Source organism: Luteimonas aestuarii (assembly GCF_004357985.1).
GTDB classification, from domain to species: Bacteria; Pseudomonadota; Gammaproteobacteria; order Xanthomonadales; family Xanthomonadaceae; genus Luteimonas; species Luteimonas aestuarii.
The window spans coordinates 1-91,272 of sequence record NZ_SMTF01000014.1 but is presented as its reverse complement, the minus strand read 5'-3'; the positions used below and the strand labels follow the sequence as shown (position 1 = coordinate 91,272).

Genomic DNA, 91,272 nt, shown 5'->3' with positions numbered 1-91,272 from the left:
CGGCGACTGGATCCAGTTCTATAACCACCGGCGCCCACACCAGGCGCTGGGCATGAAGACACCCGCTGAGGCATATGCATTAGCGGCCTGACCTGTGCAGAAACCGCTGGGTCATTACATACCTCTGGCGGTCGCCGTCGTCCAGGAAGCATGGCAACCGGTTGTTCCCGCGCTGCACAACGTGCTGCGGCACTCCTGCAAGGTCGAAACGCGGTTGACGGGCCATGGCCCAGCATCACCGAATCGCCTTCGCGGCTACATCAGGCTCCCCTTGGAGTCAGCGTAGGAAAATCCCTCACCAGCAGTGGGCAATTGTCCCTGACACCTTTTCTCAACACCTTTTCTCAATTACGATGACGTTGAAGTTGCAACAACTCGTTATCCTCAGACATCTACTGGTGATATGAGAAAAATTGGAACAGATGCTATTCAAGCACATGTTGATGCAACGGGGAAAGTGCCTTCTGGAAACAAAGCACATGGTCATCTTGGTCCATTAGCAGATGATTTCAATGGAGTGCATGACTTGAAAAAAGATTTAAAAATGAAAAAAATGCACATCACTAGAATATAAATAATGAGCGCAGTACTAATAAAATCGATGATTTCAAAAGATGATATTGGAGATGCACCAAAAATTAACTCAAAAGTTAGAGAATATGTTTGGTCATATATATATGACAATTTACTGCAACAAAAGGAAGTAATGACCGATGATAAATATGATTACGATTTAACATTGTCATTGATAAAATTTAATGCAGAAAAGCATAAATTTTTTACTGATTCTTCTTTTAATACAGAAATAAATAAATTTAGACCAGAACCTAAGTTTAATATACAAGGCAATTTGAAATTTGCAGTACTAAGAGTAGTATCAAAGATGATAAATAATGATACCTCTCCCGTAGATTATGCCAATGTAGTTTATGATGCATTCGGCTCTTTTCTCGTATTGATTTCAAAAAAAATAACAAAAGAGGAATTAGATAGAATTAAGGAAGGTTTAGATTATGATTATATAAATGGTTTTGCTTATCCCGCAACTATTGAAGATTGTGATTTTTTTATTATTTAGTTTATGAGAATACCCGATTTTGATACAATTATTTTTCATGTAAATTTAAAATCTAGAAAAGGTGGCAGGGACAATTGCCGCGGGCCGGCGGCCTGCCCCTGGCTCGCAGTCCCGCGAACTTGCCCATGCGCTGCGTGACCCACGCCTGGAACCTGTCCGTTCCCAACGCCTTCTGCTGCTGCAAGTGGGCCCGGATCTCCGCGACCAGAACATCCTCCACACCTTCCGCCACGATAGTGCGGTAGGCCGCCGCGCGCTCGGACGGATCCGATCCCAGCGCCAGGTACCCGGGGTGCGGGACCAGCAGGGGATCCTTCCGGTATCCGCCGTTCCCCCATGGCTCGACCAGGGATAGTCGGCAGGCCTGGCCACCATCCAAGCGCGCACCGGATTGTGCTCGATGTAGCGGCTGCACGCCGGGAAGCACGGGTCCGAGTCGACAAGGCAGGCCTTGAACCGCCCTTCCCACAATGTGCCCGTACGACCATGGCGCCCGTTGAACAGCCCGGTGTAGTTGCGCGCGAACGTATGCATCAGCCGCGACACCGCCCCAGCGCTGGCAGGCGTCAACAGCAGATGCACGTGGTTGCTCATCAACACATAGGCATGAAGTTGGCAGTCGAACCTGGCAAGGCCCTGCCGCAGGCATTGCAGATACCGTTGGCGGTCATCGTCGTCCAGGAAGCAAGGCAACCGGTTGTTCCCGCGCTGTACGACATGCTGCGGCACTCCTGCAAGGTCGAAACGCGGTTGACGGGCCATGGCCCAGCATCACCGAATCGCCTTCGCGGCTACATCAGGCTCCCCTTGGAGTCAGCGTAGGAAAATCCCTCACCAGCAGTGGGTAATTGTCCCTGACACCTTTTACCTTCCTTCTTTCCGTCCTGACACCTTTTTCTGCTTGTTAGCCTTGTGACCGATTGAGCAACGTTGATAGCGCTTTAGCTAGCTCCGCCTCGTCTTTCAGAGCTTGCGAGAGCCGATCAGACAACTCTCCCAACACAATCCGAATGCTACTGGCGAGATCCATGCACTCCCCATCTGTGCGAGCGTGAACACCATCGCTTAGCGCTGAGTGCAGGAGCTTGATTGGACTATGCCCATTGATCAAGAGGCTTTCAGGAAGCACATCCTTTGCCATGTCCAGTGCTCTCGTAAACTGAGTCTCCGCAATCGCCGATCTCAGTGTTGCGAGCTTTTCAGCAGGTGCTCCAAGCTTCTCTGAGACTTTGACGATCTCCTCAAGAATTCGATTTTTTTGAGACTCTACAACGCGTCGATAATATATAAACGCTCCAACGCCAAGCCCCTGATTTTCACAGCGGCGACCCTTCAAGAAGTCTTCTCTATCGGGCCCAATCAGCTTCATCAGCTTGGGGGGAGTAGGTGGACCAAATGGCGGTAGCTCGCCAAACTTATAGAGCTGGCCCTCCGCCTTTCCGTCTTCCTTGGCAGAAGCCGCAAGTGCAAATGTTTTCTCGAATTTCTGACAGTTTGAGCAGCGGTAGGTCAGATAGAGAAATGAATATGAGGTACCTAATATTTGCTCCGTGCGAGACGTGCAGCGGAAGAATCGCATGCCGTTGCATGAGTCATCAGGACAGTGCAACTGGATTTCGGGTGTAAGAAGAATGTGAGCGGCCTTGCCCTCAGAATACACGTACCCCCATTTGGCCATTGCAGCTATGTCGCGAAGCTGACCAGGTGGGGTGCTTTCCATGAAGTCGGTGTACGCGACATACTCGATTTCCTCTTCGACCTTTGCCGTATCAGCCATCGTATCTCCTCCTCACGAAGCTAACTACCATTTATCCAACCAGAAATTGAACCTGACCCCTTTCCCTGACAATTGTCCCTGATGCCTTCTCTGTCAGGATCGAAGCTCTCATCGGCCGCAGCATGGAGATCCGCCCACGCGGCAGACCTCGACTGGAAAAATGTACCTGACCCATTTTTTCTGACTCCTGACCCCCTTTTTCTAATCTCAAAAATCATCAAGCACTGAAGTCGCCATTGCCGCTTTTCTGGCTTCAGCTGCGCTCCGAACTGCGTTGATTGTGGTCCGAGTGACGACTGGAAGATTCGTTGCAGACGCCAGTGCTGTCACTGCCTCATCGCCAGTGAGGCTGCTCGCGACGCCATTCAAATGCACATCGTCGTCCTGAAAGCGCTCTCGCCAGTACAAGAAAAGCTTGGATTCGGCGGCTCGGCGAGATCCACCAAAGTTCTCTGGATCAAGAGAAGATAAAAGAATAAACCGCAGTCCATTCTCCTTCAATGCCACAAGAATGGCGCCACCATCAGCACGACTCGTCACCGTTCGAGTAACGTTCTTTGACGTGTCAAAACCCAGCCTCTCATGAACATACTTCTGCACAGAAACCCGCTCAAAGTTTCCTCGACCAGCTCCACGAAACCCGCCAACATAGAAAACATCTGCAGAAGCAAAAATACACTCGATCGCGATATCGTCGTCCGAGCCACCGCCACTGCACGCAGATCGCAATAACGGGTCGATACAAATCTCTCGCACGAGAGCCAAATCCGCTTCAGCAATGAACCTCAGGACTTCCCTAAACCTCAAAACATCAGAGCTCTGAAATATTTTCCTCAGCGCCTCTTCCCTTCGACTCGCGAGATCGATCGCCAGATATTGAGCTGCAAAGTACTCCTGAAAAGATTTATGCGACCATCGATACTCGACACCATCCTTCGCAAAAATCGGCACCGCCTGAATTAGATCTTGCCTAATCTTCTGCCAATCACTACTAATTGACGACCTCTCTACCGCTGCTTTCAGGTGCTCGCTGAACTCTTCTGGCGAGTAAGAGACCCGCCCAGACTTGAATGTAATGAACCCTAATGAACGCAAGACTTTATGAAAATCATCGACATCGAGAGCGCATTGCTTCTTGCGCTCGAAGCTACCGCCCTTACTTAGATCATGGTCTTGAAAAAGTGCTTCATAGACCTGTCGAAAGAATATGGAACGCTTCGGAGGGATGGACTGCCGATAGTCAAATGCCTTGTAAAGCAGCGTAACCAGCAAAGGATTCCCAAGAAAGTCATGAACCTCCGCTTCTTCAATCTTGTTCAAAAGAGGTTTTGCAAGGCCTCGGCCTTGATCGTAGCGCCTAATAAGGGAATGAGCCTGCTCCTCTGAAAGTTTACAAATTTCAAAGTGCGCAAACTCTGGAAACAATGCGCTGCCGTACTCCTTCCTTGAAGTGAGCAAGAAATAGCAAAAAACAAATCTAGCTGCCAATTCATTTATCTCGTCCGTGATCTTCCCTCTTATTTCATCTTCGAGCTCATCATAACCATCAAAAACGAATACAAAATTTCCGTTGGCAAACAGATTGATGAGCTCCGTACCGGCCGAACTAGATGAGTCGCCGCCAGCAAGCTCGGAACATAATGAATCAACGATACTCACTCCAGCGCGCAGTCGGCGCAACTCGACGAGTAATGGGATGCTCCGTCCCTCGTTTATTGCAGAACGCACAATGAACTTGGCAAGTGTCGACTTGCCCATCCCTGCGTCATCTGTGAGCGCCACGCACCTACTATGCGAAAACAGACCTCTCGGATAGCTGTCGACCTCGTAGAGAGAGCCATCACTCTCACTTCGAACCGTCAGTGGTTCATACACGCTCTCGAGCTGAAAAACGCCAGATGGAATAGCGATCGACGGGAGAGTGCGCGTGCGATACTCAACACTCTTAATGTATCGAAACAAATTTTTCTTAATGACCTGCTGGTTTCTTAGCCCAGATATTCCGCGAAGAAACGGGCTAACGATCTGATCAAAGTACTTCGAAACAAGCGCACTTGTTGCGCCCTTGACTACCGCGCCAACGATCACGAGTCCCGCGCCAAGCTCCCCTGCAGCCATACTTCATCCCCGCTCTCAAGTTCGTCCGTCAGTGTTCATTCTTGACGATTACATATTCCGCCGATACTCCCCACCCACGTCATACAAGGCATGACTGATCTGCCCCAATGAGTGGGTCTTGACCGCCTCCACCAGCGCCTCGAACACGTTGCGCCGTTCCCGCGCGGTGCGCTGAAGATACGCCAGTCCTTGGCCGTCGTGCGCGTCGCCGTCGGCGGTGGCGTCTTCCACCACATGCCCATGCCCGGTCTCCCCTTCCGGCGCCAGTGAATTCCGGCCCGCCTGCCACGCCTGCACGTTGGCGATCTGCTGCCCCTTCTCTTCCTCGGTACTCCGGATCAGCTCGATCTCCGTCGCCACCTCGCCGCCATGCTCCTTCGGCAGGAACATATTCACCCCCACCAGCGGCAGACTGCCATCGTGCTTCTTGTGCTCGTAGTACAGGCTCTCTTCCTGGATCTTCCCCCGCTGGTACATGGTGTCCATGGCGCCCAGCACGCCGCCGCGCTCGCTGATGGCTTCGAACTCCTTGTACACCGCCTCTTCCACGATGTCGGTCAGCTTGTCGACGATGAAGCTGCCCTGCCAGGGGTTCTCGCAGAAGTTCAGCCCCAGCTCCTTGTTGATGATCATCTGGATGGCCACGGCGCGGCGCACCGATTCCTCGGTGGGCGTGGTGATGGCCTCGTCGTAGGCGTTGGTGTGCAGGCTGTTGCAGTTGTCGAACAGCGCGTACAGCGCCTGCAGCGTGGTGCGGATGTCGTTGAACTGGATTTCCTGCGCGTGCAGGCTGCGACCGCTGGTCTGGATGTGGTACTTCATCATCTGGCTGCGCTCGTTGGCGCCGTAGCGCTCGCGCATGGCGCGCGCCCAGATGCGGCGGGCGACGCGGCCGATGACGGTGTACTCCGGGTCCATGCCGTTGCTGAAGAAGAACGACAGGTTGGGCGCGAAGTCGTCGATCGACATGCCGCGCGCCAGGTAGTACTCGACGATGGTGAAGCCGTTGCTGAGGGTGAAGGCGAGCTGGCTGATCGGGTTCGCCCCGGCTTCGGCGATGTGGTAGCCGGAGATGCTGACCGAATAGAAGTTGCGCACCTTGTGGTCGACGAAGTACTGCTGGATGTCGCCCATCATCCGCAGCGCGAACTCGGTGCTGAAGATGCAGGTGTTCTGGGCCTGGTCTTCCTTGAGGATGTCGGCCTGCACGGTGCCGCGCACGGTCTGCAGGGTCTCGGCCTTGATGCGGGCGTAGGTGTCCGCGTCCACCAGCTGGTCGCCGGTCATGCCGAGGAAGGCCAGGCCCAGGCCGTCGTTGGTCGGCGGCAGGTCGCCGTGGTAGCGCGGGCGCTCGCGGCCTTCGAAGAACGCATCGATCTTCTGTTGCGCTTCGGCCCAGCGGTCGGGGTCGGCCTTGAGGTATTTCTCCACCTGCTGGTCGATGGCGGTGTTCATGAACAGCGCGAGGATGATCGGCGCCGGGCCGTTGATGGTCATCGACACGCTGGTGGTGGGCGCGCACAGGTCGAAGCCGGAGTACAGCTTCTTCATGTCGTCCAGCGTGGGCACGTTGACGCCGGAGTTGCCGATCTTGCCGTAGATGTCCGGGCGCGGCGCCGGGTCCTCGCCGTAGAGGGTGACGCTGTCGAAGGCGGTGGACAGGCGCGCGGCGGGCTGGCCGACGCTGAGGTAGTGGAAGCGGCGGTTGGTGCGCTCGGGCGTGCCCTCGCCGGCGAACATGCGGATGGGGTCTTCGCCGGTGCGGCGGTAGGGGTACACGCCGCCGGTGTAGGGGTAGCTGCCGGGCAGGTTTTCCTTGCCCAGGAAGGTGAGCAGCTCGCCCCAGGACTTGTAGGTGGGCGCGGCGATCTTGGGGATCTTCTGCTGGCTGAGGCTGTCGCGGTAGTTCTCGACGCGGATGGCCTTGCCGCGGACGTTGTACTCGGTGACGTCGTCGGTGATGGATTTCAGGCGCGCGGGCCATTCGCGCAGGTTGCGCAGGTTGTCGCTGGTGAGCGACTGCACGGCGTCGTTGTAGCGTTGGCGGAGGGTGAGGAGGGAGCGGTCGGGAGCAAGAGCGCCCCCATCCCGGCCTTCCCCCGCAGGCGGGGGAAGGGGCAGAGCGTTGGGGTTCGGGTGGGTGGCGGCCGATGCAGCATCACCAGGAGCGCCCCCATCCCGGCCTTCCCCCGCGCGCGGGGGAAGGAGCAGATCGGTGTCGTCATACAAGGCCAGTTGCTTCGGCAGCTTCGGGTCTTCAAGTTCCTGCAGGGCTTGCCAGAAGGACTGCGCGCGGTCGGCGGCTTCGGCCTGTTTCTCGATGCCGGCGTTGATGGCCCTGCCCTGCTCGGCGATCTCGGCCAGGTAGCGCACGCGGGCGCCGGGGATCAGCACGGTGGCGCGGGGTTCCTTGAGCGCGGTGTCGACGTGGGGCGTCCACTTGTCCGCCGGGAGCGACAGCTTTTCGCGCAGCAGTCGGTTGAGGTTGACGAACATCCAGCTCACGCCGGGGTCGTTGAACTGGCTGGCGATGGTGGGGTAGACCGGCACGTCCTCGTCGGCGGTCTGGAACGCCACGCGGTTGCGCTTCCACTGCTTGCGCACGTCGCGCAGGGCGTCCTCGGCGCCGCGCTTGTCGTACTTGTTCAGCACGATGAGTTCGGCGAAGTCGATCATGTCGATCTTCTCCAGCTGGCTGGCCGCGCCGTAGTCGCTGGTCATCACGTACATCGGGAAGTCGACCAGGTCCACGATCTCCGAATCGCTCTGGCCGATGCCGGCCGTCTCCACGATCACCAGGTCGTAGCCCAGGCCCTTCAGGAAGGCGATGCAGTCCTTCAGCACGGCGTTGGTGGCGACGTTCTGCCGGCGCGTGGCCATCGAGCGCATGTACACGCGATGGCTGCGCAGCGAGTTCATGCGGATGCGATCGCCCAGCAGCGCGCCGCCGGTGCGGCGGCGGGTGGGATCGACGCTGACCACCGCGATGCGCATCTGCGGGAAGCTGGCGAGGAAGCGGTTGAGCAGTTCGTCGGTGACCGACGACTTGCCGGCGCCACCGGTGCCGGTGATGCCGATGACGGGCGTCTTGCCGCCGGCCAGTTGCCATTCCTTGCGCAGCCTGGACAGCTCGGCGTCGGACAGGGTGCCGTCTTCGAGGGCGGACATCACGCGGCCAATGGCGATTTCGTCATCAAGGGAAGGAGAAGGAGAAAAGGGGTCAGAGTCATTTTTCGGGGCGTGCCCCCGACTCTGGCCAACATCCTTCCCCGAAAAATGACTCTGACCCCTTTTCTCCCCCGCCCGCTTCACCACGTCCTCGATCATCTCGACGAGGCCCATCTTCATGCCGTCGTTGGGGTGGTAGATGCGCTCGACGCCGTAGGCCTCGAGTTCGCGGATTTCCTCGGGGGTGATGGTGCCGCCACCGCCGCCGAACACCTTGATGTGCGCCGCGCCGCGTTCGCGCAGCATGTCCACCATGTACTTGAAGTATTCGACGTGGCCGCCCTGGTAGCTGGACAGCGCGATGGCGTCGGCGTCTTCCTGCAGCGCGGCGCGCACCACGTCCTCGACGCTGCGGTTGTGGCCCAGGTGGATCACCTCGGCGCCCTGCGACTGGATCAGCCGGCGCATGATGTTGATCGCGGCGTCGTGGCCGTCGAACAGGCTGGCGGCGGTGACGAAACGCAGCGGCGTGGCGTCGGGGGTGTGGTCGGGCAACTGGCTGGCAGGCGTGCTCACGGCGCGTTCCGGGGACGATTTCAGATGGAACCGATTGTAGCGCGCGGCCCTGGCGGGCCCGTTGGCAGCGGCCTGCCGTGACTTGTCCGTGACGGGGGTGGCATCGATACTGCGGCGCATGTCCACTGCCCCGTGCCCGCCAGCCCGATGAAAAAACGCATCAAACGCATCCTGCTGTGGGGGATGATCGGGCTGGTGCTGCTGGTCGGCAGCGGCATCCTGCTCGCGGATTACCTGATGCCGCCTGCCACGGGCACGCCCAGCCACGCGCTGCCGGTGCAGGCCGACCAGACCGCGCTGGACCGCGAACTGGAGCCCATGGTGGCGCGCAGGCCGGGCAAGACCGGGGCCATCATGCTGACCAGCGGCGTGGATGCGTTCGCGGCGCGGGCGCTGTCGGCGCGGCAGGCCGGGCGCAGCCTGGACATGCAGTACTACATCTGGCAGGACGACCTGACCGGCCACCTGCTGATGTACGAGGCGTGGAAGGCGGCCGAGCGCGGCGTTCGCGTGCGCCTGCTGCTGGACGACATCAGCACCTCCGGCAAGGACGGCGCGCTGCTGGCGCTGGACTCGCACGACAACATCGAGATCCGCGTCTACAACCCGTTCCGCAACCGCTCCGGCCCGATGCGGGTGCTGGAGATGGTGCAACGCATGTTCAGCATCACCTACCGCATGCACAACAAGGCGTGGATCGCCGACGGGCGCGTGGCCGTGGTGGGCGGACGCAACGTGGGCACCGAGTATTTCGACGCGCACGACGAAACCAACTTCCGCGACCTGGACCTGCTGCTGTTCGGCCCGGCCGTGGAGCAGGCCAGCGAGATCTTCGACACCTTCTGGAACAGCGATGCGGTGGTGCCCATCGCCCAGCTCAACCGCAAGTCGCGGCGGCAGATCAATACGGTGCTGGAGGAGATCAAGGAGGAAGCGCGCGGCGAGACGGCGCGGCGCTTCCTGGACAAGGTGGACCTGTCGCCCAGCGTGCGCGCGTACTTCACCCAGGAGCTGACGCCGTTCTGGATCGGGAACCTTCGCGTACTCTCCGACCCGCCATTGAAGTGGAAGGCGGAAACGCGGGTGGACGGCCTGGTGGCGCAACTGGCCGACGTGCTGCGGCTGACCGAGCGCAAGGCACTGCTGATCTCGCCGTACTTCGTGCCCGGCAACGAAGGCGTGACCGGATTCGCGGCGCTGGTGCGCGACCGCGGCGCGCACGTGGGCATCATCACCAACTCGCTGGCGGCCAACGACGTGATCGCGGTGCACGGTGGCTACGCGAACTACCGCAAGCAATTGCTGCAAACCGGCGTGGTGCTGTACGAGATGCGCCCGGAAGCCACCGACGGCGATACCAGCCTGTTCGGCAGCAGCGGCGCCAGCCTGCACACCAAGGCCTTCGTGGTGGACGACCGTTACGGATTCATCGGCTCGTTCAACATCGATCCGCGTTCGATCGACCTCAACACCGAGATGGGCGTGCTGTTCGACGACCCGGCGCTGGCCACCGCGCTGCGCGACGAGTACCTGCGCCTGTCCGGCCCCGACCAGAGCTACTGGGTGTACCTGGACCCGCGCGGCAAGCTGCGCTGGCTGGACCGCGCCAGCGATCCGCCGGTGGTGCTGGACAACGAACCCGAATCCAGCCGCTGGCAGCGTGCCGTGGCGCGCGTGGTGGGCTGGCTGCCGATCGAATCGCAGCTGTAGGCCGGGTCGCCACGACCCGCCCGCCGACCCGTGGGCCTCAGGCAATTTCAGATGCAACCAAGTAAAATCCCGGGCGGATGGCGCGGGAGGCAAGGCGTCATCGGCATCGCGGGCCGAATCGCGGCCCATTCATCTTTACCTGATCCCCCAGGCCCGTCCGCGTGACGATGCCGGGACGGAGCCCACCATGATCTTCGAACACCTCGACACCTACGGCCACGAGCAGGTCGTGTTCTGCCACAACAAGGACGTGGGCCTGAAGGCGATCATCGCCATCCACAACACCGTGCTGGGCCCCGCGCTGGGCGGCACGCGCATGTGGCCGTACAAGACCGAGCAGGACGCGCTGAACGACGTGCTGCGCCTGTCGCGCGGCATGACCTACAAGAACGCGGTGGCCGGCCTGAACATCGGCGGCGGCAAGGCGGTGATCATCGGCGATCCGGCCAAGGACAAGTCCGAAGGCCTGTTCCGCGCGTTCGGCCAGTTCGTCGAATCGCTGGGCGGCCGCTACATCACCGCCGAGGACGTGGGCATCGACGTCAACGACATGGAATTCGTGTACCGCGAGACCGAATACGTGACCGGCGTGCACCAGGTGCATGGCGGCTCGGGCGACCCGTCGCCGTTCACCGCCTACGGCACGATGCAGGGCCTGCTGGCCACGCTGAACAAGAAGTACGGCAACGAGGAAGTGGGCAACTACAGCTATGCCGTGCAGGGACTGGGCCACGTGGGCATGGAGTTCGTGAAGCTGCTGAAGGAACGCGGCGCGAAGATCTTCGTCACCGACATCAACCAGGCGCTGGTGGACCGCGCGGTGGACGAGTTCGGCGCCGAGGCCGTGGGCCTGGACGAGATCTACGACGTCAACGCCGACGTGTACTCGCCCTGCGCGCTGGGTGGCACCGTCAACGAGGACACCCTGCCCCGCCTGAAGGCGAAGGTGATCTGCGGCGCGGCCAACAACCAGCTGGCCAACAACGCCATCGGCGACGAACTCACCAAGCGCGGCATCGTCTATGCGCCGGACTACGCGGTGAACGCGGGCGGCGTGATGAACGTGTCGCTGGAAATCGACGGCTACAACCGCGAGCGCGCGATGCGGATGATGCGCACGATCTACCACAACCTGACGCGCATCTTCGAGATCGCCGACCGCGACGGCATCCCGACCTACAAGGCGGCCGACCGCCTGGCCGAGGAGCGCATCGAGGTGATCGGCAAGCTGAAGCTGCCGATGGGCCGCGGCACGCCGCGCTTCCAGGGGCGCGTGCGCGGGCATTGATCCGGGCGTAACCCGGATCAATCCCGAAGTTTGCTGTGCAAACCCAGGGCCCCGCTGGTTGCTTTTGCAAAACCCCTGCCGCTGTCGCGGCGCCCCCCCTTTACCAAAGGGGGGCTCTGGAACCTGATCCCAATATAGGCTGACCGATATGCGTAGTTTCCCGCTGGGTGAAGAGCTCGACGCACTGCGCGACGCCGTGCGCCGCTTCGCGGAAGCCGAGATCGCACCGCGCGCGGCGAAGATCGACGAGGACAACACGTTCCCGCAGGAGCTGTGGCCCAAGCTGGGCGAGCTGGGCCTGCTGGGCATGACCGTGCCCGGCGAGTTCGGCGGCAGCGAGATGGGCTACCTGGCGCACCTGGTGGCGATGGAGGAAATCTCCCGCGCGTCCGGTTCTGTCGGCCTGTCCTACGGCGCGCATTCCAACCTGTGCGTGTCCAACCTCTACGCCAACGGCAACCAGGCGCAGCGCGAGCAGTACCTGCCCAGGCTGTGCAGCGGCGAATGGAAGGGCGCGCTGGCGATGAGCGAGCCGGGCGCCGGGTCCGACGTGGTCGGTTCGATGGGCTGCCGCGCCGAACTCAAGGGCGACGCCTGGATCGCCAACGGCAACAAGATGTGGATCACCAACGGCCCCGAGGCCGACGTGCTGGTGGTCTACATGCGCACCGCCAGCCGCGAGCTGGGCAGCAAGTGCATGACCGCCTTCATCGTCGAGAAGGGCATGAAGGGCTTTTCCACCGCGCAGAAGCTGGACAAGCTGGGCATGCGCGGCAGCAACACCTGCGAACTGGTGTTCAAGGACTGCGAGATTCCCAATGCCAACGTGCTGGGCGAAGTGAACAACGGGGTGAAGGTGCTGATGAGCGGCCTGAACACCGAGCGCCTGGTGTTGAGCGGCGGCCCCATCGGCCTGATGCAGGCCGCGCTGGACATCGCCCTGCCCTACGTGCGCGAACGCCGCCAGTTCGGCCAGGCCATCGGCAGCTTCGGCATCATGCAGGCCAAGATCGCCGACATGTACACCGCGCTGCAGTCGTCACGCGCCTTCGCCTACCAGGTGGCACGCGACTACGACGCCGGCCACAAGTCGCGCATCGATGCCGCCAGCTGCCTGCTGCATGCGTCCGAAGCGGCGGTGCAGGTGGCGCTGGAAGCGATCCAGGCGCTTGGCGGCAACGGCTACATCAACGAGTTCGACACTGGCCGCATCCTGCGCGACGCCAAGCTCTATGCCATCGGTGCCGGTACGAATGAAATCCGCCGCATGCTGATCGGCCGCGAGTTGTTCAACGGCAATCACTGAGACCGGCAGCGAAGGGGAGAGCCGGCCCTCCGCCCGTGCCGCCAGCGTGGCGCAAAATCCCCGGGGAACTCCGTTGTGATTGCGGCATCCCTGTCGCCTGGACCGTCATCCCGGCGTTCGCCGGGAGGACGAGGTTCGAATTGCCGCCGGATAGCGGCGCGACTGGGTTCGCGCGCCTCAAAATCCGTACGCGTACCGGAACGACGCCATTCGTTCGTCACCACGCGGCCCGAAGCGCTGGTCGAAACCGAACGACAACGCGGCATTGCGTGACACGCGCGTCCCGAAGCCCACGCCGAACAGGCCGCCGGAACGCGCGGCATCGGCCAGCGGCAGCGGCGACCAGCTGTCGATGCCGACGAAGCTGGCCGGCACGTCGAAGCCGCTGGCATCGAGTACCTGCTGCCACTCGCCGTAGGCGCGCCAGGTGGCACCACGCCAGTCGCGTTCGGCGCGGACGCCCGCGATCGCCTGCAGGCGCGACATCCGCGCCGCGCCGGCGTGCAGCGCGAATCCGCTGTCGCCGAGTTCGCGGAAACCATCGCTGTCCAGCTGGGTGTAGTCGCTGCCGACATAGCCGGTCAGCAACGCATCGCCGAAGCGGTGCTGGCGGCCGCCTTCGAGGCCGAGCGTCACGTAATCCCCGGAATAGCGACTCGACACACCCCGGCGCCCATCGCCATCGAACAGGCTGCGCTCGATGCTGCGGTCGAAGCGGCCGAAGCCGAACTGCGCCATCGCATAGCCGCCATCGAACAGCCGGCCGCCGTAGAACTGGCCATGCGCCTGGCGATCGCGGCTGCGGTCGCGGTTGCCGCCCACGCGGTCGTCGGCGCGGGTTTCGCCGAAGGCAAACCCGGCCACCGCATTGGCGCCAAGTTTCTGGTCGCGACCCACCAGCCAGCCATCGAGCGCGAAGTCGCCGCCGCCGATCCCGGTATCGCCACCGCGGCCCAGCGCGCGCTTCCACACCTGCGCACCGTCGGCACGCGCATCGAAGGCATCGAAGCGCGACGACAGCGCGCGACGCCCCATGTCGATGGCGTCGAAGGTCAGCGTGGTGGCCAGCGCATGCGACTCGCCCGACAGGCTGTCGAGCGCGGCGATGGCCTGGCGTTCGTCGCCGATGGACTGGAACTCGCCGGCGAGGTGCCGCATGCCGTCGGCGCCGGCACGACCTGCATCGATGGAACGGAAAACTTCCTCCACGCGCTGCGCCGACGAGATGCTGGCCGGCGTTGCCGCCGCCATGGCCTTGGCTGCCGCGGCAACGTCGAGCCGGGTGATGTCCAGCCACGCGTCGGTGGCGTCGTATCCCAACGTGGCCTGCAGGAACAGGTTGTTCGCCCAGGTCAGTTGCGAGAACTGCCCGGTCAGCCCGCCCTGCCCGCGCAATACGGTTTCCCGGGCCTGCGACACGTAGCCGGGCTTGACGCCGTTGATATGCAGCGTGCCGCCGTCGAGAGTGACGGTGCCCGTCGCCGCCAGGTAGTGGCCGACCAGCATCGACAGGGTGCCGCCACTGCGCTGGTGGTAATTGCCGTAGGTGAAGGTGGCCTGTGGCGCTGCCGGGTTGCTGTTGAGGGCACGCACGTCCAGCCGCCCGGCGTTGTCCACGTTGCCGACCAGTGCCTGGCCCGTGCGCAGCGTGCCAGCCGCCGCGATGGTGGCGTTGCCCTGCACGATGTTGTTGGCTTCGACCGTCCCGCCCTCGACCCGGATACCGCCGGTGTTCTGCGTCATGGCGTCAAGCACCAGCGTTCCCGTGCCACGCTTGACCAGGGTGCCGTCACCGCGCAACACGTTGCCCCAGGTCGAGGTGATGCCATTGAAGTTCGCGACGAAGTCGCCCCACTCCAGGCGCGACGGGCCGCGGACCGCCGCTGCGATGTTCAACGCGCCATGCCCGAATACCGGGTCGACACCCGGCGCACCGATATCCGTGGCAGTACCCAGCAGCGTCTGCCGCACGTTGTCGTTGGTGAAGTACGGGAACGCCTCCCACACCAATGCCGCCGCACCGGAAACGATGGGGGCCGAGAACGACGTGCCACGCCACTGGAAATACTCCGGCGCATTGGGCGCATTGTTGGTGCCTGTGGTGATCACCGTGCCCGGCGCCGCCAGGCAGTAGTGCATCGCCACGCCGCAGGCATTCGAATAGCTGGCCAGTTGCCGTGAATCCGTGCCGTCCAGCGCGGCGACCGCCAGCCAGCCACGTTCAAGGTCTGCCGCTGGCGTGGTGCCGTTGGGACCCGGCTGGCTGGGCAGCGCCGCGGTATCGGAAGGATTGGCGAAGCCGGAATTGCCCGCCGAGAACACCACCAGTCCGCCGTGGTTGACGATGAAGGGGCGGTACTCGGCGGCGACTTGCGCCGTGACGTTGGCGTTGGTCCAGTACAGTCCGCCCCAGGAGTTGTTCATGATCCGCACGTTGCGGTTCATCAGGTCCTGGTGGATGGAGGCGACGCCCAGCGGGCCGTTGAGCTGGTTGCCCTGGCCGCTGCCGTCGTCGGAGGGCGGCCGGTCGCTGATGATCCGCGCCGAGACGATCTCGGCACCCGGGGCAATGCCCCCCGGCCACTGGCCGAATGGCCGGCCCGCCGCGATCTGCGCGACCGCCGTGCCGTGTCCGGACACGTCATCGACGGTGAGGTTGTTGGTATTCGGGTTGATGTAGTTGAGGTTGGCGACCACCCGTCCGGCCAGCGCGGGATGGTTGCGGTTGACGCCGCTGTCGAGGAAACCGATGCGCACGCCCGCACCGGTGAGTCCGGCGGCGTGGGCTTGGTCCGCACCGGTCCAGGCCAGGTGGTTGGAAAACGCGGGATTGGGGGCCTCGACCACCGGCGGGGTCGGCGGAGGAGTCGGCGGAGGCCCGGCCGGCGGCGGATCGACGCGCGTCGTGCCTCCCCCACCTCCACCGCAGGCTGCCAGCACAGCCAGCAACGCCACCGCCGGCAACGTGCGACGAGCCGTCGCAAAGAGACTTCTGGACCTTGGTGTCCGCATGGTGCGCTCCCTGAACTCTATCCGTCCGCGGTAGCGTGTCTTCCGCGCCACCGCGCCTGCCTGGTGCCCATCTATACCGGCCGAACGGCACCACTGCCAACCGCCGACCTGAACGACCCTGACCCGCGTTTGCCGCTCCGCAGCACGAGCGCGATAATCGAGGGCTCTCCCACCCAACCGTACCGGAGTTTCTCCATGAGCGACATCGTCATCGTCGGCGCAAAGCGCACGGCCATCGGCTCGATGCTGGGCCAGTTCACCGGCGTGCCCACCCCGACGCTGGGCGCGGCCGCCATCCAGGGCACCCTCGAGCAGGCCGGCGTGGCCGCCGACCAGGTCGACGAAGTCATCATGGGTTGCGTGCTGCCGGCCGGCCTGGGCCAGGCGCCTGCGCGACAGGCGATGCGCGCCGCGGGCATTCCCGATGCCGCTGGCGCCACCACCATCAACAAGGTCTGCGGCTCGGGCATGAAGGCGATCATGTTCGCGCACGACCTGATCAAGGCCGGTTCGGCCACGGTCGTCGTCGCCGGTGGCATGGAGTCGATGACCAATGCACCGCACGTGCTCAACGGCTCGCGCACCGGTATCCGCTACGGCAGCACCGACTTCCTCGACCACATGGCATGGGACGGCCTGACCAATCCCTACGATGGCAAGGCGATGGGTGTGTTCGGCGATGCCGCCTGCGAGAAATACGGTTTCAGCCGCGAAGACCTCGACGCGTTCTCCACCGAAAGCGCGAAGCGCGCGCAGGCCGCGCAGGCGAGCGGCGCGTTCAAGGACGAGATCGTCCCGGTGGCCGTGAAGGGTCGCAAGGGCGAAGTCGTGGTCGATACCGACGAAGAGCCGGCGAGGATCCCGCTGGACAAGATCCCCACGCTGCGCGCCGCGTTCGGGAAGGAAGGCCGCCTGACTGCCGCCAGTTCGTCGAAGATCTCGGACGGCGCCGCCGCCGCGGTGCTGATGTCCGCCGATGAGGCCGCGAGACGCGGCTTGGCACCGATGGCGCGCATCGTGGCCCACGCCACCCATGCGCAGGCGCCGGAATGGTTCACCACCGCGCCGGTCAATGCGATCGACAACGTGCTCAAGAAGGCCGGCTGGTCGGTGGCCGACGTCGACCTGTTCGAAGTCAACGAAGCCTTCGCCAACGTTGCCATGGCGCCGATGAAGGACTTGGGCATCCCGCACGACAAGCTCAACGTCAACGGCGGCGCACTTGCGCTGGGCCACCCGATCGGTGCCAGCGGCGCGCGCCTGGTGGTCACGCTGCTGCATGCGCTGAAGGCGCGCGGCGGCACCCGGGGGGTGGCCAGCCTGTGCATCGGCGGCGGCGAGGCCACCGCAATAGCCGTTGAAATCGCGTGAAATCGCTTAACTTGCCTTTTACAAAAAATACACCCCAACCCGCTTGACACTAGTCATGGGCTTGTCATCATGTGCCCGGCGCGCAAAAGCGCGTTGCCAAACCTACAGACGAGGAAGATTCAAAATGACGATCAACAAGGCTCTGCTCGCCCTGGCCCTGGGCTTTGCTCTGGCCGCCTGCAGCAACCAGCAGCAGGCCGAGAACGCGGCTGCTGATGCTGCCGACGCCGCCGCTGACGCCGCTGCCGCTGCCGCCGAAGCCGGTGAAATGACCGCTTCGACCGCCGACGCTGCCGCTGCCGACGCCGCTGCCGCTGCCGACGCTGCCGCCGACGCTGCCGCCGACGCCGCTGCCGCCACCACGGACGCTGCCGCCGACGCCGCTTCGGAAGCTGCTTCGACTGCCGCCGACGCCGCCGAGTCGGCTGCCGACGCCGCGGAAGAAGTGCAGCAGTAATCCCGCCTCGACGGGACCGAAAGCCGCCGGTTTACCGGCGGCTTTCTTTTTTGCATGATCCGCCACCGGCGGCGCATTCCGCGACCACCGGCGCCACATCCCACCCTAGGAAAATCGCCATGAATGCCAAGATCCTCGTCCTTGCCGCCGCCACCAGCCTGTTCGCACTGACCGCCTGCGAAAACACCGCCGAAGGCGCCAGGCAGGACACCGCTGAAGCGGCGGCGGCCGCCGAACGTGCCGCCGACGAAGCTGCGGCCGCGACCCGCGAGGCCGCCGACCGCGCTGCCGCCGCGTCCGCCAATGCCGCCGCCGAGACCGAAGCCGCCCTCGACAGCGCTGCCGATTCCGCCGCCGCCACTGCCGCCGAAGTCGGTGCGGCCAGCCGCGAAGCCGCGGCCGATGCCGCCGGTGCCGTCAAGGACGCCGCCGCTGAAGCGGAGGAAGCCGCGCGCAACTGATCCGCGCCGGGCGCAATGCACCATCGAAAGCCCGCTTCGGCGGGCTTTCCCTTTTGCGGGCCACTGCCCACGGACGGAACGCTTCGCGGCAGCGGTATCCTGTGCCGTCGCTTCCACCGGTTTGCCACGCATGACGGCCATCGTTTCGCAGCTCGATCCACGCTCGCAGGACTTCATCGACAACGCCGCCTACCACCGCGCGCTGGTGGAGGAACTGGACCGTCGCCTCGCACGCGCCGCCGACGGCGGCGGCGAAAAGGCACGCGACAAGCACACCGAGCGCGGCAAGCTGCTGGCGCGCGACCGCATTGCCGCCCTGCTCGACCCGGGCTCGCCCTTCCTCGAGCTCGCCCCCCTGGCCGCGGAAGACATGTACGAAGGCGCCGCGCCGGCCGCCGGCATGGTCTGCGGCATCGGCCGCGTGATGGGCAACGAAGTGGTGGTCGTTGCCAACGACGCCACGGTCAAGGGCGGCACCTATTTCCCGATGACGGTGAAGAAGCACCTGCGTGCGCAGGAAGTGGCGCGCGAGAACCGGCTGCCGTGCATCTACCTGGTCGATTCCGGCGGCGCCTTCCTGCCACTGCAGGACGAGGTGTTCCCCGACAAGGAGCATTTCGGCCGCATCTTCTACAACCAGGCGCGGCTGAGCGCGGAGAACATCCCGCAGATCGCCGTGGTGATGGGCAGTTGCACAGCAGGTGGTGCCTACGTACCGGCGATGTGCGACGAGTCGGTGATCGTCAAGGAACAGGGCACGATCTTCCTCGGCGGGCCGCCGCTGGTGAAAGCGGCGACCGGCGAAGTGGTGGATGCCGAAGCATTGGGTGGCGCCGACGTGCATACGTCCGTCTCGGGCGTGGCCGACCATTTCGCCGAGGACGACCGCCATGCGCTGGAAATCGCGCGCGGCATCGTCGGCAACCTCAATCGTCGCAAGGTGCTGCCGGTCGCGGTGCGCGAGGCGCGCGAGCCGCTGTACGCCGCCGACGAGCTGTACGGCATCGTGCCGAAGGACACGCGGCGCCCGTTCGATATCCGCGAAGTCATCGCGCGCATCACCGACGGCAGCGAGCTGGACGAATTCAAGGCGCGCTACGGCAAGACGCTGGTCACCGGTTTCGCGCACCTGCATGGCTACCCGGTGGGCATCGTCGCCAACAACGGCATCCTGTTCGGCGAGAGCGCGCTCAAGGGCGCGCACTTCATCGAACTGTGCAACCAGCGCGGCATCCCGCTGGTGTTCCTGCAGAACATCACCGGCTTCATGGTCGGCCGCAAGTACGAGAACGCGGGCATCGCCAAGGATGGCGCGAAGATGGTCACGGCCGTCGCCTGTTCCAGCGTGCCCAAGTTCACCGTGGTGATCGGCGGCAGCTTCGGCGCGGGCAACTACGCCATGTGTGGCCGGGCCTATGGCGCGCGCTTCCTGTGGATGTGGCCCAACGCGCGGATCAGCGTGATGGGCGGCGAGCAGGCCGCCAGCGTGCTGGCCACCGTGCGCCGAGATGGCCTGGAAGCGCGCGGCGGCCAGTGGACCAGCCACGACGAGGAAGTGTTCAAGTCGCCGATCCGCGCCCAGTACGAGCACCAGGGCAGCCCCTGGTACGCCACCGCGCGGCTGTGGGACGACGGGATCATCGATCCAGCCGACACCCGCCGCGTACTGGGCCTGGGCATCTCCGCCTCGCTCAATGCGCCGATCGAGCCGGCCCGCTTCGGGGTCTTCCGGATGTGACCCGCGCGGGCGCGGCGCACTGACGCACTACACGCAGAGTGTCGCGCAAGTCCTTGCCGGATCGCGGATTCGGTGAGGCGCGTCACAGCGGAACTGCAGCCGGCCCATGCTAGTCTCGGCGTTCCACCCGGCTGCCCTGCCGGGTGCCTGTCCCGATCGCCCGATCCGCAAGGAACCCTGCGCCATGTCCATTTTCGACAAGACTTCCGCCGCCAAGAAGGACGCCCCCTCCTTCGCCGATACCCCCGCTCCGCCGGCCGCCGTGCGCGAGCCCCCGGCAGCCGCCGATTTCAACCCCGTCCAGGCCACGCCGCAGCGTCCGGCCCCGGCGGCCAGCCAGCCCGAGGGCAAGGAGTCGCTGATTGCGGCCGACCTGACCATCGAAGGCAAGATCGAAGGCAGCGGCCACGTCCGCATCGCCGGCAAGTTCAAGGGCGACGTCAACGTGCAGGGCAACCTGCGCATCGAGAACGGCGCCAAGCTCAACGGTGGCGTCAAGGCCAAGCAGGTCGTGGTGGCCGGCGAGCTGGAAGGCAACATCGATTCCGCCGCGCGGGTCGAACTGCTCGACTCCGCCGTGCTGGTGGGCGACGTCAAGACCGGCACGCTGATCGTCAACGCGGGTTCCAAGATCCGTGGCCACGTCGAGTGCGGCTGGGACAGCAAGGATTCCGGCAAGTCCGCCAGCAACGACTGAGCGCGATGAGCGCACCCCGCCCCGGTGCGGCAGGCGCCACGCGCGCCTGCCCGCACTGCAAGACCACCATCCTCGAGAGCGCGAGCATCTGTCCGGCGTGCAAGCACTACCTGCGCTTCGATGACAGCAGGTCCGCCGGTGGCGCCACGTCCACCACCGCGCTGCAGGTCGAAGGCACCATCCGCCACCCGCCGGCAGGCGGGGCCTGGGAGTACTCGGTGGTGCTGGTGGTGCGCGACGACGAAGGCAACGAGATCAACCGCCAGGTCGTCGGCGTGGGCGCGATCCATGCCGACGAGGAACGCAGCTTCCAGCTGTCGGTGGAAGTCACCCCCACCAGCGACACCCGCAAGCCGGCCAGGCGCACGCGGCACTAGTCGGCCCGGTTGCCGGTTCGCCGGCAAACCGGCGCGGCGCGGCCTGCCGCTATCATGGCGCCAAGCCAGACGGGGTCCGCCATGCCACGATCATTGTCCCGCCACGCCGACGGAGGCGTCCTGCGCCTGCGCATGGCGCGGCCCGGGTTGCACAACGCCTTCGACGCGGCGCTGATCGCGGAGCTGACCGAAGCACTCGGCCAGGCCGCGGCGGACCCGTCCGTGCGCGTGGTGGTCCTGGAAGGCGAAGGCGCGTCGTTCTCGGCTGGCGCCGACCTCAACTGGATGCGCGGCATGGCCGCCGCCGGCGAGCAGGAGAACCGCGAGGATGCCCTCGCCCTCGCGCGGCTGATGCGCACGCTGGATGAATTGCCGAAGCCGACCGTCGCCCGCGTGCACGGCGCGGCGTTCGGCGGCGGTGTCGGCCTGGTGGCCTGCTGCGACATCGCCATCGGCGTGCCCGGGGCGAAGTTCGGCCTGACCGAAAGCAAGCTGGGCCTGCTGCCGGCGGTGATCTCGCCCTACGTCATCGCCGCGATCGGCGCACGCCATGCACGCCGTTACTTCGCCACCGCCGAGATCTTCGATGCGGCGCAGGCGCATCGCATCGGCCTGCTGCACGAAATGGTGGAGGCCGATGCACTCGACGACGCCGTGGACCGGCAGGTCGCGCTGCTGCTCAAGGCCGGTCCGGTCGCCAGCGCCACGGCCAAGGCACTGGTCCGCGATGTCGCATGGCGGCTCGACCGCGATGCGCTCGATGGCGCCAATGCCGCGTTGATCGCCAGGCTGCGCGTTTCTCCCGAAGGGCAGGAAGGGCTGACGGCCTTCCTCGACAAGCGCCCTCCCCTCTGGATATCGAAGGACTGACGCCTTGTTCAACAAGATCCTCATCGCCAACCGTGGCGAAATCGCCTGTCGCGTCATCCGCACCGCGCGACGGCTGGGCATCCGTACCGTCGCGGTGTATTCCGACGCCGATGCCGATGCGCAGCACGTGCGCCTGGCCGACGAAGCCTGGCACATCGGCGGGCCGCAACCGGCCGACAGCTACCTGCGCGCCGATGCGATCCTCCAGGTCGCGAAGCAATCCGGTGCGCAGGCGATCCATCCGGGCTACGGCTTCCTCAGCGAGAACGCCGACTTCGCCGACGCGGTGGAAGCCGCCGGGCTGGTCTTCATCGGCCCCAAGGCTGCGTCGATGCGCAAGATGGGCAGCAAGGCCGGTGCCAAGGAGCTGATGCAGGCGGCAGGCGTGCCGGTGGTGCCGGGCTACACCGGCGAGGACCAGTCGCCGAACACGCTCTCGCGCGAGGCGGCGCGCATCGGCTTCCCGCTGATGATCAAGGCCGCGCACGGCGGTGGCGGCAAGGGGATGCGCGTCGTGCGTTCGCTGGACGCGTTCATCCCCAGCCTCGAAAGCTGCCAGCGCGAGGCCAAGAGCGCCTTTGGCCGCGACCGCGTGTTGCTGGAGCGCTACATCGAATCGCCACGCCACATCGAGATCCAAGTGTTCGCAGACGCGCACGGCGGCACGATCCACCTCAACGAACGCGAGTGCTCCGCGCAGCGTCGCTACCAGAAGGTGTTCGAGGAATCGCCCTCGCCCTTCCTCACGCCGGAACTGCGCCAGGCAATGGGCGACGCCGCAGTGCTGGCCGCGCGCGCCATCGACTACCAGAATGCCGGCACCGTGGAGTTCATCGTCGATCCGGCCGGACACTTCTTCTTCATGGAGATCAACACGCGCCTGCAGGTGGAGCATCCGGTCACCGAAATGACCACCGGGCTGGACCTTGTCGAATGGCAGCTGCGCGTCGCCGCCGGCGAGCCCTTACCGCTCGTGCAGGCGGACGTCCCACGCCAGGGCCACGCCATCGAAGTACGGCTGTATGCGGAGGATCCGGAGGCCGGGTTCCTGCCCGGCTCCGGCACACTGGAGCGGCTGGAGTTGCCGGAACCGTCGGCGCACGTCCGCATCGACTCGGGCGTGGTGGAAGGCGACACCGTCACCATCTTCTACGACCCGATGATCGCCAAGCTGATCGTCTGGGACCTCGATCGCCCGCGTGCGCTCGCCCGCCTGCGCGAGGCGCTGGCGCAGTGCGTGATCGACGGGCCGAAATCGAACGTCGCGTTCCTCGAACGCCTGTTGCGGCATTCCTCGATCGTGGATGCCAGCATCGACACCGGCTACCTCGACCGCCACCTCGACGAATTCATGCCGTCCGCGTCGGACGATGACGACGATGCCATCGCCGCGGCGGCCGTGGCGCTGCTGTCCGCGCAGGAAGACGCACAGCGCGCCCAGGCCGCCCGCTCGCCGGACCCCACCTCGCCTTGGGCGATCGCCGACGGCTGGCGACTGGGCCACGCCGGCAACCGACGGCTGGCGCTGCTGCAGGGCGGCGAACGGATCGAGCTGTTGGCACAGGGCAGCGGCGGGCACTACCGCATCGCCCGCGACAGCCGCCTGGTCGAAGTGGCAGGCGTGCGCCTGACCGGACGCTGGCTCTCCGCGCGTTTCAACGGAACGGGACGCCGCTTCCAGGTGTCGTCGCGCGCCTCGGGCATCGACCTGCACGATGGCGAGCGGCGCTGGCGGTTGCTGCAGGTGCCGGTGTACCAGCGCGACGGTGGCGACGATGGCGCCTCCGACCACCGCGTGCGCGCACCGATGCCCGGACGCATCGTCGCCGTACGCGCCAGGCCCGGCGACCGGGTCGACAACGGGCAGGAACTGCTGGTGATGGAAGCGATGAAGATGGAGCTGTCCCTCAAGGCCCCGCGCGACGGCGTGGTGTCCGAGTTCCGCGCGCAGCCCGGTGATTTCGTCGAGGCCGACAGCGTGCTGGCCGTGCTCGAAGACGATTGAGGCATCGCCGGATGGACCTCGCCATCCGCGAAGGGCAGGTCGCCGAGATCGCGCGACTGGAAACCTCCATCCCGGAATTCACACGCCCCAAGACGCTAGACCAGCTCGAACAAAGGCTGCAAGCAGGCCGGGGGGCGCTGATCCTGGTTGCCTGCGACGGCCAACGCCCGGTCGCGTTCAAGGCAGGCTATGCGCTTGCGCAGGACACCTTCTACAGTTGGGTGGGCGCCGTGCTTCCCGGCTACCGGCGCGCCGGCATTGCGCGCAAGCTGCTGCATGGGCAGGAAGACAGGTTGCGGAAGACAGGCCATCGCCGTATCCGCGTGAAGTCCCGCAATGCCTTCCCCGGCATGCTGCGATTGCTGCTGGGCGAGGGCTATCGCATCGTCGCACTGGAGCCTGTACCTTCGGCCGAGGATCCCAAGGTCGTGTTCGAGAAAATTCTCCTTGCCACCCGCCACGAGGCCCTGCGATGAGCCGATCGCCAACCAGCGTCCGCATCGTCGAAGTAGGTCCGCGCGACGGGCTGCAGAACGAGAAGGCCATCATCCCGACGGCGGCGAAGATCGAACTGATCGACCGCCTGTCGCGCACCGGCCTGCGCAGCATCGAAGCCACCAGCTTCGTCAGCCCGAAGTGGGTGCCGCAGCTCGCCGACGCCGCCGAGGTGTTCGCCGGCATCGACAAGCGCGACGGCATCTCCTATCCGGTGCTGGTGCCGAACGAGACCGGCTATGCCCGTGCCCGCGAAGCCGGGGCGCGCGAAGTCGCAGTGTTCACAGCCGCGTCCGAGGCATTCAACCGCCGGAACACCAACGCCGGCATCGACGAATCCCTGCAACGCTTCGCGCCTGTACTCGAGCGCGCCGCGGCCGATGGCGTCAAGGTCCGGGGCTACGTGTCCACGGTCCTCGGCTGCCCCTACCAGGGTGCCGTTCCGCTGGCCGAGGTGGTGCGCGTGGCCAAGGCACTGCACGCAATGGGCTGCTACGAGGTCTCGCTGGGCGACACCATCGGCGTCGGCACGCCGGCGAAGGCGCGCGAGATGCTGCGCGCAGTGGCCACCGAAGTACCGATGCCCGCGCTGGCGGTGCATTTCCACGACACCTGGGGCCAGGCGCTGGCGAACCTGCTGGCCTGCCTGGAAGAAGGCGTGGCCGTGGTGGACGCCGCAGTCTCCGGCGCCGGCGGATGTCCCTACGCGAAGGGTGCGAGTGGTAACGTCGCCAGCGAGGACGTGGTGTACATGCTGCACGGCATGGGGATCCGGACCGGGGTGGACCTGGACCTGCTCGCCGACACCGGTCGCTGGTTGTCGGCCCTGCTGGGCCGGGACACCGGCAGCAAGGCGGGCAAGGCACTGGCCGCGAGCGGCTGAAGGGGCGACACGGGTGAGCAAGGGGCGACTGCCGCAGGAAACCGCGATGCCCCCCGCCAACGACGGGGCGGCGGAGATCGTGTCCGCGCTCGAAGCCGCCTGCCGCGATCTGTCGCTGCCGGCCGCCACCCGAGCCCTGCTGGGGCGTACCCGTGACGCATTGCTGGCCGAGACCGCCGCCGCGGAAACCGCGCGACTGCGCTACCACGCGCTCTTCGACGCGGTGCCCGACCCGGTCAGCATCCTCGATGAGGATGGCATCGTGCTGGACCTCAACAAGGCCGGCATGGCGGCCTACCGGCGCCCGCGCGCCGAGATCATCGGCCAGCCGATCGAGGTACTGAACCCGGACCTGCCCAAGGGCCACCTGAAGCCCGTGTGGGAAACCATCCGTCGTGGCGAAACCTATGTCATCGAAGTCGCCAACATGCGCGCCGACGGAACCCGCTTCCCGGTCGAGGTGCACTCGGCGGGCTTCTCGCACGACGGCCGCGACTGCATCGTCGCGGTCGCACGCGACCTGAGCGCGCGACGCGATGCCGAGCTGCGCTATGGACAGCTTCTTGAGGTTATCGACAAGGGTATCGTCGTGCACAACGCCGACGGCGGACTGGTCCAGGTCAATGCCGCCGCGATGCGCCTGCTGGGTGCCGACGAGAAACAGGATTTCCGCAGCTACCTCCGCTCCGAGGCCTGGAGCATCCTCGACGAAACCGGCCATCGCATCCCGTTCGAGCAGCTGCCGCCGGTGCAAACGCTGCGCACCGGCAAGACCACCGACAGTTGCGTGCTGGGGCTTTACCACAAGCCCGAGCGCCGCCTGCGCTGGCTGTCGGTCAGCACGGTACCCCTGTTCGCGCCGGGCGGACGCACGCCCCGCCAGGTACTCTCGTTGTTCAGCGACATCACCGAACTCAAGCGCGACAGCGCCCTGTTCGACCGCGCGCAGGCCCTTGCGCACATCGGCGGCTGGGAGTGGGAGGTCGATCGCGACGCGCTGTACCTGACCGACGAAGCGCTGCGAATCCTGGGCCAGCAGCAGGTACCGCGAACGATCGAAGAGATGCTGGGCTGCCTGGGCGAATCCTGCCGGCAGCGGCTGCGCGATGCCGTGCAGCACACCGTGAGCCAACGCGCGCCCCTGGACATCGAGGTACAGGGCATGCGCGCGGATGGTCGCGTGTTCTGGGTGCGCATCATCGGTGGCGCCGAGGTCGGGCAGTCGGAAGCCATCAGCATCACCGGAACGCTGCAGGACATCACCGAACGCAAGCAGGAACAGGAAAGCCTGCGCGTGCGGGCGCGGACCGACCCACTGACCGGATTGCTCAATCGCGATGCCATCCTGGCCGAGATCGGCGCGCGCATGGAGGATTTCACGCTGTCGCGGATCGCCGTGCTGTACATCGACCTCGACCGTTTCAAGATGGTCAACGATGTGCTGGGCCACTCGGCCGGCGACGACCTGCTGATGGAGTCCGCGCAGCGCATCGCCGGCGCGGTCGGCAGTGAAGGGCTGGTCGCCCGCTTCGGCGGAGACGAGTTCCTCGTGGTCTGCGCCACCCAGGACGACGACGCGCGGCCCGAGCGTATTGCCGACGCCATCCTTGAATCCTTCGGCGATGGCTTCCGCTTCGGCAAGGAGGAGTTCGCCATCACCGCCAGCATCGGCATCGCCCGCGCGCCGCGCGATGGCGATCGCCCGCAGGCGCTGATCCACAACGCCGACGCCGCGATGTACGACAGCAAGCGCCGCAACCGCAACGGCTGGCAGGCGTACTCGCCGGAGCTGGCGCAATCGCAGGAAGACAAGCTGCGGATGGAAACGCAGCTGCGGCGCGCCGCCGACAACGACGAGTTCCGCCTCGTGTTCCAGCCACAGGTGGACCTGCGCCATGGCCGCGTCGTCGCCGCCGAGGCGCTGATCCGCTGGCAGAACCACCACTTCGGCGAGATGCGCCCGGATCATTTCATCAGCCACGCCGAGAACACCGGCGACATCGTGCGCATCGGCAGCTGGGTGCTGCGCGAAGCCTGCCGGCAGGCCGCGGCATGGCGCGATGCGGGCCTCGGCATCATGCGGGTGGCGGTGAACGTGTCCTACCGGCAGTTCCTCGGCGACGACCTCGCCGCCACGGTGCGCGGCGTGCTGGAAGAACACGGCCTGCCGGGGGCCGCACTCGAGCTCGAGTTCACCGAACGCGTGCTGATCGAGGACGCGCCGGACACGCTGCAGACCTTCGCCACGCTGCGCGACATGGGCGTGGTGCTGACCATCGACGACTTCGGCGAAGGCTACAGCGCACTGAACTACCTGCGCCGACTGCCGATCCACGGCCTCAAGCTGTCGCAGCTGTTCGTCGAGGGCGTGCCCGGGAACCAGTCCGACGTGGCCGTCTGCCAGGCGGTGGCCGGCATCGCCCGCAGCCTCGGCCTTGGCCTGGTGGCCGAAGGCATCGAATCCGAGGCGCAGCGCCAGTTCATGCTCCAGCTCGGTGTTCCCGTCGGCCAGGGCTTCCTGTTCGCGCCGGGGCTGACGCCCGACGAGTTCGCGCACCGGCTGGCGGCGCAGTCCGGCTGATACGTGCATTGCATCGATGCGCGTCCGCGTCCATCGGCACCTGCGTCCGGTGCGCTAAAATGCCGGGTTTCCGACGCAAGGCACCGCACATGCAAGCCGATTCCCTCCGCGCCATCGTCACCGGCGGCGTCTCCGGCCTCGGGCTGGCCGTGGCCCAGCGCATCGTCGCCGATGGCGGCAAGGTCGCACTGTTCGACGTCAACGACGACAAGGGTGCGAGCGCGGTCGCCGCGCTGGGCGATACCGACGCCCGCTACTTCCGCACCGATGTCACCAGCGAGGACGGCGTAGCGGCGAACGTCGCGGCGGCGAAGGAGTTCCTCGGCGGTTTGAACGCCGTGGTCAACTGCGCCGGCATCCTCGGTGCCGGCCGCGTGCTGGGCCGCGAGGCGCCGATGCCGCTGTCGAACTTCAGCGCCACCGTAATGGTGAACCTGGTGGGCAGCTTCAACGTCGCCAAGGCCGCCGCCGCCCTGATGCAGCACAACGAAGCCGGCGACGACGGCGAGCGCGGCGCGATCGTCAACACCGCCAGCGTGGCGGCCTTTGAGGGCCAGATCGGCCAGGCTGCGTATTCCGCCTCGAAGGGCGGCGTGGTCGGCATGACCCTGCCGATGGCGCGCGAACTCGCCCGCTTCGGCATCCGCGTCAACACCGTCGCACCCGGCATCTTCTGGACGCCGATGGTCGATGGCATGCCCGACGAGGTGCAGAAGTCGCTGTCGGCCTCGATCCCCTTCCCGTCGCGCCTGGGCAAGCCTGAGGAATTCGCCGACCTGGTCGCCTACATCCTCGGCAACCGCTACCTCAATGGCGAGACCATCCGCCTGGATGGCGCGGTGCGGCTGGCGCCGAAGTAAATTCCGCGCAGCACGCCACAGCCAACGCCAGAGCCCCTCACCCCGGCCCTCTCCCGCGCGCGGGAGAGGGGGAGAACCCGAATGAAAGCCTACGACGTCAAGAAAGGAAACGTGGTCGAGCACAACGGTACCGTGTACCAGGTGCGCGACATCGAACGCAGCTCGCCGCAGGGCCGTGGCGGCAACGTGCGCTTCCGCTTCATCATGTACAGCGTGCCCGGCGGCAACAAGCTCGACGCCAGCTTCGATGGCGACGACAGCCTGACCGAGGTGGAGCTGCAGCGGCGTCAGGCCACGTTCTCGTACAAGGACGGCGACGCCTTCGTGTTCCTCGACGACGAGGACTACACGCCCTACACGCTCGACGCCGACGTGGTGGGCGACGACGCCGGCTACATCACCAACGGCCTGGCCGGCAGCTACGTGCAGATCATCGACGAGCAACCGGTGGCACTGCAGTTGCCGCAGCACGTGACGCTGGAAGTGGTGGAGACGCCGCCCGAGCTGAAGGGCGGTACCGCGACCAAGCGCCCGAAACCTGCCACGCTGAACACCGGCATCGAGATCATGGTGCCCGAGTACATCACCACCGGCGAACGCGTGCTGGTGAACACCACCACCGGCGAATTCGGCGGCCGCGCGGATTGAATCCGCGGCCCGACGCATGACCGGCATCGTCTTTCGCACGGGCACGCCCACCGACATCGACACGCTGGTGCCGGTGGTCCGCGACTTCCATGCGGACGAAGGCATCCCGTGGGACGAGGCGTCGCTGCGTACTGCCCTCGCCGACCTGCTGGCCCACCCCCACCACGGACGCCTGCTGCTGGTCGAACGCAACGGTGTGTTCGCTGGCTATCTCGTCATCGGCTTCTGCTTCAGCCTGGAGTTCGGCGGCCGCTTCGGACTGCTCGACGAGCTGTACCTGCTGCCGCAGGCGCGCGGCGGCGGGCTGGGGCGGCGCGCGCTCGAGGAAGCGGCGGACCTCTGCCGCCGCGAAGGCCTGCGCGCCCTGCGGCTGGAAGTGGACAACGACAACACCCGCGCGCAGGGCGTGTACCTGCAGAATGGATATGCCGCCCACCCGCGCCAGCTGATGACGCGCTGGCTCGATCGCTGACGCTTGCCCTGCCTGCGTCAGTGCAGGCGCGACGCACCCGCATCGATGTCACGCGACAGCATGCGCAGGCGATCGCCCAGAATCGCCAGGTTGGTCTCGGCCGCTTCCAGCCTGGCACGCAGCCGGGGCTCGACCAGCGCCCGTGCATCCTCATGCAGCCGGTCCTGCAATGCCCCGAGACGCGCGCCGTCGCGCGCCACGACGTCCGCCAGCAACGCGCGTTCCTGCTCCTGCGGAATGCCATAGCCGGACGGCAGCAGCAGCGCCGGCCGGCCCGCGTAGGCGCCGTCGCCAAGCAGTTCGCGCAAGGCCTGCGCTGCCACGGCGATGTCGCCGTCATCGCCCCGGCCCCGCAGGAAACGCTGCTTCAGGGCTTCGCGGATCGCCGCCTCTTCGCGACGCACCGCGGCCTGTTCCAGCAACAGGAGTGCAGCGGTCGCACGCGTGCCGCCCTGCGCCAGCCATGGGCTGCGCGCCACGGGGTCCATGTCCAGCCACGCAGTGGCCTGCCGCGTGGGCAGATCCAGTTCTGAACCCGCAACGTCCAGCATCGCCTGGAAGTGCGTGCCCTGCGATGCGAAGTAATAGCCCTCGCGCGCGGCTCGCGTCGCATCCCCAAGCGCGGTGGCGTCGGCCACGCCATCCCGCACCAGGCGGCGCAGCAAGCCGTTGGGGGCGATGCTGCGCAGGGGCAGGTTCGACAGGCGCGGCACGCCATCCTGGAGCAGCTTCCACGCCTCGACGGCGCAGTTGTTGGACACGAAGTAATAGCGCCCGTCGTAGCTCCAGTGCACCTGCGCGGCACGCCGCAGCAGCCCATCGATCTCGCCACGCGCCAAGCGCAGCGGCACCGATTGCAGGCCCCGCAGCTCGACCTTGGTGTATTCGTCCACCACCTGCTCCAGCGGCAGCACGAACAGGCGCGATGGGTACGAACCGGTCAGCCCGCGCAGGCTGGACACCTGCACGTCGTCGACGAAGGCGCGGAACGACAGCACCAGGTGGTGGTCGAGGTCGTAGCGGCAGTCCTCGCCCGGCGTTCGCCCGGGCGCGCACACGACCAGCCGCAACATGCCATGGCCCCAACGGCTCATCGGCCGCGCGTTGGCCTCGGCGAAGAGGTAGTGCACTTCCTGCACGCGGGCCGGGTCGAGATCGACCAGGCGCACCACCGCGTCATCCAGCCCTGCGCCAACGAAGGGCAGCCCGGGCGTGCATGACGCAGTGGCCGGCGACCAGCCGAAGTGCGCCGCGAAATACGCGTGCAGCGCCGGTCGTCGGCAGGCGTAATCCGGGTCGAGCAGGAAATGCTCGAAGTTGACGGCGACGAATTCGGCCGGCGAACGCAGTTCGTAGACGTCCGGGCTGCGATCGCTGAAGTCGTTGTGCGCTGCACGCAGGCCGAAGCGAAGCGGCCGCACGGGCCAGCCGGCCAGGTCGAGCAGGCGCGGATTGCGAGAGAGCCCGCCCGCGGCGGAATGGTCGTGTATGTGCGCAAGCTCGTGCAGCAAGGCCGACAGTGCGGGGGACGGGCCCGACACGGGCGCACCATTGCGTAGCCAGTCGTGCAGCAGACGGCGCGGCAGTCCGATGCGCCCGCCACGCGCGCGGCCGTGGACTTCATCCGGAAGATCGTCCCGCCAGCGCAGCGATACCGGGCGACCAAGGCCTTCGATGAAGCCGGGCGGCAGCGACTGCCGTGCCGCATCGACCAGGGTTTGCGTCGCCAGCGCCTCGTCGGGCGCAAGGCCGGTGTCGTCGACCGCGATCCCGGCCGCTGACGCCACACCCGCCAGGCACAGCCATCCGGCGCAGGCCCACGCGCCGAAACGCCTCATCAGCGGCGAACGTCAGCGGGCGAGGATGGCCAACGCAAGCTGCATGTCGCTGGCATCGCGCGCCGCGGCATCGTGTTCGCGCAGGTGGCGCAGCGCCGCTTCCAGGCGCACGCCGCGGATGCGGCCATCGCTGGCGACGAAGCCGGCGGCATCCTCGCGTGCGCGCACCACCACCTTGTCGTTGCCGGATGTGCTGCCCGACGTGGCCGAGGTACCGCCTGCCGAGGTGCCGGCCGAGGTACCGGCGAAACTGCTGGCCTGTGCGACGCATGCGGCCATGGCCATCGCCACGCCAAGGAACGGAATCAGGCAACTGCGGTGGATCATGCGGCGGTCCCATGCGAGGAGTTGAGACAAGCGTAACGGCGCGCGCGCCGCAATGGCTGAATGCCGTCCCCCATGGATCGGATCACGCGTCGAACACCTTGCCCGGATTCAGGATGCCCTTGGGGTCCAGCGCCTGCTTGATGCCGCGCATCGCCGCGATCTCGGCGACGTTGCGGGTCGAGGACAGGTAGGGCTTCTTGACCAGCCCGATGCCGTGCTCGGCGGAAATGCTGCCGCCGTGGCGCTGCAGCGTGGCCGCCAGCAATTCGGTGACGCGGGCGCATTCGGTCATGAATGCGTCCTTGGCCATCGCCTCGGGCTTGACGATGGTGATGTGCAGGTTGCCGTCGCCGATGTGGCCGAACCAGACCACGTCGAACTCCGGGTATTCGCGCTCGAACAGTGCAATCGACTCGGCCAGGAACGCCGGCATCGCCGAGACCCGCACCGAAACGTCGTTCTTGTAACTGGCGAGGTGCGCCATGCTTTCGGTGATGCCTTCGCGCAGCCACCAGATCTGCGCGGCCTGCGCCTCGCTCTGCGCGATCACCCCATCGTCCACCCAGCCCTGCCCCACGCAGTGCTCGAACGCGGACAGCACCGCGACCTCGTCGGCCTCGCCCTGGTCGGCGAACTCGGCCACCACGTAGTACGGGTGCCGCCCGTCCAGCGGCTGCGATGCGCCATGCGCCACCACGTGGTGCAGCGCGCGGTCGGTGAAGAACTCGAACGCTTCCAGCCGCAGGCGCGAACGTAGTTCGGCGAACACCTGCATCAGCGCATCGAACGTGGGCAGGCCAAGCAACATTGTCCGCGTCGGCGGTGGCGGACTGGTCAGGCGCACCGTCACTTCGACCACGACGCCGAGCGTGCCTTCCGAGGCCACCATCAGGTGGCGCAGGTCGTAGCCGCTGGAGTTCTTGACCAGCGCGCGGTTGAGCTCCATCAGCTCGCCGTTGCCGGCGACCACCTTCAGCCCCGCGATCCACTCGCGGGTGTTGCCGTAGCGGATCACGCGGATGCCACCGGCATTGGTGGCGACGTTACCACCGATGCTGCACGAGCCGCGCGAGGCGAAATCCACCGGATACACCAGGCCATGCGCCTTGGCCGCCTCGTGCAGCGCCTGCAGCGGCATGCCGGCCTGCACGGTGAGGGTGCGGTCGGTGGCGTCGAACGCCAGTTCGCGGTTCATCCGCTGCAGGCTGAGCACCAGTTCGCCGTTGGCAGCCACGGCGCCCCCGGACAGGCCGGTGCGGCCGCCGGAGGGCACGATGGCCACACCTTCGTCGTTGGCCCAGCGCACGATGGCCTGCACTTCTTCCACGCTGCCCGGCAGCGCGATCGCCAGCGGCGCCGGCGTCCAGTGCCGGGTCCAGTCGCGGCCGTAGTGCTCCAGGTCGTTGGCGTCGGTCAGCAGGCGCAGGCCCGGCAGTGCGGCGGCCAGGCGTTGCAGGCGGGGGTCGGTCATCTCAAGGCATCGGCATGCGAGGGACCGCAAGCGTGCCAGCCATGCCGTGAAGCGTCCAGCCGCGTTCGGTTTCGCCTGCAACTGCGCGGCGCTGGCGATTTTCTTCTCTCGCTCGGGGAAAGACTGGTCACGCGGTGCCGCAGGTCCGATGCCACCGCAAGTCGCGGCCCGATATCCGCTTGGTTGCGGTGGCATCGGACCTGCGCCAGACAGACCATCGCCCGTTCGGTAGAAGAGCGAACGCTGTCCTTGCCCTGGTTCTTCCGCTGAGTCCGCCACGGAAGTGTGGATGCGCCCGTCGGGGCCACGCCGACCACGCGGATATCGGGCCGCGACTCGGCGTGGCCCCGGCGGGCGCCCCGACATCCCCTGACCAGGGAGAAGATCGTTGCAAATCCTGTCGCCGGTCGTTCCCGCGGTCGCGATGATGCAGTGCGGAAAACATGCGCGCCATCTGGCATAGTGCTGCGCTCCCCGCCCCGCATGGAACCGATCGCGCATGTCGCCTCCGAAGACCTCGTTCCCGAAGCAGGACATCCGCGTCGTGCTGCTGGAGGGCATCAGCCGCAACGCCGAACAGGTGTTCCGCGATGCCGGCTACACGCAGGTCGAGGTGCTGCCCGGTTCACTGTCTGGCGAGGCGCTGCGCGACAAGATCGCCAGCACCCATATCCTCGGCATCCGCTCGCGCACGCAGCTGACTGCCGAGGTGCTGGCCGAGGCGCGGCGCCTGATCACCGTGGGCTGCTTCTGCATCGGCACCAACCAGGTCGACCTGGACGCCGCGGAACTGGCCGGCATCCCGGTGTTCAACGCGCCCTATTCCAACACCCGCAGCGTGGCCGAACTGGTGATCGCCGAGACCATCATGCTGGCCCGGGGCATCCCGCAGAAGAACGCCGAGTGCCACCGCGGCGGCTGGAGCAAGTCCGCAGCCGGCAGCCACGAGGTGCGCGGCAAGACGCTGGGCATCATCGGTTACGGCCACATCGGCACCCAGGTCGGCGTGCTGGCCGAATCGCTGGGCATGCAGGTGCTGTTCCACGACATCGAAACCAAACTGTCGCTGGGCAACGCGCGCCCCGCCGCCAGCCTCGACGACCTGCTGGCGCGCGCCGACGTGGTGACCCTGCACGTGCCGGAAACCCCGGCCACGCAGATGATGTTCGGTGCAGCGCAGATCGCACGGATGAAGCCCGGCGCGCACCTGATCAATGCCGCGCGCGGCACCGTGGTGGACATCGACGCGCTGGCCGCGGCGCTGGAGTCGGGGCACGTAGGCGGCGCCGCGGTGGATGTGTTCCCGGTGGAGCCGAAAGGCAACGCCGAGCGCTTCGAATCGCCGCTGGCGCGGTTCGACAACGTGATCCTCACCCCGCATGTCGGCGGCAGCACGCTGGAGGCGCAGGACAACATCGGCACCGAGGTGGCGGCCAAGCTGGTGCGCTACAGCGACAACGGCAGCACGCTGTCCGCGGTGAACTTCCCCGAGGTCACCCTGCCCGAGCACGACGGCAGCCACCGCATCCTGCACATCCACCGCAACGTGCCGGGCGTGCTGTCGAAGATCAACGATGTGTTCTCGCGAGAAGGCATCAACATCGACGGCCAGTACCTGCGCACCAACCCCAAGGTCGGCTACGTGGTGATCGATACCGCGGCATCGGTGGAACAGGCCACGCGGCTGCGCGCGGAACTGTCGGCGATCGAGGGCACGCTGCGGACGCGGGTGCTCTACTGAGGCAGGAGTGAGCGGGAAGCGTGCTGCTTTTGCTCGTCATCCCGGCGCAAGCCGGGACCCAGTGCCGTTCGATCTGCAGCGGACCGATGCCCGCAAAACTTCGCCGGGTCCCGGCTTGCGCCGGAATGAGGGCGTCGGGCGTCATCGCCCCGGGACATGAGCCTGCTCGCGCTTTCGCCCACTTCTCACCCCTCTCCGCTCACGCCTCGCTCCTCCTCCCCAACCACTTTCGCGCCATCCGCCGAAGCGAGGCATCGTAGGCAGCGTCCCGTGCCACCTCGACGATCGGTCGCCATGCCAACGCATGCGATTCTTCGCTGACGGTGAAGGCTTCGCTGGCGCCGGTGCGCACCACGTAGCGCACGTCGTAATGCCAGTGCCCCGGCACGCCCTTGTGCTCCGGGATCCAGTGGCGGTCGAGGTCGAAGATCGCCGGTTCCACCCACAGCCCGGCCAGGCCCGACTCCTCTTCCGCCTCGCGCAGTGCGACGCGCGCCAGGTCGCGGTCGCCGTCTGCGTGTCCGCCCAGTTGCAACCACAGGCCCAGCTTGCGGTGGTGGGTCATCAGCAGCCGCTGCCCGCTGCAGTCGACCAGCCACGCCGACGCGGTGAAGTGACCCTCCAGCCGGTCGCGGAGGAAGGGATCGTCCGGATCGTCCAGCAGCGCCTGGAATTGGGCCGCGGTGGCGGACTCGTCGGGATGGCGCTGTCCGTAGGCCGAAAAAGCAAAGGTCAACGGGCCATGGTCGACCGGGATGTGCAACGACAAGCGCGATACCTCTCAGCGGTTGCGGGAACACGATTATCGCGCCAACCCGGTCGGCCGGCGCTTGTGCCCGGCTGCCGCGTTTGGCAAGGTACGGGCGGCGCGGCGCCCCCACCCCACCGCTTCGCTTCCACGGCTGACCACCCGTGCGGCCATCCGGTCGCATGCCAGCCCCAAAACAGGAATCGCAGATGTCGAAGAGTCTTTTCAGGGTGAAGCCGGTCGAACCGGCGCCGCACGTCGATGCCGGCGAACCGGTCGAGGGCAGCCTGCAGGGCGAGGCGACCCTCAAGCGCACGCTGACGGCCCGTCATCTCGTCCTGCTGGGCATGGGCGCGGTCATCGGGGCCGGCATCTTCGTGTTGACCGGCCAGGCAGCCGCCAACCACGCAGGTCCCGCGATCATGCTGAGCTTCGTGCTGGCGGGATTCGCCTGCGCGCTCGCCGGCCTGTGCTACGCCGAATTTTCGGCATTGCTACCGGTCTCGGGCAGTGCCTACTCGTATTCGTACGCCACGCTGGGCGAATTCGTCGCTTGGTTCATCGGCTGGTGCCTGGTTCTGGAATACCTGTTCGCATCATCCACCGTGGCGGTGGGGTGGTCGGGCTACTTCGTGAGCTTCCTGACCACGACGCTTGGCATTCCCTTCCCTGCCGAACTCGCCGGCGCGCCGATCGCGTGGGAAGACGGCGGGTTCGTGCGCACCGAAAACATGTTCAACCTGCCGGCAGTGATGATCGTAGCCGCTGTCAGTGGTCTGTGCTATGTGGGCATCACGCAATCGGCCTTCGTCAACGGGATCGTGGTGGCGATCAAGACCGCCGTGATCGCCGCCTTCATCGGCATCGGTTTCTTCTACGTCGATCCGTCCAACTGGACGCCGTTCATCCCCGAGAACACCGGCCCCGGGCAGTTCGGCATGGACGGTGTATTCCGTGCAGCCACGATCGTGTTCTTCGCCTACATCGGCTTCGACGCAGTCTCCACCGCGGCCGGCGAAGCCAAGAACCCGCAGCGCGACATGCCGATCGGCATCCTCGGTTCGCTGGCGATCTGCACCATCATCTACATCGCGGTGTGCGCCGTGCTGACCGGCATGATGCCGTACACCGAGCTGGGCACCGCCAAGCCGGTCGCGACCGCACTGGAGCCCTACGCCAACCTCGCCTGGCTGAAGACGGCCGTGGAGATCGGCGCCATCGCCGGCCTGTCGTCCGTCATCCTGGTGATGCTGATGGCACAGCCGCGCATCTTCTACACGATGTCGCGGGACGGCCTGCTGCCGAAACTGTTCGGCAGGGTGCACCCCAAGCACCAGACGCCCTACGTCGGCACGATCATCGTCGGCATCGCCGCGTGCCTGCTTGCCGGCCTGATGCCCTTGAGCGTCCTTGGCGAACTGGTGTCCATGGGGACCCTCATCGCATTCGCCACGGTCTGCCTCGGCGTGCTGGTGCTGCGCTACACGCGCCCGGAACTGCATCGCCCGTTCCGCGTGCCGGCGGCGAACATCATCTGTCCGATGGGCTTCCTCGCCTGCATGTTCCTGTTCTTCCAGTCCTTCCCGGAGCACTGGAAGCTGTTTGTCGGCTGGACCGCCGTTGGCATGGTGATCTACTTCGCCTACGGCTATCGGAACAGCAAGCTCAATCGCGCCTGATCCTGCGGCGCGCTTGCCCGCCGGCGTTTCACGCGGGGTGCATGCGGGCCGACGCTCTGGCACCCTGTCCGTGCATCCGCGGGCATGCCGGTGCGCACGTGCTGCGTGCAGCGGTAGATCGGCGACAGGTCCGGTGATGCACCGGACCTGTCGCGGCGGGACACCTGCATGGATGCCCGCCTTGCCCGCGGCCGCACGCCTTCCATTCCACGGTATCCACAGGGACTGAACAGACATGGTTGCAACCCACGGACGTGAGCCCTCCCTGTTGCAGGCGCTGACGCCGCTGTTGTTCCTTGCCGTGGCACTGGGGCTTGCGGTGTATCTGTACGCCGACGACGCCTCCTACGGCGCCAACCAGATCTCGTTGCTGCTGGCGGCCTGCCTGGCCGGGATCATCGGCCTGCGCAATGGCCTGTCCTGGGACGACGTGCAGCAGGCGCTGGTGCAGGGCGTATCGCTGGCGGTCGTGCCGATCTTCATCCTGCTGGCGGTCGGTGCGCTGATCGGCACCTGGATCCTCAGCGGCACCGTGCCGACGATGATCGTGTACGGCATGCAGCTGATGCACCCGGCCTATTTCTACCCCGCGGCCTGCCTGATCTGCGCGATCGTCGCCGTCACCATCGGCAGTTCGTGGACGGTCGCCGGCACGCTGGGCGTGGCGCTGATCGGCGTGGCGCAGGGCCTGGACATGTCGCTGCCCATCACCGCCGGCGCCGTCATCTCCGGTGCCTATTTCGGCGACAAGATGTCGCCGCTGTCGGACACCACCAACATCGCGCCGGCCGCCGCCGGCAGCGAGCTGTTCGCGCACATCCGCCACATGGTCTGGACCACCGGCCCGAGCATCGTGATCGCGCTGGTGCTGTTCGCGCTGATCGGGCTGGGCGGCAGCCGCAGCGAGGGCGGCGATGCCTTCGGCGACCTGCCGGCGTTGCTGGATGCGCAGTTCACCCTCGGCTGGTACCTGCTGCTGCCGATGCTGGTGGTGTTCGTGCTGGCGATGCGGCGTTTTCCCGCCTTCCCGACCATCCTCATCGGCGCACTGCTGGGGGCGGTGTTCGCCGTGGTGTTCCAGCCAAACGTGGTGGTGGCGTTGGCCGGCGACGACGCCTCGTCGCGCGGCATGGCCCTGCTGTCGGGCGCGTGGACGGCGCTGTTCAACGGCTACCAGGCCGACACCGGCAACGCCGCGCTCGACGACCTGCTGACCCGTGGCGGCATGTCCAGCATGCTCAACACGGTGTGGCTGGTCGTCTGCGCAATGGGCTTCGGTGCGGTGATGGAGCGTACCGGCCTGCTGGAACGGCTGATCCGCAGCGTGCTGAAGGCGGCGCGCTCGACCGGTTCGCTGATCGCGTCCACGCTGGCCACGGCGTTCGGCGCCAACGTGGTCACCGCCGACCAGTACATGTCGATCGTGCTCACCGGCCGCCTGTTCCAGCCCGAGTACCGCAAGCGCGGGCTGGCCCCGGAGAACCTGTCGCGTGCGCTGGAAGACGCCGGCACCATGACCTCGCCGCTGATCCCGTGGAACACCTGCGGCGCGTACATGGCCGCCACCCTTGGCGTCGCCACGCTGGACTACCTGCCCTACGCGTTCTTCAACCTGGTCAGCCCGCTGGTGGCACTGGTGCTGGCGTATGCCGGGTTCAAGATCCTCCGGCTGCCGGCCACGACGGCCACGGCGGAATCCCCGCCACTGCCCGACACCATCGACCCGCCCGCGCCGCGCGGTTGACGCCTGCACGCGCCCTGCCTGCCCCTACCCTTCCCCGGATCCGCACATGGACAAGACGACTTCCATCCACGGCATGTGGTCATCGCGCCTGATGTTCATCCTGGCCGCCACCGGTTCCGCGGTGGGCCTGGGCAACATCTGGCGCTTCCCGTACATGACCTCGGACAACGGCGGCGGCGCGTTCGTGCTGGTGTACCTGGCCTGCATCGCCATCGTCGGCCTGCCGATCCTGTTCGCCGAAGTGCTGATCGGCCGCCACGGCCGGATGAGCCCGATCAACACCCTGCGCGGCCTGGTCCGCGACAGCGGCAAGAGCCGCGGCTGGGTGGGCATCGGCTGGATCGGCATCGTCGCCGGCATCCTGATCCTCAGCTTCTACAGCGTGGTCGCCGGCTGGACCCTGCACTACGCCTGGCTGTACCTGAAGCAGCTGCTGGGCGGCGCGCACATCACCGACCCCGGCGCCACGTTCACCGAACTGCTGGCCAGCCCGTTCGAACTCACCTTCTGGCACGCGCTGTTCATGCTGCTCACCGTGCTGGTGGTGGCGATGGGCGTCGAAAAGGGCCTGGAGCGCGCCGTGCGCTTCCTGATGCCCGCCCTGTTCGTGCTGCTGCTCGCATTGGTGGCCTACGGCGTCACCACCGGCTACATGGGCCAGGCGATGGCGTTCCTGTTCAAGCCTGACTGGTCCGAGATCGACGGCAACGTGTTCCTGCGTGCGATGGGCCAGGCGTTCTTCTCGCTCAGCCTGGGCATGTGCGCGATGATGACCTACGGCGCCTACCTGCCGCGCGAGGGCGTGTCGATCCCGCGCGTCGGCATCGCGGTGGCGTTGACCGATACCACGGTGGCCCTGCTGGCGGGGATGGCGATCTTCCCGATCGTGCTGTCGTTCGGGCTGGACCCGGCCGGCGGCGGGCCAGGCCTGATCTTCACCTCGCTGCCGCTCGCGTTCGAGGCGATGTCGATCGGCGCGGTGTACGGGCTGCTGTTCTTCGGCCTGCTGTCGGTGGCGGCCTGGACCTCGTCGATCTCGCTGCTGGAGCCCGCAACGGCGTTCATGGTCGAGAAGTTCGGCATCAAGCGCCGCAAGCTGGCCGCCCTGTCGATGGCCGGCCTGTGCTGGGCACTGGGCCTGCTGTCGGTGCTGTCGCTCAACGTGTGGTCGGGCGTGCGCATCTTCGACCGCGACATCATGGGGTTCATCGAATTGATCGCGAACGACCTGATGCTGCCGCTGGGCGGACTGCTGATCGCCCTGTTCACCGGCTGGGTACTCAACCGCACCGTGCTGCGCGAGCAGCTGTCTGAAATGCCCGAATGGCTGTTCAACGCCTGGCGCTGGCTGCTGCGCGTGGTCGCGCCGCTGCTGGTGCTGGTGGTGCTGGTGCGCGCCCTGCTCTGATGCCGCCACGCGGAGGCGACGGGGCGTCGGCTAGAATCCCGGCATGGACCATGACGCCCTGCCCTACGACCGCCACCGCCTGTCGGTGCTTGCCGACGCGTTGATCGCCAACATCCGCGAACTGGCGCAGCTGGGCTGGACGCCCGCGACCAGCAGCAATTTCTCGCAGCGGCTGGACGATCGCCATGCCGCGATCACGGTGTCCGGCCGCGACAAGGGCAGGCTGGTGGAAAGCGACATCATGGTGGTGGATTTCGACGGCAAGGCCGTCGGCAGCGACCATCGACCGTCGGCGGAGACCCTGCTGCACACGCAGCTGTACGCACGTTTCGGCGAGGTCGGCTGCATCCTGCATACGCATTCGCGCAACCAGACGGTCGCCTCGCGGCTGTTCGCAGGCGCCGGCCGCGTGCGCCTGGAAGGCTACGAATTGCTGAAGGCGTTCCGCGGCAACGAGACGCACGAGACCGCCATCGACCTCCCGGTGCTGCCCAACAGCCAGCACATGCCGACGCTGGCCGCGCAGGTCGATGCCCTGCTCGACGCCGCCCCGATGTGGGGCTACCTCATCGACGGCCACGGGCTCTACGCCTGGGGCCGCGACATGGCCGAGGCCCGCCGCCACCTGGAGGCGTTCGAGTTCCTGCTGGGCTGCGAGCTCGACATCCGCCGGCTGACGGCTGGACACTGAGTCGCTGGCGTCGTTGCAGCCGCGTCGCGCCTGCGTTCCGCCGCCGTGACGCCCGACCGCCGGGCAGCTGCTACGCTTTCGCCTTCGACCCGCCCCACGAGCCGAACGCCATGAGCCGCCTCCGCATCTTTTCCGACACGGCCCCCGACCGCCCCGAACTGGCCACGCACGACGGCGAGGAGATCGCGCGCGAACTGGCGAAGATCGGCGTGCATTTCGAGCGCTGGCAGGCCAGCCAGCCGGTCGAGGCCGGGGCCACGCCCGAGCAGGTGCTGGCCGCGTACAAGGCCGACATCGACCGCATCAGCGCCGAACGCGGCTTCACCACGGTCGACGTGATCAGCATCGCCCCGGACAACCCGAAGAAGGACGAGCTGCGCGCCAAGTTCCTCGACGAGCACTTCCACAAGGAAGACGAGGTGCGGTTCTTCGTCGATGGCTCCGGCCTGTTCACCCTGCACGTCGAAGACAAGGTCTACGAGATCGAGTGCGTGAAGGACGACCTGATCGCAGTGCCGGACGGCACCACGCACTGGTTCGACATGGGCCCGGAGCCGCGCTTCGTGGCGATCCGGTTCTTCGAGCAGCCCGACGGGTGGATCGGCCACTTCACCGGCACCGATATCGCGCGGAAATTCCCGCGCTACGAGAATCCCGCGCCGGGCGGTTGATCGGCTCGACAAGCACTTTCGCCATCGACTGCCCACGCGCATGACTGAAGTCCGTCGTCCCGGCGCAAGCCGGGCTGACGGAAACAGGAACGCGCGCCGTCCGCCCCACCAAAATCCAAGCCCGGGAAGCGGTACGCTATCCGCATGACCACCCCTGCCCCCGCGCCGATCATCCTCACCGACATCGAAGGCACCACGTCGTCGATTTCGTTCGTCAGGGACGTGCTGTTCCCCTACGCCCGCCGCGCGCTGCCACGCTTCGTGCGCGAGCATGGCGACGAGCCCGGGGTCCGCCAATGGCTGGACCAGGTGGCGGCCGAGAACGGCGGCCTGTGCCAGGACGGGATGATCGTGGAGACCCTGCAGGGCTGGATCGACCAGGACCGCAAGCACACCGCGCTGAAGGCGCTGCAGGGCATGGTCTGGGAAGCCGGTTACCGCGATGCCGACTTCACCGCGCCGGTCTACCCCGATGCCGTCGACGCGCTGCGCGGCTGGCATGCGACCGGCAGCACCCTGGCGGTGTATTCCTCCGGATCGGTGCCGGCGCAGAAGCTGCTGTTCGCGCATACCGATGCCGGCGATCTTGGTGGCTTGTTCTCCGGCTGGTTCGATACCGGCATCGGCGGCAAACGCGAGTCGTCGAGCTATGCGCGCATCGCCAAGGCACTGGATGCTGCGCCGGGCGACATCCTGTTCCTGTCCGACGTGGTCGCCGAGCTCGATGCCGCGCGCGATGCCGGCCTGCGCACGGCGCTGGTCGACCGCCGCGAGGACTATCCCGAACCGCGCGGCGGCGACGCCACCGGCGGCCACCTGCGTATCGAACGCTTCACGGACCTGGCGGCCGGCTGACATGCGCCTGCGCCTGTTCGCCCTGCTGCTGGCGTGCTGCGCCCCGGGCGTCGCGGGCGCGAGCGAAGCCTCCGAACGCGCCGCACGCGACCTGCAGCGCATCGATGCCGCGCTCGCCGCGATGCCGGCACAGCGCCCCGGCGCGGTCGACCTGTACGTGGTCGGGTTCGCCGGCGACGGCAACGAACAGGTCTTCGGCAACGAAGTCGCCTACCTGCGCACGCTGATGGCGCAGCGACATGGCAACGAGGGACGCACACTGGTACTCGCAAACCGTCCCGATGCGCGGCGACGCGAAGACACGCCATTGGCCACGCTCGACAACCTGCGCCACGCGCTGGCCGGCATCGCCGCCACCATGGACCCGGAGGAAGACCTGCTGCTGGTCTACCTCGCCTCGCACGGCACGGCCAGACACCAGTTGGCCGTCGGACAACCCGGCCTGTTCGAAACCTTCCTCAAGCCCACCCAGTTGCGCGTCGCGCTGGACGATGCCGGCATCCCCCGGCGCGTGGTCATCGTCTCGGCCTGCTATTCCGGCGGCTTCATCCCGGCGCTGCAGGACGCGGGCACGATCGTGCTGACCGCGGCACGGCACGACCGCACCTCGTTCGGCTGCGGCGACACCGAAAGCGCCACCTACTTCGGCCGCGCCCTGCTGGTCGAAGGCATGAACCGCGATGGCGGCCTGCTGGACGCCTTTCAGTACGCGCGCCGCCAGGTGGCACGCCGCGAAAAAATGGACCGGCTCACCCCGTCCGAGCCGCAGATGGATGTCGGCAGCGACGCACTCGCACGCCTGCAGGCGTGGGAAGCCGGCGCGCAGCGCGGCCCGGTGGCGGCCTACCCGCACGATTGATGCTGGCCCGCGCGCGGGGGTTGCCGGCACGATTCAACCGTGGAGTTTCTCGCCCCTGGCGAGCATGGCCACGAACTTCTCCGCGCGCGCGCGCTTCGTTTCCGGCTTCACCGCCGTCTGCACGCGCCAGCAAAACGCATAGCGATTGGTCCTGTCGAGCGCATCGAAGAACGCCTTGGCCTTGCGGTTCTTCGCCAGCAGCGCGGCCAGCTCCGGCGGCACCTCCATCCGCGAAGCGCCGGCGTATGCGGCCTGCCAGCGGCCGTCGGCCTTGGCAGCATCCACCTGCCGCAAGCCCGCCGGTTGCATGCGCCCGGCCGCGACCAGGCGCTCCACCTTCTCGATGTTGATTTTCGACCAGAGGCTGCGCGGCTTGCGCGGCGTGAACCGCTGCAGGAAGAAGTCGGTATCGAGCGACTTCTTCAGGCCGTCGATCCAGCCATGGCACAGCGCGACATCCAACGCCTCGGCATAGGTGACCGACGCGATGCCGGAGCCCTTCTTGGCGATTTTCAGCCACATGCCGGGGCTGTCTTCGTGCCTGGACAGCCAGGCTTGCCAGGCGGCGGCGTCGCGGAAATGGCGCACCGGCAAGTCCGTTGGCAGTTCGACCATGGTCATTCCCTCCAGTCCTGCAGCCGATAGTCGATGACGGCACGATGCTCGCCGCCGGCATCATCGAACGCGCGTACTTCGACGCGGTGCACGCCCAGCGGAAGCCGCGTGTCCAGCGCACCCCGCCACAGGTGCGTGGACAGCTCCGCCTCCGGCGAGCGATCCAGGCCACGCAACCCGTCCGACAGGTCGTCGAGCGTATTCTGGATGCGCAAGCGCGGATCGGCCTGCAAGACCTTCTGCATCGGCGCCCATTCGCGTTCGCCGATGCGGTACTCGACGCGCGTGCCGTCGTGGCCCATCCAGACATTGGCGAACACGCCCCAGGCCGGGTAGGCGCCCCGCCGCAGCACCCTGGGAGCATGCAGGGCCATCGCCGCGGTGATCGCCGGATCATCGCCATCCACGCCCGTCGGGCGCCAGGCCAGCCGGTAATCGCCGCTGGCACCGATGTCGAGCACCGCATAGCCCCGCGGCGTGCCGTCAGCCATCGTCGCTACCGGAATGCCCTGCGCGTCGCGCATGCCAGACCAGTACGCGCCGCTCGCGGCGCCCACGTTGTATTCGTGCAGGGGCGCGGCGCCGTGCCAGCCCTCGGCCCCACCGTGGAAGAACTGGCGCTGCGTGTGGCGATGCGCACTGAGCAGCAACACGTTCGGGAAATCCTGCAACAACGCGAACAGGCGCTCGCGATCCGACGTGCGGAGGGTCCCGGGCCGGCCGGCCGCTGCGGTATCGAACCACGGGATGTGCGCGGCCACTACCAGCAGCCGGTCGCGTGGCGCATGCGGCAGGTAGGCCTCGAGGAAGGCGAACTGATCGTCGCGAAGGCCGCCGATGTAGGCCGGCCGCTGCCCGGGCATCGACACCACGTTGTCCAGCACCACGAAGCTCGCCTGCGACGACTGCCAGGCGAAGGTATCCGGGCCGTAGACTGCGCGAAACGCGGTCAAGGCATCGCCGTCATCCTGCGCACCGGGATCGACATCGTGGTTGCCCGCCAGGTGCAGCCAGGGAACGCCGATCGACGTGGTGGCTGCGTTCAACGCCGGGTACAGGGCCGCGACATCGTTGGTCACGTCTCCCAAGGTGATGCCGAGTGCAACCTCCGATTCTCCACGTGCCGGCGCGACGATGGCGCGCGCGTAGTAATCGACTTCCTGCGCGTCCGAAGTCTGGGGGTCGGCGAATACCAGGACGCGCTGCGTCTCCTGCGCTGCATTGGCATCCCTCGTGAGCCTGAAATCGCCGCAGTCGCTGCGCCAGAACGCAGGCAATCCATCCGCAGCCATCGGCACGGCAAAGCCATCGGGGGCGATGACGAACAACTCCCGGTGATGCGCGGGCATGTCGATGCGATAGCGCCCCTCCTGGTCGGTGGCCACCACGCCACGACCGTCGGAAACCAGCGCCCCCGGTACCGCGGCCTGCCCGCCGTGCAGAAGCACCCGCCCTTCGCAGCTGGTACCGGCGGCAGCGCCGCCGTCCGCCGTCGTGGCCAGCGCCAGCAAGAGTCCCGCAAACGTTTCCAATCCCTGCACTTGTCTGGTCCCGGCTCCGAATCACGTGGATTATGCGGGCGGAAGATGATTTCGCGTGGACGCTGGTCTAATCTGAACGTGCTCCCGGGAAGGGACGCGTCCCCGGCCGGGGCGCCGGGAGCCGGGGAGTTCAATGCAGGGAACGAAGCTCGCCATATTCTTCTCCAGCAACTGCCTGTTGCTGCTGCTCGCCTGTGCCACGGCCTTCGCGCAGGCACCGCAACCACTGGTCATCGCGCCCGGTGACAGCGATGTGCCGCTGTCGCCGCACATCCGCTACCACCACGACAGCGAATCCACCCTGCGCCCGGAAGATGCCTGGCAGCACGCGCAGACCCGGGACTTCGCGCCTTTGCCCGACGGTCGCGATGCGTTCGGTTTCCAGCGTGGCGCGTTCTGGTTCCATCTCCCTGTGGTCAACCAGAACCCCGAAGAGCCACGCTGGCTGCTGGTGCAGTCGTATCCCCTGAGCGATCGCATCGACGTCTACGCGCGCTACCCGGATGGTCGCGTGGTGCACCATGCCGGGGGCGACAGCCTGCCGTTCGAGGCGCGCAGCGTGCGCTACCGCCACCCGAACTTCCAGTTCGAGCTGCCGCTGGACACGCCCGTCGAATTCCTGGTGCGCGTGGAAAGCCAGAGTTCGATGCAGGTGCCGTTGCGGCTGTACACGCCCAAGGCCTTCACCGAGCTGTCGCGCGATGCGCAATTCATCATCGGCATCTACTACGGCATCCTGCTGGCGCTGTTCTTCTACAACCTGGTGCTTTGGATCTCGCTGCGCGACGCGAGCTACTTCTGGTACCTGATGCACATCAGTGCATTCGGCCTGGTGCTGTTCACCCTCAACGGCTTCGGATTCGAATACCTGTGGCCAAATTCGCCCTGGCTGGCGGACCGGGCGGTCCCGCTGTCGATCTGCCTGGCGTTGATCGGCATGCAGCAGTTTGCACGAACCTTCCTCGACCTGCCGAAACGATGGCCGAAGGGCAATCTCGTCAGCCTCGCGCTGATCGCTTTCTTCATCGTCTGGGGCATCGCCTCGGTGTGGCTGCCCTATCGCATCTCCACCCCGGTGGCGTCGCGCGCGGTGCTGCTGGGCGTGCTGTGGATCGCCATCGCCAGCGTGGTGGTACTGCGCCAGGGCTACAAGCCGGCCCAGCTGTTCCTGCTGGCGTGGGGCATGTTCCTGCTCGGCACCACCCTGTTCACGCTGGTGGCATTCGGCATCGTTCCCAAGACCCTGGTGACCGAATACGGCGTGCAGATCGGGTCGGCGCTGGAGATGCTGCTGCTGTCGATCGCACTGGGCCACCGTTACGGCGTGTTGCGCAACGAGAACGAGCGGATCACCGCCGAGGCCAACCAGCAGCTGGAGCGCAAGGTGGCGCAGCGCACGCAGGAAGTGCGCCACGCCCTGGTGCAGCTGGAGGAAGCGCACGAGCGCCTGCGCGATTCCAGCCGCCGCGACGGCCTGACCGGACTGTACAACCGCACCTACTTCCACGAACGCTTCGAGACGATGCTCGACGAATGCCGCGATGCACGGCGGCCGCTGTCCTTGCTGATGATCGACCTGGACCATTTCAAGTCGATCAACGACCAGCACGGCCATCTCGTCGGCGACGATTGCCTGCGCTGGGCGGCGCAGCGGATCGGCAAGACGCTGCGTCCGCATGATGCATTGCTGGCCCGCTTCGGCGGCGAGGAATTCGTGGTCGCGCTGCCGGCCACCGACCTGCGCACGGCGGTAGCCGTGGCCGAAAGCGTGCGACAGGCCCTGGTCGCGGATGCCTGCACCTCGCAGGAGCTCAGGGTTTCCATTTCTGCCAGCATCGGCGTGCACACCGTGGCTGCCGACGCGATGGATGACATCGACGATGCCTTCGAAACCGCGGACCGGGCGCTGTACGCAGCCAAGGCGAACGGCCGCGACTGCGTGCGCACTTCGATCACGGCCGCCTGAGGCGGGCGGCCCTCAGCCCGCGCGTGAAGCCAGCTTGGCCTCCAGTTGCGCAAGCCCCAGTCCGCGCGCGCGCAGCAGCACCAGCAGGTGGTAGGCCAGGTCGGCCGCTTCGCCGAGCAGTGCGTCGTCATCCTCCGCCACCGCCGCGAGCGCCGTCTCCACGCCTTCCTCGCCGACCTTCTGCGCGATGCGGCGCACGCCAGCTTCGAACATGCGCGTGGTGTAGCTGCCGTCCGGCCGCTCCGCTTCACGCGCGCGGACCAACGCCGACAGCTCGCCGAGCGCCGACGCCGGCGCCTCCGGAAAGCAGCTGGGACGCTGCAGATGGCAGGTGGGCCCGTTCGGCCGCGCCAGTACCAGCAGGGCGTCCTGGTCGCAGTCCACGTCGATCGACACCAGCGACAGCGTGTGGCCGGAACTCTCACCCTTCTTCCACAGTCGCCCCTTGCTGCGGCTGAAGAAGGTGACCTCGCCACCCTCGCGTGTCGCGGCCAGCGCATCGGCGTCCATGTAGCCCAGCATCAGCACGCGCAGGGTGTCGGCATCCTGCACGATCGCCGGCAGCAGGCCGTCGCCCTTGGCCCAGTCCAGCTGGTCGAATCGATCGGTCGTCGTGTTCATTCGCGTACCTCGATGCCCTGCGTGCGCAGTTCGCGCTTGAGCGCGGGGATGGCCAGCCGGCCGGAATGGAACACGCTCGCGGCCAGCGCCGCGTCCACATCGGCCACGCGAAACGCCTCGGCGAAGTGCGCGGCCTCGCCGGCACCACCCGACGCCACCAGCGGCACGTTGCACACGGCACGCACCGCCTTGAGTTGCGCGATGTCGTATCCACGGCGGACGCCATCGCTGTCCATGCAGTTGAGCACGATCTCGCCTGCGCCCAGCCGCTGCACTTCGACCACCCAGTCCAGGGTACGGCGCCCAGGCGCACGCATGCCGTCCGGGTCACCGGTGTGGCTGCGCACGCGCCATTCGCCATCGTCCTCGCGGGTGGAATCGATGCCGACCACCACGCACTGCACGCCGAATTCGACGGCGAGCTCCGACACCAGCTGCGGACGCTCCAGTGCCGGGGTGTTGATCGACACCTTGTCCGCACCGGCATGCAGCACCGCGCGCGCGGTGGCCACGTCGCGGATGCCGCCGGCCACGCAGAACGGGATGTCGAGTTGCGACGACACCCGCTCCACCCAGTCGACGTCGACGGAACGCCGCTGCGGGCTTGCGCCAATGTCGTAGAACACCAGTTCATCCGCGCCTTCGTCGCGATAGCGGAGCGCGAGATCGACGATGTCGCCCATGTCCACGTGGTCGCGGAACTTCACGCCCTTCACCACGCGGCCATCGCGCACGTCCAGGCAAGGCACGATGCGACGGCTCAGCACGGCGTATCACCACGTCTGGTGGCCACGAAACCTTCGGGCAGGGTCAACTTGCCTTCCAGCAGCGAACGCCCCAGCACCACGCCGGCGCAGCCGAGACGCTGCACGCGCAGTACGTCGTCGAGGTTGCGCACGCCACCGGATGCCTGCACCTGCAGCGTAGGCACGGTGAGCTTCAGCGCCTGGTACAGCTCGAGGTTCGGCCCGGTCATCATGCCGTCGCGGGAAATGTCCGTGCACAGCAGGTGCTGCAGGCCGGCGCGCGCATAGCGTGCAGCCATCAGCTCCAGCGTGCCGGCCGCGGTTTCGGTCCAGCCGTGCACCGGCAGGCGCCAGGCGCCGGCACGATCCTGCCGGGTATCTAGCGCGACGGTGATCCGCTCGCTGCCGAACGCATCCAGCCACGACAGCACGGTGTCGGGTTCACGCACGGCCAGCGAGCCGACCACCACGCGCGCGGCGCCTGCGGCCAGGATCGCGGACACATCGTCCCGCGTGCGCACGCCGCCCCCCGTCTGCACCTGCAGGCCGGTCGTATCCACGATCTGCCGCACCAGCGTCGACAGCGTGTAGCCGCCGGCGCGCGCCGCATCCAGGTCGACCAGGTGCAGCCATGCCGCGCCCTGCTTCGCGTAGGCGGTGGCCAGCTGCAGCGGGTCGTCGCCGTAGCGCGTTTCCTGGTCGTAGTCGCCCTGCGACAGGCGTACGATCCTGCCCCCGCGCACGTCGATGGCCGGATACAGGGTGAAGGCTTGGGCGGTGCTCATGCGGCCTCCATCGAAAGGAAATTGCGCAACAGCGTGGCGCCCGTCGCGGCGGAACGCTCGGGGTGGAATTGCGCGCCCACCACGTTTCCGCGCCGGACCACGGCGGCGAACGCGGGGCCGTGCGTGGTGCTGGCGATGCAGTCCGCGGTCATCGGCGCGGCGTAGCTGTGCACGAAGTAAGCATTCGCACCGGCTTCGACTCCCGCGAGCATATCGTCACTGCGCGTCGCCGACAGCTGGTTCCAGCCCATGTGTGGCACGCGAATCCCGGGCGATGACGGCAGCCTGGCGACCGTGCCCGACAACAGGCCGAGGCACGGCGTGTCGTCTTCCTCGGAATGCTCGAACAGCAGCTGCATGCCGACGCAAACACCCAGCAGCGGTTGCCGCAACGTGCGCAGCACCTCCACCAGACCGCGATCGCGCAACCGCCGCATGACCGTCGCCGCGGTACTCACGCCGGGCAGGACCACGCGCCGCGCCCCGCGGATGGTATCGGCATCGTCGCTCAGCAGCGGCTCCACGCCCAGCCGCCGCAGCGCCCAGCGCACCGACCCGAGGTTGGCGCCGCCGGCGTCGACAAGCACGACGTCGCTCACAGCACGCCCTTGGTCGAGGGCAAGTCCGCGCCCTCGCGACGCACCGCCATGCGCAGCGCACGCGCGAAGGCCTTGAAACAGGCCTCGACCTTGTGGTGGTCGTTCTCGCCGTCGACCTTCAGGTTGAGGTTGAGCGCGGCGGCGTCGCAGACCGAGCGGAAGAAGTGCTCGACCAGCTCGGTCGGCATGTCGCCGACCCGTTCGCGCTTGAAGCTGCCATCGAAGACGAGGTACGGGCGCCCACCGAAATCCAGCGCCGCACTGGCGAGGGTTTCGTCCATCGGCAGGGTGAAGCCGTAGCGCGCGATCCCCCGCTTGTCGCCGAGTGCTTCGCGCAGGGCCTGCCCCAGCGCGATGCCGGTGTCCTCGATGGTGTGATGCTCGTCGATGTGAAGGTCGCCTTCGGCCTTCACCATCAGTGCAATGCCGCCATGCTTGCCGATCTGGTCCAGCATGTGGTCGAAGAACGGCAACCCGGTGGACACGCTGGCGTCGGCTGCGTGGTCGAGGTCCAGTTCGACCGTGATTCGGGTTTCCTTCGTATCGCGCTGTACGCGGGCACGGCGCGGCGCGTCGGCCAGTTCGTGCGCGATACCGGCCCAATTCCACTCGCCGCCGAACTGCTGGGTCTTCAGCTGGAAGCCGCGGATGCCTAGGTTGTCGGCGAAACGCAGATCGGTGTCGCGATCGCCCACCATCGCCGAGCGGTCGAGGTCGATGCCACGGTCGCGCAGGTAGTGCTGCACCAGCCCCAGCCCTGGCTTGCGCGTGGGCGCGTTGTCGGCCGGCCAGCTGCAGTCCACCAGCACCTCGCGGAAGCGGATGCCCTGGCTCTCGAACACCTGCAGCATCAGGTCGTTCGGCCCATCGAAGCTGGCACGCGGGTAGCCTTCCGTGCCCAGCCCATCCTGGTTGGTGACGATGACGAACTCGAAGCCGGCGTCACGCAGCTTCAGCATGGCCGGAATCACGCCACGCACGAAGCGCAGCTTCTCGTAGGCATCGATCTGGAAATCCGCCGGCTCCTCGATCAGGGTGCCGTCGCGATCGACGAACAGGATCTTCTGGCCACTCATGTCTTCCTCCCCGCGCCCAGCGCCGACAGCACCCGATCATTCTGCTCAGGGGTGCCGATGGTGATGCGCAGTGCGTCGCCCAAACCCGGCGCCGCGCGCTGGTCGCGCACCACCACGCCTGCAGACAGCAGCGCATCGAAGGCCGCCTGCGCATCCTCGAAGCGCACCAGCAGAAAGTTGGCCTGCGAGTCGTAGACACGACGCACGCCCGGCAATGCCGCCAGCGCGGGCTGCAGGCGCGTGCGCTCGGCAACGACCAGGTCGATCCGCGCACGCGTCGCCTGCAATGCGTCATCGTCCAGACCGGACACCGCCAGTTGCGCGCAAGGCGTGGGCACCGGATACGGTGCCTGGCAGCGACGCAGCACCGCGGTCAACTCCGGCGCCGCGATCGCCACCCCGATCCGGGCCGCTGCCAGGGCGTGCGCCTTCGACAATGTCCGAAGCACGACCAGGTGATCGAACTGCTTCAGCAGGGTCAACGCCGAGGGCATGTCGGAGAACTCGGCATAGGCCTCGTCCACCACCACCAGCGCCCTGCCCTCCGCAGCCTGCGCGATCGCCGCCACCATGTCCAGCGACAGCGACGCACCACCCGGATTAAGGGGCGAACACAGGAACACCAGCTTCACCGGCTGCCCGGCAATCGCCTTGGTGATCGCTGCGACATCCACGACAAGACCGTCGATGGCATCGAGCAACGGCACTTCCAGCAAGGGCGCACCCTGCAGCCGCGCGCTCACTGCGTACATGCCGAACACCGGCGGGGTGACCAGCACGGCATCGCGTCCCGGCACGCAGGTGGTGCGCACCAGCAGGTCGATGGCTTCGTCGCTGCCGCGGCCGATCAACAGGCTGTCGACCGCCACGCCATACAGTGACGCCAGCGCGGCCTGGAGCTGCGGCGGCTGCGGGTCCGGATAACGACGGCATCCACCCTCGCCGTCGGCGGGATTCGGCCACGCCGATTCGTTGGCATTCAGCCACACCTCGCCACGCAAGGTTTCGGTGCGCGCCGACTTGTAGCCCGAAAATTCGCGCAAGTCCTGTCGCACCAGCGAGAGCACGCTCATGCCGCGCGCTCCTGCGATGCCAAGGCGCGCAGGCGCATGCGCACGGCCTGCGCATGCGCTTCCAGCCCTTCGGCTTCGGCCAGCCTGATCGCGCAACCACCGATCACGCCAATGCCCGCAGCCGTCGCCGACTGCACGCTGACGAAGTTCTGGAAACTGGCGACCGACACGCCGCTGTACGCGCGCGCCGCACCGGCGGTGGGCAGCACATGGTTGGTGCCGCTGCAGTAGTCGCCCAGCGCTTCGGGCGTGTAGTCGCCCAGGAACACCGAGCCGGCAGCCTCCACGCGATCCAGCCAATCGCGTGGTGCGCGCAGCGCCAGAATCAGGTGCTCCGGGGCATAGTCGTTGCTGATCGCGAACGCGTCTTCGAGGGCGTCGACGAGGATCAATCGCGACTGCGCCAGGGCCTCGCTGGCAATGCCGGCACGCGGCAAGGCTTCCAGCTGGGTCTCGAGTTCGGACTGCACGCGGTCCAGCAAGTCCCCGCTGTCGCTGAGCAGCAGCACCTGCGAGTCCGGCCCATGTTCGGCCTGCGACAGCAGGTCTGCGGCGACGAACGCGGCCTCCGCGCCCTCGTCCGCGATCACCAGCACTTCGGACGGACCCGCCGGCATGTCGATCGCCGCCACGCCCGCTTGCGCCACCTGCTGCTTGGCCTCGGTGACGAAACCGTTGCCCGGCCCGAACAGCTTGTCGCAGCGCGGCACGCTGCCGGTGCCGTACGCCATCGCCGCGATCGCCTGCGCACCGCCCAGCTTGAACACGCGATGCACACCCGTCAGGCGCGCCGCGACCAGTACCGCGGGATCGGCGCTGCCATCCCTGCGCGGTGGCGTGCACAGCACCACTTCGCGACAGCCCGCCAGCTTCGCCGGCACCCCAAGCATCAGTGCGGTCGACGGCAGTGGCGCACTGCCCGCCGGCACATACAGGCCCACGCGCCGCACCGGACGGATCACCCGTTCGCAGGTCACGCCGGGTGCGGTCTCGACGGCGTACGCGCGGGCCATGCCCTCGGCATGGAAGCGTTCGATCCGCGCGGCCGCGTCGCGCATGGCCACGACCAGGGTTTCAGCCACGGCCGACTCGGCCGCCTCGAACTCTTCGGGCGTCACTTCGAACGTCGACAGCGACACGCCATCCAGCCGCCGCGTCAGCTCGCGCAGCGCCACGTCGCCGCGGGCACGCACGTCATCGATCACGTCGGACACCACCGCGCGTGTCTGCCCGGCCACCGCCTGCACGGGGCGCTGCAGTGCCGCGGTACGCGCGCTGGCGTCCAGCGCCGACCAATCCATGCGCTGCATGGTCAACACGCTCATGCCAGCATCCTTTCGACCGGCAGCACCATCAGCCCGCGCGCGCCGGCACGCTTCAGGTCCTCGAGACGCTGCCAGGTCATCGCGCCGTGGCACAGCGCCTGCAATGCCAGGGTGTCGGCGCCATCGACCTGCAGCATCGTCGGCGTCTCGGCGTCGGGCAGCAGCTTCAGCAGCGCCGGCACTTCGGCGCGCTGCGCCTGGAACATCAGCAGCCGGCTGTCGCGCAGCCGCAGCACGCCATCCAGGCGACGCAGCAGCATGTGCGCCAGCTCGCCACGCGCATCGGTGAACGCTTGTACGGGACCCGCCAGCACGGCTTCGCTGCGCATGATGGTTTCCACCGGCTTGAGCTGGTTGGCCGCCAGCGTGGCGCCGCTGGAGACGAGGTCGCAGACCACATCGGCCTGGCCGAGCCGCGGCGCGATCTCGACCGAACCCGACAGCATCACCACACTCGCCTCCACCTGCTGTTCCGCCAGCCACTTCGCCAGCAGTCCGGGATAGCTGGTGGCGATGCGCTTGCCCTGCAGCGAGGCCGCGCCCTGCCATTCCCAGGCATCCGGCACGGCGATGTCGAGCCGGCAGCCGCCAAAGCCCAGCGCGCGCACCTCCTTCGATACCTGCGGCTTGCCGCCACCGGCACGCTCCGCCGCCTGCTCTTCCAGCACGTTGCGACCGACGATGCCGTAGTCGCAGACGCCATCGGCCAGCAGCCCGGGGATGTCGTCGTCGCGCACCAGCAGCAGGTCGACCGGCAGCGTCTCGCCGTAGCAGAACAGCTTGTCGCGGCTCTCGCGCCAGGACAGGCCGCAGGAGGCCAGCAGGGCGCGTGCGGGCTCGCTCAGGCGACCCGATTTCTGGATGGCGATGCGCAGGCGATCGCGCGCCGCGGGTGCGGCCGTGGGACTCATCAGGGGATTCCTCAGTGTTGGGGCGCGAGCCGGGGGTACTGGCGCTTCACCGCGGCGGCATAACCGCCCTCGCCGCGCTCGAGCGTACGCGCCACCCGTCCGATGGTGGTCACGCTGACCAGGGTGCGCTCATGGATCTCGCGGTATGGCATGCCCTGCAGCAGCAGCGGCACTACGCGCCAGCGGTCCGACATCGCCTCCAGTTCCGCCGGCGTGCACAGGTCCTGCAGGAATGCAGCCACGTCGTCCGGCTTGTCCAGCGACGCCAGCGCCTTCGCCAACGCCATGAACGAGGCGCTGGCGTCGGATTCCGGCAGGGGTTCGATGCGCTGCTTCATGGTACGTAATGTAATAGCGCGCTATTACATTAGTCAAGCGTGGTGTCCAGGTGCCATGCTCTCGCATCCGACGGATCAGCCATTCCTCTGTAGGGGCCATGGCTGGCCGGAGATCGGGCAAGCCGGTTCAGTCCACGGGCCGCCGGGCCATCATCCACCCCGCCACGACACCCGTGACCGCACCCGCCCATTCCAGCAGCACGCGGGTGCCCAGCATGTCAGGGTCGTGGATCTTCGACAGCGCGATTCGCGCGTAGACCGGTGATTCCAGCTGAGCGACGCCGAGGTAGAACAGGTGCCAGCTGTCGATGCCTGCACCCACGACCACCGCCGAGACGCAGGCCCAGCCGATTGCGCGCGCTTCCGGCCAGCCAGCGCGGCGCGCGACAAAGCGCCAGAGCCACCACAGCGCGAACCCGATCGCGAATGCGATGAGCGTTGCGAGCATGACGCCGGGCCAGCCCATGGGCAACGGCAGGTTCATCCGCGACGCGCCATGCCGTCAGCGGCCGATGGCGGCAAGCAGCGTACCGTCCGCCACCAGCGCCACTGCGGTCGCGACTTCGCCGTCCAGCACGCGATCGCGGTCGAGGAACGGGATCTGTTCGCGGATCGCGGCATGCGCCGCTGCAACGGCACGGCCCGGATGGAATGGCTCGGCCGCGGCCAGCTCGGCGCGCAGCGCCTCGACCTCTTCGAGGAAGACATCGTGCGACGCACTGCCCGCCGACGCGCCATGGATTTTCGCGGCCAGCGTTTCCGCATCCGCACGCCGCGCGAGATCGCGGGCGGCGTTGATCATGTCGAGGCGGAAGTCCAGCGCCTGCGCCGCGGTGTACAGCTCCAGTGCCAGCACCTTGCCCAGGTCGTCTGCCATCGACAGCACATGCCGCGCTTCATTGGTGCCCATCGAGACATGGTCTTCCGCGTTGGCACTGGTCGGCACCGAGTACACGCTGGCCGGGTGCGCGCGGGTGGCAAGGTCGTTGACGATGGCCGCCGCGGTGTACTGCACGATCATGAAGCCCGACTCGGTGCCATCCTCGTTGCCGATCAGGAACGCCGGCAGGCCGTCGTTGGTCGCCGGATCGACCAGCTTGTTGAGCCGGCGCTCGCTGATCGAGGCCAGCACCGGGATCGCCGCCTTGACCGCGCTCATCGCCAGCGCCAGCGGCATGCCGTGGAAGTGGCCGGCGGAGATGACCTGTTCCTCGACGTGCTCGGCCTGCTTGTCGGGGAACACCAGCGGGTTGTCGGTGACCGCATTGAGCTCGATCTCGAACACGCGCTTGGCATGCTCGATGGCGTCGCGCACCGCGCCGTGGACCTGCGGCACGCAGCGCAGCGAATAGCTGTCCTGCGGCTGGTGCTTCTTGCCGCCGCGGAACGGCTTGAAGCGTTCATAGAACTTTTCGCGGCCGTGGCGCTGGTCCTTCGGCACCCAGTCCCAGCCGATGTCGAAGCTGAGCGCACGCGCCTCGTCGATATCCCAACTGCCCGGCAGCCAGGTGCGGAAGCGCGGCACCAGGTGGTATGGGATGTCGGCCAGCGTCGAACCGTCCAGCAGTTCGCGCACATGCGCGGCGGCGCGCACCTGGCCCGGGTGCGGTCGCAGCGCGTGCACTTCCCCGGCGAACGCGCCGAGGCGACCGGCGAAGGCGTCGATGGTCATCGCCGCGGCGAGGTCGGCGGTGTCCAGCAGACGGTCCAGGCGATGCAGGGCCAGCACGCCGCTGGCCAGCATCTGCGCGGTGCCATTGTTCAGCGCCAGGCCTTCCTTGTACGACAGCGACACCGGCTGCAGGCCGGCGCGTTCCAGCGCGCGTGCACCCGGCATGCGCTCGCCCTCGAAGAAGGCCTCGCCCTTGCCCAGCAGCACGATGGCCAGGTGCGACAATGGCGCAAGATCGCCCGATGCGCCCACCGAACCCAGCGCCGGCACCACCGGCACGATGCCAGCGTTGAGCAACGCGGTCAGCGCTTCCAGCGTCTGCACGCGGATGCCCGAGTGGCCCCTGAGCAGCGTGTTGATGCGGATGCACAGCATCGCCCGCACCACGTCGGCGGCCAGCGGCTCGCCAACGCATACCGCGTGGGTGACGATGAGGTTGTACTGCAGCTCCTCGTGCAGCGAGCGACCGGATTTTTTCGCACCCGGCAACTCGTCGCGCAGCGGATGCGCGCCCAGCAACTTGTCGGCATTGCTGCCGAAACCGGTGGAGACGCCGTAGATCGGCTCTTCCCGACGCACCTGCTCGGCGAGGAAGTCGGCGGCGCGCGCCACGTCGAGCAGCGATGCCGGGTCGAGTTCGACCGGTGCGCCACTGGCCACCATGACCAGTTGGTCGCGGGTCAGCGACTTGCCATCGAGGCGGATCGACTTCATGGCGCCGCCTCCAGTCCCGCTTGCGCGCGCCACTGTTCGCGCTCCACCCGCAGGGTCGACCCCAGCTCGCCCTCGGCCACCTCGAACTGCTCGCCACGGCGCAAGTCCTTCACCGCCACCACGCCTTTCGCGGCCTCGTCCTCGCCGCGGATCACCACGAAGCGGATGCCGGCGCGATCGGCGTACTGCATCTGCTTGCCCAGCTTGCGCGCCTCCAGCTGGGTCTCGACGTTCAACCCGGCCGCGCGCAACTGCTGCGACAGCGCCAGCGCATGGTCGAGGCCGGCGTCGTCCAGCAGCGCCACCAGCACGTCGACGCTGCTTTCGGCGACCCCGACGATGCCCGCCTCACGCAGCTGCCAGAACAGGCGCGACAGGCCGATGGAGATGCCGACACCCGGCAGCTTCGATTTCGTGTAGTGGCTGGCCAGGTTCTCGTAGCGGCCACCCGAGCAGATCGACCCGATCTGCGGATGCGCATCCAGCGTGGTCTCGTACACGGTGCCGGTGTAGTAATCGAGGCCGCGTGCGATGGACAGGTTGATCGAGTAGCGCGCTTCCGGCACGCCCAGCGCACGCAGGCGCTGCAGCACTTCGCGCAATTCGTCGCGACCTTCCTCGAACAACGGCGAACCATCGCCCAGTGCGGCCAGCTTCGCCAGCGCGTCGTCGTGCGAGGCGGAGCGGACGCGCGAGAACGCCAGCAGCCGTTCCGCCACGACGGCGGACAGGCCGAATCCCTCACCCTGCAGCGTCTCGCGCACGGCGTCCTCGCCACGCTTGTCGAGCTTGTCGATCTCGCGCAGCACCGCCATCTGCGCATCGCCTTCGATGCCCTGCCCCTCGAACCAGCCGCGCAGCAGCTTGCGGTTGTTGAACTGGATCGTGAACTCGCCGATGTCCAGCGCCGCGAACACGGCGTGGATCACCGCCGGGATCTCGGCATCGTGGCGGATCGACAGCGCGTCCTTGCCGATCACGTCGATGTCGCACTGGTAGAACTCGCGGAAGCGCCCGCGCTGCGCGCGTTCGCCGCGATAGACGCGCTGCATCTGGTAGCGCCGGAACGGGAACGCGAGGTCGTGCTCGTGCTCGGCCACGTAACGCGCCAGCGGCACGGTCAGGTCGAAGCGCAGGGCGAGTTCCGGCAGCCCGTCGGCCGCCCCGCTTTCGGCAAGCTTGCCGAGCGCGCCGGTGGACTGCACGAAATACACCTGCCGCTCGGTCTCGCCGCCGGTCTTGGTCAGCAGCACGTCGGACAGCTCGAACACGGGCGTTTCGATGGGCAGGAAACCGAAGCCCTCGAAGGTGCGGCGGATGGTGTCCAGCATGCGCTGGAACGCGATCTGCTCGCGCGGCAGCAGTTCCATCGTGCCTGGGGGCGTGCGGGGCTTGATCATTCGGCCGGCTCGTCGCTGTGCAAAGGCGACATTCTATCCGGCAACCGCCGTGCCCCATGGGGCAATCCGTCCAAGGACGGACGCAGCCCCGGGCGGTAGAATCGCGCCATGAGGCCAGCCTGATGCCAGCCGCCAACGCTGCTCCCTGCCAGAAGAATCCGCGGATGCCCACGCCCGCGGACTGCAGCCAGTGCTCCGCGTACGGGCTTGCCGTGTGTTCCGCGCTCGACAGCCAGGAGCTGGAGCAACTGGAGCGCTATGCCAATACGCTGCACGTGCCGGCCAACGGCGTCCTGGCGCGGGCCGGCCAGCCCTGCCGCTTCGCCTACAGCGTGACCAGCGGCATGCTGCGGCTGGTGCGCACCCTTCCGGACGCGCGACGCCAGGTGATCGACTTCATGCTGCCGGGCGATTTCATCGGCCTCAGCGAGGCACAGCGCTACCGGCACAACATCGAGGCGGTCGCCCCCAGCACCACGTGCATTTTCGACATGGGCGAAATCCGCATGCTGCGCGAGCGCTTCCCTGCACTGGAACACAAGATGCTGGAACGCGCCTGCACCGGGCTGGACGACGCCCAGGATGCGATGCTGATGCTGGCGCGTCTCGCGCCCCTCGAGCGCCTGGCCGGCTTCCTGCTGCGCCTGCGCAAGCGCTACCTTGCCAACGGCATCGCCGACCCCTGGATCGCACTGCCCATGGGCCGCAGCGACATTGCCGACCACCTTGGCCTGACCATCGAAACCGTCAGCCGCAGCTTCACGCGCCTGCGCACCCAGCAGGTCATCGCCCTCCCCGACCCGCAGCGCGTGGACATCCTGGACCACGGCGCACTGGAACGGCTTGCGCACGCGCTGGACTGAACGTGCGCCCGGGTGGCATGTCTCGGCGAGCCTCGCATGCACGTGCCACGTCGGAAGCGGGCTACACCCCCCAAACGCCGGCATCGGCCCCTTGCCCGTGGCCTGCCGGGCCACTAGAATGCGCGGCTACCCTAGTCGGGGTGTAGCTCAGTCTGGTAGAGCGCTACGTTCGGGACGTAGAGGTCGCAGGTTCGAATCCTGTCTCCCCGACCAATCGATCCACATCCCTCTCCTTGGGGAGTAGCCGGCTTCCGCGTCCTGCGGAAGCGCGTCCGTCAACACACTCGGCCCCGCAGGGCCGTGGCGGCGCAACCTGACGGTTGGCGAGACCAGCGAGCGGCGCATGTCACCCCGGTCGGGCGCGTGCGCGGCCTGTTGCGTCCAGCCCCGACCGCGCGCCCGCGACGATGCATCCCCTTTCGATCCTCCTGCTTGGCCTGGCCATGTCCACCGATGCCTTCGCGGCAGCGGTCGGCAAGGGCGCGGCGATGCACAAGCCGCGCTGGCCCGATGCACTGCGCACCGGGTTGATCTTCGGCGTGGTCGAGGCAATCACCCCGCTCATCGGCTGGCTGCTGGGTTCAGTGGCCGAACGCTACATCGAGGACTGGGACCACTGGATCGCCTTCGGCCTGCTGTCGGCGCTGGGCCTGCACATGATCTGGAAGGCGTCGCATGTTGGGGTCGACGACCCCACGCCGCCTCGAACCGGATTCTGGGCGCTCGCGCTCGCGGGATTCGCCACCAGCATCGACGCCATGGCGATCGGCGTGGGCCTGGCCTTCATCGAAGTCAACATCCTCGTGGTGGCGGTGGTGATCGGGCTATGCACCTTCACCATGGTCACGCTGGGGGTGATGGCAGGCCGTGCGCTGGGTGCGCTGATCGGTCGTCGCGCCGAGCTTGTCGGCGGCGTGATCCTGATCCTGGTCGGCACCAGCATTGTCTACGAGCACGTGCTTGCCTGACGCCCGCCCTGGGCACTCAGAACGCGACGACGCCCTGCACCTGCAGGTAGCGGTAGGCGTAGCTGCCGGCGCCGGCATCGGTGAGCACCGGCGTATCGGTATACCCGGCATCGATCCGCAGCCACGCGTCCTTCCAGCGCGGCGTCTCCAGGCCAACCTGCAGCATGCGCGCGCGCTTCCAGTCGTCGCCTGCGCTGCGCTGCCGGCCCACGCCGGCCAGGGCACGCCACTGGTAACCGCCGACGAAGCGTCGCCACCCCACTACGCCCAGCGCCTCGCCGTACCACCCCGGCGAAAAATAGTCGGCCTCGTAGGGATCGCTGTCGTGGAAATAGCGCGTGCGCAACTGCAGGCTGAGCCCCTGCTCCGGCGCGATCACGCCGACGAGGTTGCCGCGCAGGTGCGTGCGCAGGTTGCTGCCGGTGCCGAAGTCCTGCAGGCCGGCCAGCAACGTCGCCGAGGCACGATCGCCCAGCGGCAGGTCGATGGCCGCACCGGCGAAGGTCTGCACCCAGTCGTTCTCGACGCCAGCGCGTGTTTCCAGCACGTCGCGTTCGACGAACAGCTCCTTGCGCCGCGCATCCTGGCTATGGATCGAGGCGCGACCCAGCAGGTCGCGGCCATTGCTGCCCACGTCACCCGTCCAGAGCCAGCCGCCCCACTCGCCCGCGCCGGACAGGTACGCACGCTGCTGGGTATCGGACCAGCCTTCGCCGGCGAAGCGGGCATGTTCGATCTTCACGCCCCACCAGTGCTGCAGGTCGCGGTGTGCCACGTCCCAGCCCAGCGCTAGCTTCTGCGCCTCGTTGCCGTCGGCATCGGAGCTTATCCAGGCATCGGCGCGCACTGCCTGCCGGGCGACATCGCCCTCGTCGGCAGACACCGTCGCCGCCATCGAAAGCGCCACGCAGGCCAGCGCCATGGAAATGCAACGGCTCATTTCGTCCCCCAACTCTTGCGCAGCCGGAACAGCTCGGCGAAGTAGCCCATCACGCACACCGGCTGCAGGATCATCGTGTAGCCCACGGAGTAGAACAGGAAGCCGGCGAAATTGCGGCGCACGCGCAGGTCCTGCGCATGGAACATGCGCCGCTGCACGCGGAAGATGACGATGTTCCAGATGGCGGCCAGCGGCAGCACCAGCAGGGTCATGATGCCCGCGATCCAGTAATAGCCGAACAAGGCCAGCACGATGCCCGGCAGGAACGCCAGCGTGTACACCAGGTCCAGCGGCAGGAACAGCAGGTTCCACCAGATGAACAGGGTGGTCATGCGCGGCTTGAACAGCAATTTCCAGTGGCGCGCGAAGGCCTCCATCAGCCCGCGCGACCAGCGCTGGCGCTGCCTGGAGAACTGTCCCAGCCGCGTGGGCACCTTGGTGAACAGGCAGGCGTCCTCGCAGTAGCCGATGCGCGCGCCGGTTTCCAGCAGCGCCCACGACACCACGATGTCCTCGCCCACGCATTCCGGCCAGCCGCCGACCTGCTGCAGGGCCTCGCGGGTGTACAGCGAGAACGCGCCCTGCGCCACCAGGGTGCCGTGGTACATGCTCTGCATGCGCTTGACCGCGGCAATGCCGTGGAAATAGTCCCATTCCTGGCTGCGCGACAGCCAGTTTTCGCGCGAATTGCGCACCAGCACCGAGCCGGCCACCGCCACCGTGCCCGGCGGATCGGACAGGAAGCGCTCGACGATCTTGCGCAGGGCATCGGTGCGCAGGTAAGAGTCGCCATCGACCGTGACCACCAGCGCCTGCGAGGTCTCGGCGAAGCCGCGGTTCAGCGCCTTCGACTTGCCGCCGTTGCGCCGCTGCGCCAGCACGCGGATCGATACCCGGTCGTTGGACAGCAGCCGCGCCTGCCTCCGCGCGATCGACAGGCTGTCATCGGTGGAACCGTCATCGATCACCACCACTTCCGCGCGCCCGGGGTAGTCCTGCGCCGCAAGGCTGACCAGGGTATCGGCGATGTTCTCCGACTCGTTGTAGCAGGCGACCAGCACGCAGACATCCGGCAGGTGGTCGAAGTGACGCCTGGACGGTCGCCTGTCGGACAGGATCGACCCGATCAGGAACGCGTTCATGAAACCGGGGACATAAGCGATGAAGGCGATGATGAACAGCGCCAGCCCGAAACCGAGGGGCTTCGACAGCTCTTGCAGCCAAGGCTGCGACAGCTTGACCGAGAGTGCCACCCAGGCCACTGCCGCCAGCAGGATCAGCGCGTACTTGAGACGCAGGGCCACATAGAACCGCCTGCGTTCGGTCGCGTCCTGCCCGTCCCGCACTCCCGGTTGCGACCGGGCGATGGTGCAAGGTGGCGAAGACGCAGCGCCCCCGGCCAGGAGCGGTTGCTCGTCGCGGGAGAGGGGGGGAGAGGATGCCGAACAGTGGTCCATTGCCATGCCAGAAAGAAACTCCGGCAATGACAAGCAACATCCGTGCCAACCAGATTCAGGAAAGACCGGCCAGATCGGGACGCCGAGCCTGAACGCGCGATTCAGGCCGGCAATCAATTGACCTCATGCGTCGATTCGCTGCACCGGTCATGCCTTCGGCGGGTGTCGCACCTGCCCCTCGCCCTGCACGACGAAGCGTTCGATGGTCAGGGATTCGAGGCCCATGGGGCCGTAGGCATGCAGGCGCGTGGTGGAAATGCCGATCTCTGCGCCAAGCCCAAGCTCGCCGCCATCGCTGAAGCGCGAGGACGCGTTGACCATCACCACGGCCGAGCGGAGCGCCTTGACGAACCGGGCCGCATTCGCCTCGTCGCGTGTCGCGATGACCTCGGTATGGTCGGAACCGTAGCGGCGGACATGGGCAATGGCGTCATCCAGCGTGTCGACGACGCGGATCGCGATGACCAGGCCGAGGAATTCGGCGGCGTAGTCCTCGTCCGTGGCCGGCGCCGCGGCTGGCACCAAGGCGCGGGTCGTGCCATCGCCCCGCATCTCCACGCCGTTCGCCCGCAATGCTGCAGCAGCATCCGGCAGGAAGCTGGCTGCGATGTCCCGGTGCACCAGCAGCGTTTCCAATGCGTTGCAGACGCCAGGCCGCGACACCTTGCCGTCGACCAGCAAGCGCAACGCCAGCTCCGGGTCGGCACTGGCATCCACGTACAGGTGGCACACGCCCTTGTAGTGCTTGATCACGGGCACGCGCGCATGCGCTGCGACGAAGCGGATCAGGCCCTCGCCGCCGCGCGGAATGGCGAGGTCGACGATGTCGGTCAGTTGCAGCAGCTCGACCATCGCCTCGCGGGACAGGTCGGTCATGAGCGTCAGCGCGGCCTCCGGCACGCCGGCGGCGGAGATTGCGCGCTTCAAGGCGGTGGCGATCGCGGTGTTGGAGTGGATGGCCTCGCTGCCACCGCGAAGGATCACGCCATTGCCAGCCTTCAGGCATAGTGCGGCCGCGTCGGCGGTCACGTTGGGACGCGCCTCGTAGATCATCGCGATCACGCCCAGTGGCGCACGCACGCGCTCCACGCGGATGCCGTTGGGCCGCACTTCGCTGCGCGTCACCTGGCCGACTGGATCGGGCAGCTCCGCCACCTCGCGCAACGCAGACGCGATACCGGCGATGCGGCCCGAATCCAGCTTCAGCCGATCCAGCATCGCGCCGGCGGTGCCCTTCGCTTCCGCGGCCGCCATGTCGCTGGCATTGGCCTGCAGGATCGCGGGCGTATCGTCCTCCAGCGATAGCGCCATCGATCGCAGCAGCGCGTTCTTTTCGTCGGTGGAAAGCTCGGCCACGGCTTGCGCCGCATCGCGGCAGGCGAGCGCGAGGTCGCGAATGGTCTGGGTCATGGGCTCACCGTCATGTCAGGGCCAGGTCGTCGCGGTGGATGACGTTGCCGCCGTAGTTGTATCCCAGCACCGACTGGATGTCATTCGAATGCCGGCGCGCGATCCGACGGATGTCCGCGGCCGAGTACTGGCTGATGCCACGCGCGATGCGACGCGTGCCACGCTCGTCACGCAGCACCACTTCGACCAGGTCGCCACGGCGGAAGTCGCCCTCTGCCGCCAGCACTCCGCCCGGCAGCAGCGAAGCACCCTTTTCCACCAGCGCATTGGCGGCGCCGCCGTCGACCACGATGCCGCCCGGTTCTGTCACGGCGTTCTGCAGCCAGTGCTTGCGCACCGCGACACGGCTGCGCAACGCGTGGATGCGCGTGCCCAGGAGGCGATCGCGCGACAGTGCCTCCAGCACGTCGGCACGCGTGCCGTTGAACAACACCGTGGCGATGCCGGATGCGGAGGCGCGCTGCGCCGCCTCCAGCTTGGTGCGCATGCCGCCGGTGCCCACATCGCTGCCGGAACCACCGGCGACACCCAGCAGCTCTGCGCTGAGTTGCGCCACCACTTCCACCGGACGCGCATCGGGGTGCCTGCGCGGATCGGCATCGTAGAGGCCGTCGATGTCGGTCGCGATCAACAGCACGTCGGCGTCGACCAATGCCGCGACGATGGCGGCGAGGTTGTCGTTGTCGCCCAGCTTCAGCTCATCGACGGAAACCGTGTCGTTCTCATTCACCACCGGCACAGCCCTGTGGCGCAGCAACGCCGCCAACGTGGTGCGTGCGTTGAGATAGCGGCGCCGGTTGCGCAGGTCGTCATGGGTCAGCAGCACCTGTGCCACCGGACGCTGCAGCAGCGACTGCCAGAAGCCGATCAGTTTCGCCTGCCCCAGCGCGGCCAGCGCCTGGCGCTCGGCCATCGGCGCACCGGAATCCGGCTGCCCGCGCAGGACCGCACTGCCCGCGGCCACCGCGCCCGACGACACGATCACCACCTCGCGCCCCGCGGCATGACTCGCCGAAACGAAATCCGCGACGGCTTCGGCGTGGCGCGCCGACAATCCACCGCCATCCGCGGCCAGCAGGCTGCTCCCGACCTTCAGCACCGCGCGCCGCCACGGTGGCAGTTGCTGTTCGCTGAAGGCGTGTGCGTTCATGGTCTCAGCGGGTGTTCCATTCGTGGACGGTCAACACCGAAGCGCCGCCCCGGGCGATGGGATCGGCGGCGACGGTCGCTTTTGCTGCCTCCAGGCCGTCCAGTCCGCCCAGCACGTACGCACCGCCACTGCGGTCGCTGAAACCGCCGGTCATTTCCAGCAGGCCACGCGCGCGCAGGTCGTCGAGGAACGCGAGGTGGGGCGCGACCACGGCGTCGTCGAACGCTTGCGTGCGCATCACCAGCACCAGGTAACGGACCGTCATGGCGCCTGCCCCTCCAGCGCGTCCAGTCGCCCGCGCAATTCATCCAGGCGCAGGTCGGCGGCCGCGCCCGGCGAGACACGCGCGGAAAGGCTGCCTTCCGGCGTGCGGCCCCGCCCTGCCGTGTCGGCCGATGCGGCGGCAGCCTTGTAGGCCTCGCGGAACGGCACGCCCGAGACGGCGGCCTCCACGGCGACATCGGTGGCGTACATGCCCGAATCGAGCGCGGCCCGCAGCCTGTCTTCGCGCCATTCCAGGTTGGCCAGCAGCGACGGCAGCAACGCCAGCGCCGGCAGGCCGCGACCGAAGCCGTGGAAGATCGCGCCCTTGCTGGCCTGCAGGTCGCGGTGGTAGCCCGACGGCAGCGACAGCAGGTGTTCGATCTCGCTGCGCGCCGCGGCCACGCTGGCGTGCGTGGCGCGCATCAGTTCGATCACGTCCGGGTTGCGCTTGTTCGGCATGATCGAGCTGCCGGTGGTGTACTGCGCCGGCAGCGCCACGAAGCCGAATTCGGCGCTGGTGAACAGCGACAGGTCCCATGCGATGCGGCGCAGGTCCAGGGTCGCGCCGCCCAGCGCTTCCAGCGCCGCCAGTTCGAACTTGCCACGCGAGAGCTGCGCGTAGACCGGGCTGACCTGCATGCGCGCGAAGCCAAGTGCGATCGTGGTGTGCTCGCGGTCGAGCGCAAGGTTGACGCCATAGCCCGCCGCGGTGCCCAGCGGGTTGGCGTCGACCAGAGTCAACGTATCGTTGGCGCGGACGGCGTTGTCGATGAAGGCTTCGGCCCAGCCCGCCCACCACATGCCCGCCGACGACACCACGGCGCGCTGGATATGCGTGTATCCCGGGATCGGCAGGTCGCGTTCGGCCTGCGCGCGATCCAGCGCCACCCTGGCCACGCCGCGCGACAGCATGGACACGCGGCCCAGCTTTTCCTTCAGCCATAGCCGCGTGGCCACCAGCACCTGGTCGTTGCGGCTGCGTCCGGTATGGATCTTGCGGCCGGCATCGCCCAGCCGTTCGGTCAGGCGCGCCTCGATCGCGGAATGGCCGTCCTCGAAACGCGCGTCGAGCACGAACGCGCCGCTGCGGAAATCCTCCGCCAGCGTCGCCAGCTCGCGTTGCAACCCTTGAAGCTCATCGACCGACAGGATGCCGATTCGCTGCAGGCCTTCGGCATGCGCGGCGCTGGCCTGGATGTCGTGCGGGAAGAACTCGCGGTCCAGCAGCACGTCGTCGCCGGCGAGGAAGCGCTGGATGTCCGCGTCGACCGCCACGCCGGGCTTCTGCCACAACAAATCAGACATAACCGTCTCCTGATCCCGTAGGAGCGCCCTTGGGCGCGATGCTTTCCGATCCGATGAATCGCGCCCAAGGGCGCGCCTAAAACGGGATACTCTCCAACTCATCGAACCCGAACGCGAGGTTGAGGTTCTGCATCGCCTGCGTCGCCGCGCCCTTGAGCAGGTTGTCCAGCGTCGCCACCACCACCACGCGCTTGCCGCCCGGTGCCACGGTGAAACCGCCGATCTCGACATCATGCCGTCCGGCGATGCGACTGACCCATGGGGTGTCGTCGATCACGCGGACCAGCGATTCGCCGGCGTAGCGGTCACGATACACCGCGCGGACATGTTCCACCGTCGCCGGCTGCTGCAGCCAGAGGTTGACGGTCATGGTGATGCCGCGGAAATGCGGCGCCACGTGCGGCATGAACTCCACCGGCACGCCCAGCTGGCGGCCCACCTCGCGCTCGTGGACGTGGTCGACCAGCGCGTACGGCATCAGGTTGTCGCGCAGCAGTTCGACATTGTTCTTGTCCGAGGGCGTGGTGCCGGCGCCGGAATAGCCGGACACCCCGAAGCATTGCGGCGGACCGGCCAGCTGCCCGAGCAGCGGCGCGATCGCCAGCTGCATCGCGGTGGCGTAGCAGCCGGGATTGCTGATCCGGCGCTGGCCGGCGTACCTGCCGCGGGTCAACTCGGGCAGGCCGTAATACCAGCCTGCGTCGAAGCGGTAGTCCGCTGACAGGTCGACGACCACGGCGGACGGGGCCTGCGCATCGATCGCAGCCACCAGCTCGCCGGCCTTGCCGTTCGGCAGCGCCAGCACCACGGCATCGGCCCCCTTCCCGGCCACCTGGTCGTGCGACAGGTTTTCATAGCGCAATCCGCCGGAGAAGCCTTCGATCTGTTCGCGCACCGGCTTGCCGTCCAGCTCGCGCGACGAGACGAAGGACAGTTCCAGCGACGGGTGGCGGTCGATCAGCCTGATCAGCTCCGCGCCGGTGTAGCCGCGTGCGCCGACGATGCCGACGGTTTTCGTGCTCATTGCATTGATCCGTGTTGTTGCAGCCTTGCCAGCAGGTCGTCCTGCACCTGCGGCCATTCGCTGTCGAGGATGGAGAACACCACGGTGTCGCGGGGACTACCGTCGGCATGACGCTTGTGGTTGCGCAGGATACCGTCCTGCTTCGCGCCCAGGCGGGCGATGGCCGCGCGGGACCGTTCATTGCGCGAGCTGGTCTCGAACGACACGCTGATGCAACCCAGCGTTTCGAATGCATGCGCCAGCAGCAGTTGCTTGGTTTCGGTGTTGACGGCCGTGCGCTGTACCCGCGGGATGTACCACGTGTAGCCGATGCAGAGCGTGGGCACGTCGGGCTGCAACCGGTAGAAGCGCGTGCTTCCGACTACATCGCCCGCGGCGTCCAGTGCGACGAACGGCAATACGCGCCCATCGGCCTGCGCCGCCAGCGCGGCCTCGATATAGCCCGATGCGCCTGCGGCAGTCGGCACGTTGGTGAACCACAGCCGCGACAGCGCGTCGCCTGCCAAGACACGCGCCATGCCGTCGGCGTGGACCGATTGCATCGGCACGAGGCGCACGTGCCGGCCGGCCAGTTCCGGCACCTCGCGCCACGCGGCGGGCAGGTCGGCCAGCGCCATGTCAGTCCGCCAGCGTCGCCGGACGCGTGCGGCAGTGCGCCACGCAGCGTTCGATGTCGGGGAAGGCATCGATGCCGTACCAGAACACCTTCCACTTCTCCTGCTTGTAGCAGCCGTCGGACTCGGCGTAGTAGAAGATGTTCACCTGGTTGTTGTGGCGCGAGCGCCAGAACAGCCGGGGGTTCTCTTCGCGCATCACGTGCCAGACCGCGCGGCCCAGGCCTTCGCCCTGCGCCTCGTCCAGCACCGCGAACTTGTCGAGGTAGGCGTAGCCCTCTTCCTGCGTGAGGATCAGCGCGGCACGGTAGTTCTCGCTGACATAGACGCGATAGGGCGTGGTGCGCTCGAAGTAGCCAGGCTGCAGCTTGCGGCCGAAGCTCGACTCCACCAGGTCGCGCATCCGCCCGAGGTCGATGCCGTCCCACCCCCCCTCGAAGCGCAGCACCCGCTCGCCCTTGCGTACCAGCGTGCCGGAGCCGCGATGCGTGAACAGTTCCTTGGCCAGTTCGTCGGGCCGGGTGATCGAGACCGACGAGGTCAGCGGCAGGTGATCCAGCAGCCCCTTGATCTGCTGGATCTTCACCCGCATGCCGCCGTTGATCCACGGCTGCGCCATGAGTTCGTCGTACTCGCTCGACAGGTTGATCGAATCGATCACCCTGCCGTCGGCGTCCAGCAGGCCGCCGGTGCCGGTCAGGAAGATGATCTTGTAAGGCTGCAGCACCTGCACCAGCTCGTTCGCCGAGAAATCCGCGTTGATGTTGAGGATCTGGCCGCCACGCGTCTCGCCGAGGCTGGCGATCACCGGGATCGAGCCCGCCTTGAGGCTGGATTCGATCGGCGCGAGGTTGATGCCGCTGACGTCACCCACCAGCCCATAGGTGTCCTTGTCCTTGAACTCGGCTTCGAACACGCCCGACACAATCGATGTGGCGCGCGCCCCACCCCGCTGCAGCGCCTCCACCAGGGCAAGGTTCTGCTGCAGGAACACCTTGCGCACGATGGCCAGCACCTCGGGCGTGGTGACGCGCAGGCCATCGACGGTCTGCTTGGCGATGCCGGCCGCGGTCATCTCCTCGTCCAGCTGCGGTCCCGCGCCATGCACGACGATCGGCGTCAGCCCAACTTCCTGCAGGAAGGTCAACGACGACGTCAGCGCGTCGAGGTCGTCGCGCAACACCGCGCCACCCACCTTGACCACGGCGAAACGCTTGGCGTCGAGCTGCGAGAAGCGCTTGACGTACTGCGAGATCTCCTTCGCGCTGGCCATGCTGGACAGCAGGCGGAGGATGGTCTGGCGGGTCTGGGTATTCGATTCCATCGCTGTTTCGTTCGTTCGTGCGTAGGGCGGGTCTCGACCCGCCGTGTGGATACATCGATCGGCGGGCCAAGACCCACCCCATGTTCAATCCGCTCGGCCCAGCATCCTCGCCACGCTGTCGGCGTAAGCCTGCAACTGGTCCAGCGCCACCCACTCGTCGGCGGTATGCGCCTGGGCGATGTCGCCGGGACCGAACACGAAAGCGGTCAGTCCTGCCTGCGAGAACAGCGAGGCTTCAGTCCAGAAATCCACCGCGTTGCCGATCGGCAGGCCCAGTTCGTCTGCCAGGTCGCGCGCGGCCAGCCTACGTTCCTCGGCGCGGGCGACATCACCCGACGGCAGCGACGGGCCGCGGAAGGTTTCTTCGTAGGCCTCCAGCGCGTCGGCATTGGCCAGTCCGCGCAAGTGCACGTGCAGCGCATCCATGTCCTGCGACGGCAGCGGCCGGAAGCCGAACCGCACCTCCGCGCTGGGCGCGATCATGTTGGCCTTGATGCCGCCTTCCACGCGACCGATATTGAAGCGCAGGCCGGTCAGTCCACCGAAGCGCGCGTGGTGCTGCGCTTCCACGAAATCCAGGGCGGCCGTGCCCCAGCGCATCCCGTTGTGCAGGGCGCTGAGCGACAGCGCATTCTCGGCCGAGGCATGCCCCACCTGCCCCCTGAACGCCATGCGCACCGCGCTGATGCCGCGGTGCGCCAGCACCGCCTGGCACTGCGTGGGCTCGGCAACGACGGCTTCCTCGAAGCCATGGTCGCGGGCAAGGAAGGCGGCGATGCAGCGTGCATCGTTGGCTTCCTCGTCGGTGGTGAACAGGAACGCGGCATCTCCCTGCGTCACTTGCGCGGCAGCCACGAGTGCCGCCGCCGCGCCCTTGATGTCGCAGGCGCCCAGGCCGGTTGCGCGTCCATCGGTGACACGCAAGGTCAACGGATCGCCCGTCCATGCCGGCGATGACGGCACGGTATCCAGGTGCACGTTGAACACGCGCCGCGGCTGGCCGCGCACGGCGAAGCACGACACCGCGCCTGCGCCGTGGTCGATCACTTCGACCGAAAAGCCGCGCAGCTGCGCGCGCAGGTAGTCGAAGATGCCGTCGGTGCCGATGGCACGCGGCGGGTTGCGGGTGTCGAACGACACCAGCGCATCGAGATGGCGCAAGGTGCCGGCAAGCAGGTCGCTCATGCAGGCACCGCATAGAGATCGGGCACGAGGATTTCCATGAGGGTGTGGGGGTGACGGGGTGAGGCGAAACCGTAACCGGCATAGAGGCCGTGCGCATTTGCGGTCGCGAGGGTGAAGCGGCGCAGTCCCTGGAGGTCGGGATGCCCCATCACCGCCTGCACCAACGCCTTCGAGTGGCCTGCGCCCCGATCGGGTGGCAGCACGAAGACATCGACCAGGTTGGCGAAGGTCGTGCGATCGGTGACCACCCTCGCGAACGCAACCTGCCTGGTGCCCACGTACCCGCCGAAGCACAGGGAGTGCCGGATCGAACGCCGGACCCGGGCCTCGTCGATGCCATTCGCCCAGGTCGATTGCGTCGACAGGAAGCGATGGATCATCGGGATGTCCAGCTCGGCGGGGTCAGTGCTGATACGCAGGCCACTCATGCCAGGGTCACCGATTGACCTCGGCCCACAGCGTCGAGCTCATCCCGAACAGCTTGATGAAGCCCTCGGCCTCTTCCACGCCCCAGTCCGCCGATTGCGCATACACCGCGCCCTTGGCGTGCAGCAGGTGCGGCGAGCGCACCTCCACGGCATCGACGCGGCCTCCGCGGGTCTCCAGCACCACCTCGCCGTTGACGGTGGCCTGCGACGACGCGAGGAACGCTTCCAGGTCGCGCTTGAGCGGATCGTGGAAGAAGCCTTCGTACACCAGCTCCACCCACTTGCGCGCGACTTCGGGCTTGAACCGGTTCTGCTGCTTGGTCAGCACCGCTTCTTCCAGCGCGCGATGCGCGGCCAGCAGCGCAGTCAGGCCCGGCGCTTCGAAGATGATCCGGCCCTTGAGGCCGATCGTGGTGTCGCCGGTGTACAGGCCGCGGCCCACGCCATACTGCGCGAACAGCGTGTTGAGCTTGGCGAGGATCTTCTCGCCCGGCAGCTCGTGGCCATCCAGTGCGACCGCCTCGCCATCGACGAACTTCAACGTCGCGCGGAGCGGTTCCACCGGCCACGCCGAACGCGGCGCGCACCAGCCGCGCGCGCCCTCGCCCGGGGTTTCCCAACGATCGATCTCGCCACCGGACATGGTCACGCCCAGCAGGTTTTCGTTGATGGTGTAGGCCTTCTGCTTGGCGCGCACGCCGAAACCGCGTTCTTCCAGGTAGGCCTGCTCATACGCACGCGTCTGCGTATGCTGCTTCTGGATCTCGCGGATCGGCGCCACGATGCGGTAGTCGCCCTGCGACTTCACCGCCAGGTCGAACCGCACCTGGTCGTTGCCCATGCCGGTGCAGCCGTGCGCGATGGCATTGGTGCCCAGTTCGGCGGCGCGCTTGAGCGCGGCGTCGACGATCAGGTAGCGGTCGGACACCAGCAGCGGGTACTGGCCCTGGTAGCCCTCGCCCGCCCACACGAACGGCTTGACGAAACCATTCCAGATCGCCGGGCCGCCATCGACGGTGAGGTGGCTGGCGACACCCAGTTCGGCCGCGCGCTTCTCGATGAAGTCGCGCTCCTCGTCGTCCACGCCGCCGGTATCGGCGAACACGGTATGCACGGTCCAGCCCTGCTCCTTGAGGTAGGGCACGCAGAAGCTGGTGTCGAGTCCGCCGGAAAAGGCGAGGACGATATCTCTGGATTCGGAAGCGGTCATTTCAATGTTCTCTGTGATCAACCCCCTCCTCCGTTCACGGGGGAGGGTTGGGGTGGGGGCAACGGGACGAGGCCGAACTTTCCGGAGGCCGCTCGCCCCCATCCCAACCTTCCCCCACGCGTGGGGGAAGGCGCAAAGAAGCTAAGGGCGCATCAACGCCGCCATGATCGCCTTCTGCACGTGCAGGCGGTTCTCGGCCTCGTTGATGGCAATGCAGTTCGGCGAATCCATCACCGCATCGGTCGCCTTGACGTTGCGGCGCAGCGGCAGGCAGTGGCTGAAGACGCCGTTGTTGGTCAGCGCCATCTTGGCTTCGTCGACGATGAAGTGCGTGTACTGGTCGCGGATCGGCTTCTCCGGCGCCCAGTTGCCGAAATACGGCAATGCGCCCCAGCTCTTGGCGTAGACCACGTCGGCACCGGCATAGGCGCTTTCGATGTCATGGCTGACCGCCAGCGAGCCGCCGCTCTCGGCGACGTTCTGCTGCGCCCAGTCCATGTAACGCTCGTCCAGCACATACTCGGGCGTCGGGCACAGCAGGGTCACGTCCATGCCCATGCGGGTGGCGATGGTGAGCGCCGAGTTGGCGACCGCGGTGTTGAGCGGCTTGGGGTGGTAGGTCCAGGTCAGCACGTACTTCTTGCCGCGCAGGTCGGTGGTGCCGAAATGCTCCTGCAGCGCCAGCACATGGGCCAGCTCCTGGCAGGGATGGGTGATGGTTTCCATGTTGATCACCGGCACCGGCGAGTACTTCGCGAACGACCTGAGCACCACGTCCTCGCGGTCGCGGGCCCAGTCGACGAACTTCGGGAACGCACGCACGCCGATCAGGTCGACATAGCGCCCCAGCACCTTCGCCACCTCGGCGATGTGCTCCTCGGTGTCGCCGTCCATCACCGTTCCCAGGTCGAACTCGATCGGCCACGCATCCTTGCCCGGCTGCAGCACCACGGCATGCCCGCCCAGCTGGAACGCCCCCAGCTCGAAGCTGGTGCGCGTGCGCATCGAAGGATTGAAGAACACCAGTGCGATGGACTTGCCCTTGAGCGCATCGCCCAGCTTGTCCTGCTTGTAGCGCGTGGCCTGCGCCAGCAGCGCATCCAGGTCCTGGCGGCTCCAGTCCTGCGTGTTCAAGAAGTGCTTCATCAAGGCATCCTGGTTGTGCGATGTGACGGTTTTGGGAAGGCAGAAACGAAGAAACCCAGCCTCAGGCTGGGTTCCGGCATGACGACAGGCAACGTCCGGGGGCCCAGCTACTGGCAGGTTTCCGGTCGACGCGCACGCGAGGTCATCCCCGACGCCATGCGGGCGGAGGTGAGGATGTCGGCGTGGGCAAGGGCGCTGTTCACGGCGCGCATCCTCGCATGGCGGGGCCCCGGCCGCAAGGCGGCGGGCATGGGCTCAGGGCGCTTGCGAGACGATGGGGGTCACCGACACCCGCACCCGCAACCGGTTGCCGGGATCGTAGGGCAGCCGGGCGCGGTACTTGACGCCCTTGTGGATGTAGTCGACGTCGTAGGCGATGGGCCGCCGGAACTCCCGATCCACCGGCACCATGCGGCACTCGCCACCGGCCGACGGTGCCACTTCCTCCACCTTCGGGTCGGGCGTCAGCGCGCTGCGCACGGCACCGATGACCCGCGAGAACCCGGTCCTGACTTCCTCGGCCTGCACCGGCGTGGACGCCTCGCAGCGCTCCACCATGCTGGTCGCACGCAAGGTTTCGTAAACCGGTTCGACCCGCATGACCTGGGCGAACTCGGTACGGACATTCTCGGCCTGTGGTACCAGCTCATCCGCCTGTTGTGCCCATGCCGCGGCCACCGGCATGGCCAGCAACAGGGTCAGCAATGGCAGGGCGGAACGGGGCATCAGGCCAACAGCAGCGCCAAGGAAAACAGGCCGCAGTGTAGGGGGTCGTGGATGGGCACGGGCTGAATCCCTGCTGTCATGCCCCACCCCCTCCGCTAGAATCGACCGATTCCACGCCTGCATCCCGATGAGCCTGCACCTTTACAACAGCCTGAGCCGCCGCGTCGAACCGTTCCAGCCGGCCGACCCCGCCCGCCCCACGATGTACGTCTGCGGCCCCACGGTCTACAACTACGTGCACATCGGCAACGCCCGCGGGCCGGTGGTCTTCGGCGTGCTGGCCGCGCTGTTGCGGCGGCGCCATGGCAACCTGCGCTACGCCCGCAACATCACCGACGTGGACGACAAGATCAATGCCGCGGCCGCCGAACAGGGCGTGCCGATCTCGGCGATCACCGACCGCTTCGCCGCCGCCTACCGTGCCGACATGGCCGCACTGGGCGTGACCGGCGATGCCGCACCCGACATCGAACCCGCCGCCACCGCGCACATCGGCGAGATGATCGCGATGATCCAGCGGTTGATCGACAGCGGCCACGCCTATGCCGCCGAAGGCCACGTGCTGTTCGCCGTCGGCACCTTCGACGGCTACGGCAAGCTGTCGCGCCGCGATCCCGACGACATGCTGGCCGGTGCACGCGTGGAAGTGGCGCCCTACAAGCGCGACCCCGGCGATTTCGTGCTGTGGAAGCCGTCTTCCGATGCCCTGCCCGGCTGGGCGTCGCCCTGGGGCCGCGGCCGTCCCGGCTGGCACATCGAATGCTCGGCGATGGCGGCCGCACACCTGGGCGAGACCATCGACATCCACGCCGGCGGCGTCGACCTGCAGTTCCCGCACCACGAGAACGAAGTGGCGCAGAGCGAATGCGCGCACGGCGGCAAGGCGTTCGCACGCATCTGGCTGCACAACGGCATGCTCACGCTGTCCGGCGCGAAGATGAGCAAGTCGCTGGGCAACATCGAAAAGGTCCACGACCTGGTGCAGGCGCACCCGCCGGAGGCCTTGCGCTACGCCCTGCTGTCGGCGCATTACCGTCAGCCGCTGGACTGGTCGGAGACGTTGATCGAGCAATCCAAATCCACACTGGATGGGCTCTATGGCGTCCTCCGTGACACGAAGTTCCTGGTGATCCAGGGAACCGTGGGCGGGCGCCCTCAACCCGATCTGGCATCCGCTCCTGTCCCGGACACGATCGAGCAGGCACTTGACGACGATCTCAACACGCCGAAAGCACTTGCCGAAGTGTCGCGGATTTCCTCCTTGGCACGACTCGAGGTGAACTCCGCGATGGCAGCAAGAGCGCCGAGCGAAAGCCAGGCCCAACGCGCCTACGATGCCTGCGGCCGACTCATCGCCGCCGGCAGGGCACTGGGTCTGCTCCAGCAGGATCCGGACGATTGGTTCAAGTCGGGATCGACTGCGGACGACTCACGCATCCAAGGCCTGATCGACGAACGCGCCGCAGCGAAGACAGCACGCGACTTCGCGCGCGCCGACGCGATCCGCGACCAGCTCGCGGGCGAAGGCATCCTGCTGGAGGACACGCCGCAGGGCGTGCGGTGGAAGCGCGGTTGATTTGATCGCTCTTTTTAGTGGATATCCCTGAAAGCAGAAGCTTCCGCCTTTGGCGGGTTACTTTTCTTCGCTGGCCCAAAGAAAAGTAACCAAAAGAAATGGCCCTCCCCGACGAAGCTAACGTTTCGGTTTGGGCTCGACGGGATTTTTCGACAGGACATCTCTGTCCTGGTCGAAAAACGGCCGGCATCCATGCCGGCCGCCCTCCGGGTCTTTCAGCATGGTTGCTCCTGGACTCAGATCAAAAGCCGGGCGTCGTCATCCGGGCATATGGCTTAGAGGCCTTTTCGTGAGTTGCGACGAAAGGTTGCAGACCCGAAGGGCGCCGCACATGGATGTGCGGCGTTTTCCGAACGAGCCAGGATGGCGAGTCGGGAAATCCCAACGTATCACCCGCCCAATCGTTAGCTCCGTCGGGGAAGGCCCTTTTTCTTTGGTTCGTTTCTTTTTGGGCCAGCAAAAAGAAATGAACTCGCCCGTTCACGGGCGAAATGCTGTTGCTTTTCTGAATTCATACGCCAATACGCACAAGACCAGACGACCACTGCCCGCCAACAACGCATCTGCGACAATAGCCACGCAATCAAACCCCCAAGCGCCGTGAACGACACCCCCTTCCCACTCGAACCCACCCCCGCCGACGCCCAGTCAGCCATCAAGGACGAATTCGCGTTCTTCGGCGACTGGTCCGAGCGCTACCAGTACCTGATCGATCTCGGCCGCAAGCTGCCGCCCTTCCCGGACGAATGGAAGACCGAACAGCACCGCCTGCACGGCTGCCAGTCGATGGTATGGATCGTGCCCGAAGGCGATGCAAGCCGGCTCGACTTCCACGCCGCCAGCGATTCGGCCATCGTCTCCGGGCTGATCTACCTCGCGCTGCGGGTGTACTCGGGCCGCAGTGCGCGGGAGATCGCAGGCACCAACGCCAACTACATCGCCGACATCGGCCTGGCCAAGCACCTCTCGCCGACGCGCAGCAATGGCCTGGCCTCGCTGCTGGCCTTCATCCGCGAGGCCGCGCAGCGCGCGATGGCGTGAGCGCCGCCGCCACGGCACCTTCGCAGGACAGTCGCGCGGCGCCGCTGCGCAACCGCAACTTCCGCATCCTGCTGCTGTACCGCATCTGCACCATCCTGTCTTACCAGATGGTGGCGGTGACCGTCGGCTGGCACGTCTACGGACTCACCGGCGACCCGTGGATGCTGGGGCTGATCGGCCTGGCAGAAGTGCTGCCCTACTTCTGCATGGCACCGTTCGCCGGCTACCTGGTGGACCACCTGCCGCGGCGCAAGCTGGGCGCGCTGGCCTGCCTGTGCCTGGCGATCACGCCACTGTGGCTGGCGGCGATCGCCGCCGGCTGGCTGGAGAGCAGCGGCACGCTGATGATCTATGCCGCGATCGCGCTGACCGGCTGCGTGCGCGCCTTCCTGGGCCCGGTCTACAACGCGCTGTTCGCACGCACCTTGCCACGCGACCAGTACGTGCGCGGTGCCAGCCTGGGCAGCATCGTGTTCCAGGGCGGACTGGTGACCGGTCCTGCCATCGGCGGCGTGCTGGTGGGCGTCGCTGGCAAGCCGGTCGCCTATGGCGTGGCAGCGGTGTTCGCCATCCTCGCGGTGGTGGCGATGCTGCGCATGCAGGTGACCGAACCCGCGCCGCAGCTGCAGCGTGCGCCGATCTTCGCCAGCATCGCCGAGGGCGCGCGATTCGTCTTCGGCCACCAGCTGCTGCTGGGCGCGCTGGCGCTGGACATGTTCGCGGTGCTGCTGGGCGGTGCGATCTCGCTGGCGCCGGCGTTCATCCAGGACATCCTGCATTACGGGCCGGAAGGCCTGGGCATCCTGCGCGCCGCGCCGGCACTGGGCGCCGTGGCGGTGGGTATCTGGCTGGCGCGACGGCCGCTGCAACGCAACGCTGGCCGCATCCTGCTGTTCGCAGTCGCGGGATTCGGCGTGTGCATGATCGGCTTCGGGCTGTCGACGCTGTTCTGGCTGTCGGCATTCTTCCTGCTGCTGTCGGGTGTGTTCGACGGCATTTCGGTGGTGACACGCTCGACCATCATGCAACTGTCCACACCCGACCACATGCGCGGGCGCGTGTCGTCGATCAACGGCCTGTTCGTGGGCTCCTCGAACGAGATCGGCGCGTTCTACGCGGGGACAATGGCACGGCTGCTGGGGCTGGTGCCCGCCGTGGTGGTGGGCGGCTTCGCAACGCTGCTGGTGGTGGCGACCACGGCATGGAAGGCGCCGAAGTTGCGGCGGCTGGATTTCAGGGAGTTGCAGGCCAGGGAGGACTGACGTCGCGGAAAAGCCATGGCACCCGGTGAAACGACGGCTGTGGGCGATGTAGTAGAGTGCCTTGAGGCGGTTCTGCCCGTCCCCTGCAGAGGTGGTCTTCACGGTGGTGCAACCGAACCGGTTCCGTGGCGCGCATCTGGGCCTGCTGGGCACGATCGTCGCACTGATGGCACTCATGGCCCACCCTGCGCAGGGAGGCGTCGTCGGCCAGGCCCAGCCGGTCCATGTCGATTCCCACCGCAGCTACGGCATCGAGGAAGGCCTGCCGCAAGCCAGCGTCAACGCATTGCTGCAGGCGCGCGATGGCTACTTGTGGATCGGTACCTACGGCGGCCTGGTCCGCTTTGACGGGCAGGACTTCAGGACCTTCCACGCCACGCCCGGAGGCCTGTCCAGCAGCCGCATCCAGTCCCTGTACGAGGACGGCCAGGGCCGATTGTGGATCGGCACCCATGGCGACGGAATCGCGATGTACGAATCGGGCAGCTTCCGCCCCCTCGATATCTGCGAACGCGACTGCCGGATCAACGCCATCCGTCCGTCCGCCGATGGCCGCAAGCTGTGGACCGTGGGCTCGCAGGGCGCATTCGAGATCGATCCCGACAGCCTGAAATACCGGATCCGCGTGTCGGCATTCGATGCATTCGGCTACATCGTGCCCATGTCCGACGGCAATGCCTATGTCGCCGGCATCGGGGGAGTGGCCCGAATCGAAGCCGATGCCGTGGTCGCTATCGCCCTTCCGGCCGGCAGCACGCTGGTCCGTGCGATGGAAGGACGGGGCCGTTCCCTGTTCGTCATCACCGACGACTGGCGCTTGCATCGTTACGACATTGTCGACCGTGAATGGAAGCAGGTGCACGACACTGTCCCCGCACAGAGTCGCCTGACCCTCTCGAACGATGGACGCCTGATGCTGTCGGGGTGGCGGACCGGCGGTACGTGGCTGCTGCACGATGACGGCCGCGTGGTACCGCTCGCGGACATCCCGGCGCACCTGCACGCCCGGCAGGCCTACGCGGACCATGAGGGCAACCTGTGGATCGGGACGGACACGCAAGGCTTGTGGCGCATCCGGCCATCGCGCGTCGGACTGATGCAATCGCGCGACGTTGGAATGGACGGACCGGGCTACGCGGTGGCAGAGGATGGCGATGGTGGAATGTGGTTCGCCATGGCTTGCGACGGGTTGCGCCACTGGGACCGCAATGGCGTCGTGCGTTCGGTCGAGCTGGCGAGCACGTTGGGCAACGACTGTGTGCGCAGCCTGGCGTTGGATGACCGCGGCAGGCTCTGGATCGGCACCTGGCAAGGCACGCTGGGCCGGCTTGCGGATGGCCACCTGGCACTGGCGAGAACGTGGCCGCCAGGCAGCGCGCTGAACATCTGGCAGAACCCGGAGGATCGCACGTACTGGGCCGGGACACTGCGCGACATGTGGCGATTGGAGGTGGACCATCGCGGCGAAGTGGTCGATGCGCAACCGGTGCCGGCGCTGGACGGCATGGTCATCTCGTACATGGCGCCGGCGCGCGGCGGTGGCATGTGGTTCGTCGGCAACCACGGTGCGCACCGGCTCATCGACGGCAGGGTGGTCGAGCAGTGGCTGCATGAGGATGGCAGCGGCCGGTTCCTGCGTTGGCTGCACGAGGACCCCGATGGCCGCACGCTGTGGATCGGAAGCTATGGCGGCGGATTGCTCCGCATTCGCGACGGGGTGGTGCGGCGCTACGACACCTCCAACGGCCTGTACGACGATGCGGTGTCCTGCATCCTGCCCGATGCCGAGGGACGCCTGTGGCTGGGCGGCAACAGCGGCGTGACCCTGATGATGGACCGCGACATCGGTCCGCGCGGTCCCGAGCTCATCATCCTGTCCAGCAGTGACGGCCTCGCCCCGCCTGAACTCAACGGCGGCACCGGCTCGTCGTGCCTGCGCGACGCCAAGGGACGGTTGTGGTTCACACTGATCAAGGGATTCGCGGTGATCGATCCCACGCAATTCGAACGCCAGCGGCGTCCGCCGATCGCGCATGTCGAACGCGTGCGCGTTGCGGGCCACGAGCTCGACCCTGCCGGGATGGCGCGGCTCGACGCCGGGGCGGGCAACCTGGAGATCGGCTACACCGCGATCGCACTCTCCTTCCCTGAACAGCTTCGCTTCCGCTACAGGCTGGCACCGGGTGGCGAGTGGTTCGACGCGGGCGACAACCGGAACGTGCTGCTGCCCACCCTGCCGTGGGGCAGGTTTGCGTTCGAGGTCCAGGCAAGGCAACTGGGCGGCCCTTGGTCGGAATCGGTCGCGATCTGGCTGGACCGGCCCGTGCCCTGGTATCGGCGGCAATGGCTCTGGCTCGTGCTCAGCATGCCCTGCCTGCTCGCCCTGCTGTGGACGACGCGCAACCGGCGACCGGAACCGGACTACCAGCACCTGATCGACAAGGCGCGCGCGTCCCGGCACGAACGCGACGTGGCGCGGTGAATCCCGACCTCATCCGTGCACCACCGGCAGGGTGATCTTGAATCGCGTGCCCTCGCCGGGCGCGCTTTCGATGTCGATCCGCCCCCCGGCTTCGGTGACAACGCGGTACGCCGTGGCCAAGCCGATACCGGTGCCCTGCCCACGCGGCTTGGTGCTGAAGAACGGCTCGAAAGCGCGTGCCGCGGTCTCCGCACTCATGCCACGCCCGGTGTCCTCGACGAGCACGCAGACCTCGTCGCCGGCGACCTGGGTGCGCAGGCGGAACTCGCCGCTGCCACCAAGCGCGTCGTCGGCATTCTTGGCCATGTTCAACAACACCGCCTCGAACCCGGCACGATCAAGTCGCACGGGCGCCGCCCCTGTCGCCCGTTCCATCTGCAGCACCACCCCCGGCGCGAACATCCGCTGCAGCAAGGGCTGCAACCGTTCGACAACCTCGCCGGCATCGAAGGTCTCGATGTCGAGCTCGTCGCTGCGCGCGAGGGTCAGCAGCTTCGAGTTGAGTTCCTGCCCACGTCGCGTGACCCGCTTCATGTCATCCAGGAACCCGCGCAACTCGCTGTTGTCGCCGGCCACGCGTTCGACGTGATGGACATAGCCAAGTATTACCGCAAGGAGGTTGCTGAAGTCGTGGGCCACGCTGCTGGCCAGGCGCCCCAGCGCATCGACCCGCTGCGAATGCACCAATTGCATATGCGACCGCTGGTGCTCGCGGATCTCGTCCTCCAGCCTGGCGCAGATCGCGGCGAGATCGCGGTTCAAGCGCTTGCCCCGTTCCATCTTGCTGGCAAGCCTGTCCAGGATCAGCGCCACGATCAGTGACGCCAGCGTCGGCTGCGCCACCGTGGACAGCGCCTGGTCCATCGCCAGCCCCCCGGCAGCGCTCTTCGCATCGACCCAGGTGCCCAGCGCCAGGATCGGCAGGTAGCTGGCCATCGTCGCCCAGATGCCGGTCCGCCCCAGTACCAGGCCAGCGAACAACAGCGGGACGATGAAGATGATCGCCATGTCCGCCTGCGCAACCAGGCCATGGCGCCATGCAGTGACGCCCAGCAGCACGACCCACGCCGCTACCAGGCCTATGGCCACCACACGATGTTTGACGCCCAATTGCATGCTGTGCGCTTCCGTGATGGCGCCGGGAACCGCACGCGCCTTGGCGCAAGGGTATTCCACTCGCTGCCGGGCCGGCCCACCCTGGTTGCACGGCCCGGTTCCGGCGCGACCTCCGGCTGGGCATCGGGACGCTCGAGAGGGATACCGAACTCGGTGAATGACCGAATCCGAAGGCTAAGCTGGCGCTTTCCTCGGCGTACCGCCGGCCGACCTGACTGTGTGGCGGCGATCGGCGTGCAGCGGCCCCGGGATCCCCCGCTGTTCCCCTTGGCTACGACCCGATTGGCGTCAGGAGCCAACTGAAATCCCGAACGCACCGGTAAATGGATGTGTCGTCCCTGCCGACCGCAATGCGTCTGCCAACGCTTCGGGAGCCCCCCACGCAAGGTGGGTCCGCCCGTCCAGAGCGGATCCAGACCGGTGGTGGACGCCGACCCACCTGCGGCAGTCGGCGCATTGTCGCGCGAGTCATCGCGCCGGGACCGCGCATCAAGGCCCCGGCTCGACCACCGTGCACTGGTACTGGAGCACCAGTTCGCCGCCTACGGGCAGCGCCGGGATCACCAACCCTGTCCCCTGCAAGTCGCCGATCGTGGCCGTGGCGGGACACTGCGCACCACCGCTGCCGCTGCAGGCCACAGCCGAGACCGGGGCGCAGTCGAGACCGACCACGGGCGGATCGGTCACGACCGCACCATCCGCCGCGAACGGGCCGGCGTTCCCCACCGTCACCGTGTAATCCACGACCTGGCCGATGGTCGCGGTGGTCGGCGTGACCGCCTTGTCCAGAGAGAGGTCCACCGCCAGCTGGATTTCGATCGCGTGGTCCTCGACCTCGCCATCCGCCGCTTCGCCGGTGGGCGACTGCACCTCGGCGGGGTTGCTGGCATAGCGCAGGCGCACGTAGCTGCGACCGGGCGAGACGTCGGCAGGCACGGTCCACGACAATGCCGCCGCGCCGCCGCTGCACGCCGCCTGCGCGCGCTCACCGGGATCGAACGTCCCGCTGCGATCGAAATCGATCCAACCCGCCACCATGCCCGTCCCCACGCAGGCGACGCTGCGATTGATCTGCTGGGCGGTCGCCGTGATCGCGAGGGTCTCGCCGGACGGCCACGCATCCTCTTCGGCAGGGCCGGCACTGCCGCTGTTGTCGTCGCCATCGGCGTCCACGCTGTACTGCGAGCCGGGCTCGCCATCGGGTCCGGTGCTGCCGAGGAAACCGCTGTTGGGCGGCGCGAGCTGGCCAAGCTGGAAGCCAGGCGCGTTGATGTTCACCGCAGGCGCGTCCGGGACCAACCCATCGGGTTCGGCCACCAGCCCGCGCAGCAGGTGCTCCGCGTCTCCGTAGCTGGCGGGTGCATCGCCGAAATCGGCGGCCGGCGCCAGTAATCCGATCGCGATGGCGGTGTTGCCGCCACCGAGGATCTCGAATTGCATCGAGATCGACTCGCCGGGACCATAGGCCGCCTCGTCGAAGGTCAGGAAGGTCACGCCCGCCGGACTGGTCGTGCCGCTCTGTTCACCGCCGGGATTGCCGAACCGGATCGACTGGAGCCCACCGGCGACATTGAACTTGCGCGCGTCGTAACGGTTGCCGTTGCCGGCGTACACCTCGACCACGTTCCACTGGCCCGCTGCGGTGCCTTGCAGATACTCGGTCGTGGTGTTCATCGACTCCGCATCCGCCATCACCAGACCGGGGATCCGGTATGGCTGGCCGCCCAGCGTCGCCTGGCACTCCACGGTGAAGCTATGGGTACCGCTCCTGCCCATGATGCCGGCGATGAGCTGGTTGGCCGCGCCGGTGCCACCGATGTTGTACATGTCGTCGAGCGCATCGCCGGTCCAGGTGCCGGGACGATAGCTCTCGATGGCGCCGCTGATGCCGGACAGGCTGCACTCGAGCACCAGGTCCTGGGTTCCGGTCACCGCGATCGTGGCCGACGTGCTGGCGCCATTGACCAAGGTGACGCCGCTGACGCCATTGGTTCCGCCGCCCCAGGTGAGCCACAGGATTTCGTTGCGGTATTGCCCGCTGCCGCCGGTGGCATAGGCAGCGGCATGCGCATGCGGCTGGTGCGCGACGGCCAGGCCGGCCGCCAGCAGCAGGCTGCAGGCGAAGCGATGGTTGCAAGTCTTCATCAATAGCTCCCCACAAAGTTCAGGAACCAGCCCTTGTGGTCATAGTCGAAATTGGTCAGGTCGTCGCTGAACTCGGTGAAGTTGTAGCCGGCGCCGACGCGGAAGTTGCGGCTGATGTCGCGATCGATGCCGGCCATCCAGCCGCGGCGCGTGCCGCCGTTGTCGACGTCCAGCCAGCGGTGCTCGGCCATCGCGTGCCAGCGATGGACCAGTTCGTAGCGCACCTGCGCGGCGGCAAACGTCGTGGCCGAATCGAACCAGTCGCCGGTGCCGCGACCGAACCGCACCTCGCCCTCGCGCCGCGCCACCTTGCCGGCGAACTCCCAGTTCTGGTCGTGCCGATACACGCCTTCCAGCGATAGCACCTGCGACCGCTGGTCGTACTGCGCGCCGCCCAGCTGGCCCAGGGTGGCCAGGTCGTACAGGTAGGTGTAACGCCCGAACAGGCCCCAGCGCGTGCTGTTCCACGGACGCCAGGCGAAGCCGAAGTTGCCCTCGATGAACTTCGCGCTGGCCGTGGGATCGAGGTCGTCCCGCGTGTCGGCATAGTTGAGCCGCGCCGCGATCCGCCAGCTCTCGTTGAGCTTGTGGGTCAGTCGGGAGGTGCTCACCCATTGCGTCACGCGCTCGGCGCCGGTGTCCTCACGCCATTCCAGCTTGCTTTGCCAGCTGGTATCGATCGACGTCCGGCCGCCGCTGACGCTGATCGCGCGCCGGTCGACCTCGTCACCGCTGCGGTTGGTCAGTTCGCCATCGCTCAGCGTGAAGCCGAGGTTCCACCCGTAGGCCGGATAGAAATCCATGCCGAACGTGTGCGCCAGGCCGCTCTCGCGGCGATTGGTCAGGAACTGGCTTTCGTTGAACAGGTTGACCTGGTTCGACAGCCGCCAGCGCTGGCCGAGGGTCCAGCCGTTCTGCGCATTGGGATTGAACAGCGGGTCGTAGTCGCTGCGGTCGGTCGAATAGGTGTAGCTGCCGTAGAAGCTCTGCTGCGCAGAACGCCGCCATTCGCCGCTGACCTTCGCCGCGTCGCCACGGTCGCCGGTGGTCAGTTCGGCACCCAGCGTGGACAGGTTGGCGAAGTTGTAGCGCCCGCCCAGGGTGAAGGCATCGTTGTCGGCATACGCACCGCTGTCGTCGTCGAGCGTGAGCTGGGCAGTCCCGTACAGCTCGAACGCGGTGCCGAAACGGCGGGTGTAGCGCACGGCACCGAGCAGTCCGGCGGCATCGAGCATGCCGCGCCGCTCCTCGACCCGGCGCAGTTCGAACGCCAGCGCGTCGAAGTCGCCGATCCGCCATTCCGCGGTCGCCTGCGTCTGGGTCAACGCGTCGCCGGCACGCTCGGCACGGCTGTAGCGCGCGTACACGCCGAGGTTGGGAGTGAACTGGCCGAGGACCTCGGCGCCGTACTCCTCGATTTCGGCGCCCGTGTCGAAGCGCGAGATCGAGTAGCCGGCATCCACTTGCCGCCACCACGCCCCCATGCTCCAGGGCTGGGTCGCCCAACCCAGTTCCTGGAAGTTCACACGCGCCTCGACGGCACTGGCCTCGCCTTCGCGTGGGCCGGCCGGGTTGATGCGGGTGAAGCTGAGGCCGCCGTTGTCGGAGAAGAACACCGGCGCGCTGGTGGATTCGGTGCGGCTGTGCTCGAGCTTGAGGTAGGTGCCCCTGCCCGCCTGCAGGGTCACGTCGGCCGCCATCAGCGTGTAGTCCTCGCCCGCGCGGTTCTCGTCCACGTAGGTCAGGCCCACGCCCACGTGGTCGCCGAACCAGTGCTTGCCACGCACGCCGGCGGCGATTTCGTCGGCATCGAAGTCGGTGGGCACCCACTCGTAGTCGACGATCAGGCGCTGCTCGAAACCGTCCAGCGGCGCGTCGCGGGTCAACGTCGGCAAGTTGTGGCGGGTGATCTGCGCCAGCGGACGCGACAGCAGTATCCGCCCCTGCAACTCGTCGATTTCGTAATCGGCCCCGCGCAGCAGGTCCACGCGGTGTTCCACGCGCCCGGAAGTGCGGTCGCGAACCTCCAGCACCACGCGATCGGAACCGGGCAGCAGGTCGGTATGGCGCAGGTAGTACAGGCTGCCCCCGGTGCCGATGAACTCGCTGTGGCCAGGCGCCGTCTGGGCTTCGGAGGCGAACGCACGCAGCCGCGTCACCGGGTCGCCCCAGGCGTTGGTGCCGCGCGAGCGCCAGTCCAGCGCGGCGCCGTACAGGGCGCGTGAATACTGTCCGTACTCGGTGCCGGTCAGGCCGGTGGCGAAGTTGCCCCACAGCGCCTGGTTCTTGTCCCAGTCCACGCGAAGATAGAAGCGCCCCATGGTGTCGACGTCGCGCCAGACGTTGGAGTCGTCGCCGTAGGTCGGGTAGTACAGGTCCGGATCCAGGCGACGGAACACGTCCTGCGGGTCGGCCGACGTGAATCCACTGAACAGGTCTTCCAGCGGGCGGTCCCGGGTGTCGGCCTGGGCGGTGACCAGGTACTTGCCGCCGACCTTGGCCTTGCCATAGAACGCCAGCCGTCCATCGCTGAGGATGTCGTCGTCGCGTCCGGCCAGTGCCAGCGAGCGGCCGGCGCCGCTGGCGTGGTTCTGGTAGACGGTGACATCCGCCAGCGCCGTGCCGAAGAAGTAGCGGCCGCTGACGTCGACATCGAGCGTGTGTCGCGTCGGCTGCGTGCCGTCGGCACCTTCCAGTGCCACCTCGAAGCGGTGCTGGCCCACCGGCACCAGGTATTCGGCAACGAACTTGCGTTCCAGATCGACCGGATAGCGTTCGCCATTGATGCGCAGCCCATGGCCTTCGGGCAGGTTGCGACCCTGCACGCGCACCCGCGAGCCGTAGATCGGGATGTTCTGCTGGCGCAGGCCGTTGCCACCGAAAGCATCGTCCACGAGTTGCCGGGTCAGCGCCTGGTCGGCGCTCAGCGCGGTGCCGAACGAACGCTCGGCACCCGCACGCAACTGGGCGCGGCTGCGTTCGGCCTCCTCGGGACGGACCAGCTGCAGTTTGCGCGGCGAGGTCTCGTCGAAGTTGCCGTCGGCATCGTAGGCGCGCAGCACGTAGACCAGCTCGTCGCCGGCACGCAGGCGCAGGCCGGCCGGAAGAGCACCGTCCCATTCGCTTTGCGCCGCGGCCTCGACCGGCAGCTCCAGCCGCGCGACCGGTGCGATCAGGTCGCCGTCCGTGCCGCGATACAGGGCCAGTTCGTAGCGGTCGACGAACGCCGTGTAGTTGCCGCGCACGAAGAAGCGCACCGGCTCGATGATCCGCCCGCCATCGAAGGCGACCATCGTCGGCGCGCTGATCGCGAGCTCCGGCATGCCGAGGTCGGGATCCTCGGTCGCCCAGATCGCGCCGCCGCCCGGCAGTTGTACCGAAAACGTGCCGCTGGCCACCGCGCGCCCGGGTGGTTCGAGCGCGATCGAAACCCGGCGATCGGGCTGCAGTGCTTCCGACGACGAGCGTTCGCTGGTGCCGGTGGTCACCGGCTGGTCGTAGCTGCGCGTGCGCAGCCGGAACACCAGTTCACCCTCCGCGCCCTGGCAGCCGTCGTCGTTGCATTCGATCCCGACGGGTGCCGCCACCGGTTCCTGCGCCGCCGTGGTGGCACACATGCCGGCCAGGATGCCGGCCAGGGTCTTGTCGAGCAGTTTCATCTTCATGATCCGGATCCCCCTCACCTGCGTTCCGTGCCGACGGGGGCCGTCGGATCGCTGCTTGACTCCACCCGCACCCGGGCGCGGACCTCAGGGCTCAAGCGCTGCGCCAGTGCCTGCTGCACGGACGTGGCGCGTCGCAACCCCAACGCGGTGTTGTAGGCGTGTGACGCACGCACGTCGGTGTGGCCGACGATCGCCACCACGCCGCCGCCGAGGGCCTCGAGCCGCTTGGCGACCGCGTCGAGCAGAGGCCCGAATTCCGGGCGGATACTCGAACTGTCGGTGTCGAACAGCACCGTTCCGAGCAACGCGCCAGCGGCATCCACGCCTGCGACCACGCTGTGCGGATCGTTGACCTCGGTACGCAGGACCACGCTGACGGCGTCCCGCGCCTCGGCGCCGACCATGCCCTGCAGCACGTCGCGCACTGCGGCGGCACGGGCGAACGCCAGCGCCTCGCTGCTGCCATCGGCAACGATCACCACCTCGCCACCGCGATACGCGTCCACTCGCTCGGCCATGCGGCGGATCGCCGGCAGCCACGGCTCCCGCACCTCGGCACTGCCCGGTGCGAAGATCACCTCGCCCAGTTCCAGTTCCAGCCTGCGTTCGCCGCCCGGCAACACCTGCACCGGTAGTTGCACGCCAAAATCGAAGCGCACGGGGATGCCGGGCGTGACGCGACGCACGCGCGGGTTCTCGGTGGTGAACACGGTGCCCTGCGGCAGCGTGGCCGGGTCGACCTTGAGCAGGAAGTTGCGTCCGCGCCCCCAGTCGCCGCCATGCACGTCTGCCAGGTGGAAGCGTCCGTACTGGTCGGTCTCGATCAGCAGGCCCTCCACCGATGCGATGCGGACACCAGGGATGCCGCGCTCGTCGATGCCGGCGTTGGAAATGACGTACGCCACTTCATATCCGCCGTCGACAGCCGACACCTCGCGTTCGACCACCGGTTCGGCTGCCGTGAGGCCCTTTGCCGCGTCGCCGGAACGCTCGATCCGGGTGTTGCCGGCCGCGTCCATACGCACCGTGATGCCTTGGGCGCTGGTCAGCACGAAGTCGTCGGTGAAGTCGGCCGACCGCAGGCGCTGGCGGACGATGACGCGGTGCGCCTCGACCGGGTCGCCTTCGGACTGGCGCGCCGTGATCGCACCCACCTCGATGCCGTGCAGCAACGGCGCACTGGCGTCCGGGACCGACTGCGGCCCAACGCCACGATCGATCGTGGTCGAGCCAGCGACGTAGGTGCCCGGCAGGAAACCGCCCTGGATACGCACGCCACTCAGGTCGGCGCGGTCCTGCCAGCCGTCGCCGTCGCGGTCGTCGAAGACCGTGCCGAAGATCAGGCTGTCGTCGAGCAGCGGATCGTCGTCGAGCGTCACCTGCGCGGTCGCAATGTTGGAGATCGCATTGCCCGCCCCGTCGACGGCGACCGCTTCGTTGACGTGCAAACCGGCACGCACACCGGCGCCCACGCGCAGCAGGTAGACGATGGTTGCCTGGCCACCGGCATCGATGTCGATGCCCCCGATGCGCAAGGGATGTCGGCCTTCCAGCGTGAACGCGCCGTCCCGGTCGGCAACCGCCATCGAACCTTCGACATAGGTGAACCCGGCCGGCGGCGCATCGACGATGGTCGCGTCGCTGACGTTCACCGTGCCCACGTTCTGCACCGTCAGCGTGTAGCGCACCAGATCGCCGACGGCGACGTTGCGCACACCCGCCGCCTTGACGATGCGCAGGTCTGCGCTGTCAGACAGCGGATGACTGGTTTCGCAGACCGTGCACGCCACCTCGGCACCATCCGACTCGCCGACGACCGTGTTCCATACCCGCCCGCTGGCGTCCGCGGTCACTGTCGCCGTGTAGACGAAGGTGTACAGCCCCGGCACCGTGCCCGTTGGCAGGACACAGACGATGCCAGCGCCCTGGGCCGAGCAACCCGCCGGCAATCCGCCCAATGCCAGGCCCGGCCCGAGTGTGTCGACCAGACGCACTTCCGCACGCGTGACCGAGTTCTCGACCGTCGCTGCGAGCGTGTACTCGATGATGTCGCCGACGCGCACTTCCTGGTCCTCGCCCGGCGCAGCGCTCTTGGCGATCACCACGCGTGGGTCCAGCAGCGGATGCTGGGTACTGCAGCTCGCGCAGACCGGCGGCGCGCCGCCTACGCCGGTGCCGCCGCTGGCGACGACCACGTTGCTGACGATGTCGCTGGCGTCGGGATCGACGGTCGCGGTGTAGGTCAGCGCGTACGTGCCCGGCAGGGTGCCCGCCGGCAAGGTGCAGGTCAGTGCGCCCGCGCAGGTGAACGCGCCCGCGCTGGTCACCGCGCCGAACGTCAGGCCCTGGCCCGGGGTGTCGTCGAGGGTCAGCAACTCCACCGTCGCGGAATTTTCGATGGTCACCGTCAGCGTGTAGGCGATGACATCGCCCGCGCGCACCTCGGCACCGCTGCCAGGATCGGACGACTTCGCCACGGCGATCGACGCTGGCACGACCGGATGCTCGGTCTCGCACGCCGTGCACTCGGGCTCCGGATCGGTGCCGCCCGGCGGTGTGCTGGCGGTCACCACGTTGCGCAGCGTGCCGGTCGCGTCGGCATCGACCGT

General features: G+C 67.0%; 76 protein-coding genes and 1 tRNA gene. 36 read left to right on the top strand and 41 right to left on the bottom strand.

Annotated features, from left to right (window positions below):
- The 3 genes from E2F46_RS14205 to E2F46_RS14200 all read left to right on the top strand — a co-directional run.
- The coding region (locus E2F46_RS14205; RefSeq protein ID WP_165967401.1) for an integrase core domain-containing protein at positions 1-91 on the top strand (91 nt) is incomplete at its 5' end.
- A gap of 312 nt (positions 92-403) precedes the next feature.
- The gene (locus E2F46_RS17500; protein ID WP_165967482.1) at positions 404-574 is read left to right on the top strand and encodes a hypothetical protein; all 171 of its coding nucleotides are present in this window, start codon (positions 404-406) and stop codon (positions 572-574) included.
- A gap of 3 nt (positions 575-577) precedes the next feature.
- A complete protein-coding gene (locus E2F46_RS14200) occupies positions 578-1,078 on the top strand; it encodes a hypothetical protein (protein WP_133323215.1) in 501 nt (166 codons plus the stop codon).
- A gap of 45 nt (positions 1,079-1,123) precedes the next feature.
- Here E2F46_RS14200 and E2F46_RS14195 read toward each other — a convergent pair whose 3' ends face one another.
- From E2F46_RS14195 to E2F46_RS14180, 4 genes are all read right to left on the bottom strand, one after another.
- A complete protein-coding gene (locus tag E2F46_RS14195; protein ID WP_341777567.1) occupies positions 1,124-1,840 on the bottom strand; it encodes a transposase in 717 nt (238 codons plus the stop codon).
- A 142-nt stretch (positions 1,841-1,982) separates the two neighbouring features.
- Positions 1,983-2,855: a hypothetical protein gene (locus tag E2F46_RS14190; RefSeq protein ID WP_133323213.1), complete on the bottom strand. Its 873-nt coding sequence runs from the start codon at positions 2,853-2,855 to the stop codon at positions 1,983-1,985.
- 207 nt (positions 2,856-3,062) lie between these two features.
- Positions 3,063-4,973, bottom strand: coding sequence for an NACHT domain-containing protein (locus tag E2F46_RS14185; protein ID WP_133323211.1), 1,911 nt, complete (start codon positions 4,971-4,973; stop codon positions 3,063-3,065).
- A gap of 48 nt (positions 4,974-5,021) precedes the next feature.
- Positions 5,022-8,717 carry a methylmalonyl-CoA mutase family protein gene (locus E2F46_RS14180; RefSeq protein ID WP_133323209.1) on the bottom strand — a complete coding sequence of 1,232 codons (3,696 nt, stop codon included), beginning with the start codon at positions 8,715-8,717 and terminating at the stop codon, positions 5,022-5,024.
- 147 nt (positions 8,718-8,864) lie between these two features.
- Between E2F46_RS14180 and E2F46_RS14175 the strand changes: the two genes are divergently transcribed.
- The 3 genes from E2F46_RS14175 (at position 8,865) to E2F46_RS14165 (ending at position 13,021) form a co-directional block, all read left to right on the top strand.
- Positions 8,865-10,427 (top strand): phospholipase D family protein, encoded by a 1,563-nt coding sequence (locus E2F46_RS14175; RefSeq protein ID WP_133323207.1) that lies wholly within the window; start codon positions 8,865-8,867, stop codon positions 10,425-10,427.
- A 187-nt stretch (positions 10,428-10,614) separates the two neighbouring features.
- The gene (locus E2F46_RS14170; protein ID WP_133323204.1) at positions 10,615-11,715 is read left to right on the top strand and encodes a Glu/Leu/Phe/Val dehydrogenase dimerization domain-containing protein; all 1,101 of its coding nucleotides are present in this window, start codon (positions 10,615-10,617) and stop codon (positions 11,713-11,715) included.
- Positions 11,716-11,863: 148 nt separating this feature from the next.
- Complete coding sequence (locus tag E2F46_RS14165; protein WP_133323202.1) at positions 11,864-13,021, top strand: isovaleryl-CoA dehydrogenase; 1,158 nt, start codon at positions 11,864-11,866, stop codon at positions 13,019-13,021.
- Between the two features lie 177 nt (positions 13,022-13,198).
- Here the strand turns inward: E2F46_RS14165 and E2F46_RS14160 are convergent, their stop codons facing one another.
- Positions 13,199-16,033 carry an autotransporter serine protease gene (locus E2F46_RS14160; protein ID WP_133323200.1) on the bottom strand — a complete coding sequence of 945 codons (2,835 nt, stop codon included), beginning with the start codon at positions 16,031-16,033 and terminating at the stop codon, positions 13,199-13,201.
- 195 nt (positions 16,034-16,228) lie between these two features.
- On the opposite strand from E2F46_RS14160, the gene E2F46_RS14155 reads away from it, so the two are divergent.
- The 14 genes from E2F46_RS14155 to E2F46_RS14090 all read left to right on the top strand — a co-directional run bounded on the left by E2F46_RS14155 (position 16,229) and on the right by E2F46_RS14090 (position 29,948).
- Entirely contained in the window at positions 16,229-17,404 is a 1,176-nt protein-coding gene (locus E2F46_RS14155; protein ID WP_133323198.1) for a thiolase family protein, read from the top strand.
- Between the two features lie 124 nt (positions 17,405-17,528).
- Positions 17,529-17,861, top strand: a complete 333-nt coding sequence (locus E2F46_RS14150; protein WP_133323196.1) for a hypothetical protein — start codon at positions 17,529-17,531, stop codon at positions 17,859-17,861.
- A gap of 119 nt (positions 17,862-17,980) precedes the next feature.
- Complete coding sequence (locus E2F46_RS17805) at positions 17,981-18,322, top strand: hypothetical protein (RefSeq protein WP_133323194.1); 342 nt, start codon at positions 17,981-17,983, stop codon at positions 18,320-18,322.
- A gap of 130 nt (positions 18,323-18,452) precedes the next feature.
- Positions 18,453-20,060 carry a carboxyl transferase domain-containing protein gene (locus E2F46_RS14140; RefSeq protein ID WP_133323192.1) on the top strand — a complete coding sequence of 536 codons (1,608 nt, stop codon included), beginning with the start codon at positions 18,453-18,455 and terminating at the stop codon, positions 20,058-20,060.
- Positions 20,061-20,244: 184 nt separating this feature from the next.
- Positions 20,245-20,757 (top strand): bactofilin family protein, encoded by a 513-nt coding sequence (locus E2F46_RS14135; protein WP_133323190.1) that lies wholly within the window; start codon positions 20,245-20,247, stop codon positions 20,755-20,757.
- 5 nt (positions 20,758-20,762) lie between these two features.
- Entirely contained in the window at positions 20,763-21,134 is a 372-nt protein-coding gene (locus E2F46_RS14130; RefSeq protein ID WP_133323188.1) for a hypothetical protein, read from the top strand.
- An 81-nt stretch (positions 21,135-21,215) separates the two neighbouring features.
- Complete coding sequence (locus E2F46_RS14125; protein ID WP_133323186.1) at positions 21,216-22,004, top strand: enoyl-CoA hydratase-related protein; 789 nt, start codon at positions 21,216-21,218, stop codon at positions 22,002-22,004.
- Positions 22,005-22,008: 4 nt separating this feature from the next.
- Positions 22,009-24,009, top strand: coding sequence for an acetyl/propionyl/methylcrotonyl-CoA carboxylase subunit alpha (locus E2F46_RS14120; protein WP_133323184.1), 2,001 nt, complete (start codon positions 22,009-22,011; stop codon positions 24,007-24,009).
- Positions 24,010-24,020: 11 nt separating this feature from the next.
- Positions 24,021-24,485, top strand: coding sequence for a GNAT family N-acetyltransferase (locus E2F46_RS14115; protein ID WP_133323182.1), 465 nt, complete (start codon positions 24,021-24,023; stop codon positions 24,483-24,485).
- Positions 24,482-25,387 carry a hydroxymethylglutaryl-CoA lyase gene (locus tag E2F46_RS14110; protein WP_133323180.1) on the top strand — a complete coding sequence of 302 codons (906 nt, stop codon included), beginning with the start codon at positions 24,482-24,484 and terminating at the stop codon, positions 25,385-25,387. Before E2F46_RS14115 ends, E2F46_RS14110 begins: the two co-directional genes overlap by 4 nt.
- A gap of 46 nt (positions 25,388-25,433) precedes the next feature.
- The gene (locus tag E2F46_RS14105; RefSeq protein WP_133323178.1) at positions 25,434-27,968 is read left to right on the top strand and encodes a sensor domain-containing protein; all 2,535 of its coding nucleotides are present in this window, start codon (positions 25,434-25,436) and stop codon (positions 27,966-27,968) included.
- 89 nt (positions 27,969-28,057) lie between these two features.
- Positions 28,058-28,828 (top strand): SDR family NAD(P)-dependent oxidoreductase, encoded by a 771-nt coding sequence (locus E2F46_RS14100; RefSeq protein WP_133323176.1) that lies wholly within the window; start codon positions 28,058-28,060, stop codon positions 28,826-28,828.
- A gap of 81 nt (positions 28,829-28,909) precedes the next feature.
- Entirely contained in the window at positions 28,910-29,476 is a 567-nt protein-coding gene (gene yeiP / locus E2F46_RS14095; protein WP_133323174.1) for an elongation factor P-like protein YeiP, read from the top strand.
- 16 nt (positions 29,477-29,492) lie between these two features.
- Positions 29,493-29,948: a GNAT family N-acetyltransferase gene (locus E2F46_RS14090; RefSeq protein ID WP_133323172.1), complete on the top strand. Its 456-nt coding sequence runs from the start codon at positions 29,493-29,495 to the stop codon at positions 29,946-29,948.
- Positions 29,949-29,965: 17 nt separating this feature from the next.
- Here E2F46_RS14090 and E2F46_RS14085 read toward each other — a convergent pair whose 3' ends face one another.
- The 3 genes from E2F46_RS14085 to E2F46_RS14075 all read right to left on the bottom strand — a co-directional run bounded on the left by E2F46_RS14085 (position 29,966) and on the right by E2F46_RS14075 (position 33,584).
- Entirely contained in the window at positions 29,966-31,786 is a 1,821-nt protein-coding gene (locus E2F46_RS14085; RefSeq protein WP_133323170.1) for a DUF7844 domain-containing protein, read from the bottom strand.
- Between the two features lie 12 nt (positions 31,787-31,798).
- On the bottom strand, positions 31,799-32,071 hold the full coding sequence (locus tag E2F46_RS14080; protein WP_133323224.1) for a DUF2388 domain-containing protein: 273 nt from the start codon (positions 32,069-32,071) through the stop codon (positions 31,799-31,801).
- Between the two features lie 124 nt (positions 32,072-32,195).
- Complete coding sequence (locus E2F46_RS14075) at positions 32,196-33,584, bottom strand: FAD-binding oxidoreductase (protein ID WP_133323168.1); 1,389 nt, start codon at positions 33,582-33,584, stop codon at positions 32,196-32,198.
- Between the two features lie 499 nt (positions 33,585-34,083).
- On the opposite strand from E2F46_RS14075, the gene serA reads away from it, so the two are divergent.
- Complete coding sequence (serA, locus tag E2F46_RS14070) at positions 34,084-35,325, top strand: phosphoglycerate dehydrogenase (protein WP_133323166.1); 1,242 nt, start codon at positions 34,084-34,086, stop codon at positions 35,323-35,325.
- Between the two features lie 199 nt (positions 35,326-35,524).
- On the opposite strand, the gene E2F46_RS14065 is transcribed toward serA, so the two are convergent.
- The gene (locus E2F46_RS14065; protein WP_165967484.1) at positions 35,525-36,061 is read right to left on the bottom strand and encodes an NUDIX hydrolase; all 537 of its coding nucleotides are present in this window, start codon (positions 36,059-36,061) and stop codon (positions 35,525-35,527) included.
- A gap of 221 nt (positions 36,062-36,282) precedes the next feature.
- On the opposite strand from E2F46_RS14065, the gene E2F46_RS14060 reads away from it, so the two are divergent.
- The 7 genes from E2F46_RS14060 (at position 36,283) to E2F46_RS14030 (ending at position 43,980) form a co-directional block, all read left to right on the top strand.
- Positions 36,283-37,752: an amino acid permease gene (locus E2F46_RS14060; RefSeq protein WP_133323162.1), complete on the top strand. Its 1,470-nt coding sequence runs from the start codon at positions 36,283-36,285 to the stop codon at positions 37,750-37,752.
- 235 nt (positions 37,753-37,987) lie between these two features.
- Entirely contained in the window at positions 37,988-39,496 is a 1,509-nt protein-coding gene (gene nhaC, locus E2F46_RS14055; RefSeq protein WP_133323160.1) for a Na+/H+ antiporter NhaC, read from the top strand.
- A gap of 46 nt (positions 39,497-39,542) precedes the next feature.
- Positions 39,543-40,904: a sodium-dependent transporter gene (locus E2F46_RS14050; protein ID WP_133323158.1), complete on the top strand. Its 1,362-nt coding sequence runs from the start codon at positions 39,543-39,545 to the stop codon at positions 40,902-40,904.
- 43 nt (positions 40,905-40,947) lie between these two features.
- Positions 40,948-41,595 carry a methylthioribulose 1-phosphate dehydratase gene (locus tag E2F46_RS14045; protein WP_133323155.1) on the top strand — a complete coding sequence of 216 codons (648 nt, stop codon included), beginning with the start codon at positions 40,948-40,950 and terminating at the stop codon, positions 41,593-41,595.
- 110 nt (positions 41,596-41,705) lie between these two features.
- Positions 41,706-42,266, top strand: coding sequence for a 1,2-dihydroxy-3-keto-5-methylthiopentene dioxygenase (locus E2F46_RS14040; protein WP_133323153.1), 561 nt, complete (start codon positions 41,706-41,708; stop codon positions 42,264-42,266).
- A 144-nt stretch (positions 42,267-42,410) separates the two neighbouring features.
- Positions 42,411-43,121, top strand: a complete 711-nt coding sequence (gene mtnC, locus E2F46_RS14035) for an acireductone synthase (protein ID WP_133323151.1) — start codon at positions 42,411-42,413, stop codon at positions 43,119-43,121.
- A gap of 1 nt (position 43,122) precedes the next feature.
- Positions 43,123-43,980: a C13 family peptidase gene (locus E2F46_RS14030; protein WP_165967481.1), complete on the top strand. Its 858-nt coding sequence runs from the start codon at positions 43,123-43,125 to the stop codon at positions 43,978-43,980.
- A 33-nt stretch (positions 43,981-44,013) separates the two neighbouring features.
- Here E2F46_RS14030 and E2F46_RS14025 read toward each other — a convergent pair whose 3' ends face one another.
- Together E2F46_RS14025 and E2F46_RS14020 are read right to left on the bottom strand one after the other, a co-directional pair.
- The gene (locus E2F46_RS14025; RefSeq protein ID WP_133323147.1) at positions 44,014-44,601 is read right to left on the bottom strand and encodes a YdeI/OmpD-associated family protein; all 588 of its coding nucleotides are present in this window, start codon (positions 44,599-44,601) and stop codon (positions 44,014-44,016) included.
- Positions 44,598-46,136 carry a calcineurin-like phosphoesterase C-terminal domain-containing protein gene (locus E2F46_RS14020; protein WP_133323145.1) on the bottom strand — a complete coding sequence of 513 codons (1,539 nt, stop codon included), beginning with the start codon at positions 46,134-46,136 and terminating at the stop codon, positions 44,598-44,600. Before E2F46_RS14020 ends, E2F46_RS14025 begins: the two co-directional genes overlap by 4 nt.
- A 133-nt stretch (positions 46,137-46,269) precedes the next feature.
- On the opposite strand from E2F46_RS14020, the gene E2F46_RS14015 reads away from it, so the two are divergent.
- The gene (locus E2F46_RS14015; protein ID WP_133323143.1) at positions 46,270-48,102 is read left to right on the top strand and encodes a sensor domain-containing diguanylate cyclase; all 1,833 of its coding nucleotides are present in this window, start codon (positions 46,270-46,272) and stop codon (positions 48,100-48,102) included.
- Positions 48,103-48,114: 12 nt separating this feature from the next.
- Here E2F46_RS14015 and hisIE read toward each other — a convergent pair whose 3' ends face one another.
- The 12 genes from hisIE to hisS all read right to left on the bottom strand — a co-directional run bounded on the left by hisIE (position 48,115) and on the right by hisS (position 59,362).
- Positions 48,115-48,723 (bottom strand): bifunctional phosphoribosyl-AMP cyclohydrolase/phosphoribosyl-ATP diphosphatase HisIE, encoded by a 609-nt coding sequence (hisIE, locus tag E2F46_RS14010; RefSeq protein WP_133323141.1) that lies wholly within the window; start codon positions 48,721-48,723, stop codon positions 48,115-48,117.
- On the bottom strand, positions 48,720-49,490 hold the full coding sequence (hisF, locus tag E2F46_RS14005; RefSeq protein ID WP_133323139.1) for an imidazole glycerol phosphate synthase subunit HisF: 771 nt from the start codon (positions 49,488-49,490) through the stop codon (positions 48,720-48,722). Before hisF ends, hisIE begins: the two co-directional genes overlap by 4 nt.
- Complete coding sequence (hisA, locus tag E2F46_RS14000) at positions 49,484-50,254, bottom strand: 1-(5-phosphoribosyl)-5-[(5-phosphoribosylamino)methylideneamino]imidazole-4-carboxamide isomerase (protein WP_133323137.1); 771 nt, start codon at positions 50,252-50,254, stop codon at positions 49,484-49,486. Before hisA ends, hisF begins: the two co-directional genes overlap by 7 nt.
- The gene (gene hisH / locus E2F46_RS13995; RefSeq protein WP_133323135.1) at positions 50,251-50,853 is read right to left on the bottom strand and encodes an imidazole glycerol phosphate synthase subunit HisH; all 603 of its coding nucleotides are present in this window, start codon (positions 50,851-50,853) and stop codon (positions 50,251-50,253) included. Before hisH ends, hisA begins: the two co-directional genes overlap by 4 nt.
- Positions 50,850-51,929: a bifunctional histidinol-phosphatase/imidazoleglycerol-phosphate dehydratase HisB gene (gene hisB / locus E2F46_RS13990; RefSeq protein ID WP_133323133.1), complete on the bottom strand. Its 1,080-nt coding sequence runs from the start codon at positions 51,927-51,929 to the stop codon at positions 50,850-50,852. The genes hisH and hisB overlap by 4 nt, the downstream gene beginning before the upstream one ends.
- Complete coding sequence (hisC, locus tag E2F46_RS13985) at positions 51,926-53,002, bottom strand: histidinol-phosphate transaminase (protein ID WP_133323131.1); 1,077 nt, start codon at positions 53,000-53,002, stop codon at positions 51,926-51,928. The genes hisB and hisC overlap by 4 nt, the downstream gene beginning before the upstream one ends.
- Positions 52,999-54,312, bottom strand: coding sequence for a histidinol dehydrogenase (gene hisD / locus E2F46_RS13980; RefSeq protein WP_133323222.1), 1,314 nt, complete (start codon positions 54,310-54,312; stop codon positions 52,999-53,001). The genes hisC and hisD overlap by 4 nt, the downstream gene beginning before the upstream one ends.
- 11 nt (positions 54,313-54,323) lie before the next feature.
- Complete coding sequence (hisG, locus tag E2F46_RS13975; RefSeq protein WP_133323129.1) at positions 54,324-55,238, bottom strand: ATP phosphoribosyltransferase; 915 nt, start codon at positions 55,236-55,238, stop codon at positions 54,324-54,326.
- An 11-nt stretch (positions 55,239-55,249) separates the two neighbouring features.
- Positions 55,250-55,576 (bottom strand): YerC/YecD family TrpR-related protein, encoded by a 327-nt coding sequence (locus E2F46_RS13970; RefSeq protein ID WP_133323127.1) that lies wholly within the window; start codon positions 55,574-55,576, stop codon positions 55,250-55,252.
- Between the two features lie 127 nt (positions 55,577-55,703).
- A complete protein-coding gene (locus E2F46_RS13965) occupies positions 55,704-56,060 on the bottom strand; it encodes a hypothetical protein (protein ID WP_133323125.1) in 357 nt (118 codons plus the stop codon).
- An 18-nt stretch (positions 56,061-56,078) separates the two neighbouring features.
- Entirely contained in the window at positions 56,079-57,962 is a 1,884-nt protein-coding gene (locus tag E2F46_RS13960; RefSeq protein ID WP_133323123.1) for an HAL/PAL/TAL family ammonia-lyase, read from the bottom strand.
- On the bottom strand, positions 57,959-59,362 hold the full coding sequence (gene hisS / locus E2F46_RS13955) for a histidine--tRNA ligase (RefSeq protein ID WP_133323121.1): 1,404 nt from the start codon (positions 59,360-59,362) through the stop codon (positions 57,959-57,961). The genes E2F46_RS13960 and hisS overlap by 4 nt, the downstream gene beginning before the upstream one ends.
- Positions 59,363-59,526: 164 nt before the next feature.
- On the opposite strand from hisS, the gene E2F46_RS13950 reads away from it, so the two are divergent.
- From E2F46_RS13950 to E2F46_RS13940, 3 genes are all read left to right on the top strand, one after another.
- Complete coding sequence (locus E2F46_RS13950; protein WP_133323119.1) at positions 59,527-60,225, top strand: Crp/Fnr family transcriptional regulator; 699 nt, start codon at positions 59,527-59,529, stop codon at positions 60,223-60,225.
- A gap of 136 nt (positions 60,226-60,361) precedes the next feature.
- Positions 60,362-60,438, top strand: a tRNA-Pro gene (locus tag E2F46_RS13945).
- 194 nt (positions 60,439-60,632) lie between these two features.
- Positions 60,633-61,193: a manganese efflux pump MntP gene (locus E2F46_RS13940; protein WP_133323117.1), complete on the top strand. Its 561-nt coding sequence runs from the start codon at positions 60,633-60,635 to the stop codon at positions 61,191-61,193.
- Between the two features lie 16 nt (positions 61,194-61,209).
- Here the strand turns inward: E2F46_RS13940 and E2F46_RS13935 are convergent, their stop codons facing one another.
- From E2F46_RS13935 to E2F46_RS13870, 14 genes are all read right to left on the bottom strand, one after another.
- Positions 61,210-62,133 (bottom strand): hypothetical protein, encoded by a 924-nt coding sequence (locus E2F46_RS13935; protein ID WP_133323115.1) that lies wholly within the window; start codon positions 62,131-62,133, stop codon positions 61,210-61,212.
- On the bottom strand, positions 62,130-63,437 hold the full coding sequence (locus tag E2F46_RS13930) for a glycosyltransferase family 2 protein (RefSeq protein ID WP_243720448.1): 1,308 nt from the start codon (positions 63,435-63,437) through the stop codon (positions 62,130-62,132). The genes E2F46_RS13935 and E2F46_RS13930 overlap by 4 nt, the downstream gene beginning before the upstream one ends.
- 300 nt (positions 63,438-63,737) lie before the next feature.
- The gene (locus E2F46_RS13925) at positions 63,738-65,000 is read right to left on the bottom strand and encodes a glutamate-5-semialdehyde dehydrogenase (protein WP_133323113.1); all 1,263 of its coding nucleotides are present in this window, start codon (positions 64,998-65,000) and stop codon (positions 63,738-63,740) included.
- Positions 65,001-65,010: 10 nt separating this feature from the next.
- Positions 65,011-66,150 (bottom strand): glutamate 5-kinase, encoded by a 1,140-nt coding sequence (proB, locus tag E2F46_RS13920; RefSeq protein ID WP_133323111.1) that lies wholly within the window; start codon positions 66,148-66,150, stop codon positions 65,011-65,013.
- A 4-nt stretch (positions 66,151-66,154) separates the two neighbouring features.
- Positions 66,155-66,415, bottom strand: coding sequence for a YciI family protein (locus E2F46_RS13915; RefSeq protein ID WP_133323109.1), 261 nt, complete (start codon positions 66,413-66,415; stop codon positions 66,155-66,157).
- Positions 66,412-67,719 (bottom strand): argininosuccinate lyase, encoded by a 1,308-nt coding sequence (gene argH / locus E2F46_RS13910; RefSeq protein WP_133323107.1) that lies wholly within the window; start codon positions 67,717-67,719, stop codon positions 66,412-66,414. The genes E2F46_RS13915 and argH overlap by 4 nt, the downstream gene beginning before the upstream one ends.
- A gap of 76 nt (positions 67,720-67,795) precedes the next feature.
- Positions 67,796-68,743, bottom strand: coding sequence for an N-acetyl-gamma-glutamyl-phosphate reductase (argC, locus tag E2F46_RS13905; RefSeq protein WP_133323105.1), 948 nt, complete (start codon positions 68,741-68,743; stop codon positions 67,796-67,798).
- Complete coding sequence (locus tag E2F46_RS13900) at positions 68,740-69,360, bottom strand: GNAT family N-acetyltransferase (protein ID WP_133323103.1); 621 nt, start codon at positions 69,358-69,360, stop codon at positions 68,740-68,742. Before E2F46_RS13900 ends, argC begins: the two co-directional genes overlap by 4 nt.
- Position 69,361: 1 nt before the next feature.
- Positions 69,362-70,681, bottom strand: a complete 1,320-nt coding sequence (locus E2F46_RS13895; protein WP_133323101.1) for an acetylglutamate kinase — start codon at positions 70,679-70,681, stop codon at positions 69,362-69,364.
- A gap of 84 nt (positions 70,682-70,765) precedes the next feature.
- A complete protein-coding gene (locus E2F46_RS13890; protein WP_133323099.1) occupies positions 70,766-71,866 on the bottom strand; it encodes an acetylornithine deacetylase in 1,101 nt (366 codons plus the stop codon).
- Complete coding sequence (locus E2F46_RS13885; RefSeq protein ID WP_133323097.1) at positions 71,863-72,294, bottom strand: GNAT family N-acetyltransferase; 432 nt, start codon at positions 72,292-72,294, stop codon at positions 71,863-71,865. The genes E2F46_RS13890 and E2F46_RS13885 overlap by 4 nt, the downstream gene beginning before the upstream one ends.
- Before the next feature lie 7 nt (positions 72,295-72,301).
- The gene (locus E2F46_RS13880; protein ID WP_133323095.1) at positions 72,302-73,504 is read right to left on the bottom strand and encodes an argininosuccinate synthase; all 1,203 of its coding nucleotides are present in this window, start codon (positions 73,502-73,504) and stop codon (positions 72,302-72,304) included.
- 141 nt (positions 73,505-73,645) lie between these two features.
- On the bottom strand, positions 73,646-74,650 hold the full coding sequence (locus E2F46_RS13875) for an N-acetylornithine carbamoyltransferase (RefSeq protein WP_133323093.1): 1,005 nt from the start codon (positions 74,648-74,650) through the stop codon (positions 73,646-73,648).
- A 255-nt stretch (positions 74,651-74,905) separates the two neighbouring features.
- Entirely contained in the window at positions 74,906-75,376 is a 471-nt protein-coding gene (locus E2F46_RS13870) for a hypothetical protein (protein ID WP_133323091.1), read from the bottom strand.
- A 127-nt stretch (positions 75,377-75,503) separates the two neighbouring features.
- Between E2F46_RS13870 and cysS the strand changes: the two genes are divergently transcribed.
- From cysS to E2F46_RS13850, 4 genes are all read left to right on the top strand, one after another.
- Positions 75,504-76,952, top strand: a complete 1,449-nt coding sequence (gene cysS / locus E2F46_RS13865; RefSeq protein ID WP_133323089.1) for a cysteine--tRNA ligase — start codon at positions 75,504-75,506, stop codon at positions 76,950-76,952.
- Between the two features lie 600 nt (positions 76,953-77,552).
- Entirely contained in the window at positions 77,553-77,993 is a 441-nt protein-coding gene (locus E2F46_RS13860) for a SufE family protein (RefSeq protein ID WP_133323087.1), read from the top strand.
- Positions 77,990-79,255, top strand: a complete 1,266-nt coding sequence (locus tag E2F46_RS13855) for an MFS transporter (RefSeq protein WP_133323085.1) — start codon at positions 77,990-77,992, stop codon at positions 79,253-79,255. Before E2F46_RS13860 ends, E2F46_RS13855 begins: the two co-directional genes overlap by 4 nt.
- A gap of 103 nt (positions 79,256-79,358) precedes the next feature.
- Positions 79,359-81,737 (top strand): ligand-binding sensor domain-containing protein, encoded by a 2,379-nt coding sequence (locus E2F46_RS13850; protein WP_133323083.1) that lies wholly within the window; start codon positions 79,359-79,361, stop codon positions 81,735-81,737.
- Between the two features lie 9 nt (positions 81,738-81,746).
- Here E2F46_RS13850 and E2F46_RS13845 read toward each other — a convergent pair whose 3' ends face one another.
- The 4 genes from E2F46_RS13845 to E2F46_RS13830 all read right to left on the bottom strand — a co-directional run.
- Positions 81,747-82,853: a sensor histidine kinase gene (locus tag E2F46_RS13845; protein WP_133323081.1), complete on the bottom strand. Its 1,107-nt coding sequence runs from the start codon at positions 82,851-82,853 to the stop codon at positions 81,747-81,749.
- A 489-nt stretch (positions 82,854-83,342) separates the two neighbouring features.
- Positions 83,343-84,998 (bottom strand): CshA/CshB family fibrillar adhesin-related protein, encoded by a 1,656-nt coding sequence (locus tag E2F46_RS13840; protein ID WP_133323079.1) that lies wholly within the window; start codon positions 84,996-84,998, stop codon positions 83,343-83,345.
- On the bottom strand, positions 84,998-88,663 hold the full coding sequence (locus E2F46_RS13835; RefSeq protein WP_207949588.1) for a TonB-dependent receptor: 3,666 nt from the start codon (positions 88,661-88,663) through the stop codon (positions 84,998-85,000). Before E2F46_RS13835 ends, E2F46_RS13840 begins: the two co-directional genes overlap by 1 nt.
- 14 nt (positions 88,664-88,677) lie before the next feature.
- Positions 88,678-91,272 (bottom strand): OmpA family protein (locus E2F46_RS13830; RefSeq protein ID WP_133323077.1); only part of this gene is annotated, 2,595 nt, incomplete at its 5' end.

What these genes read in the sequence shown, in the direction of transcription:
- E2F46_RS13965 (WP_133323125.1), bottom strand. Translation starts at nt 56,060, where the DNA reads ATGAACCTGCCGTTGCCCATGGGCTGGCCCGGCGTCATGCTCGCAACG.
- E2F46_RS13940 (WP_133323117.1), top strand. Translation starts at nt 60,633, where the DNA reads ATGCATCCCCTTTCGATCCTCCTGCTTGGCCTGGCCATGTCCACCGAT.
- serA (WP_133323166.1), top strand. Translation starts at nt 34,084, where the DNA reads ATGTCGCCTCCGAAGACCTCGTTCCCGAAGCAGGACATCCGCGTCGTG.
- E2F46_RS13880 (WP_133323095.1), bottom strand. Translation starts at nt 73,504, where the DNA reads ATGACCGCTTCCGAATCCAGAGATATCGTCCTCGCCTTTTCCGGCGGA.
- nhaC (WP_133323160.1), top strand. Translation starts at nt 37,988, where the DNA reads ATGGTTGCAACCCACGGACGTGAGCCCTCCCTGTTGCAGGCGCTGACG.
- E2F46_RS13835 (WP_207949588.1), bottom strand. Translation starts at nt 88,663, where the DNA reads ATGAAGATGAAACTGCTCGACAAGACCCTGGCCGGCATCCTGGCCGGC.
- hisD (WP_133323222.1), bottom strand. Translation starts at nt 54,312, where the DNA reads ATGCAGCGCATGGATTGGTCGGCGCTGGACGCCAGCGCGCGTACCGCG.
- E2F46_RS17805 (WP_133323194.1), top strand. Translation starts at nt 17,981, where the DNA reads ATGAATGCCAAGATCCTCGTCCTTGCCGCCGCCACCAGCCTGTTCGCA.
- E2F46_RS14025 (WP_133323147.1), bottom strand. Translation starts at nt 44,601, where the DNA reads ATGACCATGGTCGAACTGCCAACGGACTTGCCGGTGCGCCATTTCCGC.
- E2F46_RS13950 (WP_133323119.1), top strand. Translation starts at nt 59,527, where the DNA reads ATGCCCACGCCCGCGGACTGCAGCCAGTGCTCCGCGTACGGGCTTGCC.
- E2F46_RS13915 (WP_133323109.1), bottom strand. Translation starts at nt 66,415, where the DNA reads ATGACGGTCCGTTACCTGGTGCTGGTGATGCGCACGCAAGCGTTCGAC.
- E2F46_RS14195 (WP_341777567.1), bottom strand. Translation starts at nt 1,840, where the DNA reads ATGGCCCGTCAACCGCGTTTCGACCTTGCAGGAGTGCCGCAGCATGTC.
- E2F46_RS13935 (WP_133323115.1), bottom strand. Translation starts at nt 62,133, where the DNA reads ATGAGCCGTTGCATTTCCATGGCGCTGGCCTGCGTGGCGCTTTCGATG.
- E2F46_RS14045 (WP_133323155.1), top strand. Translation starts at nt 40,948, where the DNA reads ATGGACCATGACGCCCTGCCCTACGACCGCCACCGCCTGTCGGTGCTT.
- E2F46_RS14160 (WP_133323200.1), bottom strand. Translation starts at nt 16,033, where the DNA reads ATGCGGACACCAAGGTCCAGAAGTCTCTTTGCGACGGCTCGTCGCACG.
- E2F46_RS14170 (WP_133323204.1), top strand. Translation starts at nt 10,615, where the DNA reads ATGATCTTCGAACACCTCGACACCTACGGCCACGAGCAGGTCGTGTTC.
- E2F46_RS14140 (WP_133323192.1), top strand. Translation starts at nt 18,453, where the DNA reads ATGACGGCCATCGTTTCGCAGCTCGATCCACGCTCGCAGGACTTCATC.
- E2F46_RS14135 (WP_133323190.1), top strand. Translation starts at nt 20,245, where the DNA reads ATGTCCATTTTCGACAAGACTTCCGCCGCCAAGAAGGACGCCCCCTCC.
- E2F46_RS13895 (WP_133323101.1), bottom strand. Translation starts at nt 70,681, where the DNA reads ATGGAATCGAATACCCAGACCCGCCAGACCATCCTCCGCCTGCTGTCC.
- E2F46_RS14050 (WP_133323158.1), top strand. Translation starts at nt 39,543, where the DNA reads ATGGACAAGACGACTTCCATCCACGGCATGTGGTCATCGCGCCTGATG.
- E2F46_RS14075 (WP_133323168.1), bottom strand. Translation starts at nt 33,584, where the DNA reads ATGACCGACCCCCGCCTGCAACGCCTGGCCGCCGCACTGCCGGGCCTG.
- proB (WP_133323111.1), bottom strand. Translation starts at nt 66,150, where the DNA reads ATGAACGCACACGCCTTCAGCGAACAGCAACTGCCACCGTGGCGGCGC.
- E2F46_RS13970 (WP_133323127.1), bottom strand. Translation starts at nt 55,576, where the DNA reads ATGAAGCAGCGCATCGAACCCCTGCCGGAATCCGACGCCAGCGCCTCG.
- E2F46_RS14110 (WP_133323180.1), top strand. Translation starts at nt 24,482, where the DNA reads ATGAGCCGATCGCCAACCAGCGTCCGCATCGTCGAAGTAGGTCCGCGC.
- E2F46_RS14040 (WP_133323153.1), top strand. Translation starts at nt 41,706, where the DNA reads ATGAGCCGCCTCCGCATCTTTTCCGACACGGCCCCCGACCGCCCCGAA.
- E2F46_RS14105 (WP_133323178.1), top strand. Translation starts at nt 25,434, where the DNA reads ATGCCCCCCGCCAACGACGGGGCGGCGGAGATCGTGTCCGCGCTCGAA.
- E2F46_RS14090 (WP_133323172.1), top strand. Translation starts at nt 29,493, where the DNA reads ATGACCGGCATCGTCTTTCGCACGGGCACGCCCACCGACATCGACACG.
- E2F46_RS14155 (WP_133323198.1), top strand. Translation starts at nt 16,229, where the DNA reads ATGAGCGACATCGTCATCGTCGGCGCAAAGCGCACGGCCATCGGCTCG.
- E2F46_RS14130 (WP_133323188.1), top strand. Translation starts at nt 20,763, where the DNA reads ATGAGCGCACCCCGCCCCGGTGCGGCAGGCGCCACGCGCGCCTGCCCG.
- E2F46_RS14100 (WP_133323176.1), top strand. Translation starts at nt 28,058, where the DNA reads ATGCAAGCCGATTCCCTCCGCGCCATCGTCACCGGCGGCGTCTCCGGC.
- cysS (WP_133323089.1), top strand. Translation starts at nt 75,504, where the DNA reads ATGAGCCTGCACCTTTACAACAGCCTGAGCCGCCGCGTCGAACCGTTC.
- E2F46_RS14175 (WP_133323207.1), top strand. Translation starts at nt 8,865, where the DNA reads ATGAAAAAACGCATCAAACGCATCCTGCTGTGGGGGATGATCGGGCTG.
- mtnC (WP_133323151.1), top strand. Translation starts at nt 42,411, where the DNA reads ATGACCACCCCTGCCCCCGCGCCGATCATCCTCACCGACATCGAAGGC.
- E2F46_RS14085 (WP_133323170.1), bottom strand. Translation starts at nt 31,786, where the DNA reads ATGAGGCGTTTCGGCGCGTGGGCCTGCGCCGGATGGCTGTGCCTGGCG.
- E2F46_RS13845 (WP_133323081.1), bottom strand. Translation starts at nt 82,853, where the DNA reads ATGCAATTGGGCGTCAAACATCGTGTGGTGGCCATAGGCCTGGTAGCG.
- E2F46_RS14080 (WP_133323224.1), bottom strand. Translation starts at nt 32,071, where the DNA reads ATGGCCATGGCCGCATGCGTCGCACAGGCCAGCAGTTTCGCCGGTACC.
- E2F46_RS13900 (WP_133323103.1), bottom strand. Translation starts at nt 69,360, where the DNA reads ATGGCGCTGGCCGACCTGCCCGCCGCGTGGCGCGAGGTGCCGGAACTG.
- E2F46_RS13840 (WP_133323079.1), bottom strand. Translation starts at nt 84,998, where the DNA reads ATGAAGACTTGCAACCATCGCTTCGCCTGCAGCCTGCTGCTGGCGGCC.
- E2F46_RS14015 (WP_133323143.1), top strand. Translation starts at nt 46,270, where the DNA reads ATGCAGGGAACGAAGCTCGCCATATTCTTCTCCAGCAACTGCCTGTTG.
- E2F46_RS17500 (WP_165967482.1), top strand. Translation starts at nt 404, where the DNA reads ATGAGAAAAATTGGAACAGATGCTATTCAAGCACATGTTGATGCAACG.
- E2F46_RS14030 (WP_165967481.1), top strand. Translation starts at nt 43,123, where the DNA reads ATGCGCCTGCGCCTGTTCGCCCTGCTGCTGGCGTGCTGCGCCCCGGGC.
- argC (WP_133323105.1), bottom strand. Translation starts at nt 68,743, where the DNA reads ATGAGCACGAAAACCGTCGGCATCGTCGGCGCACGCGGCTACACCGGC.
- E2F46_RS13925 (WP_133323113.1), bottom strand. Translation starts at nt 65,000, where the DNA reads ATGACCCAGACCATTCGCGACCTCGCGCTCGCCTGCCGCGATGCGGCG.
- argH (WP_133323107.1), bottom strand. Translation starts at nt 67,719, where the DNA reads ATGTCTGATTTGTTGTGGCAGAAGCCCGGCGTGGCGGTCGACGCGGAC.
- E2F46_RS14150 (WP_133323196.1), top strand. Translation starts at nt 17,529, where the DNA reads ATGACGATCAACAAGGCTCTGCTCGCCCTGGCCCTGGGCTTTGCTCTG.
- hisIE (WP_133323141.1), bottom strand. Translation starts at nt 48,723, where the DNA reads ATGAACACGACGACCGATCGATTCGACCAGCTGGACTGGGCCAAGGGC.
- E2F46_RS13960 (WP_133323123.1), bottom strand. Translation starts at nt 57,962, where the DNA reads ATGAAGTCGATCCGCCTCGATGGCAAGTCGCTGACCCGCGACCAACTG.
- hisG (WP_133323129.1), bottom strand. Translation starts at nt 55,238, where the DNA reads ATGAGTCCCACGGCCGCACCCGCGGCGCGCGATCGCCTGCGCATCGCC.
- E2F46_RS14185 (WP_133323211.1), bottom strand. Translation starts at nt 4,973, where the DNA reads ATGGCTGCAGGGGAGCTTGGCGCGGGACTCGTGATCGTTGGCGCGGTA.
- E2F46_RS13885 (WP_133323097.1), bottom strand. Translation starts at nt 72,294, where the DNA reads ATGAGTGGCCTGCGTATCAGCACTGACCCCGCCGAGCTGGACATCCCG.
- E2F46_RS14165 (WP_133323202.1), top strand. Translation starts at nt 11,864, where the DNA reads ATGCGTAGTTTCCCGCTGGGTGAAGAGCTCGACGCACTGCGCGACGCC.
- E2F46_RS14115 (WP_133323182.1), top strand. Translation starts at nt 24,021, where the DNA reads ATGGACCTCGCCATCCGCGAAGGGCAGGTCGCCGAGATCGCGCGACTG.
- yeiP (WP_133323174.1), top strand. Translation starts at nt 28,910, where the DNA reads ATGAAAGCCTACGACGTCAAGAAAGGAAACGTGGTCGAGCACAACGGT.
- hisA (WP_133323137.1), bottom strand. Translation starts at nt 50,254, where the DNA reads ATGAGCACCGCCCAAGCCTTCACCCTGTATCCGGCCATCGACGTGCGC.
- E2F46_RS14060 (WP_133323162.1), top strand. Translation starts at nt 36,283, where the DNA reads ATGTCGAAGAGTCTTTTCAGGGTGAAGCCGGTCGAACCGGCGCCGCAC.
- E2F46_RS13870 (WP_133323091.1), bottom strand. Translation starts at nt 75,376, where the DNA reads ATGCCCCGTTCCGCCCTGCCATTGCTGACCCTGTTGCTGGCCATGCCG.
- hisS (WP_133323121.1), bottom strand. Translation starts at nt 59,362, where the DNA reads ATGATCAAGCCCCGCACGCCCCCAGGCACGATGGAACTGCTGCCGCGC.
- E2F46_RS14200 (WP_133323215.1), top strand. Translation starts at nt 578, where the DNA reads ATGAGCGCAGTACTAATAAAATCGATGATTTCAAAAGATGATATTGGA.
- E2F46_RS14190 (WP_133323213.1), bottom strand. Translation starts at nt 2,855, where the DNA reads ATGGCTGATACGGCAAAGGTCGAAGAGGAAATCGAGTATGTCGCGTAC.
- E2F46_RS13890 (WP_133323099.1), bottom strand. Translation starts at nt 71,866, where the DNA reads ATGAGCGACCTGCTTGCCGGCACCTTGCGCCATCTCGATGCGCTGGTG.
- E2F46_RS14125 (WP_133323186.1), top strand. Translation starts at nt 21,216, where the DNA reads ATGCCACGATCATTGTCCCGCCACGCCGACGGAGGCGTCCTGCGCCTG.
- E2F46_RS13875 (WP_133323093.1), bottom strand. Translation starts at nt 74,650, where the DNA reads ATGAAGCACTTCTTGAACACGCAGGACTGGAGCCGCCAGGACCTGGAT.
- hisB (WP_133323133.1), bottom strand. Translation starts at nt 51,929, where the DNA reads ATGAGTGGCCAGAAGATCCTGTTCGTCGATCGCGACGGCACCCTGATC.
- hisC (WP_133323131.1), bottom strand. Translation starts at nt 53,002, where the DNA reads ATGAGCGTGCTCTCGCTGGTGCGACAGGACTTGCGCGAATTTTCGGGC.